This is a genomic window from Robiginitalea sp. SC105, from assembly GCF_014243345.1.
In the GTDB taxonomy this organism is placed as follows: Bacteria; Bacteroidota; Bacteroidia; order Flavobacteriales; family Flavobacteriaceae; genus Robiginitalea.
This window is the reverse complement of record NZ_JACLZF010000002.1, coordinates 456,122-570,050: the sequence shown is the minus strand read 5'-3', so window position 1 is coordinate 570,050 and position 113,929 is coordinate 456,122. Positions and strand designations below refer to the sequence as shown.

General features: G+C 56.4%; 109 protein-coding genes and 1 pseudogene (2 of these 110 cut by a window edge). 55 read left to right on the top strand and 55 right to left on the bottom strand.

Going from position 1 to position 113,929, the window contains the following annotated elements; all coding sequences use genetic code 11:
* The 11 genes from H7F20_RS11710 to H7F20_RS11660 form a co-directional block, all read left to right on the top strand.
* Window positions 1-152, top strand: the end of a protein-coding gene (locus H7F20_RS11710; RefSeq protein ID WP_185786365.1) for a DUF4105 domain-containing protein. 1,045 nt of this gene lie to the left of the window's left edge; the window shows 152 of its 1,197 coding nt (coding positions 1,046-1,197); the start codon falls outside the window, past its left edge; its stop codon occupies window positions 150-152.
* On the top strand, window positions 149-2,029 hold the full coding sequence (locus H7F20_RS11705) for an ABC-F family ATP-binding cassette domain-containing protein (RefSeq protein WP_185786364.1): 1,881 nt from the start codon (window positions 149-151) through the stop codon (window positions 2,027-2,029). The genes H7F20_RS11710 and H7F20_RS11705 overlap by 4 nt, the downstream gene beginning before the upstream one ends.
* Window positions 2,026-2,529 carry a hypothetical protein gene (locus tag H7F20_RS11700; RefSeq protein ID WP_185786363.1) on the top strand — a complete coding sequence of 168 codons (504 nt, stop codon included), beginning with the start codon at window positions 2,026-2,028 and terminating at the stop codon, window positions 2,527-2,529. The genes H7F20_RS11705 and H7F20_RS11700 overlap by 4 nt, the downstream gene beginning before the upstream one ends.
* A gap of 19 nt (window positions 2,530-2,548) precedes the next feature.
* The gene (locus H7F20_RS11695; RefSeq protein ID WP_185786362.1) at window positions 2,549-2,722 is read left to right on the top strand and encodes a hypothetical protein; all 174 of its coding nucleotides are present in this window, start codon (window positions 2,549-2,551) and stop codon (window positions 2,720-2,722) included.
* Between the two features lie 10 nt (window positions 2,723-2,732).
* A complete protein-coding gene (locus H7F20_RS11690; RefSeq protein ID WP_185786361.1) occupies window positions 2,733-3,311 on the top strand; it encodes a cob(I)yrinic acid a,c-diamide adenosyltransferase in 579 nt (192 codons plus the stop codon).
* A 132-nt stretch (window positions 3,312-3,443) separates the two neighbouring features.
* Complete coding sequence (locus H7F20_RS11685; RefSeq protein WP_013551418.1) at window positions 3,444-3,668, top strand: DUF2795 domain-containing protein; 225 nt, start codon at window positions 3,444-3,446, stop codon at window positions 3,666-3,668.
* Between the two features lie 211 nt (window positions 3,669-3,879).
* Window positions 3,880-7,242: a preprotein translocase subunit SecA gene (gene secA / locus H7F20_RS11680; RefSeq protein ID WP_185786360.1), complete on the top strand. Its 3,363-nt coding sequence runs from the start codon at window positions 3,880-3,882 to the stop codon at window positions 7,240-7,242.
* Window positions 7,243-7,324: 82 nt separating this feature from the next.
* Window positions 7,325-8,569, top strand: coding sequence for a sensor histidine kinase (locus H7F20_RS11675; protein WP_185786359.1), 1,245 nt, complete (start codon window positions 7,325-7,327; stop codon window positions 8,567-8,569).
* A gap of 87 nt (window positions 8,570-8,656) precedes the next feature.
* A complete protein-coding gene (locus H7F20_RS11670) occupies window positions 8,657-11,167 on the top strand; it encodes a M14 family metallopeptidase (protein ID WP_185786358.1) in 2,511 nt (836 codons plus the stop codon).
* Between the two features lie 94 nt (window positions 11,168-11,261).
* Window positions 11,262-12,818, top strand: coding sequence for an amidohydrolase family protein (locus H7F20_RS11665; protein WP_185786357.1), 1,557 nt, complete (start codon window positions 11,262-11,264; stop codon window positions 12,816-12,818).
* Window positions 12,819-13,341: 523 nt separating this feature from the next.
* Window positions 13,342-14,226 (top strand): hypothetical protein, encoded by an 885-nt coding sequence (locus H7F20_RS11660; protein WP_185786356.1) that lies wholly within the window; start codon window positions 13,342-13,344, stop codon window positions 14,224-14,226.
* A 70-nt stretch (window positions 14,227-14,296) separates the two neighbouring features.
* Here the strand turns inward: H7F20_RS11660 and H7F20_RS11655 are convergent, their stop codons facing one another.
* Window positions 14,297-16,852: an ABC transporter permease gene (locus H7F20_RS11655; protein WP_370588525.1), complete on the bottom strand. Its 2,556-nt coding sequence runs from the start codon at window positions 16,850-16,852 to the stop codon at window positions 14,297-14,299.
* Window positions 16,852-17,538: an ABC transporter ATP-binding protein gene (locus tag H7F20_RS11650; protein ID WP_185786355.1), complete on the bottom strand. Its 687-nt coding sequence runs from the start codon at window positions 17,536-17,538 to the stop codon at window positions 16,852-16,854. Before H7F20_RS11650 ends, H7F20_RS11655 begins: the two co-directional genes overlap by 1 nt.
* A 72-nt stretch (window positions 17,539-17,610) precedes the next feature.
* Between H7F20_RS11650 and H7F20_RS11645 the strand changes: the two genes are divergently transcribed.
* The gene (locus H7F20_RS11645; RefSeq protein ID WP_185786354.1) at window positions 17,611-18,321 is read left to right on the top strand and encodes an arylesterase; all 711 of its coding nucleotides are present in this window, start codon (window positions 17,611-17,613) and stop codon (window positions 18,319-18,321) included.
* Here the strand turns inward: H7F20_RS11645 and H7F20_RS11640 are convergent.
* Window positions 18,318-18,581: a hypothetical protein gene (locus tag H7F20_RS11640; RefSeq protein ID WP_185786353.1), complete on the bottom strand. Its 264-nt coding sequence runs from the start codon at window positions 18,579-18,581 to the stop codon at window positions 18,318-18,320. The genes H7F20_RS11645 and H7F20_RS11640 overlap by 4 nt on opposite strands.
* Before the next feature lie 183 nt (window positions 18,582-18,764).
* Window positions 18,765-19,388 (bottom strand): peptidoglycan DD-metalloendopeptidase family protein, encoded by a 624-nt coding sequence (locus tag H7F20_RS11635; protein ID WP_185786352.1) that lies wholly within the window; start codon window positions 19,386-19,388, stop codon window positions 18,765-18,767.
* A gap of 209 nt (window positions 19,389-19,597) precedes the next feature.
* On the opposite strand from H7F20_RS11635, the gene msrA reads away from it, so the two are divergent.
* The gene (msrA, locus tag H7F20_RS11630) at window positions 19,598-20,341 is read left to right on the top strand and encodes a peptide-methionine (S)-S-oxide reductase MsrA (RefSeq protein WP_185786351.1); all 744 of its coding nucleotides are present in this window, start codon (window positions 19,598-19,600) and stop codon (window positions 20,339-20,341) included.
* A 190-nt stretch (window positions 20,342-20,531) separates the two neighbouring features.
* On the opposite strand, the gene H7F20_RS11625 is transcribed toward msrA, so the two are convergent.
* Genes H7F20_RS11625 through H7F20_RS11615 form a run of 3 tightly spaced genes read right to left on the bottom strand, consistent with a single transcriptional unit; the run spans window position 20,532 to window position 23,050 of the window.
* Window positions 20,532-21,971: a DUF4097 family beta strand repeat-containing protein gene (locus H7F20_RS11625; protein ID WP_185786350.1), complete on the bottom strand. Its 1,440-nt coding sequence runs from the start codon at window positions 21,969-21,971 to the stop codon at window positions 20,532-20,534.
* Complete coding sequence (locus tag H7F20_RS11620) at window positions 21,943-22,527, bottom strand: hypothetical protein (protein WP_185786349.1); 585 nt, start codon at window positions 22,525-22,527, stop codon at window positions 21,943-21,945. The genes H7F20_RS11625 and H7F20_RS11620 overlap by 29 nt, the downstream gene beginning before the upstream one ends.
* A complete protein-coding gene (locus tag H7F20_RS11615; RefSeq protein ID WP_221898768.1) occupies window positions 22,511-23,050 on the bottom strand; it encodes an RNA polymerase sigma factor in 540 nt (179 codons plus the stop codon). Before H7F20_RS11615 ends, H7F20_RS11620 begins: the two co-directional genes overlap by 17 nt.
* Window positions 23,051-23,160: 110 nt before the next feature.
* Here H7F20_RS11615 and H7F20_RS11610 point away from each other — a divergent pair, with 110 nt between their 5' ends.
* The 5 genes from H7F20_RS11610 to H7F20_RS11590 all read left to right on the top strand — a co-directional run bounded on the left by H7F20_RS11610 (window position 23,161) and on the right by H7F20_RS11590 (window position 27,710).
* Window positions 23,161-24,066, top strand: a complete 906-nt coding sequence (locus tag H7F20_RS11610; RefSeq protein WP_185786348.1) for an aldose epimerase family protein — start codon at window positions 23,161-23,163, stop codon at window positions 24,064-24,066.
* A 157-nt stretch (window positions 24,067-24,223) separates the two neighbouring features.
* Complete coding sequence (locus tag H7F20_RS11605) at window positions 24,224-24,796, top strand: DUF2911 domain-containing protein (protein ID WP_185786347.1); 573 nt, start codon at window positions 24,224-24,226, stop codon at window positions 24,794-24,796.
* Entirely contained in the window at window positions 24,789-25,817 is a 1,029-nt protein-coding gene (gene meaB / locus H7F20_RS11600) for a methylmalonyl Co-A mutase-associated GTPase MeaB (RefSeq protein WP_185786346.1), read from the top strand. The genes H7F20_RS11605 and meaB overlap by 8 nt, the downstream gene beginning before the upstream one ends.
* Before the next feature lie 47 nt (window positions 25,818-25,864).
* Window positions 25,865-26,824, top strand: a complete 960-nt coding sequence (locus H7F20_RS11595; RefSeq protein WP_185786345.1) for a glycosyltransferase family 2 protein — start codon at window positions 25,865-25,867, stop codon at window positions 26,822-26,824.
* Entirely contained in the window at window positions 26,808-27,710 is a 903-nt protein-coding gene (locus H7F20_RS11590; protein WP_185786344.1) for a lysylphosphatidylglycerol synthase transmembrane domain-containing protein, read from the top strand. Before H7F20_RS11595 ends, H7F20_RS11590 begins: the two co-directional genes overlap by 17 nt.
* Here H7F20_RS11590 and H7F20_RS11585 read toward each other — a convergent pair.
* The 5 genes from H7F20_RS11585 to mazG all read right to left on the bottom strand — a co-directional run bounded on the left by H7F20_RS11585 (window position 27,667) and on the right by mazG (window position 32,428).
* Window positions 27,667-29,340, bottom strand: coding sequence for a glycosyltransferase family 39 protein (locus H7F20_RS11585; RefSeq protein WP_185786343.1), 1,674 nt, complete (start codon window positions 29,338-29,340; stop codon window positions 27,667-27,669). The genes H7F20_RS11590 and H7F20_RS11585 overlap by 44 nt on opposite strands.
* Window positions 29,337-29,906, bottom strand: a complete 570-nt coding sequence (locus tag H7F20_RS11580; protein ID WP_185786342.1) for a phosphatase PAP2 family protein — start codon at window positions 29,904-29,906, stop codon at window positions 29,337-29,339. Before H7F20_RS11580 ends, H7F20_RS11585 begins: the two co-directional genes overlap by 4 nt.
* 1 nt (window position 29,907) lies before the next feature.
* Window positions 29,908-30,135, bottom strand: coding sequence for a hypothetical protein (locus H7F20_RS11575; protein ID WP_185786341.1), 228 nt, complete (start codon window positions 30,133-30,135; stop codon window positions 29,908-29,910).
* 77 nt (window positions 30,136-30,212) lie between these two features.
* Window positions 30,213-31,610: an MATE family efflux transporter gene (locus tag H7F20_RS11570; RefSeq protein ID WP_185786340.1), complete on the bottom strand. Its 1,398-nt coding sequence runs from the start codon at window positions 31,608-31,610 to the stop codon at window positions 30,213-30,215.
* 41 nt (window positions 31,611-31,651) lie between these two features.
* Window positions 31,652-32,428: a nucleoside triphosphate pyrophosphohydrolase gene (gene mazG, locus H7F20_RS11565; protein ID WP_185786339.1), complete on the bottom strand. Its 777-nt coding sequence runs from the start codon at window positions 32,426-32,428 to the stop codon at window positions 31,652-31,654.
* A 90-nt stretch (window positions 32,429-32,518) separates the two neighbouring features.
* On the opposite strand from mazG, the gene H7F20_RS11560 reads away from it, so the two are divergent.
* The 5 genes from H7F20_RS11560 to H7F20_RS11540 are packed head-to-tail and all read left to right on the top strand — an operon-like array spanning window position 32,519 to window position 38,332.
* Window positions 32,519-34,165: an amidohydrolase family protein gene (locus H7F20_RS11560; protein ID WP_185786338.1), complete on the top strand. Its 1,647-nt coding sequence runs from the start codon at window positions 32,519-32,521 to the stop codon at window positions 34,163-34,165.
* Between the two features lie 3 nt (window positions 34,166-34,168).
* Complete coding sequence (locus H7F20_RS11555; protein ID WP_185786337.1) at window positions 34,169-35,080, top strand: SMP-30/gluconolactonase/LRE family protein; 912 nt, start codon at window positions 34,169-34,171, stop codon at window positions 35,078-35,080.
* Between the two features lie 29 nt (window positions 35,081-35,109).
* The gene (locus H7F20_RS11550; protein WP_185786336.1) at window positions 35,110-36,009 is read left to right on the top strand and encodes an alpha/beta hydrolase; all 900 of its coding nucleotides are present in this window, start codon (window positions 35,110-35,112) and stop codon (window positions 36,007-36,009) included.
* Window positions 36,006-36,707: an SGNH/GDSL hydrolase family protein gene (locus H7F20_RS11545; protein ID WP_185786335.1), complete on the top strand. Its 702-nt coding sequence runs from the start codon at window positions 36,006-36,008 to the stop codon at window positions 36,705-36,707. Before H7F20_RS11550 ends, H7F20_RS11545 begins: the two co-directional genes overlap by 4 nt.
* An 8-nt stretch (window positions 36,708-36,715) precedes the next feature.
* A complete protein-coding gene (locus H7F20_RS11540; protein WP_185786334.1) occupies window positions 36,716-38,332 on the top strand; it encodes a family 20 glycosylhydrolase in 1,617 nt (538 codons plus the stop codon).
* A gap of 98 nt (window positions 38,333-38,430) precedes the next feature.
* Here H7F20_RS11540 and H7F20_RS11535 read toward each other — a convergent pair whose 3' ends face one another.
* The 4 genes and pseudogenes from H7F20_RS11535 to ruvX form a co-directional block, all read right to left on the bottom strand.
* Window positions 38,431-41,811: an amidohydrolase family protein gene (locus H7F20_RS11535; protein ID WP_185786333.1), complete on the bottom strand. Its 3,381-nt coding sequence runs from the start codon at window positions 41,809-41,811 to the stop codon at window positions 38,431-38,433.
* Window positions 41,812-42,051: 240 nt separating this feature from the next.
* Window positions 42,052-42,468, bottom strand: a pseudogene (locus H7F20_RS11530) (DUF5606 domain-containing protein); the annotation flags it as partial.
* Window positions 42,469-42,540: 72 nt separating this feature from the next.
* The gene (def, locus tag H7F20_RS11525) at window positions 42,541-43,131 is read right to left on the bottom strand and encodes a peptide deformylase (RefSeq protein ID WP_185786331.1); all 591 of its coding nucleotides are present in this window, start codon (window positions 43,129-43,131) and stop codon (window positions 42,541-42,543) included.
* Complete coding sequence (ruvX, locus tag H7F20_RS11520; protein ID WP_185786330.1) at window positions 43,128-43,544, bottom strand: Holliday junction resolvase RuvX; 417 nt, start codon at window positions 43,542-43,544, stop codon at window positions 43,128-43,130. The genes def and ruvX overlap by 4 nt, the downstream gene beginning before the upstream one ends.
* Window positions 43,545-43,643: 99 nt before the next feature.
* Here ruvX and H7F20_RS11515 point away from each other — a divergent pair, with 99 nt between their 5' ends.
* From H7F20_RS11515 to H7F20_RS11505, 3 genes are all read left to right on the top strand, one after another.
* Window positions 43,644-44,459, top strand: coding sequence for a 2,3,4,5-tetrahydropyridine-2,6-dicarboxylate N-succinyltransferase (locus tag H7F20_RS11515; RefSeq protein ID WP_185786329.1), 816 nt, complete (start codon window positions 43,644-43,646; stop codon window positions 44,457-44,459).
* A gap of 138 nt (window positions 44,460-44,597) precedes the next feature.
* Window positions 44,598-45,452 carry a glycosyltransferase family 2 protein gene (locus H7F20_RS11510; RefSeq protein ID WP_185786328.1) on the top strand — a complete coding sequence of 285 codons (855 nt, stop codon included), beginning with the start codon at window positions 44,598-44,600 and terminating at the stop codon, window positions 45,450-45,452.
* Window positions 45,453-45,667: 215 nt separating this feature from the next.
* Entirely contained in the window at window positions 45,668-46,468 is an 801-nt protein-coding gene (locus H7F20_RS11505; RefSeq protein ID WP_185786327.1) for a glycosyltransferase family 2 protein, read from the top strand.
* Here H7F20_RS11505 and H7F20_RS11500 read toward each other — a convergent pair.
* Window positions 46,450-47,268 (bottom strand): glycosyltransferase family 2 protein, encoded by an 819-nt coding sequence (locus tag H7F20_RS11500; RefSeq protein ID WP_185786326.1) that lies wholly within the window; start codon window positions 47,266-47,268, stop codon window positions 46,450-46,452. The genes H7F20_RS11505 and H7F20_RS11500 overlap by 19 nt on opposite strands.
* Before the next feature lie 98 nt (window positions 47,269-47,366).
* Here H7F20_RS11500 and H7F20_RS11495 point away from each other — a divergent pair, with 98 nt between their 5' ends.
* The 6 genes from H7F20_RS11495 (at window position 47,367) to H7F20_RS11470 (ending at window position 52,951) form a co-directional block, all read left to right on the top strand.
* Complete coding sequence (locus tag H7F20_RS11495; RefSeq protein WP_185786325.1) at window positions 47,367-48,185, top strand: hypothetical protein; 819 nt, start codon at window positions 47,367-47,369, stop codon at window positions 48,183-48,185.
* A gap of 82 nt (window positions 48,186-48,267) precedes the next feature.
* Window positions 48,268-48,828: an L-threonylcarbamoyladenylate synthase gene (locus H7F20_RS11490; RefSeq protein ID WP_185786324.1), complete on the top strand. Its 561-nt coding sequence runs from the start codon at window positions 48,268-48,270 to the stop codon at window positions 48,826-48,828.
* A 1-nt stretch (window position 48,829) separates the two neighbouring features.
* The gene (locus tag H7F20_RS11485) at window positions 48,830-50,299 is read left to right on the top strand and encodes a CCA tRNA nucleotidyltransferase (protein ID WP_185786323.1); all 1,470 of its coding nucleotides are present in this window, start codon (window positions 48,830-48,832) and stop codon (window positions 50,297-50,299) included.
* A complete protein-coding gene (locus tag H7F20_RS11480; protein WP_185786322.1) occupies window positions 50,283-51,329 on the top strand; it encodes a heme A synthase in 1,047 nt (348 codons plus the stop codon). Before H7F20_RS11485 ends, H7F20_RS11480 begins: the two co-directional genes overlap by 17 nt.
* 29 nt (window positions 51,330-51,358) lie before the next feature.
* Window positions 51,359-51,856: a hypothetical protein gene (locus H7F20_RS11475; protein WP_185786321.1), complete on the top strand. Its 498-nt coding sequence runs from the start codon at window positions 51,359-51,361 to the stop codon at window positions 51,854-51,856.
* A 36-nt stretch (window positions 51,857-51,892) separates the two neighbouring features.
* On the top strand, window positions 51,893-52,951 hold the full coding sequence (locus H7F20_RS11470) for a nucleoid-associated protein (RefSeq protein ID WP_185786320.1): 1,059 nt from the start codon (window positions 51,893-51,895) through the stop codon (window positions 52,949-52,951).
* 18 nt (window positions 52,952-52,969) lie between these two features.
* Here the strand turns inward: H7F20_RS11470 and H7F20_RS11465 are convergent, their stop codons facing one another.
* The 3 genes from H7F20_RS11465 to H7F20_RS11455 all read right to left on the bottom strand — a co-directional run bounded on the left by H7F20_RS11465 (window position 52,970) and on the right by H7F20_RS11455 (window position 55,223).
* Window positions 52,970-53,497 carry a DUF4440 domain-containing protein gene (locus H7F20_RS11465; RefSeq protein ID WP_185786319.1) on the bottom strand — a complete coding sequence of 176 codons (528 nt, stop codon included), beginning with the start codon at window positions 53,495-53,497 and terminating at the stop codon, window positions 52,970-52,972.
* A gap of 40 nt (window positions 53,498-53,537) precedes the next feature.
* Window positions 53,538-53,963, bottom strand: coding sequence for a DoxX family protein (locus H7F20_RS11460; protein ID WP_185786318.1), 426 nt, complete (start codon window positions 53,961-53,963; stop codon window positions 53,538-53,540).
* A gap of 177 nt (window positions 53,964-54,140) precedes the next feature.
* Window positions 54,141-55,223: a hypothetical protein gene (locus tag H7F20_RS11455; RefSeq protein WP_185786317.1), complete on the bottom strand. Its 1,083-nt coding sequence runs from the start codon at window positions 55,221-55,223 to the stop codon at window positions 54,141-54,143.
* Window positions 55,224-55,302: 79 nt separating this feature from the next.
* On the opposite strand from H7F20_RS11455, the gene H7F20_RS11450 reads away from it, so the two are divergent.
* From H7F20_RS11450 to uvrB, 5 genes are all read left to right on the top strand, one after another.
* Window positions 55,303-56,214: an ABC transporter ATP-binding protein gene (locus H7F20_RS11450; RefSeq protein WP_185786316.1), complete on the top strand. Its 912-nt coding sequence runs from the start codon at window positions 55,303-55,305 to the stop codon at window positions 56,212-56,214.
* Window positions 56,215-56,226: 12 nt separating this feature from the next.
* Window positions 56,227-57,060, top strand: a complete 834-nt coding sequence (locus H7F20_RS11445; RefSeq protein WP_185786315.1) for an ABC transporter permease — start codon at window positions 56,227-56,229, stop codon at window positions 57,058-57,060.
* Between the two features lie 113 nt (window positions 57,061-57,173).
* Window positions 57,174-58,907: a T9SS type B sorting domain-containing protein gene (locus tag H7F20_RS11440; RefSeq protein ID WP_185786314.1), complete on the top strand. Its 1,734-nt coding sequence runs from the start codon at window positions 57,174-57,176 to the stop codon at window positions 58,905-58,907.
* Window positions 58,904-60,340 carry a T9SS type B sorting domain-containing protein gene (locus H7F20_RS11435; RefSeq protein ID WP_185786313.1) on the top strand — a complete coding sequence of 479 codons (1,437 nt, stop codon included), beginning with the start codon at window positions 58,904-58,906 and terminating at the stop codon, window positions 60,338-60,340. The genes H7F20_RS11440 and H7F20_RS11435 overlap by 4 nt, the downstream gene beginning before the upstream one ends.
* A gap of 52 nt (window positions 60,341-60,392) precedes the next feature.
* On the top strand, window positions 60,393-62,381 hold the full coding sequence (gene uvrB / locus H7F20_RS11430; RefSeq protein WP_185786312.1) for an excinuclease ABC subunit UvrB: 1,989 nt from the start codon (window positions 60,393-60,395) through the stop codon (window positions 62,379-62,381).
* A gap of 136 nt (window positions 62,382-62,517) precedes the next feature.
* Here uvrB and H7F20_RS11425 read toward each other — a convergent pair whose 3' ends face one another.
* From H7F20_RS11425 to H7F20_RS11400, 6 genes are all read right to left on the bottom strand, one after another.
* Window positions 62,518-62,946: an Hsp20/alpha crystallin family protein gene (locus H7F20_RS11425; RefSeq protein ID WP_185786311.1), complete on the bottom strand. Its 429-nt coding sequence runs from the start codon at window positions 62,944-62,946 to the stop codon at window positions 62,518-62,520.
* A gap of 174 nt (window positions 62,947-63,120) precedes the next feature.
* Entirely contained in the window at window positions 63,121-63,525 is a 405-nt protein-coding gene (locus H7F20_RS11420) for a TerB family tellurite resistance protein (protein WP_185786310.1), read from the bottom strand.
* Window positions 63,526-63,704: 179 nt separating this feature from the next.
* Window positions 63,705-64,049 (bottom strand): hypothetical protein, encoded by a 345-nt coding sequence (locus tag H7F20_RS11415; protein WP_185786309.1) that lies wholly within the window; start codon window positions 64,047-64,049, stop codon window positions 63,705-63,707.
* A 187-nt stretch (window positions 64,050-64,236) separates the two neighbouring features.
* The gene (locus H7F20_RS11410; RefSeq protein ID WP_185786308.1) at window positions 64,237-64,497 is read right to left on the bottom strand and encodes a hypothetical protein; all 261 of its coding nucleotides are present in this window, start codon (window positions 64,495-64,497) and stop codon (window positions 64,237-64,239) included.
* A 175-nt stretch (window positions 64,498-64,672) separates the two neighbouring features.
* A complete protein-coding gene (gene sucC / locus H7F20_RS11405) occupies window positions 64,673-65,866 on the bottom strand; it encodes an ADP-forming succinate--CoA ligase subunit beta (protein ID WP_185786307.1) in 1,194 nt (397 codons plus the stop codon).
* A 72-nt stretch (window positions 65,867-65,938) separates the two neighbouring features.
* Complete coding sequence (locus H7F20_RS11400; RefSeq protein WP_185786306.1) at window positions 65,939-66,580, bottom strand: LON peptidase substrate-binding domain-containing protein; 642 nt, start codon at window positions 66,578-66,580, stop codon at window positions 65,939-65,941.
* 240 nt (window positions 66,581-66,820) lie between these two features.
* On the opposite strand from H7F20_RS11400, the gene lysA reads away from it, so the two are divergent.
* Both lysA and H7F20_RS11390 read left to right on the top strand, forming a co-directional pair.
* Window positions 66,821-68,056 (top strand): diaminopimelate decarboxylase, encoded by a 1,236-nt coding sequence (gene lysA, locus H7F20_RS11395; RefSeq protein ID WP_185786305.1) that lies wholly within the window; start codon window positions 66,821-66,823, stop codon window positions 68,054-68,056.
* A gap of 71 nt (window positions 68,057-68,127) precedes the next feature.
* Window positions 68,128-68,646, top strand: a complete 519-nt coding sequence (locus tag H7F20_RS11390) for a DUF255 domain-containing protein (RefSeq protein ID WP_185787147.1) — start codon at window positions 68,128-68,130, stop codon at window positions 68,644-68,646.
* Window positions 68,647-68,716: 70 nt separating this feature from the next.
* On the opposite strand, the gene guaB is transcribed toward H7F20_RS11390, so the two are convergent.
* The 6 genes from guaB to H7F20_RS11360 all read right to left on the bottom strand — a co-directional run bounded on the left by guaB (window position 68,717) and on the right by H7F20_RS11360 (window position 77,629).
* Window positions 68,717-70,189, bottom strand: a complete 1,473-nt coding sequence (gene guaB, locus H7F20_RS11385; protein ID WP_185786304.1) for an IMP dehydrogenase — start codon at window positions 70,187-70,189, stop codon at window positions 68,717-68,719.
* 153 nt (window positions 70,190-70,342) lie between these two features.
* The gene (locus H7F20_RS11380) at window positions 70,343-72,814 is read right to left on the bottom strand and encodes a carboxypeptidase regulatory-like domain-containing protein (RefSeq protein WP_370588507.1); all 2,472 of its coding nucleotides are present in this window, start codon (window positions 72,812-72,814) and stop codon (window positions 70,343-70,345) included.
* A complete protein-coding gene (locus H7F20_RS11375) occupies window positions 72,792-74,156 on the bottom strand; it encodes an HTTM domain-containing protein (RefSeq protein ID WP_185786303.1) in 1,365 nt (454 codons plus the stop codon). Before H7F20_RS11375 ends, H7F20_RS11380 begins: the two co-directional genes overlap by 23 nt.
* Window positions 74,156-75,286, bottom strand: coding sequence for an imelysin family protein (locus tag H7F20_RS11370; RefSeq protein WP_185786302.1), 1,131 nt, complete (start codon window positions 75,284-75,286; stop codon window positions 74,156-74,158). Before H7F20_RS11370 ends, H7F20_RS11375 begins: the two co-directional genes overlap by 1 nt.
* Before the next feature lie 74 nt (window positions 75,287-75,360).
* Window positions 75,361-76,575 (bottom strand): DUF4856 domain-containing protein, encoded by a 1,215-nt coding sequence (locus tag H7F20_RS11365; RefSeq protein ID WP_185786301.1) that lies wholly within the window; start codon window positions 76,573-76,575, stop codon window positions 75,361-75,363.
* 187 nt (window positions 76,576-76,762) lie between these two features.
* Window positions 76,763-77,629 (bottom strand): hydroxymethylglutaryl-CoA lyase, encoded by an 867-nt coding sequence (locus tag H7F20_RS11360; RefSeq protein WP_185786300.1) that lies wholly within the window; start codon window positions 77,627-77,629, stop codon window positions 76,763-76,765.
* 106 nt (window positions 77,630-77,735) lie between these two features.
* Between H7F20_RS11360 and H7F20_RS11355 the strand changes: the two genes are divergently transcribed.
* From H7F20_RS11355 to H7F20_RS11345, 3 genes are all read left to right on the top strand, one after another.
* Window positions 77,736-78,143 carry a Dabb family protein gene (locus H7F20_RS11355; protein WP_185786299.1) on the top strand — a complete coding sequence of 136 codons (408 nt, stop codon included), beginning with the start codon at window positions 77,736-77,738 and terminating at the stop codon, window positions 78,141-78,143.
* 129 nt (window positions 78,144-78,272) lie between these two features.
* Window positions 78,273-79,136, top strand: a complete 864-nt coding sequence (locus tag H7F20_RS11350; protein WP_185786298.1) for a 3-keto-5-aminohexanoate cleavage protein — start codon at window positions 78,273-78,275, stop codon at window positions 79,134-79,136.
* Window positions 79,133-79,792 carry a GNAT family N-acetyltransferase gene (locus H7F20_RS11345; RefSeq protein ID WP_185786297.1) on the top strand — a complete coding sequence of 220 codons (660 nt, stop codon included), beginning with the start codon at window positions 79,133-79,135 and terminating at the stop codon, window positions 79,790-79,792. The genes H7F20_RS11350 and H7F20_RS11345 overlap by 4 nt, the downstream gene beginning before the upstream one ends.
* On the opposite strand, the gene H7F20_RS11340 is transcribed toward H7F20_RS11345, so the two are convergent.
* Window positions 79,789-80,826, bottom strand: a complete 1,038-nt coding sequence (locus tag H7F20_RS11340; RefSeq protein WP_185786296.1) for a quinone-dependent dihydroorotate dehydrogenase — start codon at window positions 80,824-80,826, stop codon at window positions 79,789-79,791. The genes H7F20_RS11345 and H7F20_RS11340 overlap by 4 nt on opposite strands.
* Before the next feature lie 77 nt (window positions 80,827-80,903).
* The gene (locus tag H7F20_RS11335) at window positions 80,904-81,341 is read right to left on the bottom strand and encodes a hypothetical protein (RefSeq protein ID WP_185786295.1); all 438 of its coding nucleotides are present in this window, start codon (window positions 81,339-81,341) and stop codon (window positions 80,904-80,906) included.
* Between the two features lie 89 nt (window positions 81,342-81,430).
* Here H7F20_RS11335 and pepT point away from each other — a divergent pair, with 89 nt between their 5' ends.
* The 4 genes from pepT (at window position 81,431) to H7F20_RS11315 (ending at window position 85,765) form a co-directional block, all read left to right on the top strand.
* A complete protein-coding gene (gene pepT / locus H7F20_RS11330) occupies window positions 81,431-82,684 on the top strand; it encodes a peptidase T (protein WP_185786294.1) in 1,254 nt (417 codons plus the stop codon).
* The gene (locus tag H7F20_RS11325; RefSeq protein ID WP_185786293.1) at window positions 82,663-83,259 is read left to right on the top strand and encodes a YdeI family protein; all 597 of its coding nucleotides are present in this window, start codon (window positions 82,663-82,665) and stop codon (window positions 83,257-83,259) included. The genes pepT and H7F20_RS11325 overlap by 22 nt, the downstream gene beginning before the upstream one ends.
* A gap of 86 nt (window positions 83,260-83,345) precedes the next feature.
* Entirely contained in the window at window positions 83,346-83,819 is a 474-nt protein-coding gene (locus H7F20_RS11320) for a hypothetical protein (RefSeq protein ID WP_185786292.1), read from the top strand.
* A gap of 110 nt (window positions 83,820-83,929) precedes the next feature.
* Window positions 83,930-85,765 (top strand): adenylate/guanylate cyclase domain-containing protein, encoded by a 1,836-nt coding sequence (locus H7F20_RS11315; protein ID WP_221898767.1) that lies wholly within the window; start codon window positions 83,930-83,932, stop codon window positions 85,763-85,765.
* A 3-nt stretch (window positions 85,766-85,768) separates the two neighbouring features.
* Here the strand turns inward: H7F20_RS11315 and H7F20_RS11310 are convergent, their stop codons facing one another.
* The 4 genes from H7F20_RS11310 to nusB form a co-directional block, all read right to left on the bottom strand.
* Complete coding sequence (locus tag H7F20_RS11310) at window positions 85,769-87,112, bottom strand: Gfo/Idh/MocA family protein (RefSeq protein WP_185786290.1); 1,344 nt, start codon at window positions 87,110-87,112, stop codon at window positions 85,769-85,771.
* Between the two features lie 102 nt (window positions 87,113-87,214).
* Window positions 87,215-87,502, bottom strand: coding sequence for a preprotein translocase subunit YajC (gene yajC / locus H7F20_RS11305; protein WP_185786289.1), 288 nt, complete (start codon window positions 87,500-87,502; stop codon window positions 87,215-87,217).
* 23 nt (window positions 87,503-87,525) lie between these two features.
* Entirely contained in the window at window positions 87,526-88,008 is a 483-nt protein-coding gene (locus tag H7F20_RS11300) for a DUF1573 domain-containing protein (protein ID WP_185786288.1), read from the bottom strand.
* A 49-nt stretch (window positions 88,009-88,057) separates the two neighbouring features.
* Complete coding sequence (nusB, locus tag H7F20_RS11295) at window positions 88,058-89,002, bottom strand: transcription antitermination factor NusB (protein ID WP_185786287.1); 945 nt, start codon at window positions 89,000-89,002, stop codon at window positions 88,058-88,060.
* 164 nt (window positions 89,003-89,166) lie between these two features.
* Between nusB and H7F20_RS11290 the strand changes: the two genes are divergently transcribed.
* From H7F20_RS11290 to H7F20_RS11280, 3 genes are all read left to right on the top strand, one after another.
* On the top strand, window positions 89,167-90,921 hold the full coding sequence (locus H7F20_RS11290) for an ABC transporter ATP-binding protein (RefSeq protein WP_185786286.1): 1,755 nt from the start codon (window positions 89,167-89,169) through the stop codon (window positions 90,919-90,921).
* A 75-nt stretch (window positions 90,922-90,996) separates the two neighbouring features.
* Window positions 90,997-91,368 (top strand): PUR family DNA/RNA-binding protein, encoded by a 372-nt coding sequence (locus tag H7F20_RS11285; RefSeq protein ID WP_185786285.1) that lies wholly within the window; start codon window positions 90,997-90,999, stop codon window positions 91,366-91,368.
* Window positions 91,369-91,531: 163 nt separating this feature from the next.
* Complete coding sequence (locus tag H7F20_RS11280) at window positions 91,532-94,060, top strand: M14 family metallopeptidase (protein ID WP_185786284.1); 2,529 nt, start codon at window positions 91,532-91,534, stop codon at window positions 94,058-94,060.
* Window positions 94,061-94,104: 44 nt separating this feature from the next.
* On the opposite strand, the gene H7F20_RS11275 is transcribed toward H7F20_RS11280, so the two are convergent.
* From H7F20_RS11275 to H7F20_RS11265, 3 genes are read right to left on the bottom strand one after another with little or no spacing between them, the layout of a single operon-like run.
* Complete coding sequence (locus H7F20_RS11275) at window positions 94,105-95,148, bottom strand: 1-acyl-sn-glycerol-3-phosphate acyltransferase (RefSeq protein WP_185786283.1); 1,044 nt, start codon at window positions 95,146-95,148, stop codon at window positions 94,105-94,107.
* On the bottom strand, window positions 95,145-96,062 hold the full coding sequence (locus H7F20_RS11270) for a bile acid:sodium symporter family protein (protein ID WP_185786282.1): 918 nt from the start codon (window positions 96,060-96,062) through the stop codon (window positions 95,145-95,147). The genes H7F20_RS11275 and H7F20_RS11270 overlap by 4 nt, the downstream gene beginning before the upstream one ends.
* A gap of 9 nt (window positions 96,063-96,071) precedes the next feature.
* Entirely contained in the window at window positions 96,072-96,383 is a 312-nt protein-coding gene (locus H7F20_RS11265) for a phosphoribosylpyrophosphate synthetase (protein WP_185786281.1), read from the bottom strand.
* A gap of 117 nt (window positions 96,384-96,500) precedes the next feature.
* On the opposite strand from H7F20_RS11265, the gene H7F20_RS11260 reads away from it, so the two are divergent.
* Together H7F20_RS11260 and H7F20_RS11255 are read left to right on the top strand one after the other, a co-directional pair.
* Entirely contained in the window at window positions 96,501-97,064 is a 564-nt protein-coding gene (locus H7F20_RS11260; RefSeq protein WP_185786280.1) for a thioredoxin family protein, read from the top strand.
* A gap of 6 nt (window positions 97,065-97,070) precedes the next feature.
* Window positions 97,071-97,634, top strand: coding sequence for a GNAT family N-acetyltransferase (locus H7F20_RS11255; protein ID WP_185786279.1), 564 nt, complete (start codon window positions 97,071-97,073; stop codon window positions 97,632-97,634).
* 7 nt (window positions 97,635-97,641) lie between these two features.
* Here H7F20_RS11255 and H7F20_RS11250 read toward each other — a convergent pair whose 3' ends face one another.
* The gene (locus tag H7F20_RS11250) at window positions 97,642-98,184 is read right to left on the bottom strand and encodes a YfiT family bacillithiol transferase (RefSeq protein WP_185786278.1); all 543 of its coding nucleotides are present in this window, start codon (window positions 98,182-98,184) and stop codon (window positions 97,642-97,644) included.
* 171 nt (window positions 98,185-98,355) lie between these two features.
* Here H7F20_RS11250 and H7F20_RS11245 point away from each other — a divergent pair, with 171 nt between their 5' ends.
* Window positions 98,356-98,994 carry a peroxiredoxin gene (locus tag H7F20_RS11245; RefSeq protein WP_185786277.1) on the top strand — a complete coding sequence of 213 codons (639 nt, stop codon included), beginning with the start codon at window positions 98,356-98,358 and terminating at the stop codon, window positions 98,992-98,994.
* Between the two features lie 107 nt (window positions 98,995-99,101).
* Here H7F20_RS11245 and H7F20_RS11240 read toward each other — a convergent pair whose 3' ends face one another.
* The 3 genes from H7F20_RS11240 to H7F20_RS11230 form a co-directional block, all read right to left on the bottom strand.
* On the bottom strand, window positions 99,102-100,034 hold the full coding sequence (locus H7F20_RS11240) for a peptidylprolyl isomerase (protein WP_185786276.1): 933 nt from the start codon (window positions 100,032-100,034) through the stop codon (window positions 99,102-99,104).
* Between the two features lie 55 nt (window positions 100,035-100,089).
* Complete coding sequence (locus H7F20_RS11235) at window positions 100,090-101,454, bottom strand: M20/M25/M40 family metallo-hydrolase (RefSeq protein WP_185787145.1); 1,365 nt, start codon at window positions 101,452-101,454, stop codon at window positions 100,090-100,092.
* A gap of 106 nt (window positions 101,455-101,560) precedes the next feature.
* Window positions 101,561-102,454 (bottom strand): PPK2 family polyphosphate kinase, encoded by an 894-nt coding sequence (locus H7F20_RS11230; protein WP_185786275.1) that lies wholly within the window; start codon window positions 102,452-102,454, stop codon window positions 101,561-101,563.
* A 186-nt stretch (window positions 102,455-102,640) separates the two neighbouring features.
* On the opposite strand from H7F20_RS11230, the gene H7F20_RS11225 reads away from it, so the two are divergent.
* Window positions 102,641-103,333: a hypothetical protein gene (locus H7F20_RS11225; protein ID WP_185786274.1), complete on the top strand. Its 693-nt coding sequence runs from the start codon at window positions 102,641-102,643 to the stop codon at window positions 103,331-103,333.
* A gap of 21 nt (window positions 103,334-103,354) precedes the next feature.
* Here the strand turns inward: H7F20_RS11225 and H7F20_RS11220 are convergent, their stop codons facing one another.
* From H7F20_RS11220 to H7F20_RS11180, 9 genes are all read right to left on the bottom strand, one after another.
* Window positions 103,355-104,518: a sigma-54 dependent transcriptional regulator gene (locus H7F20_RS11220; protein WP_185786273.1), complete on the bottom strand. Its 1,164-nt coding sequence runs from the start codon at window positions 104,516-104,518 to the stop codon at window positions 103,355-103,357.
* Window positions 104,519-104,705: 187 nt separating this feature from the next.
* Window positions 104,706-105,668 (bottom strand): mechanosensitive ion channel family protein, encoded by a 963-nt coding sequence (locus H7F20_RS11215; RefSeq protein WP_185786272.1) that lies wholly within the window; start codon window positions 105,666-105,668, stop codon window positions 104,706-104,708.
* A 1-nt stretch (window position 105,669) separates the two neighbouring features.
* Window positions 105,670-107,010: an ABC transporter permease gene (locus H7F20_RS11210; protein WP_185786271.1), complete on the bottom strand. Its 1,341-nt coding sequence runs from the start codon at window positions 107,008-107,010 to the stop codon at window positions 105,670-105,672.
* Window positions 107,003-107,938, bottom strand: coding sequence for an ABC transporter ATP-binding protein (locus tag H7F20_RS11205; RefSeq protein WP_185786270.1), 936 nt, complete (start codon window positions 107,936-107,938; stop codon window positions 107,003-107,005). The genes H7F20_RS11210 and H7F20_RS11205 overlap by 8 nt, the downstream gene beginning before the upstream one ends.
* 206 nt (window positions 107,939-108,144) lie before the next feature.
* Window positions 108,145-109,257 (bottom strand): molecular chaperone DnaJ, encoded by a 1,113-nt coding sequence (dnaJ, locus tag H7F20_RS11200; RefSeq protein ID WP_185786269.1) that lies wholly within the window; start codon window positions 109,255-109,257, stop codon window positions 108,145-108,147.
* Window positions 109,258-109,261: 4 nt separating this feature from the next.
* Entirely contained in the window at window positions 109,262-109,819 is a 558-nt protein-coding gene (locus H7F20_RS11195) for a nucleotide exchange factor GrpE (RefSeq protein ID WP_185786268.1), read from the bottom strand.
* Between the two features lie 137 nt (window positions 109,820-109,956).
* On the bottom strand, window positions 109,957-110,865 hold the full coding sequence (locus H7F20_RS11190; protein ID WP_185786267.1) for a TIGR01777 family oxidoreductase: 909 nt from the start codon (window positions 110,863-110,865) through the stop codon (window positions 109,957-109,959).
* 143 nt (window positions 110,866-111,008) lie between these two features.
* Window positions 111,009-111,674, bottom strand: coding sequence for a tRNA (5-methylaminomethyl-2-thiouridine)(34)-methyltransferase MnmD (gene mnmD, locus H7F20_RS11185; protein WP_185786266.1), 666 nt, complete (start codon window positions 111,672-111,674; stop codon window positions 111,009-111,011).
* A gap of 1 nt (window position 111,675) precedes the next feature.
* Window positions 111,676-112,170: a DUF4920 domain-containing protein gene (locus tag H7F20_RS11180; protein ID WP_185786265.1), complete on the bottom strand. Its 495-nt coding sequence runs from the start codon at window positions 112,168-112,170 to the stop codon at window positions 111,676-111,678.
* A gap of 104 nt (window positions 112,171-112,274) precedes the next feature.
* On the opposite strand from H7F20_RS11180, the gene H7F20_RS11175 reads away from it, so the two are divergent.
* Window positions 112,275-113,342 carry a branched-chain amino acid aminotransferase gene (locus H7F20_RS11175; RefSeq protein WP_185786264.1) on the top strand — a complete coding sequence of 356 codons (1,068 nt, stop codon included), beginning with the start codon at window positions 112,275-112,277 and terminating at the stop codon, window positions 113,340-113,342.
* Here H7F20_RS11175 and H7F20_RS11170 read toward each other — a convergent pair whose 3' ends face one another.
* Window positions 113,343-113,732, bottom strand: a complete 390-nt coding sequence (locus H7F20_RS11170) for a nucleoside triphosphate pyrophosphohydrolase family protein (RefSeq protein WP_185786263.1) — start codon at window positions 113,730-113,732, stop codon at window positions 113,343-113,345.
* Window positions 113,733-113,774: 42 nt separating this feature from the next.
* Between H7F20_RS11170 and H7F20_RS11165 the strand changes: the two genes are divergently transcribed.
* Window positions 113,775-113,929, top strand: partial view of a hypothetical protein gene (locus H7F20_RS11165; RefSeq protein ID WP_185786262.1) — the 5' portion only. It continues 34 nt past the right edge of the window; only the first 155 of its 189 coding nucleotides appear in the window; it begins with the start codon at window positions 113,775-113,777; its stop codon lies off the right edge, out of view.

The following is a 113,929-nucleotide window of genomic DNA, read 5'->3' as shown; positions in this document are numbered from 1 at the left end:
TGGCCCTTATCGGGTGTTGCCTGCTCCTGTGGGCCACGGGGTTGCAGGAATTCCACCCTATAGTGTCCGTCATCTGGGCCGCCCTGGCCCTGAGGTACCTGTTGCTGCTCCAACAGTTGCGCAGGGCCAAACCGCTAAAACGCCCCCAATGAATTTGCTCAGCGCCGAAAATCTCTCCAAATCCTATGGGGAGCGTACCCTTTTTTCCGGCCTTACGTTCGGGATCAACCAGGGGCAGAAAGTTGCGCTGATTGCGCGTAACGGCACCGGCAAGACCACCCTGCTGGATATCCTCGCAGGGGAGGATACGGCCGATTCCGGGCAGGTGACCTACCGGAAAGGCCTCAGGCGGGCCTACCTGCAACAGCATCCAAAGCTCAATCCGGAACTGACGGTTGCCCAGACGCTGTATGCCTCCGGGAACGAAACTGTACGGATCGTGGCGCAATACGAGGAGGCCCTTGCCTCCCCGGAGGACACCAGGGGCTACCAGCGGGCCTTCGAAGCCATGGAACGCGCCAACGCCTGGGACCTGGAAACCCGGTTTTCCCAGATTCTCTCCCGCCTGCAGCTCCACGACCAGAAAAAACGGGTGGGGGACCTCTCGGGGGGCCAGCGCAGGCGGCTGGCCCTCGCGCATGCGCTGATCGAGGAGCCCGAACTGCTGATCCTCGACGAGCCCACCAACCACCTGGACCTGGACATGATCGAATGGCTGGAAATGTACTTCAGCAACCGGCCCATAAGCCTGCTCATGGTTACCCACGACCGCTACTTCCTGGACCGGGTCTGTACGGATATCCTGGAACTGGAAGGGGGGAACCTGTATCACTATCCCGGGAATTACCAGGATTACCTGGCCGAAAAAGAGACGCGGGAGCAGGTTTCCGAGACCACCGCCAGGAAAACGCATTCCCTTTACAAACGGGAACTGGAGTGGATGCGGCGGCAGCCAAAAGCCCGTACCACCAAATCCAAATCGCGCATAGAGGATTTTGAGTCCCTGAAAAAAGAGGCACTCGGAAAGCGCAGGGACCGGGAGATGGAACTGGAAATCAACATGGAGCGCCTGGGCACCAAAGTGGTGGAGCTTCACAATGTTTCGAAATCCTATGGGGGTCGCTGCCTTTTCAGTGGGTTCGATTACCACTTCAAAAGGGGCGAACGCATCGGGCTGATCGGCCCCAACGGCAGCGGCAAGACCACCTTCCTGAACCTGGTCACCGGGAATGAACCCACGGATACCGGCAAGGTGGTCCACGGGGAAACCCTGCAATTCGGATATTATACCCAGCAGGGTTTGCAGGCGGATCCCGGCATGAAGGTGATCGATGCGGTGCGGGAGTTCGGGGATTACATCCCCTTAAAGAAAGGACGGCAACTCAGTGCCCAGCAACTCCTCGAACGCTTCCTCTTTGACCGGAAAGCCCAGTACGACTTTATCGAGAAACTGAGCGGTGGAGAACGCAAGCGGCTCTTCCTCTGTACGGTCCTTATCCAAAACCCGAATTTCCTGATACTGGACGAACCCACGAACGACCTGGACATCGTTACCCTGAACGTCCTGGAAGATTTCCTGCTGGATTTTCCCGGGACTTTGCTGATCGTCTCCCACGACCGCTATTTCATGGACAAGATCACGGACCACCTGTTTGTTTTTGACGGCCAGGGCGGTATACGGGATTTTCCGGGGAATTACTCGGATTATCGCCTGCAGGCGGATGTCCCTGCGGCCGATGGGAAAGCCAATGCCCAGGATCCTGCGGAAAGCGGGGACGAACCAAACGGTTCGGGGGCCCGGAAAGGCAAGCGGAATTACCGGGAGGAGCGGGAATTCCGGCAACTCGAAAAGGAGATCGGGGAACTGGAAGCCCGCAAAAAGGAAATCGAGAAAGGATTTGCGGATCCTTCCCTCCCCGGGGAAGCCATGGACCAGCTGTCCCGGGAACTCTCCGGGCTGCTGGCTGCCCTGGAAAACAAAACGGAACGCTGGTTCGAGCTGGCAGCCATTGAAGACCAGGCCCCATGATAGGCCGGTTCCTTTACTGGTGGCGTGCCAACAACCGGCACGGGACGCACTCACCCTTTATCTATGCCTTCCTGGACCAATCCTATTACGCCGGCGACCGCAAGGGCCTTGACCCGGCCCAATGGTTACTCCAGGCCGCCGTCCTCCACTTCAGGCCTTCCCGTGCAGGCGCCGAAGCCACCACCGGACCTGCTTCCCGAAGCACAGACAGCCTGCTCCGGCTGTTGCCCCCGGGATTGCTGCGGCAGGCAGCCCCTCCCTACGACCTGTACATCTTCGGCTCCCCGGGCCAGGCCCTGAACGAATGGCTGCAGGAACCGTCCAATTACCACAACGATACGGTGGTGTATGTCGGGGGGCTCAGGAACCCCGGGGGGCAACCCGAATGGCAACGGGCAAGGGAGCTGCCAGAAGTCCGGGTAAGCCTGGAAAACTATTACGCTGGCCTGCTCTTTTTCCGCCGGGAACAAACGCCTGAGCATTTTAGAATCCGGAATTAAACCACTAATTTTAGGGGCCATGAACAACAGCATTTTCTATATACTGGGCGGCCTGCTGGTGGTGTATTTCCTGATTGCGACCTTCAACAAGAAAAAAGGCCGGCAGCGGAAATCACGTAGTTTTATGGAAGGACAGCGCCTGCGGGACCGGCGGAAAGACCGCGACTCCGGTGACAAAAAGCGCCCGGATTGAATTGCACCCTATGAAGATATATACAAAAACCGGCGACGGCGGGACCACCGCCCTATTCGGGGGTACCCGGGTCCCCAAACACCATATCCGCATACAGAGTTACGGCACCCTGGATGAACTCAACAGCTGGATCGGGATGCTGCGGGACCAGGAAGCCTGCGGACCGTATGAGGATACGCTGCTCCGGATACAGGATAGGCTGTTTACCGCAGGGGCCATGCTGGCCACGGACCCTGAAAAAGCCCAACTGAAAAACGGGAAACAACGGCTGCAGATCCCCGTACTTGAGGCGGCCGACGTAACCTACCTGGAGGCCTGTATCGACCAACTCGAGGCAGACCTCCCACCCATGACCCACTTTGTGCTTCCTGGCGGGCACCCGGCCGTGTCAACCTGTCATATAGCCCGGACGGTCTGCCGCCGGGGCGAGCGGATGACGACCCTCCTCAACGAGCACAGTCCGGTATCCGATACCGTGCTCGCCTACCTCAACCGGTTGTCGGATTACCTCTTTGTGCTTTCCCGGTCCCTGTCGGCCGCGACGGGTTCCGTTGAAAGAAAATGGATTCCGGATACCGCACGCGAATAAATTCGCAATTTGATCGTTCTATTTTTGCCCGTTTGTGATTTTTGTTGTAATTACTGTAAATAACAGTCAATTTTCTTGGCTGTTTTTGTTTAAAAATTATTTTTGCAAAAATTTTAAAATCAAACTACTAAGATGTATTGGACATTAGAACTGGCATCCTATCTGAGTGATGCACCCTGGCCGGCAACCAAGGATGAATTGATAGATTATGCCATACGCACCGGGGCCCCTCTGGAAGTAGTTGAAAACCTGCAGTCCATGGAAGAGGAAGGCGGGGAAATCTACGAGTCCATCGAAGAAATCTGGCCGGATTACCCTACGGAAGAAGACTACCTCTGGAACGAGGACGAATATTGATATATCCGGCATCACGCCGCAAAAAGCCTCTCCGGAGGCTTTTTTTTATGTAATTTTGGCAGGCCCGGGGGATTCTTCCGGCAAAACGTGATTCTGGAACATCTTTTGCACGTCAGGTCGTGCGGGTTCGCCACACAAGGGGACCCTGAATACCGCTCCGGGCGCCAAACGAACTGCCACTCCGGAACGGCGCAAAAAAATACATTACACTATGAGTTTGATAAATACGGTCTTAAAGGCTTTTGTCGGGGACAAGGCCAGCAAAGACGTCAAGGCACTGCAACCCATCGTTGAACAGATAAAAACGTTCGAAACGGAACTGGAAGGGCTTTCCCACGACGAACTCCGGAACAAAACGCATGAGTTCAGGGCAACCATCCGCGAGGGGGTTGCGGACCTCCAAGAGCAGATCGAAGCCCTGAAGGAACAGGTTCGCACCTCGGACGACATCGACCTGAATGAAAGTTTATACGGTCAGATTGACGACCTGGAAGATCAGGTGTACCAGCAAACCGAAAAAATTCTCGAGGAAATCCTTCCGGAGGCATTCGCCGTGGTCAAGGAAACGGCCAAGAGGTTTGTAGCCCATTCCGAAATCGAGGTAACCGCCAGCGAATTCGACCGGGAGCTTTCCGGGCGGGCCGAATATGTTACCCTGAACGGGGAAAAAGCCATCTGGAGCAACTCCTGGGATGCCGCCGGGAAAGAAGTTACCTGGGACATGGTGCACTACGATGTGCAGCTCATCGGCGGGATTGCCCTCCACCAGGGGAAGATTGCCGAAATGCAAACCGGTGAAGGGAAAACGCTGGTTGCCACCCTGCCCGTATACCTCAATGCCCTGTCGGGCAAAGGCGTCCACCTGGTAACGGTCAACGATTACCTGGCCAAGCGGGACAGCGCCTGGATGGGGCCGATTTTTGAATTCCATGGCCTTTCGGTGGACTGCATCGACAAACACCGACCGAATTCCGAGGGGAGACGCGCGGCCTACAACGCGGACATCACCTATGGGACCAACAACGAATTTGGCTTCGACTACCTGAGGGACAACATGGCCCACACCCCAGGCGACCTGGTGCAGCGGCCCCACCATTACGCGATTGTCGATGAGGTGGATTCCGTACTGATCGACGACGCCCGGACTCCATTGATCATATCCGGGCCCGTTCCCGAGGGCGACCGGCACGAATTCAACGAACTTCGCCCCAAGGTTTCGGAGCTGGTACAAAAACAACAGCGCTACCTGACCGGCGTCCTGGCCGAGGCCAAAAAGAAGATTGCCGAGGGCGATACCAAGGAAGGTGGCCTGCTCTTGTTGCGCGTGCACCGTGGTTTGCCCAAGAACAAGGCGCTGATCAAGTACCTCAGCGAGGAAGGCATCAAGCAGCTGCTGCAGAAAACGGAAAACTTCTACATGCAGGACAACAACCGGGAAATGCCCACCGTGGATGCCGAGTTGTTGTTTGTGATCGATGAGAAAAACAACCAGATCGAGCTGACCGACAAAGGGATTGAATACATTTCGGGAGATTCTGAAAAGGATTTCTTCATCATGCCGGATATTGGCAGTGAAATTGCGCGGATCGAAAGCCAGGACCTGGACATAGAGGAAGAAGCGGCAAAGAAGGAATCCCTTTTCAAGGATTTTGCGGTCAAGAGCGAACGCATCCATACGATGACCCAGCTGCTAAAGGCCTATACGCTGTTTGAGAAGGATGTGGAATACGTGGTGATGGAAAACCGCGTCATGATCGTGGATGAACAGACCGGCCGGATCATGGACGGCAGGCGGTACTCGGACGGGCTCCACCAGGCCATCGAGGCCAAGGAAAACGTGAAGATCGAGGCGATGACCCAGACCTTCGCCACCATTACCCTCCAGAACTATTTCCGAATGTACCGGAAGCTGGCCGGGATGACGGGTACGGCAGTGACAGAAGCCGGGGAATTCTGGGAGATCTACAAACTGGACGTGGTGGAAATCCCCACCAACAGGCCCATCGCCAGGGACGACCGCCAGGACCTGATCTACAAGACCAAACGGGAAAAATACAACGCCATTATCGACGAGGTCACCCAGCTGTCAGCAGCCGGGCGCCCCGTGCTGATCGGTACCACCTCGGTGGAGATCTCCGAATTGCTCTCGCGCATGCTGGGGATCCGCAAGGTCGATCACAACGTGCTTAACGCCAAGCTGCACAAGAAAGAGGCCGATATCGTGGCCGAGGCCGGGAAGTCGGGGGTCGTGACCATCGCCACCAATATGGCGGGACGGGGTACGGACATCAAGTTGTCGGAGGAGGTCAAGAAAGCAGGCGGACTGGCGATTATCGGCACGGAGCGGCACGATTCCCGCCGTGTGGACCGGCAGCTTCGCGGACGTTCCGGACGGCAGGGGGACCCCGGCAGCTCCCAGTTCTATGTCTCTCTGGAGGACAACCTGATGCGCTTATTCGGGTCGGAACGGGTGGCCAAGATGATGGACCGCATGGGCCTGAAAGAGGGGGAAGTCATCCAGCACAGCATGATGACCAAATCCATCGAACGCGCCCAGAAGAAGGTTGAGGAGAACAACTTCGGCATCCGCAAGCGCCTGCTGGAATACGACGACGTGATGAATGCCCAGCGGGAGGTGGTTTACAAGCGCCGGCGTCACGCCCTGCAGGGCGACCGCCTCAAGGTGGACATCGCCAACATGATCTACGATACCTGCGAGGTGATCGCGGACACCAATAAACTCGCCGGCGACTACAAGAACTTCGAGTTTGAACTGATCAAGTACTTCTCCATTACGGCCCCCATAGACGAAACCGATTTCGGCAAGATGGGGTACCAGGAAATGGCGCAGAAGATCTATGCGGAAATCTACCGCCACTACCAGCAGAAAATGGAACGGGCAGCCGAAACGGCCTATCCGGTTATCAAAAAAGTCTACGAGGACGAAGCGAGCAAATTTGAGCGGATCGTGGTGCCCTTCACGGATGGCATCAAGACGCTGAACGTAGTGACCAACCTGAAAGAAGCTTACGAAAGTAACGGAAAACAGCTGATCACCGACTTCGAAAAGAACATCACCCTGGCGATCATCGACGACGCCTGGAAGACGCATCTGCGAAAGATGGATGAACTCAAGCAATCCGTCCAGCTGGCCGTGCACGAACAAAAGGACCCGCTGCTGATCTATAAGTTCGAGGCCTTCGAATTGTTCAAGGCCATGATCGAAAAGGTCAATAAGGATGTGGTTTCCTTCCTGTTCAAGGGAGAACTCCCCTCCTCCAATACGCAGCAGATCCAGGAAGCCCGGCAGGTGCGAAAGCCCAAGGAAAACCTGAAGACCAGCAAGGAGGAAATCCCGAACAGCGACGAGCTCGCGGCCCAGAACCGGGCAGCCGGGCAAACCCGGGGCCAGCGGCCCCAGGTGACGGAGACCATCGTGCGCGAAAAACCGAAAATTGGCCGTAACGAGCGGGTGACGATCAAGAATATCCTCTCGGGCGAAAACAAATCGATGAAATTCAAACAGGCGGAGCCCCTGATTGCCAAAGGGGAATGGGTGCTTGTGGACGAATAACCGCCTGCCTTTTGATTTTATGAGAAAACAGTGCTAGCTTTACTGTAAAAAGCGGGTTGCCCGTCCCAGCCCAATCTGGCCTATGTCCGACAAGCCGATTTTCCTGAAGATGAAAAAGAACGAGAAGCACCGGGAGCGGCTTCAGGACAAAACCCGGCTGTTGTATCGGATCAATATCATCGCCTCGGCCTGTTGCCTTGCTTTTGCGATTCTTTGTTGGCAGCTCATGGATATCACCCGGGTAATCCCCCAGGTGCTGGCGTCCTTCGCACTTCTCAACGGGCTGAATCTCGCCCTCCACCAGGTCCACAGGAGCCTGACGGTAACCTATAACATCGCCTCGATCATGGCGCTGGCAGGATCCGTGGTAGTGGTCCTGTTCAGCGGGGGAATCAACAGCCCCTTCATCTTTATCCTGGCGCTTATCGTTTTTGCGGGCTATGTCACCACCCGGGCCTACGGGCAGGTCTACCTCGCCATCAACCTGCTGATTGTGGCAATCATTTTTTCGCAGAACTTCGGAGACAGCGTATTGGGTGAAAATGTGGTCCCGGAGGACTCCCGGAACCTGTTTGCCTTTTTGAGCATCCTGCTCTCGGTCTACCTGTTGGGGGGCGTCTTCGGGCGCAACCTGCTCAGCGCCCACCACCGGCTCTACCGGACCAAGGGCGAGATGGAGCAGCGGATGCGCGAAAAGGAAATGCTGCTCAAGGAAGTGCACCACCGGGTCAAGAACAACCTGCAGACGGTTTCCAGCCTCCTGAGGATGCAGAGCCGGAGCATCGAGGACCCGGCCACCCTGAGCCTGATCCGCAGCAGCCAGAACCGCGTGGTCGCCATGGCCATGGTACACGAAATGCTCTATATGCGGGAGGACCTCTCCAAGATCGAATACCGTTCCTACGTACAGGAGTTGGGCGAATACCTGATACGCTCGATCAAGGGCCCCCAGAACAAGATCAACCTGCATATCGATATCCCCCAGATCGAACTGGGGATCGATACGGCCATCCCCCTGGGCCTCCTGATCAACGAAGCCGTGACCAATGCCCTGAAATACGGGTTTAAAGAACAGGACGAGGGGCAGATAAGCATCGTCCTGGAGCGGGAGGACAAGACGGAGTACATCCTCAGGATTGGCGACAACGGGGTGGGATTCCCGGAATCCGTCTCCCACAAGACTTCGAAATCGCTGGGCCTGAAGCTTATACATAACCTCAGCCGGCAACTGAAGGGGTCCGTCATCCGGGATGTTTCCAAGAAGGGAACCAATTACATCATCCGTTTCCGGGAAGTCACCCACGCCCCCTTCCATACCATCGCCTGATTCCCATACCTCCGGCCAACATCTGCCCGGTGGTTTCAATCAATATTTCCTATCTTAGGGCGGACCAAAGCAAACCACCACCAACCCATGCGAAATACGTTTATCCTGTTGCTGCTTTTCTGCGGCACACTCCTGCATTCACAAGACTACTTTCTGGAACAATATGCCCCTTACCGGTCGGACATCCCGTCCCCGGAAGCTTTCCTCGGGTACGGCATTGGCGAGTACCATACCCGCCACGACCGGATCGTCCGCTACCTCGAGGTGCTGGCAGAAACCTCCGACCGTGCCAGTATTGAAACCTACGGCCATACCCACGAAAAGCGGCCCCTGGTGATCCTGCGGATCAGCACGCCCGAAAACCTGGCCCAGATCGGGGAACTCCGGGAGCGCCACCTGGTCTTTACCAACCCGGACACCCCTTTTGCCGCCGACCCGGAACTGCCCGTCTTTATCAACCTGGGCTACAATGTCCACGGCAATGAACCCTCCAGTTCGGAAGCGGCACTGCTCACGGCCTACATCCTTGTCGCTTCGGAAGATCCGCGCATCAGCCGTTACCGGGAACAATCCGTCGTATTTGTGGACCCTGCCATCAACCCGGACGGGCGCGACCGGCATACACAATGGGCCAATTCCTACCGGGCAGACCCCCTGGTGGCAGACCCGCAGGATGCAGAACACAACGAATACTGGCCCGGGGGCCGTACAAACCACTACTGGTTTGACCTGAACCGCGACTGGTTGCTGGCCATCAACCCGGAAAGCCGCGGCAAGCTCGACTGGTACCATACCTGGTACCCGAACGTGGTTACCGATTTTCACGAAATGGGGAGCCAGAGCACGCATTTCTTCGAGCCGATGAAAATGAATGGCTCCCGCGACCCGATCATGCCCAGGGAAAATTACGAGGACCTGAACGAGCTCTTCGCCGGATATTTCGTCAAATCCCACGACAGCCTGGGCTCGCTCTATTTCAGCAAGGAAGTCTTTGACGGGACGTATCCGGGTTACGGGTCTTCCTACCCGGACCTGCAGGGTGGGCTGGGACTCCTTTTCGAACAGGCGAGTTCCCGGGGACACGCCCAGAAAACCGCCTACGGGAAGATCACCTTCCCCTTTACCATCCGCAACCAGCTGGTTTCCGGCATGGCCACCGTAAAGGCAGCCGTCGAGAACAAGGACTACCTGCAAAGGTACCAGAAGAACTTTTTCACCAGCGCCCTGAGAAATGCGGCTGCCGGCAGGTCACAGGCATACCGGCTCCCTGACTCACCGGACAAGAACCGGCTGCGCGCTTTACTGGACAAGCTGTTGCTGCACCGGGTAAAAGTATACGAAGACGGCAACGGGGGCTTTGTCATCCCCTCGGGCCAGCCCCAGTACCGGATGGTACAGACTTTTTTTGAAACGTATAACCAGTACCGTGACAGCGTATTCTACGATGCATCGGCCTGGTCCGTAGCCAATTTTTACAATATCGATTACCGCCCGGTGCGCAGTTTCAGCCTCGGGGAGGAAATCACCACCGTGGAAGGGCTCTTCCCGGTTGCCCCGGTGGAGCGCTCCGACTACGCCTACCTCATTGACTGGAACGATTACAATGCCCCGGCCCTGCTCTATTCCCTCCAGTCCAGGGGCCTGGTTCTGGCCAGCGCCTTCAAACCTTTTACCACCCGTGTGGGGGAGGCTGAAAAGAGCTTCGGGTACGGGACCCTCGTGCTGCCGGTCCACCTCCAGTCGAAACCCCCGGAGGAGGTCCACCGCCTGCTGCGGGAGGCTCAGGAGGAATTCCGGGTGCCGGCCTACGGGGTGACCTCCGGCTATCACCTGAAAGGCATCGACCTGGGCAGCGGTTATGTGGAGCCGCTGGAACAGCCAAAGGCTGCTATGCTCATAGGGGAAGGCGTCCGATCCTATGAGGCTGGCGAGGTTTGGCACCTGTTGGATACGCGGGTGCACATGCCCATCACCAAGATACCGCTCCGGGATTTCGGCCGGGCATCCCTGGAGGAGTACAATACACTGGTCCTGGTAAGCGGCCGCTACGGGCTCTCCGATCAGGAACAACAGAAAATAAAGGCCTGGGTGGATGCCGGAAATACCCTGATTACCATCGCCGGGGCCTCCGAATACATCATTGAAAAGGAGTGGGTCAAGGAAAAGCTGACGGCAAAGGACACGACGCAAACCAGCGGACGCCTGCCCTATGTGGATGCGCCCGAAAACCTGGGCAAGGAAAGCGTGGGCGGGGTGATACTCAGGGTGGACCTGGACCGTACCCACCCGCTCGCCTTTGGGTATACCGAGGATGAAATACCCGTTTACAAAAACAACGAAGTATGGCTGGCCCCGGCCAATAACCCGTATGCCACAGTTGCCGCCTATACCGACAACCCGCATATCGATGGATTTTTGACCAGGAAAAACCTGGAGGAATTTGCCAAGGGGTCCGCCTCCCTGCTGGTCAGCCGAATGGGTGGCGGCCGCGCCATCCTTTTTGCCGATAACCCGAATTTCAGGGGCAGCTGGTACGGTACCAACCGCCTGTTCCTGAACGCCCTTTTCCTTGGCAACCACATCCGGGTCCCGGAATGAATCTCAACCCCTGTAACGAGGTACCAGGATTCGGGAAGCCGATCTCAGAATACCGATCTTAAAAAGCCGATTTCAAACACCTTAGATACGAAACATGCGCAACACCTTTCTCTTTTTTTTCCTGATCCTGTCCCTGTCCCTTCAGGGCCAGCAACCCGTTTCCGAGGGCCCTTTTGACCAATTGATCATCCGGGGGGCCACACTTATCAACGGCAACGGCGCCCCGCCCATGGGCCCGGTAGACATCGTCATCGAAAAGAACCGGATCACCCGGGTGGAAAACGTGGGCTTCCCGGGCGTCGCGATCAATCCGGACAACCGCCCGAAGCTCCGGCCCGGCGGCAAGGAAATCCAGGCCGCTGGCATGTATGTCCTCCCGGGTTTTGTGGACATGCACGGGCATATTGGAGGGACCGCCCAGGGTGCCGAACCTGACTACGTTTTCAAACTCTGGATGGGCCATGGCATCACCACTGTAAGGGAGCCGAGCGGACGTGGGGTCGATTTTGCGATGGAGCTGAAGCGCAAAAGTTCGCAGAACAGCATCATTGCGCCGCGAATCCAGGTATATACGGGCTTCGGACAGGGTCACGACGACCCGGTTTCCACCCCGGAACAGGCACGGAAGTGGGTGCGGGACAACGCGGCCAAGGGGGCCGATGGCATCAAGTTTTTCGGGGCAGAACCCGCGATCATGGAGGCGGCCCTGGATGAGAACAAAAAACTGGGGCTTCGCTCGGCCTGCCACCACGCCCAGCTGGCCGTGGCCCGGTGGAATGTCCTGCACTCCGCCAGGGCCGGCCTTACGAGTATGGAACACTGGTACGGGTTGCCTGAGGCATTGTTTGCAGACCGCACCGTCCAGGACTACCCGCTCGACTACAACTATGCCAATGAACAGCATCGCTTCCAGGAGGCGGGGAAACTCTGGCAGCAGGCTGCCGAACCCTATTCGGAACACTGGAATGCGGTGATGGAGGAACTCCTGGACCTTGATTTTACCCTGGACCCCACCTTCAATATCTACGAGGCCAGCCGGGATCTCCACCGGGCGCGGCGGGCAGAATGGCACGAGACGTACACCCTGCCCTCCCTCTGGCGGTTTTATGCCCCCAGCAAGGTCTCCCATGGCTCCTACTGGCATTACTGGGGGACCGAGCAGGAGGTTGCCTGGAAAGAGAACTACCGGCTCTGGATGACGTTTATCAACGAATACAAAAACCGGGGAGGGCGGGTAACGGCCGGCTCGGATTCCGGCTTTATCTACCAGTTGTACGGTTTTGCCTATATCCGGGAGCTCGAATTGCTGCGGGAAGCCGGGTTCCACCCCCTCGAGGTCATCCGGGCGGCAACCCTGAACGGGGCGGAAGCCCTAGGGATGGCAGATCAGATCGGGAGCGTGGAAGTGGGCAAACTGGCCGACCTGGTGCTGGTGGCGGAAAACCCCCTTGAAAACCTGAAGGTTTTATATGGGACCGGCGCGATCAAACTCACCGAAGACAACCAGGTGGTCCGCGTAGGCGGTGTGAGCTATACGATCAAAGACGGCATTATTTATGACGCCAAGGCGCTGCTGGAAGATGTGAAAAGGCAGGTGAGTGAGGCGAAATCCCGGGAAGGCTGGGAAATGAAACAGCCGGGGATGGACTGATTTCAATTGGCTTGAACGGATTTCAACCGAGATGGATTTATTTCGACCGGAATGGATCTGTTTAAACCGGAATGGATAGATTGCAAAGTAAAACCCCTGTCCTCAACGCTTATGGCGTTGGTGACAGGGGTTTAAATTTTAGTTCGTTTACTTCTTTACCCGGACAGGCTTAAGTTTGCGGAAAGTCAGCAACAATGTGAAGGCGATGCCGGTTAATGCGATAGCAAATAGTATCATAGTTTCTTTTTTAGGTGCCCGGAGGCTGGGATGCCCGGCACGCTGCCGGACGGGGTCAAAGGTAACCCTTTAAATACCTGAAATTACATTGCAAATGCGAGTTTCCTGTTAAATTCGGGTCCAATGACCCAATAAAAGGTTAAAAAGCAACCTGTTCCGGGATGCGGCCCGCAAACCTGCATAATCAGGGGAGAATTCCGTATCTTTTTGCTTCCCGAATTTTCATTCTATGTCAGGCATCCCAATCCCAGGTCCGCACCCATCCGTAAAATTGGTGCTTTTCCACTTGTTTTTTCTGTCGATCGCTCTGCCCGCAGCAGGCCAGTCCATCCCGCCTGAAGAAACCTTCTTTTCATGCCTGCGCGAAACCTTTGTGCCGGACGGCAGCCCCCTGGACAGCCTGATGCGCACCTATGAATCCGAGCTCATCGGGGAAGGGATCCTGGAAGGCCCGGAAGCCCTGGATTTCAGGGGTTTACTGCAACGTATCGCCTCAGGCCAGCGCATCGACACCGGCGACCCCGGGAGTTTCAACGCCCGATTGCGGTCACTGCCCAGGGACTCCACGGCCTGGCGCAGGTGCCAGCTGGAGCTGGAGCGGTTCCGGTCGGGCAATCCCGACGCCGTCCTCACCCGGTTCATGGACCGGCGGGACATCCTGGTGACGGAAGGGATCAGTGCGGAGCTGCAGGCGTCCTCCCTGCTGGATATCCTGGGGGAATCCGAGTTCAACTGGCCCTTTTACAGGCTGCAAACCTATTACCTGATCGACCTGCAGGCGCGTGCGCCTGTCAATCCCGAAGTCCTTGCTGAAAGCGTTAGCGAGCAGGCCGCCCGCTACGCCAACCGGGGCGCCAATGTATTCCGGGTCTACCTGAACGAAAGGTCGCAGACCATTGTCTCCGACCGCCTGGTGGACGAAGCGGGCCTGAGTGAACTGGTCTACCGGCACGCCCGGGAATTCGGCCCCGAGGCCCTCTACATCATCGATCTGGAACTGGATGTAAAATACCGGCAGTTCATCCTGTTAAAAAACCGTATTACCCTGGCCGTCAGCGAAGTTAGGGACCAATATGCGCGGCGCGTATTCGGCAAGACATTTACCGAACTCTCCGAGGCCGAAAGCCTGTTGCTCTCCCGGCGCTTCCCCATCCGGGTAGTCCTGCCCTAAAGCAGGGTGATCTGGCTGTTGTTTGGGCCGGCCAGCCATGCCGGCAAGAAAGCGATTCGGACGGAAAAAATCAGACACCTTCCCGCCGCAATACCTGCAGGGGCGGGCTGCTGATTACGGCCCGGCTGTTGAGCAGGCCGATGGCCAGTACCATCAGGCAGATGCCCGGAACCACCACGGCAAATGGAACCCAGGAGGGGACAAAACTGGTCTCGAAAATATTCAGGGCCAGCAGCTGGGTGGCTGCCAGGGCCAGCAGTACCCCCATAACACTCCCGATTCCGCCGAGGAACAGGTACTCCAGGGTGGTGATCCGCAGGATTTGTTTGGAACGAGCCCCCAGGGTCCTCAGCAGGACACTTTCGCGGATCCGCTGGAATTTGCTGGTGCGCACCGCCCCGATCAGCACGATCAGGCCGGTGAGGATACTGAAAAAGGCCATAAACCGGATCACCCAGCCGATTTTATCCAGGATGTCCGAAACCACAGTCAATAACTGCCGGATGTCCAGGACGGTGATATTCGGGTAGGCACGGACGAGTTCCTGCTGGAGGCGGGCCGATTTGCCGGCATCCGTTGCCCGGGTGGTCAGCACGTGGAAACGCGGAGCATTTTCCAGCACTTCCGGTGGGAAAACCACCGAGAAATTCAGTTGCAACCTGCCCCAGTCAACCTCCCGGATACTGGCCACCTCGGTTTCCATCAAGACGCCCTGCACGTTGAAAACCAGCCGGTCGCCTATAGTAACCTCAGCATCCCGGGCCACATTGTCCGAAAGGGAGATGGGTATGGGGCCTTCTCCGTCGTAGGAGGATACCCATTCGCCCTGGGTCAGCTGCTCGGAGCCGATCAGCGAATCCCTGTAGGTGACCCGGAATTCGTGGGAGAGGATCCACTGGTTGATGGTCGCCGTGGTGTCCTCCCGAATTTCCTGTACGGGCCGGTCCTTGATCCGGTCCAGCCGCATGGTGACGATGGGGATGTTTTCCAGTACCGGCAACCCCTGGGAGCGGGTGGTCTCGGCCACGGCTTCCTGTTGTTCGGCCTGTACATCGAGCAGGATCAGGTTGGCGGCCGGCCGCTGGTCTTCCACCTCCGCCCGGATCAGGAGCATATCCTGGGTAAAATACAGCGTGCTGATCAGGAAGGTGCCAATGCCGATGGCCAGTATCAGCACCAGGGTCTGGTTGTTGGGCCGGAACAGGTTCAGAAGGCTCTGCCGGGCTTCAAAACCCCAGGAATGCGGGAAAAATCTGCGGATAAGGCGCATGCCCCCCCAGGCCACGGCAGCCAGGATCAGGAAGGTGGTCGCGATCCCCGCAACGAAGCCCAGTGCCCGCAGGGGTTGTCCGAGCAACCCGGCGGATACCCCCCAGAGGACCAACAGGATGATGGCCATTACCAGGGCCGTAAGCCGTTTGGAAAGGCGCGAATTCTGCATGCCGATCCTGAGGGCCGCCAGGGGACTGACAAACCAGGTCCCCAGCAGGGGCAACAGGCCAAAAAGCACGGCCATCACAAGCCCGAGCAGGATGCCCAGTAGCACGGGCCCCCAATGGGCACTCCAGTCCAGTTCCAGGGGAAGGAAATCCGCAACGAAATAGGGAAACACCTGTTGAAGGGCCAGGCCGATCGAAGTGCCGAGGATGCCCCCCAGCAAGCCAATGGCGCACACCTGGACCAGGAAAACCTGGAAGGTTTGGCGGCGGGTGGCCCCCAGGCATTTCAGGATGGCGATGAACTGGCGCTTTTCACGCATGTAGATATGCACGGAACTCGCAATCCCGAGGCAGCCGAGCAACAAGGCCACAAAGGCCACCAGCTTCAGGAACCGGCCGACGTTTTCGAACCTACGGCCCAGCCGCTGACTTGTGTCCGTATGCAGGTCCACATCCGCATTGTTCCGGTCCATCACCGGGTCCCATTCGTCATAGATCGCGTCCAGGTCAGCACCTTCCGGGGCCCGGAAATAGAAGTTGTATTCCACCCGGCTCCCGGTCTGGATCAGGCCGGTTTTTTCGATACTCCCGAAGGGAATCCAGATAACGGGGGCCACGGAAGTACTAACGGCCGTGTTCCCCGGGGCGGAGACGATGGCACCGCCAATGGGCAGCGTCAGGTTGCCGATGGTCACCGAATCTCCCGGCCGCAGGCGGTATTGGGTCATCAGGGACTCGTCCAGCAGGGCCCTCGGCTGCTGCTCTTCCCCGAAGCCGGCATCGGCCGGATCTGTTTCCAGGGCCCCGTAGATCGGGTATCCTGCCTGTATCCCCCGGACCCGCACCAGGCGGGTGCCCTCCCGGTCCGGGAAGGCCACCATGGAAGCAAAATTCACTTCCTGTTTGTACGTACCGGGCATCCGCCGGATCGTGTCAAGTAATTCGGGAGACGGGACATGGTCCATGTCCACGAGGTAATCGGCGCCCATGAGTTCCTTGGACTGGCCGGCTATGGTATTCTCCAGCGTCAGGCCGAAATTTTGTATGGCCACAAGGGCCCCGATACCCAGGACGATGGACCCCATGAAAAGGACAAGGCGCCTGAGGCTGGCGCGGCCATCCCGCCAGGCCATCCGGAAAAGCCACCGGGTGCCTGCCGTCTGCTGTCTGTCCGGGGTGGCTTCCATCATGCTGGTATTTCCTGGCGTTCGTACACCTTGCCCCCCTTGAGCCGCAGCATGCGGTCGCACCGCCGGGCGAGGTCCATATCGTGGGTCACAATGATCAGGGTGGTACCGGCTTCCTTGTTCAGGTCAAAAAGCAACTCCACTACCCGCTCGCCGGTATCTTCATCCAGGTTTCCCGTGGGTTCATCCGCAAACAGTACTTCCGGGCGGTTGGCAAAAGCCCTGGCCAGGGCCACCCGCTGTTGCTCGCCCCCGGAGAGCTGGCTGGGATAATGCGAAACCCGCTCCCCGAGCCCGACCTTCCCCAGGAGTTCCGCGGCTGTAGCAGCCGCATCCTTTTGCCCGCGCAATTCGAGGGGTACGCTCACATTCTCCAAAGCGGTGAGGGTCTGCAGTAATTGAAAATTCTGGAAGATAAACCCGACCTTCCGGTTTCGCAAAACCGCACGTTCGTCTTCGCTCAAAGCCTCCAGGGCCACCCCGCAGAGTTCCACGGTCCCGTAATCCGCTGCATCCAACCCGGCACAAAGGCCCAGCAGCGTCGTTTTACCGCTACCTGAGGGTCCTACGATGGCATAGGTGGTACCGGCAGGCACCGAAAAGGTGATATCGTCCAGGACGGTGAGTTCGGACCCGCCGCTGTCGTAGCTTTTCCGAAGCTCGCGAACGTTTAATATATTTGACATAAATCGCTTTTCTGTAGGTTTTGCAAAGCGCGTAAAATACACAATACAATTTAAAACACGGGGACAATCGGCATGGCAGGACTCTTAAAGTTTCGTTATATTTTATTGGTTTTCCTGCTCCTCGGATGTGGCGGGGAACAGGGGAAGAAGCAGGGTCCTGAGGGCAATTCCCCGTCCGGCAATGTGGAGGAAACGACCGTCGCAGGGACCGGCAACACCATTCTTTTCTTCGGGGATTCGCTGACCGCAGGTCTCGGCCTTGAACCCGAACAGGCCTTTCCGGCCCTGATCGGCGAACGGATGGATTCCCTGGGATATCCCTTTAAGGTAGTGAACGCAGGCCTCAGCGGAGAAACCACAGCCAGTGGCGTGAATCGCCTGGACTGGGTGCTGCGGCAACCTGTTTCGGTTTTTGTCCTCGAATTGGGGGCGAACGACGGATTGCGCGGGATACCGCTGGAAGAAACACGAAAAAACCTGGCAACCATCGTGGAACGGGTGCGTCAGAAGGATTCCACTACCCGGATCATCCTCACGGGCATGCAACTACCCCCGAACATGGGGCCGGATTACACCTCCGAATTCCGGAATATATTCCCTGAACTGGCCGAGCAGTACAATCTGAAACTGGTCCCGTTCCTATTGGCGGGCGTGGGCGGGATCCCGGAACTCAACCAGCAGGATGGCATTCACCCCACTGCGGAAGGGCATCAGATACTGGCGGATAATGTCTGGGAGGTGTTGCAACCCGTCCTGGAAGCAAAGGAGCCAGCCGCCCCCTAGGCCATCTGAAAATCTTTCCTGGTAGTGAAATGCAGGTGTTTCTTCACCCTGGAGTCACTGCGGCGATACAGACGGGCTACCTCCCGGTTATTGGTTGCTGTGTTAGCGCTGGTTGTAGCGGCAACCTCTGTTATTTGAACCAAACCCATTTCGATGGTCGCAACCTTCTGATCGCGGGAATCCTGCTGCTTGCGGGAATCCTGGGCGGAGGCGATCAGTCCGAAGAAGAGTACAAAAAGGACGGTTGCAGTGGTTTTCATGACTTAAATTTCTTATAGTAAAATAACCGCAGGAAAGGGGTTCAACGCGAAATGGGTCGCCGAAACCCCTATATTTTTCGGTATCTGACCGACCAGTGGACAGGACGCTAAAAATCATCGGTGAACGGCTCGCCCCAGAAAAACACCTGGGCGAAAGAACGTGCCGTTTATCGCTAAATCGAACTAGGGGAGACGAAGGAAAAAAGCCGGATCCGGGCAGTTTTCCCGGAAAAAGGGCAAGCTGGCTGCATCCGATACCCCAGGGTAGTCCCCACGGTATCCCTGCAGGTCCCGGATCAGCTGAAAATGCAGGTGCGGCAGGTAGCCCCCGTTGTGCGCCTCCGATCCAAGCCAGCCAAGCAATGCGCCCGGTCGGAAGGACTTGCCTGGCCGGAGGTGTTCCAGGCTCTCCGGGTGGAGGTGGCCGTAAAGGGAAAAAAAGCGCCCGCCCCTACCCTGGTGTTCCAGGATGATCACCGGGCCGTAGTCCCCGGCGCCCGGGTGGTTCGCCCAGCTGTGCACCGTTCCCTCCAAGGGCACCAGGACCCCGGTTCCTTCCGGTGCCCAGAGGTCCAGCCCCAGGTGCATATTGCGCAACGGGGCCCCTGCCCGGCCGAAGCGCGCGTAGCCTTCATACAGGTTCCGCCTTTCGAGGTACCCCCCGTACCCGACAAGTACCCCGGGCTCCAGGAAAAAGTTCGACAGGCGCTTCCGGTAGTCCGTCGGACCCTGGCCGGTCAGGTCGATTCGCCGGTAGCCCTCCGCGGAATAGGGGATATCCAGTATGGGTAGCGTGTTTTGCCGCATCTTCCAAATATCGCGAAAAACGGGATAGTTGTTTAGCCCTTCATCTGCCAACGGATTATTTTTCACCCCTGCCGGAAACAGGCCACGTAAGGATGGGGGTGTATCCCCGACTTTTAGAGGGAAGCCAATTGAATCAGAGGTTGAGCTTTAACAGCCCTTTAGGGTTTCAGTGGATGATCCCTTCGTAAATTGGAGCCATAATTTTTGCTATGAAACATTTGAGAAAAACAGTATTGATCACTGCGGGATTGCTACTCGCAGTGGCCTGCCAGTCCAAAGCCAAAAACCCGGACACCTCAGTTGCACCTTCCACGGCGGCCGCACAGGAAACCGCGGTGGACCTGAAATCAGATGGGGGCGACACTTCCGCCCACGACCTGGTTTCCCAGAACCAGCCCCAGGACCTGTCACAATACGACACTGCTTATTTTGCGAGCGGTTGCTTCTGGTGCGTGGAGGCTATTTTTGAAAGCGTGCGGGGCGTTGCCGAGGTGGAATCCGGGTATGCCGGAGGAACCGAGGAAAACCCGACCTACGAACAGGTGAGCTATGGCCGTACAGGGCATGCCGAAGCGGTCAAGGTGTATTACGACCCGAAAGTGGTCAGTTTCTTTGAACTGGTCCAGGTGTTTTTCGGTTCCCACAACCCGACGACCCTCAATCGCCAGGGACCGGACCGGGGTGCGCAGTACCGGTCCATCGCCTTTTACGAAAATGAGACCGAGCGGAAGATCATCACCGCCTACATGAAAGCCCTGGAAGATAACAAGGTCTACAACCAGCCCATCGTTACGGAGGTCTCCCCCCTGAAAACCTTTTACAAGGCCGAGGAGTACCACCAGGACTACGAGCGCAAGCACCCGGATAACCCCTATATCCAGAATGTTTCCATCCCCCGGCTTAACCGGTTCAAGGCAAACTTCCAGGAGTACCTGAAAGAAGACGTACATTGAATTTTCGGTTCTTCCCGGTTATCCTGGGATGACTCACCTGTAAACAAAATGCCTGCCCCTGTCAGGAGGTTTGCATGAATAAATCGGATGTCAAGCGTATTTGAGGGAGCGATTCTCAGGAGGGCATGCGCATGTCAGCGGCCCTGGCCCCGGCAGCCAAAGGAAGGAGTGGCTGCTTTGCAAGGAAAGTTCAGTGGTCCAGTTCTACCTGGCTGTAGGAGGCGTTGATGACGATGGAACTGCCAGAGTCCCTCGCGATATGGTAGCCTTTGCGCGGGGTCCCCGATTTGGGTTTGGGCCCGTCCCAGACAATGGCGCCTGGATAATCCACTTCTGAATTCCGTTCCTGAACGCTGATATGGTAGGACCCGTCGGGCAGCTTGCATTGCAGCTGCCCGTTGTCCACAGAAATAGTCATATCCTTTAAGCCATTCGCGATATATCCGATGCGCAGGGCCCCCAGGTTGTTTCGGATGGATGCCTGTTGCAGCAGCCGCTCAATGGTCACCTGGGAGGAAGTTGCCGACAGGTCCAGCCGGCGCACTTCATACAGGTTTACGTCCTCGGAAAAATCCGTATTCAGCCGGCCCCGGTTCCAAGATTTGACCGCTATGGGCGAGTACCGGGCATCCACCAGGGTCTGGTCCCCGTCAATTGTCGAGGCGCGCAGGCTGGCGTAATTCAGGGTTGCCCGGAGGTTCATCGAGTTCTCCGCCAGTTTCACCTCCCCATGGCGGACATTGAGTTTCAGGCGGGCCCCCTTGGGCATCTTGATCCGTATGGTTTTTTTGATGGTATATTTCCCGTTTCCGGATTCCCCCTGCATAAAAAACACCCTGGAGCGGTCCTGTGCGGCCCGCACCTGCTCCCGTGCTTCTGCCAATTGGGCGCGGGCTTCCTCCCGGACCTTTTGTGCCTCCTCGCGCTGCTTGGCGCGTTCCTCCATCAGCTTTTCCCGCTCCTTCATGCGCAATTCGCGCGCTTCCTGTTGCTCCTCCATTCGCAATTTCATTTCCTTGGCCCGTTCCTCGGCGCGCTTGGACCATTCCTCCAGGCGCTGCTGGTACTCCTTGTCGAATTTCTTGTCGAATTCCGTTTTCCAGCGCTTCATATACGCTTCACCTTCTTTCTCATACGCTTCATAATCGAAATTCTGGAAAGGGACGGGGGGCATTGGAGGCAATTCCATATTCTCCAGGATCGGGCCGATGTCCGGTATTTCCACACTTTCCAGGATCGGGCCAATGTCCGGTATTTCGGGCATCACAAAATTGAAATCCCCGGGGTCAAAATCCCCGTCGAAACGGTATGCCCAGTTGTTGCCCGCCCGGGTACTCACCTCCACCCGGGAACTGTTGCCCATGATCTCCACGCCGCCGTTTTCAAAATAAGCGGCTGCTTCGGCATCCGTGGCCCCTTCGAGGGTTATTACCGCCTCCACGGCCACTTCATTCCGGTTCCAGGTCTCGAACTCGATGTCCGCATGACTGGTGTTCAGGGCCACCTCCACATCCGCATCCACATTGAAGGACTCCTTATAGGTCTTGGATTTCTGGGCCTGCCCGCTCTGCCACCCCAACAGGAGTGCAAAGATCAGCGCCTTAGACGCTGTTGCTACTGACTGATTCATTCTTTGATTGTTTTAATTCGTTCAACTTCTCTTTTAACTTGGTAAGCAACTGCAACCGCAACTGGAAATTCCGGATCATGGCGGCAATGGTTTCCTCATTGGGGCCTATTTCGTTCAGTTCTGCAACCAGGTTCTGGTATTCGGTATCCAGTTCCCGCAAACGGGCCATATAGTCATCCGCCACTACTTTGTTCTCGTCGGAGATGTCCAGGCTGGCCAGCTCCATGTTGATGTTGGCCGTATAGTACTGCTCGATCTTCCGCAGGTCCGGGGAAAGGTCGCCCAGGGAAAATCCCTGCCGCACTTCCGCGCTGTCCTTCTGGACTACAGGCTGGTCCGATGCCGCGGGCAGCTGAGGCCCGCGCTGCAGGGCCCAGAAACCGAAACCCAGCAAAGCCACCAGGGAGGCTGCGATCCCCATCCAGAGGAAGGGGTTTCGCTTCCTTGCCGGAAATGCTTTGTCCAGCCGCTTTTCAAAACGGGTTTCATGATCCGGGGCCATGCGGTACTCCCGACGGCGTTCCTGTTCAAACATTTTTCTAAGATCCTGCGACATGTTGCTTTTCTTTTAAAAGTTCCTTTAGATATCCCTTCCCCCGCATCAACCGGGTCCTGGAGGTATTCTCCCTTATTTTCAGTATTTCGGAAATCTCCGAGTGGTCATACCCCTCCACCAGGTAGAGTTGTACCACGTACCGGTAATTCTCGGGCAGTTCCTCAATGGCCGCTTTCACATCCTCGATCCCGATGCTGGAGGCCACCTCCCAACTTCCCGAATCGGCCACCTGCAGCCTGTTTTCCTCCAGTTCCACAAAATGTTGCCTTTTGGCCTTGAGGAAATCCAGGCAGCGGTTAACGACGATCCGCTTGAGCCAGGCCCCGAAGGTCACATCCCCTCTGTACTGATCCATTTTCCGGAAAGCCCTGATAAAGGCTTCCTGGGTGAGGTCCTCGGCATCGGCCTCATTCTTTACAAACCGCATCGCCACACAGAACATGCCATGGGCATATTTCCGGTACAGGGCCAGCTGGGCCTTCCTGTTCTGGTTGCGACACTGCTCAATCAGGTCGGGCGTCAAAATTGCCTGAGTTTCCAGTTTCGGTTGTTTTTAGTTGCTGTCTTAAGGACGAGGGCTTCCGGGCAGCGTTTCAAAAAAGTGTACTTTTAACGAAAATTTTACTCTTCGCGTTGGAACAAGTTACTGTAAAAAACGACCGCCTTCGTATGGAGGTCCTGGATTACGGGGCGATTATCCAGCGCCTGCAGCTACGCGATGCCCGTGGAGCCTACACCGACCTGGTGGTGGGCCTCCAGGAGCCGGAAGCCTACCTTGCGGACCAGGCCTACCTGGGGGCCTGCGTGGGTCGTTTTGCCGGCCGGATCTCCGGCGGGGTGCTCCGGGTCGGCAACGAAAACCACCGCCTCTCCCACCGGGATGGGATTACCCTGCACGGCGGGGAACGGGGCTTTGGCAAGCGCACCTGGAAGCTAGAGGCACAACGCACTTCCGGGGACACTGCCGGCGTGCTGCTGAGTTATTTCAGCCCGGACGGGGAAGAAGGGTTTCCGGGCAACCTCCGGGTCCGGGTCCTCTATCAAATCAGCGGGAACTCCTTGCTGGTCAGACATCAGGCCGTAACTGACAGGCCCACGGTGGTCAGCCTGGCCAACCACTCCTATTTTAAGATAGATTCCTCAGGTTCCATAGACCATTACCGCCTGCGTCTCAATGCGAGGGAGCGACTGGAGACTGACCAGCGCCTGTTACCCACTGGCAGGATCCTGGATATTTCCCAAACGGAATTCGACTTCCGGCAGGAACGCGAGATAGGAGCAACCCGCCTGGATACCCCCTACATACTCAATGGGGCCATGCCGGCCGCAGAACTGCTGTCCCCCGAATCAAAAATCCGGATGCAGGTGACGACCAACCAACCGGCTGTCGTTGTGTATACACCGCCCCATTTCCCGGGCATCTGCTTTGAGACCCAGGGCTACCCCGACGCGCCGAACCACCCCGGGTTTCCAAGCACCGAATTGCACCCTGGGGAAGAATACCTGAACGAATCGCGCTTTACCTTCGAGTATATCTGAAGTCGCAACCGGGGCATCTGTTTTGTAGCCTTACCCACTTTGGTGGTACATCCGCCTTTTGGCCCTGCACCTTTTTAGTTGCTTTGATTTATTTGCAAGCTGTCCTGAAAGTGGTCCGCGGCGATTTAGTACATTTAGGGAACCAAAAAAACAACCGATGAAAATTCTGAAATGGATCGTTGGCATCCTTGCCGCACTGCTGCTGCTTTTCTACTTTGTGGGCATGCCCTACCTGCGGGAACAAACCAAAAAATACAGTCCTGAACGCACCGCCCAATACGAGGCGGCTGGGATAACCCTCGAGGTGGATTACTGCAGCCCATCCAAAAAGGGCCGGAAGATCTTCGGTGGGCTGGTTCCCTATGACAAGGTTTGGCGGACCGGGGCAAACGAACCCACGACATTTACCACCAGCGGGGATATCCTGGTCGGCGGCAAACCCCTGCCAGCCGGCACATATTCCCTGTGGACGGTTCCTGGCCGCAACAGCTGGACCATTATCCTGAACGACGAGGTCCCTGAATGGGGGGTTACCCTGCTCAGCGGAGGGGACAATACCACCCGGGACCCGGACCACGATGTGGTTCAGGTCGCAGCCCCTGCCCTGGGCCTGCCCCGGCCGGTAGAGGATTTCACCATCGAATTCGACATCATCAGCCAGGAAGTTGTTATGCGGCTCGCCTGGGACCAGACGGAGGTGTTGGTAAAAATCACCCCGGACGTTGGCTGAACCCAATCCCAAAAAGGAGCACAAATCCCCAGGGCGCAAGCCCCCTGACACCGGGGAACTGCTGGAGGGTATCCGCCGCGCGGACCGGACGGCGCTCGCGCGGGGCATCACCCTGGTGGAAAGTACCCTTCCCTCGGACCGGGAGGCCGCGGACCGGTTGGTGGAGTCCTGCCTCCCGCACACCGGCAACAGCATCCGCATTGGCATAACCGGGGTGCCCGGGGCGGGCAAAAGCACCTTTATTGAAAGCCTGGGCCTCCATCTTACCGGGAAAGGCCTCAAGGTGGCGGTCCTGGCTGTAGATCCCAGCAGCAGCCTCAGCAAGGGCAGCATCCTGGGTGATAAAACACGGATGAATGACCTCAGCCGTGATCCAAGAGCCTTTATCCGGCCTTCCCCGGCCGGGGAATCCCTGGGAGGCGTCACCCGCAAGACCCGGGAAAGCATCGGCCTGTGCGAGGCAGCAGGCTTCGAGGTGATCCTGGTGGAAACCGTCGGGGTCGGCCAGAGTGAAACCGCCGTACACGGTATGGTGGATTTTTTCCTGCTACTTAAAATTGCCGGGGCCGGGGACGAATTGCAGGGTATCAAACGGGGGATTATGGAGATGGCCGATGCCATCGTGATCAACAAGGCGGACGGGGCTAATCTCGAAGCGGCGCGTCAGGCCCGCACCACCTTCCGGCAGGCACTCCACCTGTACCCTCCAAAGGCGGATGGCTGGAGGCCCGAAGTGATGCTGTGTTCCTCCACAGAAGGCTCAGGGATTGAAGCGGTCTGGGAAACCATCCGGAAGTACCGGGAAAAAGCCCTTGAAAACGGGTCATTCGACCGGAAGCGGATGGAACAGAATACCACGTGGCTGCGACAGGCCGTTTCCGAGCAGCTCGTTTCCGGTTTTTACGAGAACCCGGAGGTAAGCCGCGCCTACAGGGAGTTGGAACAGGCCGTCGCAGCACGGCAGATCAGCCCGTTCCGGGCTGCGGAACGCCTGTTGGAGCTGTATGGCCCGAATCGCTGAAGCCCGAAAAAAGACGTACATTTACCCCTGAAATCAATGCCTTTTCCATGGAGGTCCTGACCCAATCGCTCCTGTCTATCGTTGTCCCCCTCTATAACGAGGAAGAAAATGTCTCCCTTCTGACCCGCAAAATCCACGAAAGCCTGCAGGGCTACACCTACCAGATCGTGTACATCGATGACTTTTCCACCGACGCCACCCGGGAGGTGGTCCGCAAGATGGCCGACCCGAAGGTCCACCTGATCTGCCTGAAAAAAAATTACGGCCAGAGCCTTGCCCTGGCTGCCGGTATTGACTACGCGGAAGGGGAGTACATCATCACCATGGATGGCGACCTGCAGAACGACCCGGGCGATATCCCGGTAATGCTGCCCTATGCGCTTGGAGGGGAATTCGATGTGGTGACGGGGATCCGCCAGAAGCGAAAAGACTCCCTGATCAAAAAAATCCCGTCCAAGATCGCGAACTTCCTGGTGCGCCGGGTCACCAAGCTCGACATCAAGGACAACGGCTGTGCGCTTAAGGTCTTTTCACGGACCATAGCGAAAGACCTGAACCTCTATGGGGAAATGCACCGTTTTATCACCCTGCTGGCATTCCTGGAAGGCGCCCAGATCAAACAGGTACCGGTACGCCATCATGCCCGGCACGCCGGGGAGTCCAAATACGGGCTCGAAAGGGTATTCAAGGTGATCGCGGACATGATGCTCCTGTTGTTCATCCGCAAGTATTTCCAACGGCCCATCCACCTCTTTGGCATCTTCGGCGTGTTGCTGATCCTTTTGGGAATCGCCATCAACGCCTACCTGCTGGTAGTCAAATTCGGGTTCGGACAGGATATCGGCACCCGGCCCCTGCTTATTTTCGGGATGATGTTCATCCTGGGGGGCATCCAGCTCTTCACCATCGGGATTGTCATGGAGCTGCTGATCCGGACCTATTACGAATCCCAGAACAAGAGGCCGTACCGCATCAAAAAAGTCCTGATCGGTGGGAAACCTGCGTAAAAAAGGGGTTGCCCTGCTGAAACTCGTTTTCAGCGCCCTGCTGCTTTACCTCGTCTTCCGGCGAATCCCATTTCGGGACGTCTGGGAAACCATACGGGAGAGCAGCCCGGGGTTCCTGCTGCTTGCACTCCTTTTTTTCTGCCTGTCCAAGGTGATAGCCTCCCTCCGCCTCAACCGGTATTTCCGCGAAATCGGCCTCCCGCTTACAGAAAAATCAAACGCCCGACTCTACCTCCTGGGGATGTTTTACAACCTGTTCCTGCCCGGGGGCATCGGGGGGGACGCCTACAAGGGCTATGTGCTGCACAAGACATTTGGCACCCGGGTCAGGCGTATCGTGGGAGTATTGCTCCTGGATCGTATCAGCGGGCTTTACCTGCTGGTATTTTACAGCGGGGTCCTGCTGCTCTGGCTGGCACCGGGGTGGTTGCAGCCCTATGCGCCCTGGCTCATTTTGGGTTTGCTCCTCAGCCTGGGTGCCTACTGGTGGGTACACCGCCGCTTCTTCTCCTATGCCCATCCTGTCTTCTGGCAGGCCCTCTCCTATTCTGCCGGGGTGCAGGCCGCCCAACTGGCGACGGCTTATATCCTCCTGCATGCCCTGCACGTGGACGAAGCCTACCTGCCCTACCTCCTGTTGTTCCTGCTCAGCAGTATCGTGGCCGTGTTGCCCATCACCATCGGCGGGATAGGGAGCCGGGAGCTGTTGTTCTTTTACGGATCGGCCTGGTTCGGGTTGGAAGAGACCACTGCAGTCGGCCTGAGCATGGAATTCTTTATGATTACCGCCCTGGTCTCCCTGGCTGGGATTTATTACCATTTCAGGAAGCCGGAATTGCGGCTCAGGGTTCCGGCGGGGACAGGAGCAACAGATACCGCTTATTGAGTACATCTGTCCGGGTCTCCGGGTTCAGGAACTTCGCCTGAAGACGGGAAATCCGGAACTGGTCGGCACTGAGTTCGCGTTCCCAGCGGAAACCCGCCTCTGCAAGGGCCTCCCGCTGGCGGTCATCCACATAAACCCATCGTCCCGCAAGGGAGTCCGGGGACACTGCAGGCGCTAGGCGCAAGGGCTGCCGGGTATAAAAGTCCAGGGCCCAGGTGTGTTCCCCAGTGAATTTGTAGATCGGGGGCGTACCGGGGACCTCCCGGAGATAGGTCCGGGCCAGTTCGGAACCCGCCTGGTATCTGAGGAGTTCCGGGTAAAAGTGGCTGTTGAGCACGATATTGATCCCGGTGCTGGCAAGGACACTGATCAGGCAGATCCGCACCAGCGGGTCGCTATGCAGGCGCCAGATCAGGAAAGCCAGCCCAGACAGCAGCAGCAAGGTGCCGGCAGCGAGCCAGGGGGAAACGGGGAATACCCAGAAAAGGATCGCGCCAACCGCCAGCAGGACTACCCCCAGGATACCTGTCTGAAGGCGTGCCGCACGCCGCAGCCACCGCCATTTTTCCTGTTCCCGCAGCGCATCCAGGTAACCTGCGGTCAGCACGGCAAACAACGGGATCAGGATGTTCAGGTAATGGGGTAACTTGAACTGCGCAAAACTGATAATCAGGAAGATCAGCGCGATCCCCCCCAGGGTGAGGACTTCCCCGGCCTGCTTTCTCCGACCGGCCATTGCGCGGACCACCCCGGGTACACGGTTGCCAAAGGCCGCCAGACCCAACAGCGTCCAGGGCAGGAATACCCACAGGAAGGTGTGGAAAAAGAAAAAGTAGTCGCTGCTGTTCTTGCCGACCCCTTCCCCGCTGAGCCGCTCAAAACTCTGTTCCCAGAAAATAAAGAGGATTCCGCTCCGGTTGCCCCGGCCGCGGATAACCTTCTCCGGGTGCAGGTCAAATTGCTGGTAGTATGCATAGAGCATCGGGCTGATGGCAAGGCCAAAAACCAACAGTGCCAGTAGCAGCCGGGGATCGGCCAGGCGTCGCCACTGGCGGGTCCAGGCCAGGTGGCATATCAGGGGCAGTCCAATGACCAGCAATGCGATCTGCCCTTTGGTCGAAAAGGCGAGCCCGGCCCCAAGCGCCCCCCAAAGCAGCCCGGAAAGGCTCCCGTTTTTCAGATAGCGCAGCAACTGCCAGATGGCAAGGGCTGTAAAGCCCGTCAGGACCGCATCCGTGCGGACATCGATCACGGAGAGTACAATGGTCTGTGCGCTCATAAAGATCAGGGCTGCCAGCCGGCCGGCATTTGCATTGTAGAGGAGCTTCCCCAGGCCGTAACAGCTCAGGGCAGCCAAAAGGGTCATCAGTACGGCAGGCAGGCGGTAGGCCCAGTCGTGGATGCCGAAAACCTTATAGGAGAGGGCCGCCAGCCAGTAATGCAAGTGGGGTTTGTCCAGGTATTGTTCCGTTCCCTTGACCAGGTTGATGAAATCGTTTTCCTGCACCATCCGCATGGCCATCACGGCGAACTGGGCAGAATCGTTTTCCATCAGCGTGGCGGGCAGGCCACAAACATAGGCCGCCAGGATCCCCAGAAAACATCCCCAGAAAATGGTCCCTCGAATCATGGCATCCACTTTTGTCGGGCAAAGGTAAACAAGCGCGCAAAAAGCCACCCGAAAAGGGCACCTGCGGCAAATCCCGTAAGCACGTCAAACGGAAAGTGGACCCCGAGGTAAACCCGGCTGAACCCCACTGCCGAGGCCCATAGGAGCAGTAATACACCCCACCCCAGGCGGCGACGGCCCCACAGGGTCGTGAAAAAGGCCGCGAGCCCCAAGGCATTGGCGGCATGGGCGGAAAAATAGCCGAACCGGCCGCCACAACTATCTTTTACCAGCCTCACAAAGGGTTGCAGGGCCGGGTCATGGCAGGGCCGGAGGCGGCCAACCCCCACCTTGAAAAAATTGGACAACTGGTCCGTACAGGTAATGAGCAATGCGACGAAGAGCAAAAGTAAAAGCAACCGCCTCCAACCCAGGTCGCGCCATGCGACCAGCAGCAGCAACAGGTAAAACGGGATGGCCAGCCATTTGTCCGAGAGGAACAGCCAGAAGCCATCCCAGGCTTCGGTGCCCGTTCCGTTGAGCTTCAAAAACCATTCGCGGTCCAGATCCCGAAGCGCCTGCCACATATCAGTCTTCGTATCGGGAAATTTCGCGGTCGTAAAAATCCACGGCTTCGGCAATGAGCTCCCCGGCTGCGGCCTCGAGCTCCTTTTCATCCTCCGAGGAGAAATCTTCCAGCCATTCCACCTCGTCGTTTTCGAGGTTCAGTATAAACCGGGGATAGTCGGTATGTACCACAAAGACGGCCGTCGGGTGGTCTGTATTATCGGCCAGGAGGAATTTGGGTAAGTCCATGACGTCTGCGGATTAGGTGGTTTTGGTTGCGTTTTGGTTGCGTTTCGATTGCGTTTCGGTTGCGTTTTGGTTGTGTATCAGGTTTCCCGGACCAGCCCGGCAGCATCGTTCTGCCGGATCAGGCGCCCGGTGAGGTACCTGAATCGAAGATACAACATAATTGCAGAGGCCGTGAGCCCTGCGAGGAGGCCAATCCAGATACCGGAACTCCCCAGCCCGGTCCGGAGGCCCAGGAAATAACTAACAGGGAAGCCAACCAGCCAGTAGGCCACAAAGGTGAGCAGGGTGGGGATCCGCACGTCCTGCAGCCCCCTCAGGGCGCCCAGCACCACCACCTGTACCCCGTCCGAAATCTGGAAGACCGAGGCAATCAGCAGGAGCTCAGCCGCCAGCGCGACAACCTCCCTGTTATCTGCAAAATTCAGGGGATCCCCCAGGTCCAGGTACAGGGAGGGAAACCAGTGGCGCCCCATCAGGAACAGCAGGGCAAAACCCGCCATCAGCAGCACGGTCATCAAAAAAATCGAATTTGCTATGCGCCGGAGTTCGGGGAAATTCCTCATTCCCAATTGGTTGCCCACCCGTATCATGGCGGCCACCCCCAGACCGGTCCCGAACATAAAAGTCATGCTGCTCAGGTTCAGGGCAATCTGGTTGGCAGCCTGTGGGTTTTTGCCCAGCACCCCGCTCAGCCAGATGGCCGCGGTGAAAATGGCCACTTCAAAGAAAAACTGCAGGGCCGAGGGAAATCCCAGGTTCACAATCTTGCGGAGCATGCGCTTGCCGATATGCCGGAACCGCAGTCGCTCGACATATCCCTCAAAGGCCGGGCGTTTCCGGAAGAGCCCCCAGAGCACAAAACACATGGCAACCCGCGCCACCAGCGTACCCACGGCGGCCCCCACGACCCCCATCCTGGGAAACCCCAGGTGGCCAAAGATCAGGAGGTAGTTCAGGCCGATGTTGATCACATTGGCCAACACGGTGGCATACATGGGGTAACGGGTCTGGGAAAGGCCCTCTGAGAATTGCTTGAGCGCCTGGAAGACGATCAGCGGGATGAGCGACAGGGCGACCAGGTCGATATAGGGCTGTGCCAGTTCCACCACTTCAGGGGGCTGCCGCATCAGGTACATCAGCGGTTTTGCCAGCAGTACGACACCAAACAGGACCACCCCGAGCAGGCTGCACAGGACCAGGCCATGCTGCAGGATCCGCCGGCCCTCGGCCCGGTCGCCCCGACCATCCGCTTCGGCCACCAGGGGGGTGAGGGCCGTGGAGAAACCAATCCCCAGGGACATGGCGACAAATACAAAACTGTTCCCGAGGGAGACGGCTGCGAGTTCCGCGGTACCCAGTTGGCCCACCATGATGTTGTCGGCGAACACCACAAAGGTATGGCCGAGCATCCCGAGGATAACCGGGGTGGCCAGGCGGTAGTTGTATCGGAACTCGCGGGTGTACTGCTGCAGCAAAACAATTGGTTAGGAGGCCCTCGGCAACGGGGCCCACCGGTTTACGATCTCTTTTTGGCTTCTTCCCAGTGGACGTCCATCTCGGCAAGAGACATCTCGCTGAGTTCCCTGCCGGCCTCCCGGGCTTTGGTTTCCAGGTAGCTGAACCGACCCATGAATTTCTTGTTGGTGCGCTCCAGGGCATTCTCCGGGTTGATCCCCAGGAAACGGGCGTAATTCACCATGGAAAAGAACACATCACCCATTTCGGCCTCCACTGCATCCGCATTCCCCGCCTGCCGCTCCGCTTCGAGTTCTTCCAGCTCTTCCCGCACTTTTTGGAATACCTGTTCGGGCCGCTCCCAGTCGAAGCCTACCCCGGCAACTTTTTCCTGTATCCGGTTGGCCTTGACCAGGGCGGGCAAGCCTGCCGGCACCCCCTGCAATACGCTCTTCTTGCCTTCCTGCAGCTTGATGCGCTCCCAGTTTGCCTTGACCTCCTCCTCGTTGGCCACCTCCGTATCCCCGTAGATATGCGGATGGCGCCGGATCAGTTTTTCACAGATGGCTTCGGCCACATCACCTATATCGAAACTGCCCCCCTCCGAACCGATCCGTGCATAGAAGACAATATGGAGCAACAGGTCCCCGAGTTCCCCCTTGATCTCCTCCAGGTCGTTGTCCAGGATGGCGTCGCCCAATTCATAGGTTTCTTCGATGGTCAGCTGGCGCAGGGACTGCATGGTTTGTTTCCGGTCCCAGGGGCAGCCTTCCCGGAGTTCGTCCATGATCGTCAGCAGGCGGTCCAGCGCCCGGAGTTGCTCTTTGCGGGTGTTCATAAGGCCCAGGTATTTTCGCCAAAGGTACGAATCCGGGGTTTGGCGGCGAATGGTTTTTGGCGTAATTTTAGGGTCAAACCACCCCTGACCATGCGCCTTTCCTGCCTGCTGTTTTCCCTCCTGCTGCTGGGTTCCTGCCAACAGGAACCCGAATTCGACGTCCTTATCCGGAATGGGCAGTTGCTCGACGGCAGCGGCAGCCCGGCCGTCCGTGCAGACCTCGGGATCCGGGCAGATACCATCGCCGCCATCGGGGACCTGTCCGGCGCATCGGGTAAGTCCGAAATAGATGCCTCCGGACTGTACCTGGCCCCCGGCTTTATCAACATGCTCAGCTGGGCCAACGTCAGCCTCCTGGAAGACGGGCGCTCCCAGAGCGATATCCGGCAGGGCGTTACCCTCGAAGTCATGGGCGAGGGTCGTTCCATGGGGCCCCTCAATGAGGCGATGCGGCGGGACATGCTGGAAGGGCAACAGGACATTACCTACGATATTCCCTGGACCACCCTGGGGGAATACCTGCAGTACCTGGAAGACAAAGGGGTTTCCACCAATGTTGCCTCCTTTGTGGGGAACGGGACCCTGAGGGAATACGTAATGGGCTACGAGAAAAGGGATCCCACCCCCGTGGAACTGGATTCGATGAAGGCCCTTCTCCGGCGGGGCATGGAAGAAGGCGCCGTGGGGTTGTCAACTTCCCTGATCTACGTGCCGAGCGGGCATGCAAAAACCCGGGAGATCACCGAACTCGCAAAGGTGGTATCCGGTTACGGCGGCATGTATGTATCCCACATCCGCAATGAAGAGGACAGCCTGCTCTATGCGGTACGGGAATTGATACAGGTGGCGGAGGATGCCGACGTGCCGGCAGAAATCTACCACTTCAAGGCCTCCGGACAGGATAACTGGCACCTGTTGGACAGCGCCATTGCCCTGGTAGAGGAAGCCCGGGGCCGGGGCCTGGCCATCACCACCGACATGTATATGTACAACGCCAGCTCCACAGGGCTCAATGTCCTGCTGCCGGCGTGGGCCAAGGACGGAGGGCACGAAAAGACCATGGAATTCCTGGAGGACCCCGCTGCACGCAGCCGCATGATCCGGGAAGTGAAGTTCCATGTACCCCCGGAAAATATCCTCCTGGTCGGCTTCCGGAATGAGGACCTCCGGCACCTGATCGGCAGGAACCTGGCGGAAGTGGCCGCAGAACGCGGGATTCCACCCGCAGAGGCCGTTGCCGACCTGATCCATGAGGACGACAGCCGGATCCAGGTGGTTTATTTTTCCATGAGTCCGGAAAACGTGGAGAAAAAACTGGCCCTCCCGTATATGGCTGCCTGTTCCGATGCCGGGTCCTATACCAATGAGGGCGTTTTCCTGAAGCAAAGCACCCATCCCAGGGCCTATGGCTCCTTTGCCCGGCTTTTGGGGCACTATGTGCGGGAGCGCGGGATCATCTCCCTGGAAGAGGCCGTCCGGAGGCTGACCTCCCTTCCCGCTGGGAATTTGAAACTAAAGAAACGCGGGCTGCTCAGGCCGGGGTATTTTGCGGACGTCGTACTGTTTGACCCGGATCGCATTGAAGACACCGCCACCTTCCAGGAGCCCCACCAGTATGCAACAGGCGTTGAGCATGTACTGGTTAACGGGGTTGCCGTGTTGCGGTCCGGGGAACATACGGGAGCCTTCCCGGGCCGGTTTGTAAAAGGTCCCGGCTACTCATCCAAAAATCCATAAACCATGAACCAAACAATACGGATAACCTGTCAGATCGTCCTAATAGCCTCCTTACTGGGCTGTACCGAAGAACCCCCCGGGCTAATCGCCGAAGGGGCCCAACTCGAACTGGTTTCCGACCAGTTCGAATTTACTGAAGGCCCGGCCACAGCCCCTGGCGGGGATGTGTATTTCACGGACCAGCCCAACAACCGCATCCACCGCTGGAACGCAGCCACGGGGGAAATCACCGTTTACATGGAACCGGCCGGCCGGGCGAACGGCCTGTACTGGGACAACCAGGGGAACCTCCTCGCCGCTGCCGATGAGAAATTCGAACTTTGGCGCATTCACCCGGACCGGGAAGTGGAGGTCCTGACCGACAGTTACCAGGGGGCGCACCTGAACGGGCCCAATGACATGTGGGTCCACCCGGATGGCACGATCTACTTTACGGACCCGTATTACCAGCGGCCCTACTGGGAACGGCAGGAAAAGGAAATCGAGGCGGAACAGGTCTACCGGATACCCCCCTCAGGAGGGGCTCCGCTCCTGGCGGCCACCGGCCTGGTCCAGCCCAATGGCATCATCGGGACCCCGGATGGCAAAAACCTCTATGTGGCCGATATCGGCAACAGCATGACCTACCGATATGACATCCTCGACGACCGCACCCTGGAAAACCCCACCCTGCTCATTACCCAGGGATCGGATGGGATGACACTTGACGAGCAGGGCAACCTCTACCTGACCGGCCGGGGTGTGGATGTTTACAGCCCGCAGGGCAAACACCTGCTCCACATAGACGTACCTGAGTCCTGGACGGCCAATATTACGTTCGGGGGCACCGAAGGCAAAACCCTGTTCATTACCGCCATGGATTCCGTCTACACCCTCGAGATGAATGTGGCCGGGATGTACTGGCAGCCAAACTGAACATAGAAACCTTAACCGCATCAGCAACCATGAAATACTATTTGCTCCTTATCCTGACCGTCCTTTTCACATGCCCGCCTGCCTGGTCCCAGGCCGACAGTATCCCCCTGCCCTATAACAAGGCTGCAGGGGTTACCTGGGAAGGTGGCGAAAAACACTATTTCAGCGAAATCTGGGATACGGAAGTGGTTACCAATGTATCCGTCCCCAGCATGCAGGTGTTCCGGCCGGCAAGCGGCACCTCCAACGGGGCTGCCGTGGTCATCGCACCGGGCGGCGGACTCTACGGCCTGAGCATAGAAAGCGAAGGCCGGCAGGTGGCTGCCTGGCTGTCAGACAGGGGGTTCACGGCATTTGTGCTCAAATACCGCCTGGTTCCAACCGGGCAGGACGGCATCGCCGAGATCAGCAAGCTGGGGCAGGAAGACCCGGCCAGCCTGATGGCCAACGTGGGCAAGGTGCTCCCCTATTCCATTGAAGACGGCCTGGGCGCGGTTGCCCATGTGAGGTCCAATGCACAACAATACGGCATTGACCCCGGGAAAATAGGCTTTATGGGCTTTTCGGCGGGCGGGGCCGTAACCCTTGGGGTCGCCTATTCCGCAGATGGGAACAACGCCCCTGATTTCCTTGTCCCCGTCTATCCCTGGACAGATGCCTACCCGGTAGCCCCGGCCCCTGAAGGAGCCCCTCCCATGATCGTGATCTGTGCCACGGATGACCCGCTGGGGCTGGCCGCGGGAAGCGTGGACCTCTATTCCGCCTGGCGGGAAGCAGGTATTCCGGCAGCCCTGCACATGTATAGCCGGGGCGGCCATGGATTCGGGATGCGCGAACAAGGATTGCCTTCGGATAGCTGGATCTCCCGCTTTTACGATTGGTCCAAAGTCCATATTTTAGCAGCTGCACCAAGAAATACCCCCGAATGATCAACCACGCACGGTTATTCCGGATATCGCGCCCCGCCTGCTTGCTGGCGATTATCCCGCTGCTCTTTTGCACCTCCCTGCTCCGGGCGCAGGACCCGGATCGATTTAAGGAGGAAATTGCCGGGCTGACCGCCCGGAACGACAGCCTCTGGAACCCCTACCGGCCCACGTATCTTTTTACCGGGAGTTCGAGTATCCGCATGTGGGAAAGCCTGTCGGCGGACTTTCCGGACCGGCAGGTGATCAACACGGGGTTCGGGGGCTCCCAGGCATCCGACCTGCTGTTTTTCCTGGACCCCCTGGTCATGGACTACAACCCACTAATGGTACTGATTTACGAGGGCGACAACGACCTGGCCGAGGGCAAAAGCCCGGGTCGGGCCATCCGCGATATCCGGGAAATCCTGCGGAGGATCCGGTCGGGGTACCCGGGGATGCCCGTGGTCCTGATCTCGGCCAAGCCCAGCATCAGCCGTTGGCGCCTCCGGGGGAAATACGCCCGGTTCAACCGGAAACTGCAGCGTCTTGCAGCAGCGGACCCCCTGACCCGGTACGCCAATGTCTGGACCCCCATGCTCCGCCCGGACGGCTCCCTGGACGAAACTTTGTTTATTGAGGATGGCCTGCATATGAACCCGGCGGGTTACCGTATCTGGCAATCCGTTCTCGACCCTTTACTGAAAAACACTCTCAAATAATCTGAATCATGCAAAATTCAAAATGGGGCAGTGCCCTGATACGCGTACTCTTCGCCGGCTGGATCGGTGTGGGGATCTGGGCCTGTGCCGTAGATAGGGCCCCTGAAATCGACTATCCGGAGACCGATCTTTCGGCCGCCCCCCTCATTCCAAAACCCCTTTCCATTGTGCCCACCCACGATGCCTTTGGCCTGGACCGGCACGTAGCCATCTACAGCGGCGCAGCCGATGGGGATTTTGCCGAGGTGGCTGGGTTCCTGGCGAGCCAGATCGAGGCCGGGACCGGCCTGAGGCTCCCGGTAGACGGGGAAAACCCGGATGGTATCCACCGTGCGATCTACTTCAACCGGACCGCCTCCGATGGAGGCGCCGGCTACCAGTTGTACATCACCCGGGATTCCGTGTTGATCAACAGTCCGGATGCGGAGGGTGCCTTCCACGCCGTGCAGACGCTGCGGCAACTGATCCCGCAGTCTGCCAACGACACCCTGGCGGATTACCCGATCTGGCCGCTGCCCACCGGTAAAATAACGGATCAAACGGAGTTTGCATACAGGGGGGCCATGCTCGACGTTGCGCGGCATTTCTTCCCGGTTGCGGATGTGAAAAAGTACCTGGATATCATGGCTTACTACAAGCTCAATGTACTCCATCTCCACCTGACGGACGACCAGGGCTGGCGGATCGAGATCAAGTCCTGGCCAAAACTTACCGCCGTCGGAGGCAGCACGGAGGTCGGTGGCGGCCCCGGCGGGTTTTATACGCAGGAGGAATACCGGGACATAGTGAATTATGCAGCGGAACGGTTCATAACCATCGTGCCCGAGGTAGATATGCCGGGGCATACCAATGCTGCCTCGGTTTCCTATCCATTCCTCAACGGCAATGGGAAAACCCCGGAACTGTATACCGGTACCCGGGTCGGTTTCAGCACTTTTGACACCCGCAAGGATACGGTTTATGCCTTTATTGACGATGTGGTCCGTGAAATATCGGCCCTCACCCCCGGCCCATATTTCCATATCGGCGGGGACGAAAGCCACGTGACGGAAAAGGATGACTATATCTACTTTGTGGAGCGGGTTGCCCCCATCGTGCGGAAATACGGGAAGCAAATGATCGGGTGGGACGAGATTGCCACTGCAGACCTGGACAGTTCCTCCATTGCACAATTCTGGGCCGATGAGGAGAATGCGCGGGAAGCGGTTGAAAAGGGCATGAAGGTCATCCTCTCCCCCGCCCGGAAGGCATACCTCGATATGCAATACGACTCCGTATCCACCTACGGCCTGCATTGGGCAGCCTACATCCCGGTGGACAGCGCCTATATCTGGAACCCCCAGGAATACGCCGCCGGCATTGAAAAAGACGATATCCTGGGCATCGAGGCCCCCTTGTGGTCCGAGACAATAGCCGAGCTCGCCGAGCTGGAATACCTTGCCTTCCCGCGCCTGCCGGGTTATGCCGAACTCGGGTGGACGGATCCTTCCCTCCTTTCGTGGGAAGATTACAAGCTGCGGCTGGCAGCACAGGCACCCTACTTCAAAAAGATGGATATCCGGTATTACCCTTCGGCCCGGGTACCCTGGCCCGAGGATTTCCCCGAACCCGAGCCCCGGGATTGACCGGCTTTGACGGCATTGTCGGATACCCGGGGAGGCAAGGCATTACATTTTGCCCCGCTTCTCCGGCATGCGACCTGTGGCCCGTGGCCGGCTTGTGATCAGTGATCCGTGCCGGGAAGCCCTTCGGGACGCGCTTCCTGCCAGCTGTAGGCAGGGGCCTGCCGGGGTTCCGGCCATAGGGCGTCCAGGGTATCGCCATCGTACATCCGGCCGTTTTTGACCACGTACCGGACCGTGTTCGTATTGCGGAGGTCCTCCAGCGGGTTCTTGTCCAGGATGACCAGGTCGGCCAGTTTGCCCGCCTTCAGGCTGCCCAGGTCCCCATCCAGGCCCAGGGCGCGGGCGCCCAGGATGGTGGCAACCCGGAGGGCATCCCTGTTTTCCATCCCGCCGCTGGCCACCGACCAGAGCTCCCAGTGATAGCCCAGGCCCTGCAACTGCCCGTGGCTTCCGACGCCTGCAAGGCCCCCGGCCGAAACCAGGTCCTTCATGAATACGGCGTGCTTCTTAAATACGTGCTCTTCATCCATGAACCAGCCCGGCCGGCGGCGGGACTTTTTCGCGAGTTCCTCATAGGGGGTAAAGTGCTGGATCTTGCGGTCTCCCCATACATCTTCCGTAGCGTAGTAGTAATTCTCCGCCCAGGGGCCCCCGTAGGCTACCAGCAAGGTCGGAGTCACGGCCATTTTGGCCTCCGCGATCGTTTCCACCACATCGCCGTATATCGGGTAGATCGGCAGGGAGTGTTCGTGGCCGGGGTAGCCGTCCAGCAACTGGGTCATGTTCAGTTTAAAATCCAGGCCGCCTTCCGTGGTGGGCATCAGGCCGAGTTCCTTTGCAGCCATGATGACCCACTGCCGGTGCTGGCGGTTCCCGGTGAGGTACATCTTGATCGTCTTGGTATTATAATATTCGCTGTACTGCCTCAACACCTTCCTGGTGTGATCCAGGCTGGTGAGCTTGTACCGCCAGTACCCGACCCCCGGGCCGGTACTGTATACCCGGGGCCCGGGCATCATCCCGGCATTTACCATATCCGAATAGGTGAGTACGTCCGTAGTGGCGGTTTGCGGGTCGCGGGTTGTGGTTACCCCGTAGGCCAGGTTGGCCCCGTAAATCCATATCTGGTTCCTGTGGATACCCCAGGCCGGCCACATGTGGGCATGGGTATCCACGAATCCGGGCACAATGGTCTTTCCCTTCATGTCGCGTACCTCTGTCCCCCCGGGCACGGTGAGGCTGCCCGTTGGGCCTACCGCTGCAATCCGGTTATCGCGGATCAGGATGTCCCCGGATTCGTGGACCGTATCGCCTTCCATGGTGATCAGTCGGGCCCCGGAAAGGAGGAGGGTGCCCCTGGGGATGTCCTGGTTGTAAGTAAGGGGCACCCGGAATTCCTCAGCTTCAAAAACCGGTCCTTCTTCGTCTGAACGATCCGCTACCGAATCCCTTTCCACCGGGTTTTTTTCCCTGGCCTTCCCAACCGCTTCGAGGCTGTCCCTGAACCGTTCCCCTGCGGCGAGGTCATACCTGAAATGGCTGGCCCCAAGGGACCAGTGTACCGTACCGCTGTCCCCGGACCATGCGGGGAATTCCCCCCCGAGCTGGGTGAGCTTTACCGACGGGAATTTGGCTTCCCCGGGTTTGGCGACGGAAATAGTTGGCGTCTTGCCATATCTGGGGACATGCACGGTATAGATGTCATTGTTGATCTGGGCCAGGGCCCGTTTCCCATCCGGGGATATCAGAACCTCCGAAGGGCGCGAGGCCTTGTCGTCATCAGCGCGATACCCGCCGGGTTCCGGCAACAGGTCGGATCGTCCAAGGCCGGATGACCCGAGCACATCACTGGATCCATAGGTTTCTATCCCCTTGAGGATCAGGTGTTGTTTTTCGTCCGTCCCATCCCAGCGGAGGGAAAGCAAGCCTCGCTCCGGGTGGCTCAGGTAGATGCGGTCATCCCCCTTGGTAAAATGTGGCGTTTCCCGGCCCTCTGCCTTATCGATCAGGGTCTGGTCACCCCCAGCAGCCGGGATCCAAACCAGGTCGTCCCGGCTTCCGTCTGTATTCGGTCCGGTCCCCTCATCATAGGCCTGGGCATATCCCCTGAGGAAAACGATGCGGTCCGAATGGTAGGACCAGGCAGGCTGTGAATAGATGCCCGGTACACGGGTCAGCACTTCGGCGCCGCCGCGCCCATCGCTACGCACCTTGTACAGGTGCCCGCCCCCCGGTTTCCAGCCCGAGAATACAATCTGGCTCCCGTCGGGGGACCAGGCAGGCTGGGCTTCTGTAAAGTCGTGCCTGGTCAGGCGCCGGGGCGAGCCCGAGGGCAAGTCCATGACGTAAAGCCGGTTCAGTGCGGTAAATGCCAGGCGCTTCCCGTCCGGGGAGGGGACTGCGTCCCGGATCTGCGTCACCGGGAGTTCGGCCGCATCGGAAACGGGATATTTGAAATCCAACCGGGGGCCGAGTTCCAGGGATACCGGGGCGGTAAAGGGGATTTCCCGGACCGAAAGATCCGCAAGGGCAATCGCCCGTATTTTTCCGCCATAGGAAACCACCAGTTCGCGGCTGTCGGGCGTAAAAGCCATTGCGGGGAGTACCCCCAGGGCCGCAATGGATTCCTGTTCATCCCGTTGCACAGGGTAAGCCAGCCAGCGCTCCTCGCCGGTCTGCAGGTTCCGGAGCCTCAGTCCCGTCTGTTCTTCAAACCGGCTGCCAAAAACCAGCCATTTCCCATCCGGGCTCGGGGTTGGGGTAAAGGCGGAACCATAGCGGGAGGTGATTTCGGCCATCCCCCCGTCTTCCATGTCGTAGGTACCAATCTGGTACTGGGGAAGTTGGGCATTGTAATTCCAGGCACTGGTCCGTCTGGAAAAGAAGATCCGCTTTCCATCTGCAGAAAAGGCCGGGTCGATGGCTTTGAGGTTTTCCGGCTCCTCGAACAACTGGCTTCCGCCGCCACCATCCTTGTGATACAAATGCAATTTGATGTTCCGGCGTCCGGTGGCACCCACTATATAGGTGCCGTCCGGGGACCAGTCTGCTGAAAAATAGTGCTTGTTCTTCTCCTTGGTGAGTTGGTTTTCCTCCCGGGTCTTCAGGTCCATGATCCAGATGTTCTCCGAACCGCTCTTATCCGAGATATACAGCAGGGACTTGCCGTCCGGGCTGAATCTGGGATGCACTTCATAGGCCAGTCCATGGGTCAGAGCTGTAGCCGCGCCCCCCGTTGCCGGCAGCGTATAGAGGTCACCCATCAGGTCGAATACCAGTGTTTTTCCATCCGGACTGACATCCAGGGAGATCCAGGTCCCCTGCTCTGCCTCGAAAGAAATGTCCCGCGTGGCTTGCAGCGGAAGACCTTTCTCGTCCTTTTCAGTGGAATCTTTCTGGGTTTTCTGGGCCTGGGCAGTAAACAAAAAAAGCCCGGCCAGCAGGAGCCCCGGGATACGGGGCAGTCGAACGGAGAGCATGTGAAGGATTTTAGCAGTTGATCCGCTAAATATAGGCAATATCTGTGGCTCGGTTACGGCCTATTTTTCAGGGTCGCCGGCTTCAGCTGCCCGGGCACCTTTCCCGCTTCCCCCGCTTTTCGCACCCTTTCCGGTTCCTCCGGATTTTGGGCCTTTTGAGGCTTTCCCGGTTTCTGTATCCGTACCGGCTTCCGCCTTCTTTGCCCCTGCTTCAGACGGTGCGGCTCCTGACGCCGCGGCTTCCGATCCTGCTGTGGCCTCATCGGGTTCGGAGAAATCATCGATCCCGTTATCGTGCAGGAGGTTATACCACTGGATGACCTTGCGGATATCGCTGGGGTACACGCGGTCTTCGTCATAATTGGGAAGGATCCCGAAAAAATACTCCTCGAGTTCCAGTTTGCCGGCCTTGTGGCTGATGGCCGTTTTGGCCCCTTCTTCCTTTTCCCGGATTTTGGCAAAGACCTCCCGGAGGGGGAGCTCTTCTTCCAGGGTATAAATCGCGATCTCGGAAAGTACGCTGACATTGCCCGCCATTCCGACACTGATCTTCTTCCCGTCGGTAAGGGACTCGGCAACAAAGCCGGACCGCGTCCGGGTGACCAGTTTAAAAAGTCCGGGTTTCCCGGCTATGGACAGGATCTTATCTAAGCTCATACATCAGATTTTCGGGTGCAAATATGCTAAAATTTTGGGTGTGCAACAGGCATCAGGCGGGAAAAGCCGGGATCAGCGCCCCCGCTTCATGGCCGGAAACCGCATTTTGTAATCGATTTGCACCTTGCCTTTGGAAATACTGGCCAGCTTGCCCTTGAGCAGGCGCTTTTTCAGTGAAGAGATCTTATCCGTAAAGAGGATGCCTTCGATATGGTCGTATTCGTGCTGTATGACCCTTGCAAGCAGGCCGTCAAAGGTCTCGGTATGTTCCTCAAAATCGGCATCCATATAGCGCAGCGTGATGGTATCGCAACGGGTAACGTCTTCCCGGATATCCGGGATACTGAGGCACCCTTCATTGAAGGCCCATTTCTTACCGTTCTCGGCCTCCATCTGTGCATTGATAAATACCCGTTTGAAGGTGCGCAGTTCTTCCTGCTCCTCCGGGGTAAAGTCCTCGTCCTCGGCAAAAGGGGACGTATCCACCAGGAAAAGCCGTATTGGCTGGGCCACCTGGGGGGCCGCCAGGCCCACGCCATTGGCCTGGTACATGGTTTCCCACATATTTTCTATAAGCGTTTCCAGCCCCGGGTGCTCCGGGGTAATGGGGGTGCATTTCCTGCGCAGGACCGGGTCTCCGTATGCGACAATAGGTAATATCATAATTGCGTGCTGCTTAAGTAGGATTGCAGGATAAGGGTGGCGCTGATCTTGTCCACGGCCGCCTTATCGCGTCGTTTCTTTTTTTTCATCCCCCCCTGGATCATGGCCTGTACGGCCATTTTGGAACTGAAGCGTTCATCCTGCCGCCTGACGGGCAGTTGCGGGAACCGTTTCCCGAAACGTTCGATAAACCGTCCGATCTCGACCTCGATCCCCGAAGGGGTATTATCCATCCGGCGGGGCTCCCCGACAACCACCATTTCCACGTCCTCCTGTTCAAAATACCGTGAAAGGAAGTCCAGCAATTCGGCAGTGGGCACCGTGGTCAGGCCCGATGCAATCATTTGCATGGAATCCGTCACGGCGATGCCCGTTCGTTTTTGCCCGTAGTCCAAAGCGAGGATCCTGCCCAAGGTTTTTTTTGCAAAAATAACGGATAATTCGTTACAGCTATAAATACCCGGGGACAATTGGACCGGAGCCGCTATCTTTGCCCAAATCGAAAAAACCCCATGGATACCCTGAAAGAAAAGATAGAAGCTGCCTGGGCCAACCGGGAGCTGCTCAAGGAAACCGAAACCCAGCAAGCCATCCGGGAGGTAGTCGACCTGCTCGATGCCGGGGAATTGCGCTGTGCAAATCCCGGGCCGGATGGCTGGGAGGTCCAGGAGTGGGTCAAAAAGGGCGTGGTGCTCTATTTTCCCATCCAGAAAATGGAAACCCTGGAAGCGGGCATCTTCGAATACCACGATAAAATCCCGCTGAAGCGGGGGTATAAGGAAAAAGGGATACGGGTAGTCCCCCATGCCGTGGCCCGGCACGGGGCGTATATAGCGGAAGGCACCATCCTCATGCCGAGCTACGTGAACATCGGGGCCTATGTGGACCAGGGCACCATGGTCGATACCTGGGCCACGGTCGGCAGCTGCGCACAGATTGGCAAAAATGTCCACCTCAGCGGGGGCGTGGGAATTGGCGGGGTACTCGAACCCCTGCAGGCCTCCCCGGTCATCATCGAAGACAACGCCTTTATCGGCAGCCGTTCCATCGTGGTGGAAGGCGTGCGCGTGGAGCGGGAAGCCGTCCTGGGCGCCAATGTGGTGCTGACCGCATCCACCCGCATTATCGATGTCAGCGGCACTTCCCCCGTTGAATACAAGGGGCGGGTCCCGTCCCGGTCGGTGGTTATCCCCGGTAGTTTTACCAAAGAATTCCCGGCGGGCAGCTACCAGGTATCCTGCGCGCTGATCATCGGAAAACGCAAGGAGAGCACGGACAAGAAAACTTCGCTGAACGAGGCGCTCCGGGAATACGACGTGGCGGTCTGAGTGGCGGTCTGAAGCCTGAATCCGCCCTGTTGATGCCTTCAGCGGGGATTAGGGGTGGGATTTTCTTTGCCGGATTTATAATTTTTCTGGGGATTTCCTGTTATATCTAAGCAGCCCCCAAACAAACGGAATCCGCCCATGCGTGCCATCCAAAAGGAGCAGCCAGAGCTAACGGCGCTTATCATAACTTACAATGAAATCGACCACATCGAGGCGTGCATTGCCTCCATCGATTTCGTTTCTGAAATCGTGGTCATCGATTCCTACAGTACGGACGGGACCTACGAATTCCTCCGGGACCACCCGCGCGTGCGGGTCATCCGCCACCCGTTCAGGAACTTCACGGCCCAGAAGAATTTTGCGCTCATGCATGCCAGCCATGACTGGGTTTTGTTTATCGATGCGGACGAAAGGATACCGCCCGATCTCAGGAGGGAAATCCTGGAAACCCTGGCAAAGCCCGAAAATGAGGTCAGTGCTTACTGGTTTTACCGGAAGTTCATGTTTTGCGGCACGCCTTTGCGGTTCAGCGGATGGCAGACCGATAAAAACATCCGGCTCTTCCGCCGCAGCAAAGCGCGGTACAGCCCGGCGCGTATCGTGCACGAGCGGCTGGAAGTGCACGGGGCCACCGCCTGCCTCTCGGCAAGTATGGTGCACTACTGTTACGAAGGGTATGCGGAATACAAGGCAAAAATGCGCATGTACGGGCAGATGAAGGCCCTGGAGGCTTTTGGCAATAACCGGCGGTTCACTTACCTGAAATGGATATGCAAGCCGCTCTGGCGGTTCCTGTACAACTACATTTGCCGCCTCGGTTTCCTGGACGGGCGCAGGGGGCTTGTCATCTGTTATCTGGGAGCCCTGGAAGATGAACAGCGTTATCGGGTACTGCGCCGGACCGAGCAGGATTTCCGCGCCGCACAATTCAGCCTGCCCCGCCTGAGCAAACGGGGTTTCCTGGTCAGTGAGTTGCACCCGGTCCGGCAATAAGGCTGCATATTTGACAGGGATTTGCACGAAAGCCCTCCCATCCGGGTTGCATGCCCGATTTTGGAATCCCGCCTTTATTTGAAGCTGGTCTTGCCAATCTGCTAACCGGATCGCCAAAAAACCTGCACCTTCACAAAAAAGAAAAAAACATTTTGCATATACTCGGATAATGCCTTTTTTCGTTGTCTGAATGTATTCGGAATCGTACAGGACCCATGACCCAGGAAAACAAAAACTCCAGGATTACCGCCCTTATCATTACCTATAATGAAATCGGCTATATCGAAAAATGCCTGGAGTCCATCGCATTTGCGGATGAAATCGTGGTAGTGGATTCCTTTAGTACCGATGGCACCTACGAGTACCTTCTTTCCCTTCCCAATGTCCGTGTCATTCAGCACCCCTTTGAGAATTTCACCCTGCAGAAATCCTTTGCCCTCAAACAGGCCTCCAATGACTGGGTCTTGTTCCTGGATGCAGATGAAGTGGTGCCCGCAGCCCTGAAGGATGATATCCTGGATACGGTACGGGGCAATCCGGAGCACGTGGCCTATTGGTTTTACCGGCGGTTTATGTTCAGTGGGGAACCCCTGCGCTACAGCGGCTGGCAAACCGACAAGAATTACCGGTTGTTCCGCCGCAGCAAGGCGCATTTTACGGACCGCAAAATTGTCCATGAAACCCTGGAGGTGGACGGGACTTCGGGGATCCTTCAGTCGCGCCTGATCCATTACTGCTATAAAGACTACCAGGATTACCGCTCCAAGATGCTGCATTACGGCCGCCTGAAGGCCCGGGAGGACTTCTACCGGGAAAGGAGCTTCAATTTCCTGTTCATGGTGGTCAAGCCGTTGTGGAAGTTCTTCAACCACTATATACTCCGGCTGGGGATCCTCGATGGCCGCAAGGGGATGATTATCTGCTACCTGAACGCCCTGGGCGTCCTGGAGCGTTTACGGGAGTTGAAAAAACTGGAGAGAAAGAACGCGCTTGCCTACTACTTGCTGATGCCGTAGTGCGTCCATACCTGCTTGTTCCTGCGGGTATCCTTCCGGATGGCCGCATTCTTCGCAAGCGTTTCCGGTGTTTTATAGCCCCGCTTGTGGTCCAGGTGGACACAGACCGCGCTGTAGCGCAGCTGCTTGGATCGGATGCCGAAGTTTACCAGCCGTTCCCCGAGTTCCCGGTCCTGCCCCCCGTACTGCATGCGCTCGTCAAACCCATTGACATTAAGGATGTCCTTTTTCCATCCCGAGGAATTATGCCCGTTCCAGCTGGCGTTGGTGGGGGTGAGCAGGTTGAATAATTTGGAGGTGATCCCGCGGACGATCAGTTTCGTATTCTTAAAGGTCTTTGGGATCCCCATTTCTTTCAACCACTGGATATTGAAACAGCGTTGTTTTTCGATATCCTCCCGGGTAATGGCCAGGGAGATATTCATGGGGAGCATGTAATATCCCCCCGAGATAAAATAGCCTTTTTCCTTGTTGAAGTGGTGCACCTGCACAAAATCATTCCGGGGGATACAGTCCCCGTCGGTCATGATGATATATTCCCCCCGACAGGCCAGCAGCGCCTTGTTGAGGATTCGGGATTTCTGGAACCCGTCGTCCTGTTGCCATACATGGAGGATATCGTAAAAGACTTCCCCCCGCATCCTGTCGATCAGTTCCCGCGTATCTTCCCGGGACCCGTCGTCTGCGATGACCATCTCAAAATCCCTGAAGAGCTGGCAGTTGAACCCGATCAACACTTTTTCCAGCCACTTCTCGGAATTGAAGGTGCTGACGATAACCGAAATTTTAGGTTGGCCCATAGTCGAATTTAAGCAAAAGCAAAAATAACGAATCCGGTTTGCATATTTTTGTTCCCCGGGAGGAATTGACCGATCGCCGTCCACCTCCCTGGCCAAAGATGAAAGTAAAGGAAATTCCAAAATCGCTGTACCAGAGCTTCCGCCTGCGAAAGCTACCGGCGGATGCGCTCAAGCAGGCCCGCGAGCAGGGGACCCCCCTGTTGGTCTCGCTGACCTCCATCCCGGAACGCATCGGTTCGGTGGATTTGGTGATCAGGAGCCTGCTGGTACAGGAAGCACTCCCGCTGAAGATCCTGCTTTGGTTGCCGGAGTCGCTCAGGGGGCGCGTACCGGAATCCCTCGCAATCCTGGAACACGAACGCTTCGAAATCAGCTTCAGCCCGCTGACCTGCCCACATAAAAAACTGATCCACACCCTCGAACGGTTTCCGGACCTGCCTGTCGTAACCTGCGACGATGACCTGATGTACCCGAAAAACTGGCTGAAAAAGCTGTACGAGACGCACCGCAAATACCCGGAGGACATTGTCGGCCACCAGGTGCGGTATATCCGATACGGCGCGGACGGAACCCCCCTGCCCTATGCGGACTGGGTGTTGCCGGCGGGAGGTGGCACAAATCCCCGCGCCTGCCTGGCGATTGGAGCCGGAGGGGTGCTCTACCCACCCGGGTCCCTGGACAGTCGGGTACAGGACCGGGAAACGTTCCTGAAACTGAGCCCGAGGGCAGACGATTTATGGTTCAAGATGATGGCATTGCTCGCCGGGACCCGGGTAAGACAGACCCTGGAACAATCCCCGGAGCCCGTCCCGATCATAGGGTCCCAGAAGACCTCCCTGAAAAAGACGAATATCAACCAGGATAAAAACCGGTCGCAGTGGCTGGCACTCACCGGGCACTTCGGGGTGGAACCCTGAGAGTGGCTGGCACTCACCGGGCACTTCGGGGTGGAACCCTGAGATCGTGGCGTATGCCGGAACAACAACCAAATTGACAGGAATGAAAGAAATACTGGACAGATGCCTGGAAACACTGGAAAGCGGCGGACTCCTCCTCTACCCGACGGATACGGTGTGGGGGATCGGCTGCGACGCGACGAATCCTGAGGCCGTGGCCCGGGTATACGCCCTCAAGCAGCGGCCGGACAGCAAGGCACTGATCTGCCTGGTAGGCAGCGAGCGGATGCTGGAGCGCCATATCCCAGAGGTCCCCGAAGTGGCCTGGGACATCATGGAATTATCCGAAAAACCCGTCACTATTGTCTACGATAACCCAAGGGGGGTGGCCCCGAACCTGGTGGCCTCGGACAATACCCTGGCCGTGCGGGTGGCCAGCGACCGGTTTTGCAGGGACTTGCTGAGGCGATTTCGCAAGCCGCTGGTCTCCACTTCCGCAAACCTCGCCGGGGAGCCGACCCCGGGAAGCTTCCGGGAAATAGGTCCGGCAATTTTAAAGGGTGTGGACTATGTGGTACCTTTGCATCAGGAAAACCAGCTGCGTTCGCCATCATCCATTATCAGGCTGAAAGCGGACGGACAGGTTCAGGTGATCAGAGCGTGATATGTCCGAAGCCTACTACAGAGAAGCCTTAAAACATCCTATATTCAAAAAGCTGTCCGACACGGCCGGGGAACTGTCCCTGGAGACCTATGTGATCGGCGGGTTCGTCCGCGATTTCTTCCTGGGCCGGAACCAGAAGAAGGATATCGATATCGTGGCTGTCGGCAGCGGGATAGCGCTGGCTGAAAAACTTGCAGCTTCCCTTCCGGGTGCCCCGAAAGTTGCCGTATACCGGAATTTCGGGACGGCAATGGTCCGCCACGGGGAACTGGAACTGGAATTCGTGGGGGCCCGGAAGGAAAGTTACAGCAGGGACAGCCGGAAACCGGCCGTGGAGGATGGAAGCCTGGATGACGACCAGAAGCGCAGGGACTTTACCATCAATGCCCTGGCACTCTCCCTGAACCGGGAAGATTACGGGCGGTTGCTGGACCCCTTTGGCGGGATGGACGACCTGGAGGCAGGCGTTATCCGTACCCCGCTCGATCCAAAGGAAACCTATAGCGACGACCCGCTGCGGATGATCCGCGCCATCCGGTTTGCCGCACAGCTTGGCTTCCGCATTGAAAGGGATTCTTTTAATGCAATTGCCTCCCAGCACGAACGGATCCGGATCGTATCCCCGGAGCGCATCGTTGAAGAGCTCAACAAAATCCTGCTCACGGATACCCCTTCGGTCGGGTTGGGCCTCCTCTACAAAACCGGCCTGATGGACCATATCCTCCCGGAGCTCTCAGCCCTGCAGGGGATTGAGGAGAAAGAAGGACAGCGCCACAAGGACAATTTCTGGCACACCCTGGAAGTGGTGGACAATATTTCCAAAAAAACGGATGACCTCTGGCTCCGCTGGGCCGCACTGCTCCACGATATCGGCAAGGCCCCCACAAAACGCTTCGATAAAAAGATTGGGTGGACCTTCCACAGCCATGAGTTTGTGGGTTCCAAAATGGTTTATAAAATTTTCAAACGCCTCCGGCTTCCCCTGAACGACAAGATGAAATTCGTGCGCAAGATGGTGATGATGAGTTCCCGGCCGGTGGGCCTGTCCAACGACTCAGTCACGGACTCCGCTGTGAGGCGGCTCATCTTTGATGCCGGGGACGACGTGGACGACCTGATGACGCTCTGCGAGGCAGATATCACCACCAAAAACCCCAGGAAACAAGAGCGTTACCTGAAGAACTTCGGTTTGGTCCGCCAGAAGATCGCCGAAGTCGAGGAACGGGACCGGATCCGCAATTTCCAGCCGCCGGTGAGCGGGGAGGAAATCATGGCGGCATTCGGCCTGCAGCCCTCCCGGGAGATCGGCGTGATCAAGGATGCCATCAAGGAAGCGATCCTGGAGGGGGAGATCCCCAACGAAGCCGGGGCCGCCTGGGAATATATGCTGGGGAAAGGGCGCAGCATGGGGCTCCATCCCGTACCCGGTGCCCGAACCCATAAAAACGAATCCGATGAAGGAGCGCCTTAAAAATAATTATATCCGCTTCGCACGCATTTCCCTGGTCCTGGTCTACCTGGTGATCCTGGCCGGGGCCGTGGTGCGGATGACCGGCAGCGGGATGGGTTGCCCGGACTGGCCGAAATGTTTTGGATACCTGATACCTCCCACTGAGGAATCCCAGCTGGAATGGGCCCCCGGGCGAACCTTCCGGGAAGGTCAGGTCATAATACGGGAGGAAAGCCTGCTGCTCGCACGTGCAGAATTTACAACGGGGGAGGCGTTTGACCCGGCAAACTGGGAACCCTACACCCGCCACGATTATGCCGTATTCAACGCCTTCCACACCTGGACGGAATACATCAACCGCCTCCTGGGCGCCCTGGCCGGCCTGGCGATCCTGATCATGGCCCTGAGTTCCCTGGCGTGGTGGCGGGAAGCCAGAGGCAAGGTCCTGTTCGCCTGGCTCACGGTAATCGCCATCGGTTTCCAGGGCTGGCTTGGGGCGACCGTGGTGTACTCCGTCCTGGCACCTGTCCGCATCACCCTGCACATGATGATGGCCATGGTCCTGCTGGGCATGCTGCTTTGGATTGTTTTCCGCAACCAGCAACCCGCAGGCAATCAGGTTGGGGACCGGTTGACCTTCAGGCTCTGGGTGCTGACGGTAGCAGTGAGCCTCCTGCAAATTATTCTGGGCACGCAGGTCCGCCAATATGTGGATGGGCAGGCCGATATACTGGGGTACGGGGCCAGGGACCTCTGGCTGGCCGATCCGACCTGGGTATTCTACGTGCACCGTTCCTTTTCCATCCTGGTCCTCCTCCTCCACCTTTGGGTGGCCTGGCGGATCAGAAAGTTACGGCTCGGCTTTGACAAGGTGCTGCCCACCCTGCTTATCCTTTTTCTGATTATTGCCAGCGGAATGGCCATGGCCTACCTGGATTTCCCCTGGGGCAGCCAACCCGTGCACCTGGTCCTGGCGTCTGTCCTTTTCGGCTTCCAGTGGTTTCTGTTACTTGAGATGTACAGGGCTGCCCGTGCGCGTATTTCTTCGTAACTTTGCCCGGATCAAAAAATTTTCCCCTGATGATATACAAAATCCGGATTATACTGGACGCCCAGGAGGATATTTTCCGGGATCTGGAAATCGAGTCCGACAGCAGCCTGGAAGAATTGCACAACGCAATTTCCCAGGCATTTGGTTTCCTCGGAGAGGAGATGGCTTCTTTTTATACCTGTGACGAAAACTGGAACCAGGAGGAGGAAATCCCGCTTTTTGACATGAGCGATGGCAGCGGGGAAATCCGCCTGATGCAGGAAACGCCCATGGCCGAGGTCCTCAATGAAGAGGAGCCCAAATTGCTTTACGTCTACGACTTCCTGAATATGTGGACCTTCTTTGTGGAACTGGCCGATATAGCCGAAAAGGAAGACGGAAACAGCTACCCCAATCTGCTTTTCAGCTTTGGCGAATTGCCGGAATCCCCCCCTGAAAAGCGCTTTGAGGCCGAATCCGAAGGCCCGGTGGAAGACGAACCATTCGGCAGTTACGACGACCTGGATTTTGACGAAAACTGGAATTGATTTCCAGACCCCCCAATTTAAAACAAACCCCGCTCCATGCTGAACCTGTATACAACCCAAATTGAAACTGTATCCCTCCACCGCGTGGGAAACAAACACCGGGCGGAACCCCTTTTCCTTTCGGCTGCGCCCTACCGCCTGAACGACGAGATTTCGGGACTTTTGAAGGAATATTTCTTCAAGCCCTTCCGGGAAAAGGAGGAAAACTATTATTGCTTCACCCATGAAGCCTCCCTGGACTTCCACCCGATCCATGAAGCGGCCTCCAAGGTCTTCGATAACCCGGGGAAACTGCACAAAATGAGCCGGGAAATTGCCCGCCACCTCTTTTCACAATCCAACCACCCGCATATCAAGAGCGGGGAATGCTACGTGGCCTACCTGACCGATGTGATGCTGGATAACAAGAAGACGGACGCCCTCGGCATTTTCAAAAGCGAGATCAAGCAGGATTTCCTGCAGTTCGAGGAAAAGGACGCCAACCTGGACATGCATATCCGGCAGGGGGTCAACCTGAACCGCCTGGACAAGGGCTGCCTGATTTTCAACCGCGACCGGGAGACGGGCTACAAGGTACTCTCCTCAGACAGCAACCGGTATGACGCCAGGTACTGGCTGGAGGAATTCCTGGGCCTGGCCCCGCTTACCGACGACAATTTTTACACCAAAAACTACCTGAAGTTCTGCCAGAACTTCGCCAAGGACGTGGTCCTGCCCGCAGAGGACAAACAACAGGAGGTGCTCTTTATGAACCGTGCGGTGAACCACTTTGCCAAAAACGACGCTTTCGAGGAATCCCGCTTCCTGAACGAAGTCATGGAAAACCCGGAATTCATCCCGGAATTCAAACACTACAAAACGGAAAAGGGCCCGAAGTACCGGATCGAGGACGTCTCGAATTTCCCGATTGCCAACAAGGCAGTGAGCGATACGCGCAAAAAGATCCGAAACGTCATTGACCTGGATACGAACATACAGATCAAACTCAATTTCATCAACCCCGAATCCGCTGAAAAATTCGTGGAAAAGGGATGGGATGAAGAGCGGCAGATGTATTATTACCTCGTGTATTTCAACAAGGAACAGAAGACCTGACCCTCCGGCCTGCCCGGCCTACTCCATGCCCGCATCCCCCTGCGGAGGGGTTTCCAGCACCACATAATCCCACTGGATCTGCCAGCCGGAATCCGTTTTCACCCAATAGACCAGGTAATCGCCCGTAGTTTCCATGGAAGGAATCGGGCTGTTTTCATTGGCGGTGAAGGTCTGGACGCCGCGCCCGCGTTCCACGGCCACGTCCCCGGCAAGTCTAAAATCGAGTACTTCCAGCTCCAGGCCCCAATCACCGATGGCGCTGGCCTGTTTCTGGGCTTCGATCCACTGGGCCCTGCCGTTGATGGGGGGTTGCCCGGCAATTAGCTGCACGAGGTCCTCGGCAAAATATTGCCCGGCTTCCTCAAACTTGCCTTCGGCCATCAGGGTGGTGACCTTTTCGTTGATCGCTTCGATTTCCTGGCGGGCGGCCTCGGTTTCGCGGGCAGCCATCCGTGCCTGCTCCTCCGGGTCCGGGGCAGTGGCGGCTGATTCATTGCAGGAAACAAAGAGGGACAGGAGGGAAAATGCAACTATAAATGATTTCATAAGGTTGGGTTTGGAATGACATTCAAAAAATTCAAAACACTTATTTGGACCCGGCCCGTGGCACCTCAGATCTGCGAAGGGGAAGCAGCATCCGCACCGCGCCGTCGCGCAGCCACAAAATCCCCCAAACCAGGATCCCGAAGAGCACGGGAAACAGGATGTTGAACATCGGATCCCCATAGATGATATGGGTGGCCACAGCCCCGCCCAGCCAACCGGTCAGGAGCAGGGCCCCCAGGATATTCGTGCGTGGGATCAGGTACAGCATGGTACAGATGAGCAGGATAGCCCCGAGGTATACGACGGACGCCCCGGGATATCCCATTTCCACCGCCTGGGAAACAGCGGTTTCGGATTGCATCAGGTTCATGACCGCCCCAAGCAGGAACATGAATGCGAGCAGGGTTTGCAATATGTAGGAGGTCCAGAGTCGTAACCTCACCGAATTTGAAGGTTTTGCTTCCATGGGTTTCAGTATGTTTAACGGGCAGCCAGCTGCCCGGTTATTTCAGGTAATTTCCGAAAAATCTGTGAATTGTACCCGCACATGCGTCCATTTTCAGCGGGCAGGCTCCCCCATTGAAGTTAATTGGCGGGAATGTAGCAGGACGGTTTCCTCCCTCCTTATACCGCTGCGGCGGGTTCAGATTTCAATTTTCTTTTCAATAATCTGCTTCATGCTGACATCCTGGTAATTGCGCTTGACAAAATCCAGTGCCACTGACAGGATTTCCCCCATGGACTTGCTCTTTTTGAATTGCATGTCCAGGGTCAGGTCGTAGATCTCCGATTTCAGCCGTTCCACATGCTCCGGAAGGGATATCCGGTCTTTCCGTGCGATGCGGATAAGGCGCTGGATGCGGTTTCCCGAACTCATGATCCGCTTGGCCACGATGGAGCGCTCCTCCACCTTGTACTGGTCTACAGAATTGGTGAGCAGCTTGTTCTTTACCAGCTCCACCATGGTATTGTTTTCCTTGAAAAACTGGGGCCGGTATACGTTGAGCTTGCCCTCGTAACACTGCTGGTCAAAATCGATCGCCCGGATCCGGTACACCACATGGTCAAAATCGTGCACCGGCACGATCACGTAGTTGTAGGACCGCATATCCCCCAGCAGGCGGATCATGCAGCGTTCATTGAACTTGACGAATTCCTTGGCGAGCTGGGCCTTTTCGGATTCGGAACAATCGGGCAGCATATCCTTGATGAATACATCCCCGGGGATTCCGGCAATGTGCTCCTCGATCAGGGTGTCCCTGAATACCAAAAAGTTCAGGTTGTAGGGGGACAGCATGTGCTCCAGCTCCAATCCGTAGATCCGGGAGGCATCGGTGCGCTTGACATAGAAATAGGTGAAGTTGTCGTTGAGGATGTTCCGGATCTTGATGCGGAAGGGCTTGGAGTTGCCAAAGGTGCAATAGTCCACCGCATCCACGTTCAGGTACTGGAAAATCCGGTCGCTCCCATCCGAGTGGAGCATGGAATACACCCTTTTGAGGCTCAGGTCGATTTCCTGCCTGTCAGAATCCGAATAATATACGCGCACCCATAAGGTGTCTTCATCCTTTGAATCGTAGACCACCACCGACCCGGCAAACCGCAGCAGGTCATCGTAAAATATCGGGATCTCAATCTTCCGGCTGTATTCTTCGAGGTACGCATCCAGCTCCGGGCAGACGGGGAACGGGGGCTTCTTACGGGACATCAGTTTCTCTTCGGACATGGGGTGGATTTGGAATTCCTTGTAACAAATTACGCATTTCTTCGTCAAGTTAGGGAAGTCAACCCAAAACACCCCGCCGTTGGAAACCATTCTGACCGTTTCAAACCTCACCAAGAAATTCGGACCCCTTACTGCCGTCAAAGACCTTAGTTTCACGATAGAGAAAGGGAACGTATACGGCCTCCTGGGACCCAATGGCAGCGGCAAATCGACCACACTGGGCATTGTCCTCAACGTGGTAAACCGCACCTCGGGGAGTTTCAGCTGGTTCAACGGCGCCAATACCACCCACCAGGCACTCAAAAGGGTCGGGGCCATCATTGAAAGGCCCAATTTCTACCCGTACATGTCGGCCGTGCAGAACCTGAAACTGGTCTGTCGGATCAAGGAGGTACCCGAGGAACGGATCCGCGAAAAACTGGAACTCGTCGGGCTCTGGGACCGTCGCGACAGCAAGTTCAGGACCTATTCCCTGGGGATGAAACAACGGCTGGCAATTGCCTCGGCCCTGCTCAACAACCCGGAGATCCTCATCCTGGACGAGCCGACAAACGGGCTGGACCCCCAGGGGATCCACCAAATCCGGGAACTGATCAAACAGATCGCGGCCGAGGGCACCACCATCCTGCTGGCTTCCCACCTGCTGGACGAGGTGGAAAAAGTCTGCTCCCACGTGGTGATCCTCCGCAAGGGGGTAAACCTGTATACAGGCAAAGTGGATGGCATGCTGGCCAGCCACGGGTATTTTGAGCTGAAATCTTCGGACCAGGAAGCCCTGAAGGCCTTCCTGTCCAAACAACCGGAATTCGGTAGCCTTACGGAGGAAAACGGGCTGATCACGGGGTACCTGGAAGAACCACTGGAAGCGGAAGTCCTGAACGAACGCTGCTTTAAGGACGGGATCCGGCTGGCACACCTGGTCAAGCGCAAAGAAAGCCTCGAACAGCAATTCCTGGCCATCACCAACAAACAGGAAGCCCAGACCTCATAAACCATACCCTGCATGAAACGCCTGCTGCAAATAGAATTCATCAAGCTCTGGAACAACCGCGCCAGCCGATTCCTCATCCTGGCCTATTTTGGCCTGATCGCGCTGATCGCCCTGGTGACCTCGATCAAAATCGACTGGGGGCCCCTGAAATTCAATGTGGCGGATATCGGGATATTCAATTTTCCGTATATCTGGCATTTCAATACCTTCATGATCTCCTTCCTGAAGGTCTTCCTGGCCATTGTGATCGTATCGATGATCTCCAATGAATACAGCAACAAGACCATCAAGCAAAACCTGATCGACGGCCTCTCCAAAAAGGAGTTCATCGCCTCCAAGGTGCTCACAATCCTCGCCCTGGCAGTTGCCTCCACCGCGTTCGTATTTCTTATTTCGCTGGTCCTGGGGCTGATGCATTCGGATTACGACGAATTGTCCATCATTTTCTCCGACCTGGAATATCTGCTGGCCTACCTGGTCAAGCTCATCGGGTTTTTCTCCTTTTGTTTCTTTATCGGCATGCTCGTCAAGCGGTCGGCCTTTGCGCTGGGGTTCCTCTTTATCTGGTTCATCGGGGGCGAATTCATCCCCTGGGTGTACCTGACATCGAAATACTCCAAGGATTTTGCCGATTCCATCTACCAGTTTTTCCCCTTTGGTTCCATGTGGCAGACGCTGGCTGAGCCATTTACCCGCTTGTCGGTCATACAGTCGGCGGCGCGGGAAGTGGGTGAGGAAATCGTCAAAGACTACGCGGTGCACCTGCCGCAGCTCCTGATTGTACTGGTCTGGTCGGCCCTTTTCATCTACTTTTCCTACCTGCTTCTCAAGAAACGGGACCTCTGACCCAGGCTTCCGGCTAAGGCACCCGCACAAACCGTTCATCTTCAAACTTCTGCCGGTTGACCCGGTTCGCATCCGGATAAGGGAATATTTCGTATTTTACCCTTCCTGGACCGATGAAAATGTTAAAAAAATTGCTATGCGCTGCCGGGCTCCTTGCCATGCTCTCAGCCCAGGCTCAGGAATGCCCGCAATTGCTGTCCCCCCAGCCAGGGGCAGTTGATGTCCCCGTGACCACTACGATCAGTTGGGAAGGGATTGTCGGCGTGCCCGGATACAGCCTGTCGCTGGGCACCACCCCGGGGGACAACGACATCCTGAATGTCTTTGTCGGACCTGCCACCAGCCATACGCCCACCCTGGGACTCCCAGAGACCACCCAGATCTATGCCACCATTACCCTCTTCTTCTTCAACCAGCCGAATATTGTCTGCGACTCCTTTGTGTTTACCACGGAAGACGTGACCACACCGCCTCCCTGCACCCAGCTTCAAAGCCCGGCCAACGGTGCGACGAATGTCCCGGTAGCCTCCAACATCCGCTGGAACAACAGCCCGACGGCGACGGGATACCGGATCTCCCTTGGCACCACCCCGGGGGGCGTCGAATTGGTGGACAACCTGGACCTGATGAATGCGCTGCTCTTCGACCCGCCGGCCGACCTGGACCCGGATACCGTCTACTACGTGCGCATTACCCCCTACAATGAAAACGGGGATAACGGGCCCTGTGAGGAATATTCCTTCACCACAGGCCCCCTGGCCACGCTCCCGGGCTGTACCACGATGGTCAGCCCGGCCAACGGAGCCTTCAATGTCAGCCTCTCCCCCCAGCTCGAATGGAACCCTGTTGCGGGAGCAGACGGCTACCGGGTATCCATCGGATCTACCCCCCTGCAGAACGATGTACTGGACGGCGTCTCCCTGGACACGAACCGCACGGATGTCCTGAATTTTGAGCCCAACAGCGTGTATTTCATCCGCATCGTACCGTTCAATGAAGCGGGGGAGGCCCTGGACTGCACCCAGGAATCCTTTTCGACCATCCTGGGCTGCGGCCCCTATTTCGAAGCGCTCACCGGGGAACTCATCGACCTGCATCCCGAGGTTACCTTCCCGGAATCGGTGGGCATCTGCCTGGACAACCCGGCGAATACGGTCAGTGCCACCGATACAGCCGACGGATACCGCTGGTACGTGATAGAGTCCCCGGGACGGGAACGCCTGCTGGCAACCGGCCCCGACTTCGAGATCCCCGGGGAGGGCACCTACCGCCATGAGATCTTCAACGTCTACCAGGGTCCGGCAGGGGAATTTGAATGCAGCAGCTCCCGGGAATTTACCGCCGTCAGTTCGGAAGCCGCCATGATAAGGGACACCGATGTCCGGCTGGGTGCCGGGGTGATCCGTATCGAAGTGCTGGTCAGCGGCACCGGGAACTACGAGTTTGCGCTGGGCGATGCCGCGGGCCCTTATCAGGACAGCAACGTTTTCAGCGGGCTGCCCCTGGATAGCTATCGCATTTTTGTAAGGGACAAAAACGGGTGCGGCATCAGCGAGGTACTTGTGGAACCGGACCTCACCGCCGAGGGGTTCCCGAATTTCTTTACCCCGAACGGGGACGGGCGGAACGACCGCTGGCAGTTTATCGTACCGGAAAGCGGTATCAACCCGGTTCGGGAAATCTCGGTTTTTGACCGGTACGGCAACCTGGTGGCGCGGGTGGACCCCCAGTCCGAAGGGTGGGACGGCACCCGACTGGGCAGCCCCTTACCGGCCAGCGACTACTGGTACCGGGCGGTGGACAACCAGGGGGGCGTCGTCACCGGGCATTTTACACTCAAACGATGAAGGAAGGGATGATTCAGCAGCGGATTTTCTGGGCACTCCTGCTCCTTATGGCCTTTCAGGCCGGCAGGGGCCAGACCTGCCCCATCCTGGTTTATCCGGCAGACGGGGAACAAAACGTCCCGGTGGATGCCCCAATTTCGTGGACCAATCCCGGTTCGTTTTCCGGCTTTATCGTCTCAATAGGCACCACCCCGGGCGGGGTGGATATCCTGACCAACCGGACTTCCTCCCCAATCAGCGGGTATACCCCTGAAACCGGGTTACCGGAAGATACCTGGGTGTATATCAGCTTCATCCTGATCCTCGCCGACGGGACCGAAATCAATTGTCCCGGCTACCGGTTCCGCACGGCACCCTTTGACCGGCCGCCGGATTGTACCCGGATACTCGAACCCCTGAACAACGACACGGAGGTCGGACTTGCCGAGGAAATACGATGGGCGTACACCCCGCGTGCAACCGGTTACCTGTTAACCATCCTCACCAGCCAGGGCGATACCCTGGCCTACCAGCGGAATATGGGGAATATCCTTTCTTTCAACCCTCCGGGACTTTTCCCGCCGGAATCGGAAATCAGCGTACAGATAACCCCTTACAACCGGCTTGGGAATGCCCCGGGGACCTGTCCGGTAGAGCGTTTCCGGACAGGGGCCTCCGCAGTGGACTGCGATCCCCAAAGACCGGAGGATTTCTCCTTTCCACAGGTCGTCGGGCTGTGCCTGGACCAGGCGTACACGGAAATCTCGGCCGATGTGCCCGCAGATGGGTTCAATTGGTACCGCATCGGGGAGGACGGAGAGGAGGAACTGATCGCCTCCGGCAATGATGCCCGGATAGCGCAAACGGGCAATTACCTGCTGGAGGCCTTCAACGAGGTGGGCTCGATCACCGAATTCACCCGCTGTTCCACCCTCAGGGAATTCAGGGTGGTGGAAACCCGGGCGCCGGTGATCAGGCGGACGGATGTCAGAAGGGAACCGGATGGGCTCCGGATCGAAGTATTTATGGAGCAAAACGGGGATTACGAATACTCCCTGGACCCGATCTCGGGGTTCCAGTCGTCCCCTGTATTCAGCGGCCTGCCGCTCCGGGCGTATACCGTCTATGTGAGGGATCCCTTCGGGTGCGGACAGGTGGAACAGGAGGTGGCCCGCGACCTTAGTGCTGCGGATTTCCCGCGCTTTTTTACCCCCAACAACGACGGGGCCAACGACTTATGGCGGTTTGAGCCCCCGGAGGACCTGACGGATGCCTATGTAGAGAACATCCGGATCTTTGACCGTTACGGGAATTTCCTCGTGGAGCTGGACGACCAGAACGACAGCTGGGACGGGAATTTAAACGGCAGGCCGCTGCCATCTTCCGTGTACTGGTTTGTCGCGGTCTCGATCCGCAAGGAAGTGATCCGGGGGTATTTTGCATTGAAACGCTAGAATCCCGTTCTCCAGCCTCCGATGCCTCACCGGGCTTTTGTATTTTTAACGGATGAAATTCAAAGTCGTTTCGGAATTTACACCGACCGGGGACCAACCGCAGGCGATCTCCCAGCTGAGCGCGGGGATCCGGGATGGGGATCGCTACCAGACCCTGCTCGGGGTTACGGGCTCCGGCAAAACCTTTACGGTGGCCAACGTGGTGGAAACAGTACAGCGCCCCACCCTGGTCCTGGCCCATAACAAGACGCTGGCCGCCCAGCTCTATTCGGAATTCAAGATGTTCTTCCCGGAGAATGCCGTGGAATACTTCGTTTCCTATTACGACTATTACCAGCCGGAAGCCTATATCCCGACCAGCGGTTTGTACATTGAAAAAGACCTCTCGATCAACGAGGATATCGAAAAGTTGCGGCTCAGCACTACCTCCTCCCTCCTCTCCGGCAGGCGGGACGTCCTGGTGGTCGCCTCCGTTTCCTGCCTCTACGGGATCGGGAACCCCATTGAATTCCAGAAAAACGTGATCCACATCGAACGGGACCAGGTCCTGGCCCGTACCCGCCTGATGCACCAACTGGTTCAGAGCCTCTATTCCCGGACCACGGCAGATTTCCGGAACGGGAATTTCCGGGTGAAGGGGGATGTGCTGGATGTCTTCCCCGGGTATGCCGACCACGCTTTCCGAATCCATTTTTTCGGGGACGAGGTAGAGGCGATCGAGGCCTTTGACCCCTATAACCACACGGTCCTGGAGGAATACGAGACGTTGAACATCTACCCGGCCAACATGTTTGTGACCTCCCCGGACGTCCTGCAACAGGCCATCTATAAAATCCAGGACGACCTGACCGCCCAGGTAGCCTATTTCAAGGAGATCGGCAAACCCCTGGAAGCCAAGCGCCTGGAGGAACGCACCAATTTTGACCTGGAAATGATCCGGGAACTGGGTTACTGTTCCGGCATTGAAAACTACTCCCGCTACCTGGACGGGCGGGAGCCGGGTACAAGGCCTTTCTGCCTGCTGGATTATTTCCCGGACGACTACCTCATGGTGGTGGACGAGAGCCACGTGACCATCCCCCAGGTCCACGCCATGTACGGAGGCGACAGGTCCCGTAAGGAAAACCTTGTGGATTACGGTTTCCGGCTGCCGGCCGCGATGGACAACCGCCCGCTGAAATTTGAGGAATTCGAGGCGTTGCAGAACCAGGTGATCTATGTAAGTGCCACCCCGGCCGATTACGAAATGCAGAAAAGCGGCGGCGTTTACGTGGAACAGGTTATCCGGCCTACGGGATTGCTGGACCCCGTGATTGAAGTCCGGCCCAGCGAGAACCAGATCGACGACCTGGTGGAGGAAATCCAGCAGCGCGTGCAGCGGGATGAACGCACCCTGGTGACCACCCTCACCAAGCGCATGGCAGAGGAACTGACCAAGTACCTGACCCGCATCGATGTGCGGTGCCGCTATATCCACAGCGATGTGGATACCCTGGAGCGGGTGGAGATCATGCAGGACCTGCGCAAGGGGATCTTCGACGTACTGGTTGGGGTAAACCTGCTCCGGGAAGGCCTGGACCTGCCCGAGGTATCCCTTGTGGCCATCATCGATGCGGACAAGGAGGGCTTCCTCAGGAGCAACCGGTCCCTGACGCAAACCGTTGGACGTGCTGCCCGCCACCTGCACGGAAAGGCCATCATGTATGCCGACAAGGTGACCGACAGCATGCAGAAAACCATTGACGAGACCAACTACAGGCGGGAAAAGCAGCTGGAATACAACAAGGAGCACGGCATTACCCCGAAAGCCCTTAAGAAGACCCTGGACAATGTGCTGGCCAAGAATTCCGTCTCCACCTTCCACTTCGAGAAAAAGGAACGGGATGCCCGGGAACCGGATCCCGCCTACCTGACCACGGAACAGAAGGACGAACTGATCCGCAAAAAACGCAAAGCCATGGAAAAAGCGGCCAAGGAACTCGATTTCATGCAGGCAGCCAAACTCCGGGATGAGATCAAGGTCCTGCAGGAAAAGGAATGACCTGCGCCAGGACGCAAACGGGCAGGAAGCCAGAGACCACAAAAAAAGCGCCCCGGATTCCGGGGCGCTTCCCTAACTAACCAACTAAACAAACCAACCATTATGAGGCCCGTTAGGTGGGCCAGCCATAATTCTCTTACTTGCCGATTTCAATCAATCGCTTGGGTTTCGGCAGGGCTTCTTCTTTTTTCGGAAGGGTGAACCGGAGGATGCCGGCTTCATAGTTTGCCTCGATACCCTCTTCATTCACTGAATCCGGCAGGGTGAACGCACGCTTGAAATTCGAATACCAGAATTCGCGGCGGGTATACCCCTGAACTTCTTCTTCCTTCTCATTTTTGTGCTCCATGGAGATGGTGAGCACCCGGTCATCTACTTCAATGATAAAATCATCTTTTTTCTGACCCGGGACGGCCAACTCCAGTGTAAAGTCGGTCTCTCCCTCGCGGATGTTTACCGCAGGCAGGTTCTGGTTGGTCCGGTCAACGCCGCCGAACCAGTCCGGGCTCATCATTTCGTTCCAGAAACTCGGGAACAATCCGGTGTGTTTGCGTACTAAGGTCATATCACAAGGTTTTTATGTTTAACAATTTCACCCTATAAAGAGCAAACCATGTACCGATCCTGAATTACTGCCTTTATGGCATAAAAAAGCAATGGTATACTGCCTTCATGTCATGTGCAGGTGGAGCCCGGGGGTTTCCACAGGCTTTTAGGGTTCTCCTTGGGGAGGCGCGGTTTAGTTGTAGTGGGCCTTGAAGATGCCAATCAGTACGTCCGGCGGGACGATTTTATCCGGATACTGGTGCATGATGGAGAGCACCTGCTCAATGGCGGATGGCCTCAGTCCCATTCGGAGCCCGATCTTGTGCAGTTTGCGGATCTCATCCGGGTGACCGTTGCTGCTGTCCACATTCATAAGTAGTACAAGCCGGTGGAACTGCAGGATCCGGTCCGCCTGCGTCTTGGGAATGATCTTGTCCACCTTGTTTTCGAAAAGGGAGTCAAAGTCTTCCCGGTGGACCCCCAGTTGCTCGGACACCCCAAGCAGAAAATCGTATTCTGCGTCCCTGATGGCCCGATCCACCCGGGCAAAGGAGATCATTTCGGAAAGTATGCTGAGTTTTTCCCTGTACGTGCTCATATCCGGAACCTAAGTTAGGTGTGCGTACTTAGATAACTCCAAATCCCGTGGTTTCGTATGCCGGCGGGATGTACGCCCCGCGGGATCTGGCCAGGGGTCCGGTCATAAAAAACCCCGTATAACCCTTTACCGTCCTGCGGCAGCGGGCCTATACGGGGTTGTCCCTTCAGGTTTATCCCCTAGCTGGTAAACCGGATCGGCACCTCGTAGGTTGCCCCGCTTTCCAGGCCGGTGCCATCAATGCTGTGGTAATTGAGCTTTGCCTTTACGAATTTCTCGATAACCTTGTCATCCGTACGGACCGACAACACGACGATCTCCTTGTCACTGTTGACCGTAAAGGTTACCCAGGCACTCAGTTCCTGGTTGTCCTCAAGTTGGAATTTGTTGTCCTTCAACAGTTTCCCGATTTCAGCACAAATTTTGGTCTTCGGGCCGGTGGGTTCGACGGTGCCTTCTGTGGCCAGGGCACTGGCGGAGAACAAAAGGGCTGCAGCTACGGATAATACACTAAATTTTTTCATGACGTTGTTTGTTTTGATGATTGATGAATATTTGTTTAAAAGACGCGTGGCAGTGGAATATGTTACAGCGCCTTGCGTATTTAACATTTTTTTAATCTGTTTTTTAGTATAAATGCAACTTTTAACATGGAAGGTTATCATATAAGCAAATAAAATGGCCCTTGGTAAAAGGGCCATTTTCAGCGTTTCAGAAGGCAATCCGGATGGGCAGGATAAACCGCTTCCCTTCCAGATACTGGCCCACGAAGACCTTGCGGCCGTCCAGTTTTTCCGCCACAAAGGCCTTGAGGCCCGGGTTGCTGCTCTCCACATCAAGGATGCGGATCCGGTTCTCCGCATCGAAGGTGAACAGCACCTTGGCCTCGATGTTTGCCATGCTCCTTGCAAAATCGTTCTGATTCAGCAGGAACGCGATTTGTTTCGCAAACGGGGCTGCAACAGGGTCCACGCTTTCTGCGGGGCGAGCTGCCGCCGGGACGGAGAACAGGGCCTCCCTGTTACGTCAAACCCGCAGGATTAACATTTCCTTAAACGATTCGGGTGGGGAAAGGATAAAAAAAGGGCCCTGTTACAGCAACAGGACCCTTTGAGATCACTTTTGTTTCGGTTCGGGCAAACAAGCCTCAGGCAAGTACCTCCTTCACCTTGTCCGCAGCTTCCTGGAACTGGACTGCCGAATGGACTGCCAGGCCGGAATTATCCAGTATTTCCTTGGCCAGTTCGGCATTGGTTCCCTGCAGCCTTACAATGATGGGCACCTTGATGGCGTCCCCCATATTCTTGTAGGCGTCCACAACGCCCTGTGCTACCCGGTCGCAGCGCACGATCCCACCGAAAATATTGATCAGGATCGCTTTTACGTTCGGATCCTTGAGGATGATGCGGAAGGCTTCTTCCACCCGCTTGGCATCGGCCGTACCACCCACGTCCAGGAAGTTGGCAGGTTCGCCCCCGGCCATTTTGATCAGGTCCATGGTAGCCATTGCAAGTCCCGCCCCGTTTACCATACAGCCTACATTCCCGTCCAGGTCCACGTAGTTCAGTCCTACGGCACGGGCTTCCACTTCAATGGGGTTTTCCTCGCGAAGGTCGCGCATCTCCGCATATTGCTTGCGGCGAAACAACGCATTGTCATCCAGGGACACCTTGGCATCCACAGCCAGGATCTTGTTGTCTGAAGTCTTGAGCACCGGGTTGATCTCGAACAGGCTGGCATCGCTTTGTTCATACGCCTTGTACAGGGAGGTGACAAAACGGGTCATTTCCTTAAAGGCGGTTCCGGAAAGCCCCAGGTTAAAGGCAATCTTGCGGGCCTGGAAAGGCAGCAGCCCGGTGGCCGGGTCCACTTCTTCGGTAAAGATCAGGTGGGGGGTCTTTTCGGCTACCTCCTCGATATCCATCCCCCCTTCCGGGGAGTACATGATCATTACCCGCGAATCCGCCCGGTTGAGCAATACGGACATATAGTACTCTTCCGTTTCGCTTTCGCCCGGGTAATAGACGTCCTCCGCCACCAGCACCTGGTGTACCTTTTTTCCCTCGGCCGAGGTCTGAGGGGTAACCAGTTGCATGCCGATGATCTCGTCAGCTATTGCTTCGACCTCCTTTAGGTTCTTGGCCAGTTTTACCCCGCCGCCCTTGCCGCGGCCCCCGGCATGCACCTGGGCCTTAATTACGTGCCAGCTGGTGCCGGTTTCCTGGGTGAGTTGCTTGGCGGCGTCGACTGCTTCCTTCTTGTTGTGGGCTACGATGCCCCGCTGGATGCGGACTCCGAAACTCGCCAGAATCTCCTTTCCTTGATATTCGTGTAAATTCATGATGGTCGTATGAGTAGTTGCATGCAAAAATAGCAAACCGTGCCGACATCCCCTAATGCAATACGGGAGGGATCACTCCGGTTCGATGTCCTTGAAGTCCAGCGGGTCAAAATTCCTGAAATGGCCATTCATCTCGATGCGTTCCCGGGTTTCGTTCAACTGCCGGAGCACCCGGGAGGTTTCGCCCAGGTGGTTCAGGAGGAATTCGAGACGGGCCGATTCATTCGGGATCTGGAGCAACTGGTATTCCTGCTCAAAGGACAGCCCCATCTTATGGGCCAGGGTAAAACTGTTGAAAAGTTCCCGCCTTACAGGCCCGAAGGAAACGTCCATCAATTCATAGAGCTCGCGGCAGGCCTCGAAAACCGCTTCGGTCTGGCCCGGTGTGGCATCGTTGACCGAATCGATGAACCGCACCTCCCCGCCCGGGTACAGTTTTCCCTCGAGGACCGGCTGGAAGCGCACCACGCGGAATACCTGCCGTGCCACGCAAACCACGTCCATGGAACCGTCTGCATAGGTGTTGACGATGTCCTTGAGCTGCACCTCCGTCCCGAAAGCAATAGTGTTTTGGATATAGACCGGGATCCCAAAGGTCTGCGCCTCGCGCCGGCAATCGGTTATCAACTCCTTATAGCGCTGCTCAAAAATATGCAGGGGCACGGATTCGCCCGGGAAGAAAACGGATTGCAAAGGGAATAGCGGCAGGATCATCGCTGGTTTTTGTCTAAAGCTACAAAGGCCGGTTCAAAGATTCAAAGGCTCCTGCCAAGTTTCCGCAAACCCCTGGTATTTATCTGTTTCGGACACGTATGATGCCGTCCGCCGGGCGTTGGCAGGTCCTGATTATAAGAATTGTTGTATTTATAACATTTTGTTTTAATTTAAATTTGATGTTGGGAATTTTTTGATGATCCCGGAAAGTAAAGTAGTTTTGTCGAAATTCAAGTACGCATGGAAGGGAAGGATTTGCTCGGAATCGCCCGGGAATACGGGGCCCCGGTCTACGTTTATGACGCCCAGAAAATTCAGTCGCAGTTCAACCGCCTGACGCACGCATTCCGTGCGGTCCCCAGGCTCAGGCTGAACTACGCCGCCAAGGCCCTTTCCAACCTGTCCATCCTGAAACTCCTAAACAGTATGGGTAGCGGCCTGGACACCGTTTCCATACAGGAGGTACAGCTGGGCCTGCTGGCCGGTTTCCGGCCGGAGGATATCATTTATACGCCCAATGGCGTTTCCCTGGAGGAAATCGAAGAGGCTGCAGGCCTGGGCGTGCAGATCAATATCGACAACCTTTCCATCCTGGAGCAATTCGGCAGCAAACACCCCGATATCCCGGTCTGCATCCGGATCAACCCGCATGTCATGGCCGGGGGGAATACCAAGATTTCCGTAGGCCATATCGACTCCAAATTCGGCATCAGCATCCACCAGATCCCGCACCTGCTGCGGATTGTGGAGCTGACCAACATGAAAATCAACGGGATCCACATGCATACGGGCAGCGATATCCTCGATATCGACGTCTTCCTGTACGCCTCGGAAATCCTTTTCGATACGGCCATGCATTTCAAGGACCTGGAATTCATCGATTTTGGAAGCGGGTTCAAAGTGCCCTACAAAGAGAATGATATCCAGACCAACGTCGAGGAACTGGGCGAGAAGCTGGGAGGCCGTTTCAGTGAATTCTGCAAAGCCTATGGCAGGCAGCTGACCCTCGCTTTTGAACCGGGCAAGTTCCTGGTTAGCGAGGCCGGGTTTTTCCTGGCGCGCGTCAATGTGGTCAAGCAGACCACTTCCACGGTTTTTGCGGGCGTGGACTCGGGTTTCAACCACCTGATCCGGCCCATGCTCTACGGGGCCAACCACCAGATTATCAACCTGTCCAACCCAGGGGGTAAGGAGCGGTATTATTCCGTGGTGGGCTACATCTGCGAAACGGATACCTTTGCCAGCAACCGGCGGATCTGCGAAATTTCAGAGGGGGACATCCTCTGCTTCCGCAATGCGGGGGCCTATTGCTATACCATGTCCAGCAACTACAACTCCAGGTACCGGCCGGCGGAGGTGCTCTGGCTGGACGGAAAGGCGCACCTGATCCGCAAACGGGAGGTATTCGAGGACCTCATCCGCAACCAGGTGGACGTTGCAGCCCTCTCCGGTCGGGCCAAAAGCGCTGCGGAATAAAATAAATACGGGGGGCTGCCGTTAGTTTGATAATGGGAATCCGACTCTTTTCCCGTAAATTGCCGGATATGATGAAGAAGTTACTTCCGATATTGCTATTTGTATTCCTTTTGGGACCAGCAGAGATCACTGCCCAGGAGGTGCAATGGATTACCTGGGAACAGGCGGTACAGACCGTGCAGAATGGCGACACCGACAAGAAAATATTTATCGACGTCTACACGGACTGGTGCGGTTGGTGCAAACGCATGGATCAGGATACTTTCCAGAACCCGGAAGTTGCTGCCTACATGGCAGATAATTTCCTGATGGTCAAACTGGACGGCGAACAAAAGGAACCCATCACCTACAAAGGGAAAACGTACAAGTTTGTGCCTTCGGGGCGCAAGGGCTATCACGAGCTGGCCGCCGCCCTGCTGCAGGGCAGGCTCAGCTACCCGACGGTGGTTTTCCTGGATGAAAACATGAATATGTTGTCCCCGGTTCCGGGCTACCAGAAACCGGATGCTTTCCTGATGATTGCCCGGTATTTCGGGGATAATATCTACAAGGAGAAGGATTGGCAGGCGTACAGCGGGAAATCCCGGTAGGACCCGGAGAACCTGCGTTTACAATTAAAGATCGAATCTGAACCCGGCCTGGTCCGGGTTTTTTTGGCTCCTACCGGCTGTAGTTGGGCGATTCCTTGGTAATGGTTACGTCGTGGGGATGGCTTTCGTTGATCCCGCTGGAGGTAATCTTGATAAATTGGGCATGCTCCTTCAGGGCATCGATGTTCCTGGCGCCGCAGTACCCCATCCCGGCCCGCAGGCCGCCTATAAACTGGTGGATACTCTCGTATAGGTCCCCCTTGTAGGGCACCCGGCCGACAATCCCTTCGGGTACCAGTTTTTTGATGTCGTCCTCCACGTCCTGGAAATACCGGTCCTTGCTGCCCTGTTTCATAGCTTCCACGGATCCCATGCCCCGGTAGGATTTGAACTTGCGCCCTTCGTAGATGATAGTTTCTCCGGGAGATTCCTTGGTACCTGCCAGCAGGGATCCCAGCATGACCGTATCGGCTCCTGCCGCCAGCGCTTTCGGGATATCCCCGGTATACCGGATTCCGCCATCCGCGATCACCGGCACCCCGCTCCCCTTGATGGCCGCAGCAACTTCCAGTACAGCAGAGAACTGCGGGAAGCCTACCCCGGCTACCACCCGCGTCGTGCAAATGGACCCCGGTCCTATTCCGACCTTGACCGCATCCGCACCGGCGTCCACCAGGTATCTGGCTGCTTCTGCCGTAGCTATGTTCCCGACAATCACGTCGAGTTCGGGGAATGCCTTTTTAACTTCCTTCAGGATGCCGACCACCCCTTTGGTATGGCCATGGGCCGTATCGATAACCACGGCGTCCACCCCGGCCTTGACAAGCGCCCCCGCACGGTCCAGCGCATCCGGGGTTACCCCGATAGCCGCTGCCACCCGCAGGCGTCCGTAGTGGTCCTTGTTCGCGATGGGCTTCTGGGTGAGTTTGGTAATATCACGGAAGGTGATCAGGCCGATGAGCCGGTTGTTATCGTCCACTACCGGCAGCTTTTCTATTTTCTTTTCCTGCAGGATATCCTCGGCTTCCGCAAGGGAAGTACCCTCCCGGGTGGTCACCAGGTTCTCGGAGGTCATTACTTCGGATATGGGCCGGTCGTTGTTTTTCTCAAACCGGAGGTCCCGGTTGGTAACGATACCGATGAGTTCGCCCGCATCGTTCACGATGGGGATCCCCCCGATGCTATGCTCCTTCATATTCGCCTTTGCATCCCGCACCAGTGCGTCCAGCGGCAGCGTGACCGGGTCCAGGATCATTCCGCTTTCGGCCCTTTTGACCTTGCGGACCTTGAGGGCCTGCTGCTCAATGGTCATGTTCTTATGGAGTACCCCCATCCCCCCTTCGCGGGCAATGGCAATAGCCATACGGGATTCGGTAACCGTGTCCATCGCAGCGGAAACGATCGGGATATTGATCCGGATATTTCGCGTGAACTGAGAGGTGATATCTACTTCCCTGGGCAGGACTTCGGAGTAAGCCGGGACGAGGAGAACGTCGTCGTAGGTCAGGCCTTCTCCAAGGATTTTTGAACGGTGGGCTTCCATGGCAATTAAAGATTAATTGCGTGCAAATATACTATATTAAATGCTAAGGGCCAGCAGCAGAAAGACCTAAATAAATTCTCCCGGTGGCCCGGACTCCTTTCGTGGTTGCCGGCAGGCCGGGCACGACCGCAGTCTTCCTTCCAGCCAGCGCATCTAGAGGCGGAACTGCAGGCCCGTATAAAAGGTCAGCGGCTCGGCCGGGATAATTCCCGGCCCGGGATAACCGGTAGCCCGGCGCGTGAAATAGGAAGCGTCCAGCAGGTTGTTGATGCCGGCCTCCAGGCGGAACCGGCCCAGGCCATAGGACAGGGACAGGTCGACCACCTGATAGGCCGGGATGGCGCCTTCAATGCCCCGTTGGTTGTCCCCAGGGTCGCGGGGGGCATTGGTCGCATCCGTGAACTGCCTGGAAAGGTAGGTGTACTGGAGGCTGGCCAGGAAATCCCCGGTACCGAAACGGAGCCCGGATTTCAGGTTGACTGCCGGGATAAACTCCACCTGGTTCCCTTCGACGTTGTTCTCCTGGGAATCCGTATAGCGCGATCCGGAAAGGGCCAGGTTGGCATACACGCTCAGCCGCGTATTCCCGTCCTCCCCAAAAAGCAAGGGCCAGACGGATGCCTCCCCGAAGAGTTCCGCCCCGTAAATGAAGGCTGTACCGATATTCCCACGGAACCGGACCACCCGTCCGGTCTCTACTTCCTGCCCCGAGGCGTTTGTGCGCGTTTCATTTTTCAGAATCTCCCCGAGGCGGTCGTCGTACAGCAGCCCAAACAGGCTGACATCGTACTTGAACCAGTCGGATACATTGCCGCGGAAGCCGGCATCCGCCGTAAAGCCGCTTTCATCCCGGATATCGGGGTCTACCTGGTAGCTGGGGTTGACCACGCGGATATCGTTGAAGGTCACCGACCGGTAGTTCTGGGAGATGTTCGCATACAATTCGGTTTCCGGCCCGAGGGAAAAGGTGCCCCCTACCCCCAGGAGCAGGAAGCTCCTTTCAAAGGTCCGGTTATCCTCCACCGATTCGTTCAGCAGCGGATTGCCCGCCAGGTCCAGGACTATATTCCGGTAACTCCCGAGGCTCTCGGTTTTGATATATTCAAACCGGAAACCGGGGGTTACCCGGACGCGATCAGAGAGGGGGAAAATATGCTCCCCGAAGAGTGCCAGGTTCAGGTTTGGGAAGCGGAACTCCGATTGGCGTTCATAGTCGGGGAATTGTGCCGCGGCAAATTCAAAATCCGGCCCGGTAGCCGCAGAACCGGGACCCTGGCGCTGCTCGTTGTCCGTCTGGTAGTATTTGCTCCCCAGCAGCAACACGGCATCGCGGCCGCCGATGAGGTAGCGCGTCAGGAACCGGGCTTCCGCCCCCCAGTTGAGGAATTCGTCCCGGAGCAGCTCCCGGGGCTCGTCCGGGTCGTCCGGCTGGGATACCCGGTTGGTCCGGAAACCCAGGGCCTCCCGGGAAGCATCCAGTGTAAAAAGGTTCAGGCTGAAATCGGTACGTTCATTGATCCGGTGCTCCAGGATGACCGCAAACAGGTTCCAGTCCACACGGAACCAGTTGCGCTCCCGGTTGCTGAATTCGGGGTCCTCCAGGAACTGGGCGTCGGTAAGCCCGCCCGGCTGCCGGGCCAGGTAATTCATCAGGGAAACTTCGAAACTCACCCGGGTCCTGTCAGACAGGGTGTAACCAAAGTGGCCGTGGTAGTTCCGGCTGCTGAATTCGGAGTTCGGGCGGAATCCGCTGCCTTCCTTGTAATTGAAGTAGGTGTAGTAATTCAATGGGCCCATGGTGCCGGAAAGGCTGTTGAAACTCGTGAGCAGGTCGTAGGAACCGGCTGTCTGCCGGGATACCCACTCCACTTTTTTCTCCGGGTTCGGAGCCTTGAATTTAAAATTCAGGAGACCCCCGAACTGGGGGCCGTACTGGAGGGAGGCTGCCCCCCTTACTACCTGTATTTGCCGCAGGGCCTCAGCTGGCGGTGAATAATAGCTTTCCGGGTATCCCAGGGCATCCGCACTGATATCATAGCCGTTCTGGCGAACGTTGAAGTTCGCGGTCCGGTTCGGGTCCAGGCCCCGGCCACCGATATTCAGTTGCAGGCCCCCGTCCCCATAGTCGAAGATGTTCAATCCCACTACCTGGCTGTAGATCTGGCGGGGGTTGTTGGCCGCCAGGTTGGCCGTGAGGTTTTCCACCAATACCACTTCCGATTTTTTACCCGAATAAATGGCGGTACCCTCAACGGTTTTCAACCGCTGGAGCGCCTGCACCTGTTCCCTTTCGCGGGTAACTACCACTTCCGGCAGTTCTTCCCCCAGCAGCTCCAGTTCCAGGCTGAGGCGCTGGTTGGTGGCCAGCGCGACCTGTTGTTCCAGGACACGGTAGCCATAGGCGAAGGCCACCAGGGAATAATTGCCCGCTGGCAGGTCCTCAAACCGGAAACTGCCATCAGCGCCCGTAGGTTGCAACATCCCGGGGCCACGGAGATAAACTTCCGCCCCAGCAAGGGGTTCGCCCGACCCGGTAGAAACCGTGCCTTCCAGGGTATATTGGGCAAATGTTGCCTGGCTCAGGAGGAGTACCAGGACTAATTTAAAGGCCTTTGATTTCATCATTGAATGGGAGTATCCAGGTTTTGTGACTAAACGATTCTTTTTCCCGTCCCAGGTCCACCCCCGGGTCGATATACCGCTGGCTGGGGCGCCCGTTCAGGGAAACGAAGCAATCCACGTACACGGCGACTTCCTGACCCCCCCGGGCTTCAAAATGCCCTTTCAGGTAACGGGCGTATTCCAGGATAAAATCCGGTTGGAAACCCATTTGCTTTTCCTGGAAAGGTGTCAGGAAGTCGGCATTGTTTACATAGTACCACTTGCCGGTAGCATTTTCCACCACCTTGAACTGGGCGTAACCGGTTTTTTCCATAAGCATGACCCGCCAGGAAAACCGGAAACCCTCCTCCGTCCAGAAAAGTTCACCGGGATAGCAAAGGTAACGCCAGGGAAGAAGCAATTGCCAGATAAAGAAGAGCCCCAGGACCCCCATGCGGAAGCGGTTCGCCATGACACTGCCGGGCCGCCATTCCCGGCCGTTGTCAAAGCGGCTCTTGCGGATGCCCAGTACATTGGAGAGCCCCTGCAACAGCCGGTGGTGCAGCCGGGGCTCGAAAAAAACAAGGACTGAGACGATCATCACATAGGGAAACAGCCCGATGGGGAAAAGCACAGCCGTAAGGGTGTGGAAAACGACTACAAGTGCCAGTGCCAGCCACCGGGAGGGACGCCAGAGCAACAGGAACGGGATACTCAGGTCATAGAGCATCCCTGCCCAACTGAAGGCATAGTGCACCCACTCCTTTCCCATCAGGCCACCGATCAACGGCATACCGGTCCGGGCCGGCAGCCAGATCTTCAGGGGCATGGCCTCCAGGAGCCAATCCGAATTGATCTTGGCCAGGCCCGCGTGGATATAGACCAGGGCGAGCAGCAGTTTGATACTGTCCACGGTCCAGGCAGGGACCCGCTGGAAGCGGTATTTTTCCGAGCGGGCATCCAGGCTGAAATAGGCGTTTGCGGGGAGGAAAATCATCAGAAATGCCACCAGGCTTATAAAATAGTAATGGTTCAGGTAGGTGGTCTTGTCCATCAATTCAATGTAGGTAAAGGACAGGAAAAAAAGGACGGAGGCCAGGCGGTACTTCCAGCCCAGGGCAATCATCAGGGCGGAAGCTCCGCAGAGGACGAAAAGCAAATAGGTCCAGTTCCCCAGGGGCTGCACCCATTCAAAACCATAATAGGTAAAATGAAGGGCGGGATCCAGGTAGCGTGCCTCAATCCAGCCATAGGCCCAGAAGCGTACGATACCCGCAAACATCATCAGGCCAAAAAGAATGCGAAAGACCGCCAATGGGGCGGCCTGGATCGATTTTTCGCAATATGCCTCCAGAAACCCGCGCATCAGTCCCCGTCGGCATCTACAAAGTCGATGGAAATGCTCATGGCCGAAACCATGTCTACCTTCAGGAGCGGCACGGCTGCCTGTACCTCATCGTACGCCTGGAGCATGTCTATCGGGGGGTTGTTCATCAGGATTTCCGATTGGAAACTGCCCAAACCGCTGACCAGGGTACGGGCCGCGTTGAACTGGGCATTGATTCGCGCATCCAGGGCCTCCCCCCCTTTTACGGTATTCAGCGCCCGCAGGTAGGAAGCCAGGCTTTCCCCCTGGGTTGTACTCCCGAAGTGCCGGCCGTTAAAGAAATCCCGGACGGCGTCAAGGCCTTCCAGGAACAACTCGTTGGCCAGGCCCTCGAGATAATAGGATTCCAGGGTCTCGGGTGCCGGGGTGCCCGTAAAAACACCGAGGGGGATCCCCAGTTTGCCGGCGCGCAGGAACCGCTCGTAATAAAAGATAAAGTCATTGACATAGCGGTCCACGCTGGCCGTGGCCGTAGCCCCGTCCGCCGCAACAAAACTGTCCCGGTACCCATTGTTCCAGACAGAAACGACCCCGCTCACGCGGGCACCGATATCGTCGATCAGGTCTGCCGCGTAGGCGGCATAGGCAGGTTCATCCATAAATTTCTGGAGGATTTCCGCATCGTCAGCCCCCAGGCCATTCAGCAGGTAATCCAGGGCCGGGAACCCTTTGGAATCCCTGTTTGAAGGCAGGTCCAGGTCGTAGGAACCGCCCGCCACATGTGATTCGATCAGCGCTACATCGGCCGGGTAGGTATTCACCTGCAGCCTCAGGCCCACCTCTTCTGCGGGCCCGATTTCGAACAAGTCGACCCGTTGCCAGCTTTTGTAGGAGGCCCGCCAGCTTTCGCGCAGCCCAACGAGGTTTTCAAGGGTCGGGTTGGCCCGGAACGTTTGCATCGCCGCCGACAGGTTGGCATGGCTGGACAGGAAGGCATTGTAGGAAGGCAGGATGATATTGTCTGCCCAGTTCGCGAGCATGGCACTCCGGTCGAAACGGACTTCATTCCCGCCCGGGCCGTTGCCCGCGCCATCCGGGTCGGTGGAACCCGACGAACAGGCGTAGAGGGTTGCTGCCAGTACAAGGAGCAGAAGGATGGATTTTTTCATTGCAAAGGGTGTTTTAACGCGATACATAACTTACAATCTGGCGGTCGGGTCATTAATCCTGGGCAGGAATACAATTAACTGCCTGCCTGGGAAACGGTGAATTCAAAACGGGAGGCAATGCTGCCGGCCAGCTCCTCCAGGGTCAGGGGTTCGACATCCCATAATCCGTTGGGGCCATCGTCCATTAGGTCATCGAGGAACATCCCTACCTCGGCCCGGCTGAAATAGGGTGCTGCCGCATCCGGTTTCCGGGTAAACTGCAGGCTGTAGATAAACCCGTAAGCTTCCGAAAGGTCATGGAAAACGGTGCCGAAGGAGGGCTCGGGTTTCTCCAGTTCCGTTTTTGCCGCGATCAGGTAATATACTGCCCGTATACCGATGATTTCTGAAATTTTTTCGCGGATTAATTCTGCCTGCTCGTCGCGGAGTTCATAATCGCCGCCAACCAGGGCAGCACGGCCCAGTTTGAAAGCCTGGAACAGGTCTTCGGCGATCCCGGAAAAGTCCGGGTCGCTTTCGACGCGCCCCACATATTTGTTGAGGAACTCATCTGCTCCCAGGTCCTGGTTGGGATTAGCCGGGTCCGCATTCAATCCATAAACATACCCGTAGGCCTCATCCCATTTATGTTCCATCGTCGCATAGGACTTGCCCGCTTCGGGTACACCAGCTTCCTGGTCGGCCCTGTTGCTCCCCGCATCCAGGACCTGTTCGCTCAGGTAGTTGTTCAGGGCCTGGTCCGTCATCACGGCCCCGAGCATGCCCTTGAGCACCAATTGGTCCATTTCCAGCCCCCTGGCATCCACGTACCGCGTCGATGTACCGTCGGCCAGCTGCCCGGCCTGCCCGGGGGTTGCCAGGTTGTTCCAGTTGGGATATACCTCAGTGACCTGGGCTTCGATCCAATTCTCAAAATCCGCTCGGACTTCGGCCTGTTCGGCAGCGTTGGCAGTGTAGTAGTCGGCGGATGCAGCAGTTTTTGATTTGAGGTTTTTGTCGGAAGCATTCAGGTCCGCGTTACCGAAATCCGCGTTACCTGCCTGGTGCCCGTACATGGCGCGAAGCTCCCCCAGGGTCCGGGCAGGATCCTTTAGAGCATCCCCAAGTTCCTCCCCCATGAGCAGGCGGGTGGTCTGCCCGCTGAAATCGACGGTGGAAACGCCATTTCTCTCAAAGGAATAGGTAACGGGAACAATGATATTTTCACCAACCCCCGGGTTGTTATCGTCGGAAGTGCAGGAACAGAAAAGGAAAGCGGCTGCAAACAGGAGGTATATAAAACGACTCATTCGTTATTTAGAATTAGTATGAATAAAAATTGCAGGACAAATATAATCACCACAAAGCAGCCTCCAAAGATTATTTAATCTTATTCTAAATAAGAGTTTGAATTTTAACATTTAGGCGGGCGGGCATCCCCGCCTGTATGGGTTCCTGAAAAAATCCGGGGCGCTTATGCCCTGCCTCATCCCCAGGTCAGTGATAGGCCGAAAAGAGTTCTGTAGCCTTGTTGTAAGCCGCTTCAAAGGCCATCCAGCGCACGCCCGTCTCCGCCTGGCGGGAGGTGAAATAGGAAAGCAATTTTTCCGTGGGCATGTTGCCGGTCAGCTCGTCCTTGGCCATGGGGCAGCCCCCAAAGCCCTGAACGGCGCCATCAAAGCGCCGGCATCCGGCTTCCCAGGCAGCATGTACCTTTTCGTGCCAGCTCCTGGGATGGGTATGCAGGTGCGCCCCGAATTCGACCTCCGGGTGCTTTGGGATGAGTTCGGTAAACAGGTGGGAAATGGTCTGTGGATCGGAACTCCCGATGGTGTCCGAAAGGGAAAGGATCCCTACCCCCATGTCCACCAACCGCCGGGTCCAGTCCGACACAATACCGGCATCCCAGGGATCCCCGTAGGGATTGCCAAACCCCATGGAAATGTAGGTGACTACCTCTTTGTTGTTCCGGTGGGCCAGTTCGAGGATGTCGGAGAGTACAGTGATCGATTCGGAAATGGTTTTATGCGTGTTGCGCATCTGGAAATTCTCCGAAATGGAGAACGGGTAGCCCAGATAACGGATCTCAGGGTGCTTCACCGCATCCTGTGCCCCGCGCAGGTTGGCCACGATGGCCAGGAGCCTGGTCCGGCTGCGGCTCAGGTCAAGCCCCGCCAGCACCTCGGCTGTATCGGCCATCTGGGGGATCGCCTTGGGAGAGACAAAACTTCCGAAGTCCAGCGTGTCGAACCCGCATCCCAACAGGGCCTGTAAATAGCGGATTTTGGCCTCGGTGGGAATGAAATCCCTGATTCCCTGCATCGCATCCCGTGGACACTCCACGATTTTAACCTGTTCGGCCATAATGGTATTCCAGTGGTCTAAAATTACCATTAATTCCCGGAACGAAATGGGTTCGGGCCGATCTAAAGTGGGGCGCTTTTTAGTACCTTACTGAAAATTTTCACCCATGAAACCAATTTTAAAAAGCCTCCTGTTTTGCGTGGTTATCAGCTCAGGGATCCAGGGTTCCCGGGGACAGGAAGCATCCGACCCGCCTGATCGCATCCTGCGGCATGTAGTACTGTTCAGCTTTAAGGAAGGCACCCCGGAAACAAAAGTTGCAGAGATCTGCAATGCCCTGGAAGCCCTCCAGGGACCTATCCCCGAAATCAAGGGATTTGAATGGGGGCTGAACAACAGCCCGGAAGGCCATAACAAAGGATTTACACACTGCTTTTTACTCACTTTTTACAGCGAGGAGGACCGGGACACTTACCTCCCCCACCCTGCACACAAGGCATTCGGCGACCTTGCGGGTCCCCATATTGAAGACGTGCTGGTGGTGGATTATTGGGCGGATTCCCCGAAAAAATAAATCTTCAAGAGAGAAAAGGATATTTGCAGAGGCCGGTATTCATCTGATTTTAATATCAGTACATCCCGGGAATTCTACTATTTCAGAATCTTACCTTAAACTTACAGGAACTTACAGGTAAAAAGCCATATGCAATTCCCGCTCATCATCAATTTTACGCCCACGGGGATGATCCCCACCAAGGAAATGACGCCTCATGTTCCTGTGGGTATTTCGGAAATTGTCGAAGATGTACTCAAGGCATGGGAAATCGGCATTACCATGGTCCACCTGCATGCACGGGATGCAAAAACAGGGGAACCAACCTATAAGAAGGAGCTTTACGGAAAAATTATTGAGGGGATTCGCAAGTATGCGCCAGAACTGGTAATATGTGTCTCCCTGAGCGGCAGGAATTTCAAGGAACTCGCCCAAAGGGCTGATCCGCTTTTTCTCGATGGTGACCTGAAACCCGATATGGGAAGCCTGACACTGAGTTCACTGAACTTTAATCGCACGGCCAGCGTAAACTCTCCGCAGATGATACAGGATCTGGCCCGAACCATGAAGGAGCGGGGGATTGTCCCGGAGTTGGAAGCCTTCGACATCGGGATGATAAATTATGCCAAATACCTGGAGAAAAAGCAACTCATCGAACCTCCGTATTATTTCAACCTCTTGCTAGGCAACATTGCGTGCGCCCAGGCGAACTTAATGCAGGCCGGCCTGATGATCAGTGAATTACCTGAAGGTTCCTACTGGAGCCTTGCCGGCATCGGGGAAGCCCAGTTGAAAATGAATTCCATTTCCATCGCCATGGACGGAGGAGTCCGAATTGGTCTGGAAGACAATATCTGGTACGATGCTGGTCGGAGGAAACTAGCAACCAATTCAGAGTTGCTTGAGCGTATCCATACGCTGGCTGCAGCCAATGAAAGGAACTTGATGTCTGCTTCCGAATTCCGTAAAATTCTGAACCTTCAGGCAGGCAATGGAAAATACGGCCGGCAATGACCCTCTCTTCAAATACCTCCAAACGCAAGGAAGCAAGCCGTTACTATAAGGTGAAGCTGATCTGGTACAGGATGCGCCATGGGATGATCCTGTTCAGTATCCGCAACCTGTTGCTTCGGCTAAAAATTAACCTCAACCCGTATTGGATTGAAAGGGAAGGACTAAATTTCTGTTCGGAACCCACCCTGGGGCAAGCCCAGACACCCTACAGTGTAAAAAAACTGGAAAAGGGCCACCTTCACGAAATCTTCGGAAGCCTTAAATACAGTACAAAGGATCTAAAAGAGAATCCCAACTCACCCTATGATGCGCTTGGATTATTCCAAAACGATCAATTAGCCGCCTTCATGATGATCCGATTCAACCAATTCACACTGAATGGGAAGGTATTTAAATTAAAGCCTGGGGAGGCCTACCTAGAAAACATGTATACGTTTGAAAACTTCCGAGGTAAAAAACTGGCTCCTTACCTGCGCTATAAATGTTATGAGTATCTGGAGGAGCAGGGAGTAGCTGTCTGCTACAGTGTAACGGAATACCTCAATAATGCATCCCGCCGGTTCAAGACCAAACTCAACGTGAAGCACCAGGCACTTTACCTGCATGTCGATTTGTTTAAGAAATTCAAGCGGACCTACCTGCTCCGGAAATACTAGGCTTTTTCCAGCAGCCGCTTATTGATCCGCCGGACGAGCGCAGGGCCTTCGTATACGAACCCGGTCCAGATCTGGACGAGGCTGGCGCCGGCTTCCAGTTTTTCCAGGGCATCCTCCGCGGAGTGTATGCCGCCCACCCCGATTACCGGAAACTCCCCCCTTCCTTCCCGTACCAGGAACCGGATCACTTCGGTGGCCCGCTTACGGAGCGGGCGACCGCTGAGCCCCCCCGTTTCCTCCTGCATGTACATATCGGACTTCAGGCCTTCCCGGGAGATGGTGGTGTTGGTGGCAATCACTCCGTCGATGCCGGTTTCCCGTACAATATCGATGATATCCCTTAACTGGGCATCGGTGAGGTCCGGGGCGATTTTAAGCAACAGGGGCTTTTCCGCACACCCGTTTATTTGGGCGCACTTGGAATTTTCCCTCCGCATGACGCGCAGGAGTTCGGTGAGCGGCTTTTTTTCCTGTAATTCCCGCAAACCCGGGGTATTCGGGGAACTCACATTGACGACAAAATAGTCCACGTGCGGAAACAGGGCTTCAAAACAGATCATGTAATCCTTGACCGCCTCCTGGTTAGGGGTTGCCTTGTTTTTGCCGATGTTCCCGCCAATCAGTACGCGTTTCGGGCCGGCCAGGCGCTCAGCGGCCTGAAATACGCCGCGGTTGTTAAAGCCCATACGGTTGATGATTGCCTGATCGGCACGCAGCCGGAAAAGGCGTTTGGGGGGATTGCCGGCCTGCGCCTTGGGGGTCAGTGTCCCGATTTCGACAAAGCCGAAACCAAAGTTCGAGAGTTCGTTGAAGAGGAGCGCATCCTTGTCAAAGCCCGCGGCCAGGCCCACCGGATTGGGAAACTTCAGGCCAAAAACCTCCCGCTCCAACCGGGGGTCGCGCACACAATAGAGCCAGCGGAAAATCATTCCGAATCCCAACCTGTGCATCAGCCGGATGGCAGAAAAGGACAGGTGGTGTACCCGCTCGGGGTCGAAGAGGAACAATACGGGCCGAAGCAGGTATTTGTACATGCGGGGCGGGAATTTCGCCAAAATTACGAACTTCCATACCGCATTACCAAGGGAATTCCGGGAAAGTCTTCCTCTGGCTATTCCTGCCCCCCGGGCCTATTGCTCGTAGCTTCTTCCGGGGCCATGGGGGAACGGAAAACCTCCTGGCAGAGTTCCACGTAGGTCTGGTACTGCAATTCGTTGAATGTACCCAGCAACAACCGGTCATAGTGGAGGGAATTGGCGAGCATCACCTCTTTGATCTCCCGGTATTTGGCGCCGAGCACTTCCACTTCTTCGGTGGTACTCTGGGGTTGTGTCTGCAGCAGCTGTTTGGCCTTTGCCTGCAGCTCGGCATTCTTGGCCTCCAGTTCCTCCGTCCATAGACGCAGTTTCTCCTGCTGGGTCTCACTGAGCTGGAATACCAGGACGATCAGGTCGGTATCCTTTCCACCCACCCCCAGGGCGCATTCCTGGGCCGATGCCGGAAACATCCAGAAAATGAGGCACAAGGTTGTCAGAATTCTGTAGATCATCTTTCTTTGCATTCATCCCGGGAACCCGGCGGATCGCCTTTGTCCCGGGCTTGTTCCTAATACTAACTCCCATTTCAGACAAATAGTATATGTTATCGCCAACTGAACGCTTCCTGCGCTACGTCCGTATCGACACCCAGAGCAACCCGGATTCCAAATCGACCCCGAGCACTGAAAAGCAGTGGGAGCTGGCGCGGCGGCTGGTCCGTGAAATGGAGGAAATGGGCCTGAAAGATGTCCGGATTGACGAAAAGGCCTACATTACGGCCACCCTGCCGCCGACTGCTTCCGGGGATCTCCCCGTAATAGGATTCATCTCCCACTTTGATACCAGCCCGGATTTCAGCGGAACAGGCGTCAACCCCAGACTGGTGGAAAACTACGACGGGGGGGAAATCGTACTGAACCGGGAACAGGAGATTGTACTGTCGCCGGACTATTTCCCCGAACTGGGGAATTACCGGGGCCAGACCCTGATCGTCACGGATGGCACCACGCTGCTCGGGGCCGATGACAAGGCCGGGATTGCCGAAATCCTAACGGCCATGGAATACCTGTTGAAACATCCGGAAATTCCGCACGGGACCATTCGGATCGGCTTCACGCCGGACGAGGAAATCGGCCGGGGGGCCCACCATTTTGATGTGGAGGCATTCGGGGCCGAGTGGGCGTACACCGTGGACGGCAGCCAGGTAGGGGAACTGGAATACGAAAATTTCAATGCGGCAAAGGCCATCCTGACGGCACACGGAACCAGCGTACACCCGGGATATGCAAAGGACAAACTGGTCAATGCGATTACCGCACTCCAGGCAACGCTTATGAAATTACCCGGGAAGGAAGTGCCGGAAAAGACCAGCGGGCGGGAAGGATTTTTTCACCTGCACCATTTTGAGGGGCAGATCGAGGAAGCCCGGGCCGAACTGATTATCCGCGACCACGACCGCAGCAAGTTTGAGGCCCGGAAGGAACTGCTCAGGAAGTTGGCCCATGAGACCGGTCAGGAAAGGAAAACGCGGATCGATGTACAGATCGAGGACCAGTACTACAATATGAAGGAGCGGATCATGCCGGTGTTCCCGATCGTGGAAGTTGCCGAAGAGGCCATGCGCTTGGTGGGTGTGGCGCCCATCATCAAGCCGATCCGGGGCGGCACGGATGGTTCCCAATTGAGTTATATGGGACTCCCCTGCCCGAATATTTTTGCAGGGGGCCACAATTTCCACGGGAAATACGAATACATCCCGGTGGAGAGTATGGTAAAGGCGGTTGAAGTTATCGTAAAAATTTGCGAACTTACTGCTGCAAAACCGCCGGACCAATGGAAAAATCCGACCGCGTAGCCGCCTATTTCGAAAAAGAAGGCCCTTTCAAAGAGGGGATTGCGATCCTCCGGGACCTGGTTCGGGCTACCGGACTAAAGGAAACCTACAAATGGTGCTTTCCGGTATATACACTGGGCGGGGAGAACGTGGTAGGGGTAGTGGCCCATACGAATCACTTCGGCATCTGGTTCTTCAATGGGGTGTTCCTGTCGGATCCCCTGGGAGTGCTGGAAAATGCCCAGGAAGGCAAGACCAGGGCCATGCGGCACTGGAAATTCACGTCTTTGGACAATATGGATCGCCAGGGCATAACGGCCTATGTACAGGAAGCCATTGCCAATGCGCGGAAAGGGCTGAAACTCTCACCTGCAAAGTATACGAAAACGACCCTTCCTACAGAACTCAAAGTGTCCCTGGCCGCCAATGCCGCCACTAAAAAGGCATTTGAAGCCCTTCCTCCTTACAAGCAGCGGGATTACGCAGAATATATCGAAACTGCCAAAAAGGACGCTACACGAAAACGCAGGTTACAGAAAATTCTGCCAATGATTGAAAGGGGTATCGGACTCAACGATAAATACCGGAATTGCTGAATCCGTCAAATGCCAAAGCTGCTTGCAATTCCGAAGGTTTTTTGCCGTATCTTATTGGTCTTTAACCAAATAAACTTTGAACACCTATGAAATCATTACAATTCGCCCGCTTCCTGATACCGATTTTCCTCTTGATGCTGGCCCAACCCGCTTATTCACAGGGAACTACTCATGAGGTCGTCCTCTATGTAAACACAGGCGAAATACAGAATCCTAACGTCAACGACTATTGCAACTTTGGGCAGGATCCGGAGATTCCCAACGAGGAGTATACCATTACGACGAGCGTAGGGGATTTTGTAGTCTGGAGGGGTCAGTCTACCTCGAACCCCAACGACATGGTGGTAATCGAATCCATCAACCACGAAGGGGACAAGGGAGGAAGGGATATTTTCGGGCAAAACAGGCTGCCCGGTGAGAACGGCGTAGTAACAGGACGTGTCCTGAATGGTACCGAGAACGGAGTCCCCTATAAATACAAGTTGACGTTCCGCATCTTAAGCAACGGAGAAGAGCGCGGCGGGGTCTTTAACATCGATCCGAAAATTATTGTCCGATAGCCAAACCGGTGGCTGACCGGTTGCCTGATATGAAAGGCCGATTGCACACATATACCTCTCTTTTGCCGCAGGCGGGATTCCTGTGGGTTTTCCTGGCATTCATTGCATTCATGGCTGCGCCCTGTTATGGACAGGAAATCCGGGCCACGGACAGCCTGGAATCGGCTTTTATCTATGGGGATTTCCAACCGGCCGACAGCCTGGTAATCCTGGAGGAACTCTCATACGATATTGAAGATCCCGAAAAGAAAATCCTGTATGCCGATTGGCTGATCGAGGTAGCCAAAAGGCAGGACTCTGCGCTTTGGGAGATGAAGGGCCATCGCTTGCGCGGCAATGCACTTCGGATTTTGGGGGATTATTCCGAGGCGCTGGAGGAATATTTCCGATCCGCCGAACTAGCCATCGTACTGGATTCGGATGCTGACCTGGGAACGGCCTATCTCACCGTAGCGGACATCTATTCCCTCATGAAGAATACGCGGAATGCCCGGCGGTACTATACGCGGGCCATTGAAATCCTCCGAAACCCATCCGACCAGCAGGACTCGGTATACCTCGCCTCTGCCCTGTCCAATACGGGGGATGAATACTACAAGCAGGGGAAGCTGGATTCCGCCCTGATCCTGTTTGAAGAATCCGGACAGGTTTTCAAAGCCCTGGGATATGACCTCGGCATCGCTTACTACCTGGGTTCGGTCGGGATGGTTTACAGCGCCCAGGGCAAAAACGAGCAGGCCCTTTCCAAATTGATGGAATCCCTGGAAATCCTGGAGGCCGAAAACGACACCTATGGCATAGCTGCCTTCCTGCCCTTCGTCTCCCGGACCTACCTTAATACAGGAAACCTGGATGCCGCCCTTCAGTATGCAAAATCCAGCCTTGAGATAGGCCAGCAGTACAACCTGAAGGAACAGATCAGTGAAGCGAGCTTCCAGCTCGCCGAAATCCATGAAGCCCGGGGTAACCCATCAGAGGCGCTCTACCATTTTAAGAATTACACGATCTATAAAGACAGCATCAACAACCTGGGGCATGTGCAGCAAATGGCGCGAATCCGGAATGACTTTGAAATTGCACGCAAACAGAGCGAGGTGGACCTGCTGGAAAAGGAAGCCCTCATCCAGCAACTCAAGGAAAAACGCCAGAAGGCGGTCATCATTATCGGGATTGGTGTCCTGGTCGTCGCTTTTCTGGTAGCCTATGGCCTATACCGCCGCTATAATTATATCAAAACCACCAGCGCCATCATCGCCCGCGAGAAATCGCGTTCCGATGCGCTGCTCCGGAATATCCTCCCCGAGGGAACCGCTGAAGAGCTCAAGGAATACGGAAAAGTGAGGGCACAGCGCTTTGAATCGGTCAGCGTCCTTTTTGCGGATTTCGAGGGTTTTACCCGGCACTCCGAAAACATGAGCCCCGAGGATCTGGTGATGACGGTGGATTACTATTTCTCGGAATTCGACAAGATCACCGAACAATTCGGCCTTGAGAAGATCAAGACCATGGGGGATTGCTACATGTGCGCCGGGGGCCTGCCTTTTCCTTCGGAGGACCATGCCGTAAACATCGTACGGGCCGCCCTGGCATTCAAGGAATTTGTGGCAACGGTGAAACAGGGCCCTTCCCTGAAAATGGAGGGGTTCGACGTTCGGGTGGGCATCAATTCGGGCCCTGTGGTAGCCGGGGTGGTGGGTACCAAAAAGTTCGCCTACGACATCTGGGGGGATACGGTGAACATCGCCTCCCGCATGGAATCCTGCTCGCTTCCGGGCCGCATCAACCTTTCAGAAGAAACCTACCAGTTGGTCCGTGATCATTTTGATTGCGAATTCAGGGGGATGATCCACGTCAAGAATAAAGGGATGATGAAGATGTATTTCATCTCCGGGGACTCCGCGGCGGACCAACCGGCCAGTGTGGCCGAAAGTGCCCAGACCCTTTAAAGATCATTTCAATTCCCATCCATTGTGGTAGGTGGCCTGCATCAGGGCATTGGCCTCCGCATCTGTAAAGGCTGCCTGCAGGGCATCCCAGTGCAGCTTTTTCCCCGTCTTATAGGCGATGTTCCCCATATGCGAGACCCGGGCCGCATGATAACCCACCTCGATGGGGGCCTTCAGGATGCCTGAATCCCGGTTGCGGACCGCTTCCACAAAATTCTGGGTGTGCAGGTCCAGGCCACTGCCGGCTGCGGTGCGCAAGGGGATTGCTTCCATTTTGGGCTGGTCCGGAAGCTGCCTCCAGCTTTCGTGTCCCACTTCGGGGATTACTTCCCAACCGCCCCGGTCGAGCACCAGGGTGCCATTGTTCCCGATGAAGGCGATACCGTGGTTGCGTCCGTAGTTCCCGCCGTCAATTCCCGTGGCGTGTTCCCAGAGCAGGTTGAAACCTTCAAATTCGTAGACCGTCTGCAGCGTGTCCGGGGTTTCCGATGCGTCATCGGCATAGGCGAATTTACCCCCGGAGGCCAGCACCGATTTCGGGTCGGTGGCTTCCATGCCGTAAAGCGCGTAATCGATCAGGTGGACCCCCCAGTCGGTCATCAGCCCGCCCGCATAATCCCAGAACCAGCGGAAATTAAAATGGAACCGGTTCGGATTAAACGGGCGCATGGGGGCAGGCCCCAGCCACATATCGTAATCCACGCCCTCAGGTGCCGGGCCGTCCGGGAGGTTCGGCACCGGCTGCATCCAGCCCTGGTAGGCCCAGGCCTTAACGAGTCGCACCGGGCCCAGGGCCCCGGTCCGCAAAAAGGAAATGGCATCCACAAAATGGGGTTGGCTGCGCTGCCACTGTCCGATTTGCACCATCCGGCCACTGGAATTGACCGCCTGCAGCATCCGGTCGCATTCCTCAATAGAGTTCGCGATGGGTTTTTCGCAGTATACGTCCTTTCCGGCTTCCAGGGCATCCAGCAACTGCCGGCAATGCCAGTGGTCCGGCGTCCCGATGAGCACCACATCGATGTCCTTTTCCCCCAGTAGCTTCCGGTAATCCCCGTATCGCTTCGGTTTCGGGTGCCCGGCTTCGGTGAGCTGGGCGATGCGGCGGTCCAGGACCCCCTGGTCTACGTCGCAAAGGGCCGCCACTTCCACATCGGGCAACTTCAGGATGGAACTGAGGTCCGAAAAACCCATGCCGTTGCACCCGATCAAACCGACCCGGATACGGTCATTAGCCCCGAGGATACGGGAGCCCCGGCTCCAGAGTGGTGCCGGGATAGACAGAGCTGCGGCGGTGGCAGTAGCCCCCAGGGCCCCATTGCGGATAAATTTTCTGCGCGTTACCATGGTGTAAAGGTTTCGAATATGGAAACAAGGTACAGATTTGGCCGGGCATAAAAAAACGCCGGATAAACCGGCGTTTGAAAGTTGGAATTCGGAAGGTGTTCCCTACTCCTTGGCCTCGTTGGCCTTTTTGCTCATCTCCATGGAAATGGCCGAACGGTCAAATTTCATGCGGCCCGCCATGGTTTCGATTATGCAGGAAAAATCCTTGTCGTTCAGGTCCACGACCTTGCCGTACAATCCGCTTTTGGTAACGATCTTGTCGCCCTTTTTAAGGGCCTTGGCAAATTTCTTTTCGTCCTTCTGGCGTTTCATCTGCGGGCGGATCATAAAAAAATACGCCACTGCAAAAATCAGGATCATGGGCAAAAACTGCCCGATTTGGTCACTCATTCCGTTGTTGTTTTAACTGCTTGTTAGTTCTTGACCGGACCGACCGCAGCCGTTCCACCCGCCTTGGGGTTTACGAAGGCTTTGATGCGGAGCATCTCCTGGCCGGTGGCGGTATTCGCCATCACGGTGACCGTTTTGGTTACCTGCCCGCTGCCGCTCCCGTTGAAGCGAACCTTGATCTCGCCTTTCTCCCCCGGAGCGATCGGCTGGTTGATGGGGGCGTCCGGCGTGGTGCATCCGCAGCTGGCGGTCGTATTGGTAATAATCAGAGGGGCATTCCCGGTGTTGGTGAATACAAAGGAAGTCTCCTGGGGGGTACCCTGTTCAATGGTTCCGAAGTCGAATTCTTTGTTGTCGAAGGTGATGGCGGCCATGCTTTTGGAAGCCTCGTCCCGCTGGGCGGCAACTTCCACGTTCTCCGCATTGATCTTCTCCGAAGCTTTATCCTTGCATGAAGACAAGGCGGCTATTGCAAGCACACTTAGGAATACTGTCGCTTTTCTCATGATTATGCTATTTTTTAATTAATTAGATGCAAAAATAAGTATTATTTGATTACAACAGTCCGCGACCGGTTTTTTTAAGTTTCCCGGCCTCCCGGTAATCCCGGATGAGCTTGTCCAGGATGCCGTTGATAAAGATACTGCTCTTTGGGGTGGAGTATTCCTTGGCAATTTCCAGGTACTCGTTGATGGTGACCCGTTCCGGGATGGAGGGAAAATAAAGCAACTCGGCAATCCCCATCTTCAGCAGGATCCCGTCGATATCGGCAATGCGCTCCTTGTCCCAGTTTGGCGTCTTCCCCTCAATTTCCTGTTCCAGGTCTTCGTTCCTGAGCAGGGTTTTCCGCAGGAGTTCCATGGCGAATTCCATATCCTCCGAATTCTTGAGCAGGGGAGGCAGCAGGTAGGCGTCCGGGGTGCCTTCCTTCAATTTGGCCAGGCGCTTGACAATAAAGGTATTCACCAGGGGAATGTCGTCCACCCAGGTGATCCCCTCATCCTCCAGGAATTCGTAGATTTTTTCATTGGGTGCGATTATTTCCCGGAATACGGCAAGCACAAAGTCCCGGTCGGTTTCCCAGTCCGTGCTTCCACTGGCATAGTCCGCGTATTCCGGGCTTTCGGCGATCTGGCGGAAAACGATCTTTACGTATTCCTCATTGAGGTACCACTGCCGGAGTTTTCGCTTTTCGATGGCCGCTTTCAGGCCGCTGTGCTCCCCGAGGTACCGGAGGACGCTGTTCGCTGCCAGGGCTTCGGGGCCGGGGAGGCCGGAGGGGTCGTGCTTCAGGTATTTGGTCTGGCCTTTTTCATGGTGGGAAGCGGCCATCAGGTAGATCTCCCGCAACAGACCCAGCATCAGGATATATAATGTAAAGGTTTGCCCGATACTTAGTTTCAGGAATTTTTCCTGCTTCTCCAGGGAACCGTCGCGCGACAGGGTGATAGCGTAGATGCACTGCATGACTTTCACCCGGATTTGCCTTCTCGTTAGCATGTAAAGAACTTTGCTGAAATACTGGGGCAAAAATAGGAATTGCATCCGAGTTGCCACACACCCGGCCCCTATCTTATCATATTTATAACATCCGCATCCGGAGCAAACCGCTATCTTTGTCCGCAGGCTGCGGCAAATCCCCGCCCTGCCGGGACCAAGCGCTAATGAAAGAACTCAGGCACCTCAACAAGTATTTCAGGAAGTACTGGCTCAAATTATTCCTGGGCGTGATCATCACCATTATTGCGAGGGTTTTTCAACTGGTCATGCCCTCCTATGTCAAGAATATCGTGGAGGTGGTGGAGCAATACAATGCCGGGGAGATGGCCCTGGAGGCAGCGCGGTCCAACCTCCTCGAATACATCGCGATTATCTTTGGGGCAGCCCTGCTTTCCGGGTTTTTCACCTTCCTGATGCGGCAGACGATCATCAACGTCTCCCGCTACATTGAATACGACCTGAAAAATGAGGTGTTCGACCACTACCAGCGCCTGAACCTCAGTTTCTACAAAAGCAACCGGACCGGTGACCTGATGAACCGGATCAGCGAGGATGTGAGCCAGGTGCGCATGTATGCGGGTCCGGCAATCATGTACGGCATACAAACGCTCACCCTGTTTGCGTGCCTGATCCCGCTTATGTTTATCAAAGCCCCGACCATTGCCTTTTACGCCCTGGTCCCGCTGCCGGTGCTGTCTGTATTGATTTACTGGATCAGCCGGATAATCCACCAGCGCTCCACCCAGGTTCAGGCTTTCCTGTCTACCCTGTCGACGTTTGCCCAGGAGTCTTTTTCCGGTATTTCGGTCATCAAGGCCTATGCCATGGAGCCCCGTATCAACCAGGAAGCCGGGGCACTGGCACTGGAGGGAAAGGAGAAAAGCATGGACCTGGCCAAGGTCAACGCCTGGTTTTTCCCCCTGATGATCCTCCTGATCGGGGTGAGCAACATCTTTGTGATCTATGTGGGGGGGATGCAGTATTTCCGGGGTGAAATCAGTAGCCTCGGGACCATCCTGGAATTCATCATCTATGTGAACATGCTTACCTGGCCGGTTGCCATCGTCGGCTGGCTCACCTCCATCGTACAGCGGGCCGAGGCCTCCCAGAAAAGGATCAACGAATTCCTGGACCAGGAACCGGAAATCCGGGACCCGGGCACGCCTCCCGTCAAGATCCGGGGCAAAATAGAATTTGACGATGTGAGCTTTACCTATCCGGATACCGGGATCAGGGCGCTGAGCCACCTGTCATTTTCCATCAACCCCGGGGAAACCCTGACCATCCTGGGTAAAACCGGCTCCGGAAAATCCACGATTCTCGACCTGATTGCCCGCCTGTATGACGTGAGTGACGGGGTCATCCGCATAGACGATACCCCGATTGAGGAAATCAACCTGGATTCCCTGCGTTCGTCTATCGGGGCCGTGCCCCAGGATGCCTTCCTCTTTTCGGACACCATCGAGAACAACATTCGGTTTGGCGATGAAGGCGCCGGGGAAGAAGCGATCCGGGAAGCAGCCCGGCAGGCCGTGGTTGACAAAAATATCGAGGGCTTCGCAAAGGGATATCAGACCGTACTGGGCGAAAGGGGGATTACCCTGAGCGGGGGCCAGAAACAACGGGTGTCCATCGCCCGGGCACTTTTGAAGGACCCGGTTATCTACCTGTTCGACGATTGCCTCTCTGCCGTAGATACGGAAACCGAGGAGGCCATCCTGGCCAACCTTAAAAAAGCTTCGCAGGATAAAACGACCATAATCGTAAGCCATCGGATCTCTTCGGCCATCAATGCGGACAAAATCCTCGTCCTTGAGGACGGCCGCATCCTCCAGCAGGGGAAACACGAGGAATTGATGGCGGCAGAAGGCTATTACAAAGAGCTATATATCAACCAGCTATCCGGCAAAGAAAACTAGAAAAATGTTGCGCTATTAGCATTTTTTTCACATTTTTGGTGACTTTAACTAACCATTACCAAAGATTACCGAAAAATGAGCGAGAACGAATTAATGGATCAGGAAGAGATTAATTCCAAAGTTCTCCGGGCGGGCAGACGCACTTATTTCTTTGATGTACGCAGCACACGGGCCGGGGATTATTACCTGACGATTACCGAGAGTAAGAAATTCACCCACGATGACGGTTCGTTTCATTACAAAAAGCACAAAATTTACCTCTACAAGGAAGACTTTGAAGCCTTCCGCGACATTCTGGGGGAAATGACGGATTTCATTATCGATGAAAAGGGGGAGGAAGTGATATCCGAACGCCACCAGAAAAACTTCAATCCGGCGGACGCCTCCCAAAACGGCTCAACGGAGGGTACCGGGAAATTCGTCGATGTGGATTTCGACGATATCTGACCCTCTTAACACAATTATTTTCAGGCCCGTTCCGGGCCTTTTTTGTGGCCGTTTATCAGGCAATCCACCTGGCGGTTTGCAGCTGCGCAGGCAGCTGCGTATCTTTAGGGCCGGCTAATTCAAATGGGGGCCACCGCGGCCCCGCTTAAACCACAACTGCACAATGAAACAACTGGCAACCCTGATTACCGCCACCTTGCTGACCCTCTCCACTACCCTGGCCCAGGAAGTCCCGGGCCTGGATTATTACCTGCCTTCGAATATCAGCTACAACCCGGACATCCCCACACCGGAATCCGTGGTGGGCCACCAGGTGGGCGAATGGCATATCACCCATGACAAGCTGGTACAGTACATGCAGACGCTGGCCAGCGTGAGCGATCGCATCACCATTGAAGACCGCGGCAAAACTTATGAAGACCGCCCGTTGTTACTGCTCACCATAACCGCCCCGGAAAACCACAACCGCCTGGAGGAAATCCGCCGGCAGCACCTGGCCCTGACCGAAGCCGGGGCCGGATCCCTGGACCTCGACGCCATGCCCGTAGTGGTATACCAGGGGTTTTCGGTACACGGGAACGAACCCAGTGGGGCCAATGCGGGCCTGGCCTATGCGTATTACCTTGCGGCAGCGCAGGGACCGGAAATCGAGGACATGCTCCGCCATACGGTCATCCTGATGGATCCCAGCTTTAACCCGGATGGCCTGCAGCGGTTTGCCTATTGGGCCAATACGAACCGGAGCATGAACCTGAACCCTGACGAAAATGAGCGGGAATACCACGAAGTGTGGCCCGGGGGCCGCACCAACCACTACTGGTTCGACGTCAACAGGGACTGGCTGCCGGTACAACTCCCCGAAAGCCGTGCCCGGATTGAGACCTTCCATAACTGGAAGCCCAACATCCTGACGGACCACCACGAAATGGGCACCAATTCCACCTTCTTCTTCCAGCCGGGCGAACCCACCCGGGTACACCCCCTGACCCCGGACCGCAACCAGGAACTGACTGCGGAAATCGGCACCTACCATATCAAGGCGCTCAATGAAATAGGTTCCCTGTATTACTCGGAAGAGGATTACGACGACTATTATTACGGCAAGGGGTCTACCTTCCCGGATGTCAATGGCAGCATCGGCATTCTGTTTGAGCAGGCCAGCTCCAGGGGCCACATACAGGAGAGCGACAACGGCCTGCTCACCTTCCCCTTTACCATTCGCAATCAGTTTGTCACCGCCCTCTCCACCATCGAGGCGGCGCGGAACATGCGCACCAAACTGCTCGACTACCAGCGGGAATTCTATACCGCCATGCGCAATGAGCCCTCCCGGAACAGGGGCTTTGTATTCGGCGATTCCAAGGACGGTGCCAAAGCCCGGCACCTGGCAGAGATCCTGCGGCGGCACCGGATCGAGGTACGCCCGATCTCCGGCCAGCAGACGATCGGGGGCAAAACCTACACGGAAGGCCACGGCTACGTCGTCCCCCTTCAGCAACAAAACCCCCGGCTTATCCGGGCGATGTTCGAAACCCGCACCTCCTTTACGGACAGCCTGTTTTACGATATTTCCGCCTGGACCTTCCCCATGGCTTTCAACCTGGACTATTCAGAGGTCAGCAGCCTGCCTTCGTCCGGGGATCCGGTGGACCAGCTGCCGGCCCTGGGAGGCAGCGTCGACAAGCGCAGTGAGTATGCCTACCTCTTCGAGTGGCACGAATACTACACTCCAAAACTGCTCAACGCCCTCCTGAACAAAGGGCTCCGGGCCAAGGTAGCCCGGGAACCGTTCAGCCAGGACGGGCGGGATTACGACTACGGGACCATCATGGTGCCTGTTCAGAATCAGGATTTGGATCCCGGGGAGATCTACGAGCTCCTGCGGGAGGAGACGGCCGGAAGCGGTATTGCCGTGTACGGGACCCATACGGGACATACGGCAGGCATCGACCTGGGGAGCCGGGAATTCGAAGCCCTGAAGCCCCAAAAGGTCGCCATCCTGGTCGGTGACGGGATCCGCTCCTACGATGCCGGGGAAATCTGGCACCTGTTTGATACGCGCTACCAGATGAAGCTGACCAAAATCGACACGGACTACCTGAACCGGGCCGATCTGAGCAGCTATACCGACATCATCATCCCGAGTTCCTGGGGATCCGGGGCTGTCGATGAAAGCGCTGCCAAAAAGCTCAAGGAATGGGTCCGGGATGGGGGCACGCTGATCGGGTACCGGAATGTGGCCAATTGGTTTAACTCCAACGAATTCATGAAGCTGAATTTCCGGAAGGACAGTACCCTGGTAGCCAAAAACCTCCGGTTTGACCAGCGGGACGAGTTTTCAGGCGCCCAGGTTACCGGGGGTGCCATATTCGAAGCCCGGCTGGACCGGTCCCATCCGGTGAACTGGGGCTACAAGAACGACCGCCTCCCGCTGTTCCGGAATACCAACATTTACCTGGACCCTGAAAAAAACAGTTTTGACAACCCGATCCGCTATACGGAATCGCCCTTGCTGAGTGGGTATATCTCGGAAGAAAATGCCGCGTTGATTTCCGGAAGCGTCCCCTTTAAGGTCAACCGCATGGGCCAGGGCCGTGTAATCCTCTTTACGGACAACACGAATTTCCGGGCGTTCTGGTATGGGACGAACAAGTTGCTCATGAATGCCATCTTTTTCGGGCATGTCATGTAAGCAGGAGAAGGGTACCCTTGGAGGACAGGCAGGTTCATCCGTGGTCAGCGGTATTTTACATAGGCCAGGTTGAACAGGAACAGGCCTGCAAGAGACCAGTAGTACAGGGGGTCCGCACCGGAAATCCGGATAGCCAGCGCGATCAGTGCCAGGTAGACCGGAAACGCCAGCAAGGCGTAGAGGAAACGGAAGGTACTCATGAATTCCGGTTCCCAGACCTTGTTCCTCGCAATCCAACGCCATAATATCCAGGCCGGGAAATTAAGCAGGCGGACCGCTGACTCCCAGATGCGATAGCCGATTCCGCTCCTGCCCGGAATCCGGGGCATTCCGGAAAGGTCCCCACCCTGCAGGCCCTTATTGACCGGGCCGGGCTGCAGCCAATCCGGCGACCCCGATTCTAGGGTTGCAAGGGTTTCTTCATAATTGCGCTCCGGTGGAATATGGGTGGTCAGCTTCCTGAGGCGCCGGCTCACTGCTTTTTTCATTTCCCTGGGAACTTCGTTGGCATCCCCTGCCGACAGGAAGGGACGGGCCTGTATTGGGGCGTCAAAATAAAAGGCCACCCGATCCGGGAACCCGGCTGCCCGGTGGTAATTGATCCCAACAGGTAACAGCACCAAATCGGTTTCGGGATTTTGTCGGAGCGTATGGATCACAATCCGGGTGAACCCCTTGCTCAGGGGACGGACCTGCCTGCGCAGGTTATGGTTGGCCTCCGGGAACAGCAACAATTGCTCCCCCCGGCCCAGTAGGGAGGCGCAGCGGTCAAAAATTTCCTGGTTCCGGCTCAGGGTCTCCCGTCCGTCCCGTAGCCGGTAAATGGGAATCATCCGCAAGGCATCAAAAATCCAGCCCAGGACCCCGCCGCGGAACACATCGGAACGGGTCAGGAAATAAGGACGGCTACCACGTATATAAGCTGCGATCAACAATGGGTCCAGCAATGCATTCTGGTGGTTTGGAAGGAAAACGACCGGGCGGTCATCGGGTATTTGCTCCATACCGTGCATTCGGACTTCCTGGTAATAACAGAAAAATCCGAACCGGATCAGGGGTTTCAGCAGGGAATAGAAAAGTTTTTTCAAACCGTATGGTGTTTCTTTGTCCGGAGGGCGCCCCAATACCCCGCCAGCAAAAGGCCGGAAATCAAGTGCCAGATTCCCCAGCAGGCGGCCACCAGGGCCATGCCTCCCATCCCCCCAAAAAAAGTAAAAATCAGCAGGAGGCCCAAACCCGAATTCTGAATACCCGTTTCCAGAGTAAGTGTCCGGGTGTCGGCCTCAGGGACGCCGAATGCCCTCCCCGTCAGGTAACCGGTACACAACGCCAGCAGGTTGTGCAGCAGGACAATGCCGAAAACCCACCCGATTGCTTCGGCAAATACCTCCCGGTCTTTCCAGATGGCCAGGAGTACCAGCACGACAAAAAACATAAGGGACGCCACTTTGAAGAAAGGAGAAAGGGACGCTGCCAGGCGGGGTCTTATCCTCCTAAGACCCATACCTGCCAACAGGGGAATGGCCAGGATAAAGGCCACCAGGCGGACCATTTCGAAGGGATCGATGTGTACCTGCTGCAGTAAGCGACTTGCCGGGGCGTAATTCCCGCCCCAGAAGGCAAAATTCATGGGGGTCATTACCACTGCCAACAAGGTGGCGATGGCGGTCAGGCATACGGAAAGCTCCGTATTCCCCCGGGACAGGTGGGTCATAAAATTGGAGACGTTTCCGCCGGGACAGGCTGCCACAAGGATCATCCCCAAGGCAAAACTGGGCTGTGGCTGCAGCCACATGACCAATAGGAACGTCAGGAAGGGTAGGAGGAAAAATTGGCAACCGATTCCAGCCAGCAGGGACCTGGGGGATTTCAGGAGCGATCGGAACCCGGATAGCCGGATATCCAGGGCGATTCCGAACATCACCAGGGCCAGGGCAGTGTTCAGAACCCAGAGGCTTTCGCTGTCAAAGGCGATTTGAAGCTGATCGATGCGGGATTCCATCAATCGGTATCAGCGGACGATCCGTAGCTTTTGAACGATGTCCCTTGGGATATTCCCGGCGTATGCTCCATACGCATCCACCAACAGGCCTTTATGACCATCGGAGGTCTCGATGGCATACAGGATGGTATTGTCCCCCGGGTTGGTTTCCCCCTCGAAACGGTAAAAATGGTTGACGTCCAGCTCGGATGCCGGGTAAACGCAGGATTTCCGCTTGTTCTCCAGACCCGAATCACAGTAATTCAGGTTCTCGGTGTACCCCTGCTTTTGCAGGTCCTCGATGGCTTCTGAAAGGGTGTCGTATGCTTGTTTCTGCTTCACTTTGTACTGGATTAGGCGTTATGATTCCGCTGTGGGTCTCTTCCAAAGAAGATACTCAGTCTCCCGCTAAAAAACAAGTTATTTCATACCTTTACAAGTCCATAAAAAAGTTGAAAAATGGCACGTACTCCCAGTAATATGCTTCCCCTGGGCACCCGGGCTCCCGGATTCATCCTGCCGGACACGGTTTCCGGCGGCGACAGGGACCTGCAGGAACTACGCGGATCAAAGGGCACCCTGATCATGTTCATTTGCAACCATTGCCCGTTCGTCAAACATGTCAACAGCGAACTGGTCCGCCTCGCCGGGGATTACATGCCCAGGGGGGTTTCCTTTATCGCCGTTTCCAGCAATGATGTAGCCAACTATCCGGACGACAGCCCTGCCAAAATGAAGGAAACCGCACGGAGGGAAGGCTATCCGTTTCCCTACCTGTACGATGAAACCCAGGAGGTGGCACGGCAATACGACGCTGCCTGTACCCCGGATTTCTACCTTTTCAACGACAAACTTGAACTCGTTTACCGCGGACAACTCGACGATTCCCGCCCGGGCAATGGCATACCCGTAAGCGGGGAGGACCTGGAGGGTGCCATCCGCCTGCTGCTGAAAGGGGAGCCGATCCCCCCTGAGCAGAAGCCCAGCATTGGCTGTAATATTAAGTGGAAGGTGAATCCCTGACATCCGATGTCCCCCCTAAAATCGCACGGGAACGTGCCGCTCACCCCCGATGGCCTCCTCCTGGAACCCCTTGAACGGAAAACCCTCCCCGTTTTTCTCGAAGCCGGCCGCCGGGCATACACAGACCACTACTGCCACCTTTGGCCCGGGGGTGACCCCGAACCCTATCTGGGCCGCAACCTGGTCCCCGGGGTGGTCCTCGGGGAACTCGCAAACCCGGCCTACCGGCACTGGCTTGTTAAAACCGCTTCCGGGGTGGCAGGCATCTGCGTCATCAGCACGGATAAAGAATACCCCGGCTTCCACGAGGGAAAATCCCTCTTCATCGACAAGGTGTATCTGATCAGGGCGTTTACAGGACAGGGGATCGGGTCTGCCGTCCTGGGGGCGGTCCGGGAATTTGCGCGTCAATCGGCAAAATCGGGGGTCTGGCTCAAGGCCATGCAAAAGGGGCCGGCCTTGCGATTTTATCAAAAGGAAGGCTTCCGCATCCTCGGGGAATCGACCATCCCCTATCCCGAAGTGCTCCCCGCGCAAAAGCCGATGTGGACGATGGGGCAGGACCTCTGAGGGCCTCTCACCAGGAATTTCGCCGGATCAGGCTTTCAATATGGGCAAAATGGTGGTTGCCGTGCCAGGCATAGCGACCCACATTTTCTTCCAGGGTAGTGGGTATCCCAGTATCCGGGTGCACAAATGTGCGCTGCAGGTCCTTGCGATCCAGGCCCCTGAGCAGGTAAACCAGTTTGGCATGAACGGCTTGCAGATGGTCCAGGGAGGGACCGATGGGTGCGGTTCGGGAATCGAAAAGGGCCGCCCAGGCCTTTTCGTCATACGCCTTGATGGTCGGGGCATCTTCGGTAAGCCCCCACTTGAAGCGGATATAACTGTTGTGGTGGCTGTCGGCAAGGTGGTGGACGACCTGACGGACGGTCCAGCCTCCGGTGCGGTACGGGGTTTCCAGCTGGGCCTCGGTAAGGCGGGAGACCAGGTCCCGGAGTTTGGTCGGCAGCGCTTCGAGTTCTGCAATCCAATCCGAAAGTTGCCGGTCACTGATGGCGTCGTGGGTGGTGAAATGGCCGATCGGGTAACGCAGTGATTCCAGTTCCTGCTCTGTCATAGCTTCTTTGTTTGATCATTTATCCCCTGACTTGCCGTTTGGGTGGTCTGCCAGCCGGAAAACGCGTTTGAAATACTAAATTTAATAGAACTTTAACCCCTGTGCAAGGGTGGAAACACTATTAATCTACTAATTTTATAGGAGTAATAGTAATATAAAAACACCACCAAAATGGCAACACTCAGATTAGGAGATACCGCACCTGACTTTACGGCGGAAACCTCTATGGGAACCTTAAATTTTTACGATTATCTCGGCGACAGCTGGGGGATTCTCTTTTCCCACCCCGCAGATTTCACGCCGGTATGCACTACGGAACTCGGTACCGCTGCCAAATTCAAGGATGAATTCGACAAGCGGAACGTTAAAATGATCGCCCTGAGCGTGGACGGTGCCGAATCCCATAAAAAGTGGATCAAGGACATTAATGAAACCCAGCATACCACGGTGAATTTTCCGATTGTGGCGGACGAGGACCGCAAGGTTTCAGACCTCTATGACATGATACACCCCAAGGCCAACGATACGCTGACCGTCCGTTCGGTCTATGTCATCGGGCCGGACAAAACAATCAAGCTTACCCTTACCTACCCCGCATCCACCGGCCGGAATTTTTACGAATTGCTCCGGGTCATCGATTCCCTGCAGCTCACCGCATACCACAAGGTGGCCACGCCGGCCAACTGGGAACACGGACAGGAGGTGGTCGTTAGTCCCTCCATCCCCACGGAGGAAGCCAAAAAGATCTTTACCAAGGGGGTAAAGGAAGTAAAACCCTACCTGCGCCTGACGCCCGATCCCACGGCCTGACCGCAAGGAGTCCGGGACAAACATGCCAATCCCTAAAAAAGAAAAGGATGGCCCTCAACAGAGTACCTGATACTCCCCGGGGGCCATCCTTTGTTCTTTTGTCCTTTTCAGCGAATCGCCACGAGTTCCACATCAAAGAGCAGGGGTGCATCCGGTGGGATGACTCCCCCGGCGCCCCGGGAACCATAAGCGAGGCTGGCCGGTATCAGCAGGCGGGCCTTGTCGCCCACCCTCAGGAGCTGGATGCCTTCGTCCCAGCCCGGGATGACCTGCCCTTCGCCCAGAAGGAATTCGATGGGATCCCCCCGGCGGACGGAACTGTCGAAAACCGTCCCGTCCAAAAGGCTTCCCTCGTAATGAACAGCTACCCGGTCGCCCTTTTCCGGCCGCTGGCCCTTGCCGGATTCGAGCATTTTATACCTCAGCCCGCTTTCGGTGCTTTTAAAGCCTTCGGAGAATTTTTCCATTTGGGCCTCCATGGCTTCCCGGGCCTTGCGCTCCCGATCCGCTGCGGATTCCCGAAACGCCACAAAGGCGGCAGGCGCGTCCCAGCCCTTTGCCTTCTCTCCCACCCGGACAATCTCCAGTGACTCTATGCGATCCCCCTGGGCGATAGCATCCACCACCTCCTGCCCGGAAGCCACATGGCCAAAAACAGTATGCTTACCATCCAGCCAGGGGGTCGGGACATGGGTGATAAAAAACTGGCTGCCGTTGGTCCCCGGGCCTGCATTGGCCATAGATAACACGCCGGGTTGGTTGTGCTTGAGATCCGGGTGGAATTCGTCATCGAATTTATACCCCGGATCGCCGGTACCCGTTCCGGTCGGGCATCCGCCCTGAATCATGAAATCCGGGATCACCCGGTGGAATTTGAGCCCGTCGTAATACGGCTTGCCTTCGGGAGTTACTTTGTTGGGCTGGTTTCCTTCGGCCAGGGCCACGAAGTTGCCGACTGTACCAGGGGTTTTCTCATAGGTGAGCCTGACGAGGATTTCCCCCGCGCTCGTAGTAAATTTTGCGTAGATGCCTTCCTGCATGGGTATGTGGTTTTAGGCCGCAAAGATAAGGATTTCACCCCAGCAGGCCCCTGTTTTACCGGCCGCCTTCCCGGGCGGGCTGATCGGGCAGCCCATACCGGTCGTAGAGATAGACCAAAGAGGCCATGGTCGCCGCTCCAAGCTCCAGTTCGCGGCGGTTGATGGCATCGAAGGTGTCATTCTCGGCGTGGTGGTAGTCGAAATAGCGCTGGGAGTCCGGCCGGAGTCCGGCCAGTACCAGGCCCTGGGGTTTTAAAGGCCCGATGTCCGCCCCGCTTCCGCCCCGCGTAAAGTGGTGGACCAGGTAGGGTTCGAACAGCGGTTTCCATTCCATGATTTTTTCAAAGGCCTCGGGAGTACAGTCAAAGGAGAAACCCCTGGGGGTAAACCCACCTGAATCGCTCTCCAGGGCAAAAACATGCTCTTCCCCGCTGGTAAGGGCTTCCTGAGCGTATTTCGTGCCGCCGCGCATTCCGTTTTCCTCGTTCATAAAGAGGACCACCCGCAAGGTGCGCCGGGGCCGGTAGCCCGTGGTTTTCAAAAGGCGCAGGACTTCCATGCTCTGCACGCATCCAGCGCCGTCATCGTGGGAGCCATCCCCCAGGTCCCAGGAATCCAGGTGCCCCCCGACTACCATGATTTGTTCGGGATTCTCGCTGCCGCGGATCTCGCCGATTACATTGTAGGAAAGGACGTCCGCCATTTGCCGGCAGTTTTGCCGGAAATAGAATTTGATCTGCGGGTTGAGTTTCAGCGTGGTGCTGAGCAATTCAGCCCCATTCGTGCTGATGGCCGCAGCCGGGATATGCTGGGAAGCGGGAAGGTCGCCGTAGCTCATGGAACCGGTATGGGGAAAATCATCCAGCCGGAGGTTCATGGAACGGACGATGACCCCGACAGCACCCAATCGGGCGGCCGCCGCTGCGCCGCCATGGCGCTGGTCCACGCAACCCCCGTAGGCCTCGAAGGTATTGATCAGGGTGGCCTCCATCGGGCGGTTGAAAAATACGATCTTGCCGGCTACCTCCTCCCTGGGGAGTTCCTGCAATTCTGCGATACCCTGCACTTCGACCACCCCGGCCTTGATCCCTCCGACCGGCGTGGCCACCGAGCCGCCCAGGGCACAGACCGGGACATTGTTGGTATTGCCGGGTTCGCTTTCGATATAGGCGAACTCCGCGGTGCCCCGCACCCATTTGGGGACCATGACCGGTTGCAGCCATACCCGGTCCAGGCCGAGGCCTTCAAGCTCCTTTTTGGTGTATTCCACAGCCTGCTGAGCCTGTACGGACCCAGAGAGCCTCCCGCCAATCTGGTTGGACAGGTGGTTCAGCCATTCATACGACCTCCCCTGGCTCAGGGAGGTTTCGTAGATTTTGCGGATTACCTCGGCATCCTGCTCCTGGCCGTGGAGGCCCATACAGGCAAGAAGCAAACAGGCGACCTGTGGCAAGCGGGTTCTGAGCAAACGGATTTGAGGCAGTACGGTTTTAGAATTCGGAATCATCAGTGGGATCATGTTTATTTTAGGATTCGGGGGTGCCTTCTGCACGGAGTTGTTCCTTGTAGTACTCCAGTTGGGCCTGGACCTTTTCAGGCAGTTCGGGTTCCCGGATGTCATCGTATACGGTCAGTGTTTGCAGCAGGATGGAAGCGACGATCAGGCGCGCCTCCCGCTTGTCGTCAGAGGGGATTACGTACCAGGGCGCCTCCCGGGTATGCGTCCGGCGGATGGCATCCTGGTAGCATTCCTGGTACCGGTCCCAAAGTTTCCGCTCCTCCAGGTCACCGGGGGAGAACTTCCAGTTTTTCTCGCGGATCTTAAGGCGTCGCAGCAGCCTTTTACGCTGCTCTTCCCGGGAAAGGTTCAGGAAGAATTTGTAGATCAGTGTGCCGTTCTCTGCCAGTGTCTTTTCAAATGCATTGATTTGAGCGAACCGCCGGTCCCAGAAAGCCTGGTCGATATCTTCCAGGGAATTGATGCCGGGCAGCAGTTCGCCCAGGATGTACTCCGGGTGTACCCGGGTCACCAGGACATTTTCGTAGTGCGTCCGGTTAAATACACCGAACTTGCCCCGGGCAGGCAAAGCGATATAGTGCCTCCAGAGGTAGTCGTGCTTGCGCTCCAGTTCCGTGGGGACCTTAAAGCTGTGCACTACAACCCCCCGGGCGTTGAAATCCTTGAACACCTCCCGGATCAGGCTGTCCTTGCCGGCTGTGTCCATGCCCTGCAGGCAGAAAAGCACCGAATATTTTCCGTGGGCATACAGGGTATCCTGGAATTCCCCTAATTGTTTCCGCACATTGCTGAGCGATTTCTTCAGCTCTTTTTTTTCCGCCCCCAGATCCGCAAGCGTATTCCAGGAATCCAGGCTGAAGTCTTCACCGGCCAGGTAATCCCCGGCAATAATTTCCTTCATGCGGTTAAGATAGAATAATTGCAGGTCAGTGGCAATTCTTCCAAAAAATTGTGCCGTTCATCGGAACAGGTAGCCGTATACCGCCAACTCCGGCCCAATGGACGAAAAAAAAGGGATGGCCCCGGCTGCTGCGGTATCTTTACCCTACCCAAATCGCCGCCCCGGCGGCCCATTTAGACCTATGCTATGAAATTCAGGACATCCTACCTTGTCTTGGGCAGCCTCTGGCTGCTCGCCTTTAACACACCTTCTCCCGGATGTGTCGATGCCGGTTCCATGATCGGCTTTGTGGAAACCCACCTAAAGAATGCATTGGATGCAGAGGAAATCGCCCTGGCCCGCTATCATACCTACAAGGCCATCAATACCATGGAGAAATCCCGGCCGCAATTTGAAGACTGTGCCTGCGACTACGCCAAAAAGCACCTGAAGGAAAGCCTGGAAAACCTGAAGCTCGCCACCCGGGTGAGTTCGCTGGAAGGTACCCGCATCCTCCTCCGCCGTGCCCTGGATGGGGCGTTGGCCGGAGAAGAAGCCCTGGATCTCCATGACGAACTCCACGACAGCCCCTATGACAGCGATGTGCTGGCCATGAATTCAATGCAGAAAGGGCCTTCTGCCCCACTGCTGGCAGACCCTGACAATCAACGGCGCATCGAGGAGCAGATCGATGCCTCCCTCCAGGCATATAAGGCCTCACTGGCCGATGTGGTCAACGGCGTGCCCTGTTCGGAAGCCCTGGTGTTCGTGCAAAGGATCTATGACCATTGTGAAAGGCAATTGCTGCGGGAGGACCTGACCCAGGCCAAGCGGTACTACAACTACCGGACCAAGGAACTTACGGAAGAAGCACTGCGCCAATTGCAGGGCTGCCCGTAGTGCAGTCGCCCCGCCAAACCCCTATTTGCTAGCAAAGAGACGAACATCCTCTTCGCTTACCTCCTTGCCACCGAGGATGACAAGGCGTTCTACCACGTTCCGGAGTTCCCGGACGTTTCCGGTCCAGTCGTATTCCCTGAGCAGCTTCAGGGCCTTGTCCGAGAAGCGCTTGGGCGCTATGCCCTGCTCCTCCCCTATTTTCCTGGCAAAGTGCTCTATGAGCAGCGGTATATCATCCCGGCGCTCATTCAGGGAAGGGACCCGGATCAGGATGACGGCCAGGCGGTGATAGAGGTCTTCCCGGAACTTGCCATCTGCTATTTCCTTCTGCAGGTCCTTGTTGGTGGCGGCCACCACCCGTACATCCACCTTGATATCCTTGTCGGAGCCCACCCTGGACACCTTGCTTTCCTGCAAGGCCCGGAGCACCTTGGCTTGTGCCGACAAGCTCATATCCCCGATCTCATCCAGGAAGAGGGTCCCCTTGTTGGCAGTTTCAAACTTACCGGCCCGGTCTTTGACCGCCGAGGTAAAGGCACCCTTGACGTGGCCAAAAAGTTCGCTTTCGATCAGTTCGGAGGGGATGGCGGCACAGTTTACTTCTACAAAAGGCGCACCGGCCCTGGGGCTTTTCTGGTGGATCCAATGGGCTACGAGTTCCTTCCCGGTCCCGTTGGAACCGGTGATCAGGACCCGTGCGTCGGTCGGTGCCACCTTCTCGATCATTTCCTTGATGGCGTGGATTTCCCCGCTCTCCCCGATCATTTCGAAGTTTTTACTGACTTTCTTTTTGAGGATGCGGTTTTCCGCGACCAGTTCCTTGCGGTCCAGGGCATTGCGCACCGTGGTCAGCAACCGGTTCAGGTCAGGCGGCTTGGAGATGTAATCAAAAGCCCCCATGCGCATGGTCTGTACGGCCGTATCCAGGTCCCCGTGGCCGGAGATCATGATAAACGGGGTTTCCGGCTTGCTCTTGCGACCTGCCTCCAATACTTCCACCCCATCCATCCTGGGCATTTTGATATCGCACAAAACCAGATCGTAATCCGTTTTCCGGATCTTTTCGAGCCCCTGGGCACCGTTTTCGGCCTCTTCAACCTGGTAGGCCTCGTTTTCCTCTGTGAGGATTTTCACCAAAACGCGACGGATGGCGGCTTCGTCTTCAATTACGAGTATTCTGGACATGTATCGGGATTTGCTATCGGTTAGTGAACGCTCCTGCGCCCGGTTTCATTGTAAATATAGCGCGATAACCGGGGAACTTTGTTAAGGAAGGGCTAAAACCGCCCCATCCCCAGGGGCGGCTCCTTCGTTCTCATTCATGCCCTGCATTGTTGCTAGCCCGGGGTCCGATTCGGGCGGGGCATTACTGCTAGCCCGGGGTCCCGGGCTGTTTTTCGTTCCCGGGCTGGCGGACCGCAAGGGGGGTGTGCGCATAGAAATGCACGTCGCGTTGCGGGAAGGGGATGGTCACGCTGTTCTCCCGGAACAGCCTGTCGATCCGGTATCGGATGTCACTTTTGATCCGGGGATCGGAAAAGGAGTCGTTGATAAAGAACTTGACTGAAAAAATAAGGGCCGAATCGCCAAAATCTTCGAATTGGACAAAGGGCTTCGGGTTCTTGAGTATGCCTTTCTGGGTATTGACGGCATCGAGCAGCAAACGCGTGACCAGCTCCACATCACTGCCGTATGCCACCCCAACCTGAACGGATTCCCGGGTCATCCGGTGGTTCTGCGTGTAGTTGTAGATCACCTCGCTCATGAATTTGTGGTTGGGTATGACCAGGACCTTGTCGTCACGGGTCAGCGCCCGGGTGGAGCGAAGCTTGATCTCGAATACCTTGCCCACCTTGCCGTCCACCTCTACGATATCCCCCACATGCAGCGATTTGTCCACCAGGATCATGATCCCGGCAATGATATCCTGGAAGAACTCCTGCAGGGCCAGGCCGATACCGACAAACAAGGCGGCCGAGGCGGTGATGAGCAATGTGATGTCAATCCCGGCAGAGCTTACGGTCAGCAGGACCACCACCATATAGATGGCATACCGGATATACTTGAATACGCTGAAGAACTTCATCCGGTCTTCGTGTTCCATTTTCCGGGTGTAGAGGTTCCGCAGCCACTTCAGGACAAGCGTGGTGGCGATCATGGCAAGGCTCAGTGAGAGCAACAAGCCGATGGTCAGGTCGATGGATTTTTCCCCTTCCCCGATGTGCAGGCCGTAATTGAGGATTTCCCGGATCACGTCCCACAGGTCCCGTTCGATGAATTCCTTTACGGGTTTTGCCTTGTCCTGGGCAAGAGCTGCTGTTTTATCCTGTAACATATCAGTATTTTAACCATTTGAACAATTCGCGGTATGTCGGTTTCTTCCCATACATCAGGATGCCGGTCCGATAGATCTTGGCCGCGAGCCAGACGATCCCGAGGAAGGTCCCTGCGAGAAGGGCCAGGGAGGCGACCAGCTGCCACACGGGCACCCCCCCTTCCCCGATGCCGCCGGGAAGCCGCATAAGCATCACGATGGGCGATGTCAGCGGAAAAATGGAAAACGCCACGGCAATGGGGCCGTGCGGATTTGAAAATACGGAAAAGAATCCCACGTAGATCGCCAGCATCAGCGGCAGGATGATCGGGAAAATAAACTGTTGCGTGTCCGTTTCGTTGTCGACGGCCGCCCCGATTGCGGCATAGATGGAGCTGTAGATCAGGTAGCCCAGGACAAAATAGACCAGGAAGAAACCAATCAGCAGACCCATGGGCAATTGCAGGAACTCCTGCAGGATCATGCGGCTCGTCTCATCCCCGGCAAGGGCGCCGGTTCCCAACTGGGCGTCCAGCCCGCCCGGCATATTGCGTTGTTCCAAAAGGATGGCCGGGTCGATGTCCAGTAACAGCAGGGCCACCACCATCAGCAGGGAAGCCGAAACAATCCAGATCAGGAACTGGGTGACGCCGGCGAGAGAGGTACCGATGATTTTCCCAAGCATCAGCTGGAAGGGCTTTACCGAAGAAATGATCACCTCGATGATCCGGCTGGTTTTCTCCTCGATCACCGAGCGCATGACAAACCCCCCGTATATGATAATGAACATCATGATAAGGTAGCCGAACGCCCCGCCCACAAGGGCCTTGAACTCGTTGATCCCTTTGGTGCTCCGCTCCCCTGAAAACGTCGCCGTGTGGATTTCGTACCCGCTGCGGACGGCGGCATATTGCTCGGGGCTGACCCCGAGTTCCCGCAGGCGGTACTGGCGAAGGCCGTCTTCAAAGATGGATTCGATCTCCTCCAGTACCGAGGTGGACGGGGCATCCTTGGTATAGAGGAAGGCATCCTCGGTGACATCCACCAGGTCGCGGCGCTCGGGCAGGTGCAGCAGGCCGTACAGGCCCATGCTGAGTGTGCTGTCCTTGGCGGCTTCCAGGGAGAGGCCGTCCAGCCGGATAAAGGAAACGCCGCGCTGCGGGATAAAAAGATCCCGGAAAAATGCGCTTTGGTTCAGGACGGCGACCTGCCGTTTTTCATTGTCGTTCACCTGGGTCAGGTAGGCGATGAGCACGACCATCCCGACCAGCAGGATCGGGCTCAAAAAGGTCATGATCACAAAGGATTTGTTGCGCACCTTGGCCAGGTACTCGCGACGGATAATCAGGCCTATTTTACCCATGTAAATCTTTTTTCTGGACCGTTTCAATGAAAATCTCGTTGGCGGTGGGGACCAGTTCGCGAAAGGAACTGATGCTCCCCTTTTCGGAAAGCGTATGGAGCAGGCGCTGTTTTTCGCCTTCGGGCACCTGGAGTGTAAAATCCCACAAGTGCTCCTCCGCATCAAAATGGGAAACTTCCACCGGGGTGCCATTGAGGAGTTGCTCGAGGGCGACCTCCCCGTTCCCGGGGGTCCACTCAATCCGGAAGCGGTTTTGTTTGTAGGCTTTTTTGATATCCGTGAGCCTGCCTTCGAGCAGCAGCCTGGATCGATGGATCAGTCCGATGTACTCGCAAAGCTCTTCCACGGACTCCATCCGGTGGGTCGAAAAAATGATGGAGGCGCCTTCGTCCCGCAATTCCAGGATCTGGTCCTTGATCAGGGCGGCGTTGATGGGGTCAAATCCGCTGAACGGCTCATCAAAAATAAGGAGTTTTGGCCGGTGGAGCACCGTGACGATGAACTGGACTTTCTGGGCCATCCCCTTTGAAAGTTCCTGCACCTTCTTGCCCCACCAGTCACCGATGTCCAGTTTATCGAACCAGTATTTCAGCCGGCTGCGCGCTTCGGAACGGCTGAGCCCCTTGAGTTGTGCCAGGTAGAGTACCTGCTCCCCCACCTTCATGCTCTTGTACAAACCGCGTTCCTCGGGCAGGTAGCCGATTTGTGCCACATGTTTCTGGGTAAGGGGTTCCCCGTCCAGGTATATCTTTCCCGAGTCGGGCACCAGGATCTGGTTGATGATCCGGATCAGCGTGGTTTTGCCGGCACCATTCGGCCCGAGCAGGCCAAAGATCCGGTTGGAGGGGATTTCCAGGGAAATGTCGTCCAGGGCCTTGTGGGGGCCGTAGGATTTCGTGACTTCCCGGATGGATAAAATGCTGCTCATGCAGGTGGCTTGTTATGGGTCATAAATATAGGCATTCGCGGGCTACCAAGTAACCCGCCGGAAGGGGATGGTCCAAAACAAAAACCCATCCCCGAAAGGCATTTCGAGGATGGGAAAAAAATTGCTATGAAAAAGAAAATTAATATTGGAGTCCCAATATCAAAATCAAATATACATTTTTATTTTAAAACGCCCCGGATTTATCGTTAAGAGAACATATCTTTCACCTTTTCGAAGAAAGATTTGTCGGATTTTTCTGGTTTTGGGGCAAATTTTTCGTCCTCCTGCATCCGTTCAAAAAACTCCCGCTGCTCCTTGCTCAGCTCCTTGGGCGTCCAGACATTCACATGTACCAGCAGGTCGCCTGTTCCATACCCATTGATGCTCTGAATTCCCTTGTTGCGCAACCGGAGGATCTTCCCGGACTGTATCCCCGGTTCCAGTTTGATGCGTACTTTCCCGCCTATGGTATCGATCTCCTTGGAGGTGCCCAGAACGGCATCCGGCATGGAGATATACAGGTCGTAATGCAGGTTGTCACCTTCCCGCTTCAGGGTTGCGTGCTCCCTGGTTTCGATGGCAACCAGCAAATCCCCGGGTACCCCGTTCCCGGGGGCATCGTTCCCTTTCCCGGAAACCTTGAGTTGCATTCCGGATTCCACCCCGCCGGGTATCTTGATCGATACGGTCTCTTCCCGCATGACGAGCCCGTGGGCATCCGCGTCGTCGGGCCTGGAATCGATTACCTGGCCGCTGCCCCCGCAGGCGGTGCAGGTAGCAGCCGTCTGCATGCGGCCCAGGATCGTATTCGTGATCTTGGTAACCTGTCCGTTTCCGCCGCAGGTGCTGCAGGTTTTATAAGTGACCCCGGGGGCCTGTACCTTGCGCTTTACCTTGATTTTCTTTTCGACACCCAGGGCTACTTCCTCCAGGTCCAGCGTTACGCGGATACGGAGGTTGCTCCCCTTGACGCGGCGCTGACCGCCGCCGAAACCTCCAAAGCCGCCAAAACCGCCCCCAAAGGCGCTTCCAAAGATATCGCCAAACTGGCTGAAGATATCTTCCATATTCATGCCGCCCCCTCCAAAGCCTCCGCCTTCGAAGGCCTGGTGACCAAACTGGTCGTACCGGGCCCGTTTGTCCGGGTCGCTTAAGACCTCATAGGCCTCTGCCGCTTTTTTGAATTTTTCCTCTGCCGAGGAGTCGCCCGGGTTCCGGTCGGGGTGGAACTCGATGGCCTTTTTCCGATAGGCCTTTTTGATCTCGGCCGCGCTCGCGCTTTTGGAAACCTCCAGTATTTCGTAAAAGTCCTGCTTCATATCTTTAATTTCCTACAACCACTTTCGGGTGCCTGATCACCCGGTCTCCCAGGCTGAACCCTTTTTCAATCACATCCACCACCTTGCCACGCAGGCGTTTATCGGGTGCCGGAATCTGGGTAACCGCTTCGTGCAGGTCTGCATCAAAAGCATCCCCTTCGGCTACCTGGATTTCCTCCAGACCCTTGTTCTTTAGGGTTTCCTTGAATTTATTGTGGATCAGGGCCACGCCTTTCAGGGACTCCTCGTCCCCGGCCCGGTTCAGTTCTTTCAGCGCCCGGTCAAAATCGTCCAGGACCGGAAGCAGGGCGGTGATTACGTCCTGGCCCGCAGTGCGGTACATCTCGCTCCTTTCACGGGCTGTCCGCTTCCTGAAATTTTCGAATTCGGCAAAGAGCCTCAGGTATTTTTCCTTTTCCGCAGCCAGCTCTTCCTCCAGGGCCTCGAGCTTATCCCCGTCCCCGGAAGCTCCCTCCCCTTGCGAATCAGTGGGTTCCTCAACAGCCTCTTCCCTTTCGGCCTGCAAGTCTTCCTGCGGTTCCATATCCTTTTCCGTGCTCATTTGAAATACTTATTTTTCCTTGATTTCAATTCTGAGCGGCAAAAGTACTGCCAATTCCTGGCAAAATGTCAAAATGTCACGAAAAATCGGGGGATTCCCTGACAACTTCTGGCCAAAGGGCGCGCGCCTGTCCGGTATCAGGTAAGAAGGTCTTCCAGGGCGGGTTGCAGGTTGGCAAACCCAAAACCAAATCCCTCCATACGGACCTTGTCGGAACACACCCGCTGGCTATCGAGGACAAGGGCGGCCCGATCGCCCAGGACCAGGCGCAGGAACCATGCCGGGATTCGCGGCAACCAAAGGGGTTTGTCAAGGGCTTCGGCTACCTGCCGGGTCAGTTTTTCATTGGTCACCGGATTGGGGGCCACAGCGTTAAAGACCCCCTCAAGCCGCTGGTCTACTGCAAAGAGGAAGAGGGCCGCCGCATCGTTGAGGTGGATCCAGGACTGCCATTGTCGGCCGTTGCCCAACGGGGCTCCCACAAAAGCCTTTACCGGGCGCGCAATCGCCGGCAGGGCCCCTTCGTGCGCCGCGAGTACCAGGCCCAGCCGCAGGATGCCGCAGGGGATGCCGAGGGAATCAAAATCGCGCACACCGGCTTCCCAGAGGCGCACCGTTTCGGCCAGGAACCCCTGGCCGGTGTTCCCGTCGGCTTCGGTGTGGTATTCTGTGTAGGAGTGGGGATAGATGCCGATTGCCGAGGCCGACACCAGGTATTCCACCTCCCCTTTGCCATGCTTTGAGAGCTGGTTGAAAAGCGTGCTGAGGCTGTCGGTCCGGCTCTGCTGGATGCGCTTTCTGTTTGCCTGCGTCCAGGGCTGGGCTATGGAAGCACCCGCCAGGTTGATGATGGCCTGTACGCCACTCAAACTCTGGGGGTCCATACTTCCCTCGGAGGGGTCCCAGACGAATCCGGTATACCCGGGCTCGTTACGGATTTTCTCCGGGCGTGTGGTAAGGTAATGCACCTCGATGCCCGCATCCCGGCATTGGCGCGTAATAGCGGTGCCTACCAAACCTGTTGCCCCTGTTATCAGTACTTTCAAATCCTTTTTGGGGTAAAAGTAGGGGTTTTATACCCGGGGCGGTTGGCCTTTAATGCCGATTTAACATTAGGTTCCCGCCTGAGTTTTGCACAGGTTGCCGGCTGGCTCCTGCAGATTTCCGGAAGCTGTTTACGACCGCTTTTTTAAACCGGTTTGACCGCCCGGAGCATCTCGCGTTTTCCCGGCGGGCCGGGCAGGCGCTCCACTGTAAACCCGCATGCCTGCATGGCCCTGCGGACACTGCCCTTGGCGGCATAGGTGACCAGGCGGCCGCCCCCGCCCAAAGCCCGGAACATGCTGCCGAAAACCGCCTCTGTCCAGAGCTCCGGCTGCACGCGCGCACCAAAGGCGTCAAAATAAACCAGGTCGTACGCATCCTCTTCGGAAAATCCGAGCAGGTCGGCCTGTACCTTGCAAAGGGTGAACCAGGGAGTAACTGCTGACGGTTTTTCCCAGTCGGCCTGATGCAGCTTTTGGAAATGGTCCCGGGCCGCATCGTCCTCAAACAAGCCGCCGTAGTCCAGGGCCTGCCATTCCTGCTGGGTCACCGGATAGGCCTCCAGGGCAGTATACTCCAGCACCAGCCCCAGTTTGGGGGCCTCCAGCAGGCTGATGAGCGCATTCAGGCCGGTGCCAAAACCCATCTCGAGTACCCGGAGTTTACGGTCCGCATACAGGCTGAGCCCATGCCGGATAAAAACATGCCTGGACTCCTGCAAGGCCCCGTGCATGGAATGGTACTGTTCCTGCCACTGCGGGATCTGTATGGTCCGCGAACCATCGGAGGTCCTGACGATCCGCCGTTCCAAATCAATTGAATATACGCACACCCTCCGCGACGAATCCGGGTTCACGCGCCGGGCCCGTGATAGCCATCACCTCGGCCTCCGGGAGGCCTGCATCTTCGGCAAGGTGCCGCCGCTCAGCTTCGGAAACCTCAGAGATAAACGCCTTGCCCCCGACGACCACTTCACGCCCCGCAATATCCATGGGCACGAAAAAGCCGTAGTCTTTGAACCGGACCATGACCTCCCGGCCCTCGGGAAGCTCCAGGCGCATCCAGCATCCCTTTGCCTGGCACACATCGACCACCCGGGCCCGGAAGACGGCATCCAGGGTATCTGCCGGTTGCAGGCTCGCGAAAAAATCTGCGGCCCGGTCCGCATCCATGGGAGCCGCGACCGACAGGGAGGCACCTGCCTCTGAATAGTTGGAATCCGTCTGTCCGGAAAGCGTTCCGGCACCTGCGATTAACAGGAGGGCTCCCAGGAATGTTTTAAGGGGGTATATTCTCGGTTTCTTCATGACCCGAAGGAATTGGTTTACCCTTCAAAAGTCCGGAATTTCGGGCTAAAAAAGAAAGCCCCGGTGAATTAAATTATGTAATTTTAGCACCTGAATCCGACGATATGAGCATCACAATCAATGAGATCCCGGTACAGCGGGTTGCCAAGTCCCGACTCCCGGAAGTAGACTTCGACAACCTGGCATTCGGCAGCGTATTCACGGACCACATGTTCCGGTGCACCTACCGGGACGGCAGGTGGCAGGACGCCGCCATCGTACCCTATGGCCCGCTGACCCTTGACCCGGCTTCCAAGATCTTCCACTACGGCCAGAGCGTTTTTGAGGGCATGAAGGCCTACAAGGATGCAGAGGGTAATGCCTGGCTGTTCCGGCCGGAGGAGAACCAGAAGCGATTGAACATCTCCGCAGCCCGCATGGCCATCCCGGAACTCCCCGATGGTCTTTTCATGGAAGGCCTCAAGGCGCTCCTGGAGGTGGATCGGGACTGGATTCCCGCCCGGGCCGGGAGCTCCCTTTACATACGTCCGTTTATTTTCGCTTCCGGCACGGGATTCCACGCTTCCCCTGCCAGCGAGTACACCTTTATCATCGCCTGCGCGCCGTCAGGCGCTTATTTTTCCGGCAAGGTAAGTGTCCGGATCGAAGAGGCCTATTCCCGGGCAGCCGATGGGGGAACGGGTTTTGCCAAGGCTGGAGGGAATTATGCCGGGCAGTTCTACCCCACCCAACTCGCCGCCAAAGAGGGGTTCCAGCAAGTAATCTGGACGGACGACCACCATCACGATTATATCGAGGAGGCCGGCGCCATGAATATTTTTATCCGGATCGGCGATACGCTTTTGACGGCGCCCACCAGCGACCGGATACTGGACGGGATTACACGCAAGAGTATCCTGCGGCTGGCAGAAGCGGAAGGGATTCCGCTGGAGGTTCGAAAAATAAAGGTGTCCGAAGTGATTGCGGCCTCCGGGGACGGCACGCTGAAAGAGCTCTTCGGGGCCGGCACCGCCGCGGTCGTTTCCCCTATCAGCAGCTTTGGCTACAGGGGTAAGAAATACGAACTGCCGGAACTGGATGACAGTTATGCGTCCCACTTTAAAAAGCGGATCACCGATATTCAGTACAACCGGGCCGAGGATCCCTTCGGATGGCGGTTCCCCCTGGACTGATCAGCCCTTATCGAGGACCCCGGAGATATCCGGTTTGAAATAACCCGGGCCTTTCAGGACCTTTCCGTCCTCCCGGTAGATGGGTTTGCCGTCCGCGCCGAGTTTGCTCATATTGCTTTTTTGTATGGCCTCGAAAACCGCCTCAATCTTGTGCTGGAGGCCGTGTTCAAGGATGGTACCGCAAAGGATGTAGAGCATATCCCCCAGCGCATCGGCCACCTCGACCAGGTCCCCGTTGGACGCCGCCTCCAGGTACTCCTCGTTTTCTTCCTGCATCAACCGGAACCGGAGCATGTTGACCTCAGGGCCCAGATTTGCCTGTGGCTCGTGGGAAATTCCCAGGCCAAAAGCCTGGTGGAATTCGGCAACCGCAGCGATATTTCGTTTCATGGATGGAGGTATTTGGAGTAATTTTGCACTAAAAATAGAAAGATGTTCAGCACCGGGCAAATGGTTTTCGCACTGCTTTTTTTCATCGCCTTTGTGGCGGTCCTGGTAGTGATGTACAGGCGGGACCGGCAATGGCAGCGAAAACAGTACAAGGGAACGTTTACTGTCCTGCTCCTGTTTGCAGGATTTATAATCCT

Bases quoted from the DNA above. Each gene is read 5' to 3' on its own strand.
- H7F20_RS11690 (WP_185786361.1), top strand. From the start codon at position 2,733: ATGAAGATATATACAAAAACCGGCGACGGCGGGACCACCGCCCTATTC.
- H7F20_RS11540 (WP_185786334.1), top strand. From the start codon at position 36,716: ATGCAAAATTCAAAATGGGGCAGTGCCCTGATACGCGTACTCTTCGCC.
- H7F20_RS11475 (WP_185786321.1), top strand. From the start codon at position 51,359: ATGATATACAAAATCCGGATTATACTGGACGCCCAGGAGGATATTTTC.
- H7F20_RS11685 (WP_013551418.1), top strand. From the start codon at position 3,444: ATGTATTGGACATTAGAACTGGCATCCTATCTGAGTGATGCACCCTGG.
- H7F20_RS11650 (WP_185786355.1), bottom strand. From the start codon at position 17,538: ATGTCAAATATATTAAACGTTCGCGAGCTTCGGAAAAGCTACGACAGC.
- H7F20_RS11245 (WP_185786277.1), top strand. From the start codon at position 98,356: ATGGCAACACTCAGATTAGGAGATACCGCACCTGACTTTACGGCGGAA.
- uvrB (WP_185786312.1), top strand. From the start codon at position 60,393: ATGAAATTCAAAGTCGTTTCGGAATTTACACCGACCGGGGACCAACCG.
- H7F20_RS11575 (WP_185786341.1), bottom strand. From the start codon at position 30,135: ATGGACTTACCCAAATTCCTCCTGGCCGATAATACAGACCACCCGACG.
- H7F20_RS11505 (WP_185786327.1), top strand. From the start codon at position 45,668: ATGACCCAGGAAAACAAAAACTCCAGGATTACCGCCCTTATCATTACC.
- H7F20_RS11285 (WP_185786285.1), top strand. From the start codon at position 90,997: ATGAGCGAGAACGAATTAATGGATCAGGAAGAGATTAATTCCAAAGTT.
- H7F20_RS11445 (WP_185786315.1), top strand. From the start codon at position 56,227: ATGAAACGCCTGCTGCAAATAGAATTCATCAAGCTCTGGAACAACCGC.
- H7F20_RS11585 (WP_185786343.1), bottom strand. From the start codon at position 29,340: ATGATTCGAGGGACCATTTTCTGGGGATGTTTTCTGGGGATCCTGGCG.
- H7F20_RS11310 (WP_185786290.1), bottom strand. From the start codon at position 87,112: ATGGTAACGCGCAGAAAATTTATCCGCAATGGGGCCCTGGGGGCTACT.
- H7F20_RS11495 (WP_185786325.1), top strand. From the start codon at position 47,367: ATGAAAGTAAAGGAAATTCCAAAATCGCTGTACCAGAGCTTCCGCCTG.
- H7F20_RS11510 (WP_185786328.1), top strand. From the start codon at position 44,598: ATGCGTGCCATCCAAAAGGAGCAGCCAGAGCTAACGGCGCTTATCATA.
- H7F20_RS11670 (WP_185786358.1), top strand. From the start codon at position 8,657: ATGCGAAATACGTTTATCCTGTTGCTGCTTTTCTGCGGCACACTCCTG.
- nusB (WP_185786287.1), bottom strand. From the start codon at position 89,002: ATGCTAACGAGAAGGCAAATCCGGGTGAAAGTCATGCAGTGCATCTAC.
- H7F20_RS11240 (WP_185786276.1), bottom strand. From the start codon at position 100,034: ATGCAGGAAGGCATCTACGCAAAATTTACTACGAGCGCGGGGGAAATC.
- H7F20_RS11325 (WP_185786293.1), top strand. From the start codon at position 82,663: ATGGAAAAATCCGACCGCGTAGCCGCCTATTTCGAAAAAGAAGGCCCT.
- H7F20_RS11700 (WP_185786363.1), top strand. From the start codon at position 2,026: ATGATAGGCCGGTTCCTTTACTGGTGGCGTGCCAACAACCGGCACGGG.
- H7F20_RS11375 (WP_185786303.1), bottom strand. From the start codon at position 74,156: ATGCGCGGGTTTCTGGAGGCATATTGCGAAAAATCGATCCAGGCCGCC.
- H7F20_RS11645 (WP_185786354.1), top strand. From the start codon at position 17,611: ATGGCAGGACTCTTAAAGTTTCGTTATATTTTATTGGTTTTCCTGCTC.
- H7F20_RS11340 (WP_185786296.1), bottom strand. From the start codon at position 80,826: ATGTACAAATACCTGCTTCGGCCCGTATTGTTCCTCTTCGACCCCGAG.
- H7F20_RS11490 (WP_185786324.1), top strand. From the start codon at position 48,268: ATGAAAGAAATACTGGACAGATGCCTGGAAACACTGGAAAGCGGCGGA.
- yajC (WP_185786289.1), bottom strand. From the start codon at position 87,502: ATGAGTGACCAAATCGGGCAGTTTTTGCCCATGATCCTGATTTTTGCA.
- secA (WP_185786360.1), top strand. From the start codon at position 3,880: ATGAGTTTGATAAATACGGTCTTAAAGGCTTTTGTCGGGGACAAGGCC.
- H7F20_RS11220 (WP_185786273.1), bottom strand. From the start codon at position 104,518: ATGTCCAGAATACTCGTAATTGAAGACGAAGCCGCCATCCGTCGCGTT.
- H7F20_RS11500 (WP_185786326.1), bottom strand. From the start codon at position 47,268: ATGGGCCAACCTAAAATTTCGGTTATCGTCAGCACCTTCAATTCCGAG.
- H7F20_RS11175 (WP_185786264.1), top strand. From the start codon at position 112,275: ATGAGCATCACAATCAATGAGATCCCGGTACAGCGGGTTGCCAAGTCC.
- lysA (WP_185786305.1), top strand. From the start codon at position 66,821: ATGGAAGGGAAGGATTTGCTCGGAATCGCCCGGGAATACGGGGCCCCG.
- H7F20_RS11380 (WP_370588507.1), bottom strand. From the start codon at position 72,814: ATGATGAAATCAAAGGCCTTTAAATTAGTCCTGGTACTCCTCCTGAGC.
- H7F20_RS11400 (WP_185786306.1), bottom strand. From the start codon at position 66,580: ATGATCCTGCCGCTATTCCCTTTGCAATCCGTTTTCTTCCCGGGCGAA.
- H7F20_RS11545 (WP_185786335.1), top strand. From the start codon at position 36,006: ATGATCAACCACGCACGGTTATTCCGGATATCGCGCCCCGCCTGCTTG.
- mazG (WP_185786339.1), bottom strand. From the start codon at position 32,428: ATGAACACCCGCAAAGAGCAACTCCGGGCGCTGGACCGCCTGCTGACG.
- H7F20_RS11180 (WP_185786265.1), bottom strand. From the start codon at position 112,170: ATGAAGAAACCGAGAATATACCCCCTTAAAACATTCCTGGGAGCCCTC.
- H7F20_RS11210 (WP_185786271.1), bottom strand. From the start codon at position 107,010: ATGGGTAAAATAGGCCTGATTATCCGTCGCGAGTACCTGGCCAAGGTG.
- H7F20_RS11535 (WP_185786333.1), bottom strand. From the start codon at position 41,811: ATGCTCTCCGTTCGACTGCCCCGTATCCCGGGGCTCCTGCTGGCCGGG.
- H7F20_RS11230 (WP_185786275.1), bottom strand. From the start codon at position 102,454: ATGAAGGAAATTATTGCCGGGGATTACCTGGCCGGTGAAGACTTCAGC.
- H7F20_RS11695 (WP_185786362.1), top strand. From the start codon at position 2,549: ATGAACAACAGCATTTTCTATATACTGGGCGGCCTGCTGGTGGTGTAT.
- H7F20_RS11455 (WP_185786317.1), bottom strand. From the start codon at position 55,223: ATGTCCGAAGAGAAACTGATGTCCCGTAAGAAGCCCCCGTTCCCCGTC.
- H7F20_RS11440 (WP_185786314.1), top strand. From the start codon at position 57,174: ATGAAAATGTTAAAAAAATTGCTATGCGCTGCCGGGCTCCTTGCCATG.
- H7F20_RS11665 (WP_185786357.1), top strand. From the start codon at position 11,262: ATGCGCAACACCTTTCTCTTTTTTTTCCTGATCCTGTCCCTGTCCCTT.
- H7F20_RS11580 (WP_185786342.1), bottom strand. From the start codon at position 29,906: ATGTGGCAGGCGCTTCGGGATCTGGACCGCGAATGGTTTTTGAAGCTC.
- H7F20_RS11435 (WP_185786313.1), top strand. From the start codon at position 58,904: ATGAAGGAAGGGATGATTCAGCAGCGGATTTTCTGGGCACTCCTGCTC.
- H7F20_RS11360 (WP_185786300.1), bottom strand. From the start codon at position 77,629: ATGGCCGAACAGGTTAAAATCGTGGAGTGTCCACGGGATGCGATGCAG.
- H7F20_RS11655 (WP_370588525.1), bottom strand. From the start codon at position 16,852: ATGGAAGCCACCCCGGACAGACAGCAGACGGCAGGCACCCGGTGGCTT.
- H7F20_RS11415 (WP_185786309.1), bottom strand. From the start codon at position 64,049: ATGAAAAAATTTAGTGTATTATCCGTAGCTGCAGCCCTTTTGTTCTCC.
- H7F20_RS11195 (WP_185786268.1), bottom strand. From the start codon at position 109,819: ATGAGCACGGAAAAGGATATGGAACCGCAGGAAGACTTGCAGGCCGAA.
- H7F20_RS11515 (WP_185786329.1), top strand. From the start codon at position 43,644: ATGGATACCCTGAAAGAAAAGATAGAAGCTGCCTGGGCCAACCGGGAG.
- H7F20_RS11625 (WP_185786350.1), bottom strand. From the start codon at position 21,971: ATGAATCAGTCAGTAGCAACAGCGTCTAAGGCGCTGATCTTTGCACTC.
- H7F20_RS11465 (WP_185786319.1), bottom strand. From the start codon at position 53,497: ATGAAATCATTTATAGTTGCATTTTCCCTCCTGTCCCTCTTTGTTTCC.
- def (WP_185786331.1), bottom strand. From the start codon at position 43,131: ATGATATTACCTATTGTCGCATACGGAGACCCGGTCCTGCGCAGGAAA.
- H7F20_RS11255 (WP_185786279.1), top strand. From the start codon at position 97,071: ATGTCCCCCCTAAAATCGCACGGGAACGTGCCGCTCACCCCCGATGGC.
- H7F20_RS11390 (WP_185787147.1), top strand. From the start codon at position 68,128: ATGAAGAAGTTACTTCCGATATTGCTATTTGTATTCCTTTTGGGACCA.
- H7F20_RS11235 (WP_185787145.1), bottom strand. From the start codon at position 101,454: ATGGGCCTCCACGGCCAGGAGCAGGATGCCGAGGTAATCCGCAAAATC.
- H7F20_RS11350 (WP_185786298.1), top strand. From the start codon at position 78,273: ATGCAATTCCCGCTCATCATCAATTTTACGCCCACGGGGATGATCCCC.
- H7F20_RS11205 (WP_185786270.1), bottom strand. From the start codon at position 107,938: ATGAGCAGCATTTTATCCATCCGGGAAGTCACGAAATCCTACGGCCCC.
- H7F20_RS11420 (WP_185786310.1), bottom strand. From the start codon at position 63,525: ATGAGCACGTACAGGGAAAAACTCAGCATACTTTCCGAAATGATCTCC.
- H7F20_RS11270 (WP_185786282.1), bottom strand. From the start codon at position 96,062: ATGGAATCCCGCATCGATCAGCTTCAAATCGCCTTTGACAGCGAAAGC.
- H7F20_RS11605 (WP_185786347.1), top strand. From the start codon at position 24,224: ATGAAAATTCTGAAATGGATCGTTGGCATCCTTGCCGCACTGCTGCTG.
- msrA (WP_185786351.1), top strand. From the start codon at position 19,598: ATGAAACATTTGAGAAAAACAGTATTGATCACTGCGGGATTGCTACTC.
- H7F20_RS11365 (WP_185786301.1), bottom strand. From the start codon at position 76,575: ATGAGTCGTTTTATATACCTCCTGTTTGCAGCCGCTTTCCTTTTCTGT.
- H7F20_RS11335 (WP_185786295.1), bottom strand. From the start codon at position 81,341: ATGATCTACAGAATTCTGACAACCTTGTGCCTCATTTTCTGGATGTTT.
- H7F20_RS11300 (WP_185786288.1), bottom strand. From the start codon at position 88,008: ATGAGAAAAGCGACAGTATTCCTAAGTGTGCTTGCAATAGCCGCCTTG.
- H7F20_RS11315 (WP_221898767.1), top strand. From the start codon at position 83,930: ATGGCTGCGCCCTGTTATGGACAGGAAATCCGGGCCACGGACAGCCTG.
- H7F20_RS11260 (WP_185786280.1), top strand. From the start codon at position 96,501: ATGGCACGTACTCCCAGTAATATGCTTCCCCTGGGCACCCGGGCTCCC.
- H7F20_RS11560 (WP_185786338.1), top strand. From the start codon at position 32,519: ATGCGCCTTTCCTGCCTGCTGTTTTCCCTCCTGCTGCTGGGTTCCTGC.
- H7F20_RS11705 (WP_185786364.1), top strand. From the start codon at position 149: ATGAATTTGCTCAGCGCCGAAAATCTCTCCAAATCCTATGGGGAGCGT.
- H7F20_RS11320 (WP_185786292.1), top strand. From the start codon at position 83,346: ATGAAATCATTACAATTCGCCCGCTTCCTGATACCGATTTTCCTCTTG.
- H7F20_RS11485 (WP_185786323.1), top strand. From the start codon at position 48,830: ATGTCCGAAGCCTACTACAGAGAAGCCTTAAAACATCCTATATTCAAA.
- H7F20_RS11225 (WP_185786274.1), top strand. From the start codon at position 102,641: ATGAAATTCAGGACATCCTACCTTGTCTTGGGCAGCCTCTGGCTGCTC.
- H7F20_RS11675 (WP_185786359.1), top strand. From the start codon at position 7,325: ATGTCCGACAAGCCGATTTTCCTGAAGATGAAAAAGAACGAGAAGCAC.
- sucC (WP_185786307.1), bottom strand. From the start codon at position 65,866: ATGAATTTACACGAATATCAAGGAAAGGAGATTCTGGCGAGTTTCGGA.
- H7F20_RS11550 (WP_185786336.1), top strand. From the start codon at position 35,110: ATGAAATACTATTTGCTCCTTATCCTGACCGTCCTTTTCACATGCCCG.
- H7F20_RS11635 (WP_185786352.1), bottom strand. From the start codon at position 19,388: ATGCGGCAAAACACGCTACCCATACTGGATATCCCCTATTCCGCGGAG.
- dnaJ (WP_185786269.1), bottom strand. From the start codon at position 109,257: ATGAAGCAGGACTTTTACGAAATACTGGAGGTTTCCAAAAGCGCGAGC.
- H7F20_RS11460 (WP_185786318.1), bottom strand. From the start codon at position 53,963: ATGGAAGCAAAACCTTCAAATTCGGTGAGGTTACGACTCTGGACCTCC.
- H7F20_RS11345 (WP_185786297.1), top strand. From the start codon at position 79,133: ATGACCCTCTCTTCAAATACCTCCAAACGCAAGGAAGCAAGCCGTTAC.
- H7F20_RS11470 (WP_185786320.1), top strand. From the start codon at position 51,893: ATGCTGAACCTGTATACAACCCAAATTGAAACTGTATCCCTCCACCGC.
- H7F20_RS11355 (WP_185786299.1), top strand. From the start codon at position 77,736: ATGAAACCAATTTTAAAAAGCCTCCTGTTTTGCGTGGTTATCAGCTCA.
- H7F20_RS11370 (WP_185786302.1), bottom strand. From the start codon at position 75,286: ATGAAAAAATCCATCCTTCTGCTCCTTGTACTGGCAGCAACCCTCTAC.
- H7F20_RS11555 (WP_185786337.1), top strand. From the start codon at position 34,169: ATGAACCAAACAATACGGATAACCTGTCAGATCGTCCTAATAGCCTCC.
- H7F20_RS11290 (WP_185786286.1), top strand. From the start codon at position 89,167: ATGAAAGAACTCAGGCACCTCAACAAGTATTTCAGGAAGTACTGGCTC.
- H7F20_RS11480 (WP_185786322.1), top strand. From the start codon at position 50,283: ATGAAGGAGCGCCTTAAAAATAATTATATCCGCTTCGCACGCATTTCC.
- pepT (WP_185786294.1), top strand. From the start codon at position 81,431: ATGTTATCGCCAACTGAACGCTTCCTGCGCTACGTCCGTATCGACACC.
- H7F20_RS11250 (WP_185786278.1), bottom strand. From the start codon at position 98,184: ATGACAGAGCAGGAACTGGAATCACTGCGTTACCCGATCGGCCATTTC.
- H7F20_RS11425 (WP_185786311.1), bottom strand. From the start codon at position 62,946: ATGACCTTAGTACGCAAACACACCGGATTGTTCCCGAGTTTCTGGAAC.
- H7F20_RS11215 (WP_185786272.1), bottom strand. From the start codon at position 105,668: ATGTTACAGGATAAAACAGCAGCTCTTGCCCAGGACAAGGCAAAACCC.
- guaB (WP_185786304.1), bottom strand. From the start codon at position 70,189: ATGGAAGCCCACCGTTCAAAAATCCTTGGAGAAGGCCTGACCTACGAC.
- H7F20_RS11595 (WP_185786345.1), top strand. From the start codon at position 25,865: ATGGAGGTCCTGACCCAATCGCTCCTGTCTATCGTTGTCCCCCTCTAT.
- H7F20_RS11280 (WP_185786284.1), top strand. From the start codon at position 91,532: ATGAAACAACTGGCAACCCTGATTACCGCCACCTTGCTGACCCTCTCC.
- H7F20_RS11620 (WP_185786349.1), bottom strand. From the start codon at position 22,527: ATGTCGCAGGATCTTAGAAAAATGTTTGAACAGGAACGCCGTCGGGAG.
- H7F20_RS11640 (WP_185786353.1), bottom strand. From the start codon at position 18,581: ATGAAAACCACTGCAACCGTCCTTTTTGTACTCTTCTTCGGACTGATC.
- H7F20_RS11170 (WP_185786263.1), bottom strand. From the start codon at position 113,732: ATGAAACGAAATATCGCTGCGGTTGCCGAATTCCACCAGGCTTTTGGC.